The organism is Faecalimonas nexilis, assembly GCF_059731825.1.
This window is the reverse complement of sequence record NZ_AP029189.1, coordinates 3516291-3631633: the sequence shown is the minus strand read 5'-3', so window position 1 is coordinate 3631633 and position 115343 is coordinate 3516291. Positions and strand designations below refer to the sequence as shown.

Annotated in this window: 95 protein-coding genes, 2 tRNA genes and 2 pseudogenes (1 of these 99 only partly in view); 81 read left to right on the top strand and 18 right to left on the bottom strand. The window is 40.7% G+C overall.

Annotated features, from left to right (window positions below):
* The 12 genes from AC6I5B_RS17960 to AC6I5B_RS17905 all read left to right on the top strand — a co-directional run.
* A protein-coding gene (locus tag AC6I5B_RS17960) for a nucleotidyltransferase domain-containing protein (RefSeq protein ID WP_497773511.1) crosses the window boundary here: on the top strand, positions 1–665 show its 3' portion. 517 nt of this gene lie to the left of the window's left edge; 665 of the gene's 1182 nt are visible here — the last part of the coding sequence; the start codon falls outside the window, past its left edge; it ends in the stop codon at positions 663–665.
* Positions 655–921, top strand: a complete 267-nt coding sequence (locus AC6I5B_RS17955; protein WP_004613218.1) for a PqqD family protein — start codon at positions 655–657, stop codon at positions 919–921. The genes AC6I5B_RS17960 and AC6I5B_RS17955 overlap by 11 nt, the downstream gene beginning before the upstream one ends.
* 123 nt (positions 922–1044) lie before the next feature.
* The gene (locus AC6I5B_RS17950) at positions 1045–2679 is read left to right on the top strand and encodes an LCP family protein (RefSeq protein WP_004613217.1); all 1635 of its coding nucleotides are present in this window, start codon (positions 1045–1047) and stop codon (positions 2677–2679) included.
* A gap of 402 nt (positions 2680–3081) precedes the next feature.
* Positions 3082–6213 carry an isoleucine--tRNA ligase gene (gene ileS, locus AC6I5B_RS17945; RefSeq protein ID WP_044987355.1) on the top strand — a complete coding sequence of 1044 codons (3132 nt, stop codon included), beginning with the start codon at positions 3082–3084 and terminating at the stop codon, positions 6211–6213.
* 12 nt (positions 6214–6225) lie between these two features.
* Positions 6226–8700: a glycogen/starch/alpha-glucan phosphorylase gene (locus AC6I5B_RS17940; RefSeq protein WP_004613215.1), complete on the top strand. Its 2475-nt coding sequence runs from the start codon at positions 6226–6228 to the stop codon at positions 8698–8700.
* 191 nt (positions 8701–8891) lie between these two features.
* Positions 8892–10334, top strand: coding sequence for an ATP-binding protein (locus AC6I5B_RS17935; protein ID WP_497773510.1), 1443 nt, complete (start codon positions 8892–8894; stop codon positions 10332–10334).
* A gap of 245 nt (positions 10335–10579) precedes the next feature.
* Positions 10580–15703 carry a discoidin domain-containing protein gene (locus tag AC6I5B_RS17930; protein ID WP_235837107.1) on the top strand — a complete coding sequence of 1708 codons (5124 nt, stop codon included), beginning with the start codon at positions 10580–10582 and terminating at the stop codon, positions 15701–15703.
* Between the two features lie 45 nt (positions 15704–15748).
* A complete protein-coding gene (locus AC6I5B_RS17925; RefSeq protein WP_004613212.1) occupies positions 15749–16636 on the top strand; it encodes a SpoIID/LytB domain-containing protein in 888 nt (295 codons plus the stop codon).
* A gap of 42 nt (positions 16637–16678) precedes the next feature.
* Entirely contained in the window at positions 16679–17428 is a 750-nt protein-coding gene (locus AC6I5B_RS17920; protein WP_497773509.1) for a peptidoglycan DD-metalloendopeptidase family protein, read from the top strand.
* Between the two features lie 306 nt (positions 17429–17734).
* Positions 17735–18532, top strand: coding sequence for a cupin domain-containing protein (locus tag AC6I5B_RS17915; RefSeq protein ID WP_497773508.1), 798 nt, complete (start codon positions 17735–17737; stop codon positions 18530–18532).
* Positions 18533–18593: 61 nt separating this feature from the next.
* Positions 18594–19703, top strand: coding sequence for an ISAs1 family transposase (locus tag AC6I5B_RS17910; protein ID WP_071143769.1), 1110 nt, complete (start codon positions 18594–18596; stop codon positions 19701–19703).
* A 40-nt stretch (positions 19704–19743) separates the two neighbouring features.
* Positions 19744–19968, top strand: coding sequence for a helix-turn-helix domain-containing protein (locus tag AC6I5B_RS17905; RefSeq protein WP_497773507.1), 225 nt, complete (start codon positions 19744–19746; stop codon positions 19966–19968).
* 139 nt (positions 19969–20107) lie between these two features.
* Here the strand turns inward: AC6I5B_RS17905 and AC6I5B_RS17900 are convergent.
* Positions 20108–20404: pseudogene (locus AC6I5B_RS17900) on the bottom strand (GH36-type glycosyl hydrolase domain-containing protein); the annotation flags it as partial.
* A gap of 629 nt (positions 20405–21033) precedes the next feature.
* Here AC6I5B_RS17900 and AC6I5B_RS17895 point away from each other — a divergent pair.
* The 8 genes from AC6I5B_RS17895 to AC6I5B_RS17860 all read left to right on the top strand — a co-directional run bounded on the left by AC6I5B_RS17895 (position 21034) and on the right by AC6I5B_RS17860 (position 31362).
* The gene (locus AC6I5B_RS17895) at positions 21034–25644 is read left to right on the top strand and encodes an MBG domain-containing protein (protein ID WP_022250640.1); all 4611 of its coding nucleotides are present in this window, start codon (positions 21034–21036) and stop codon (positions 25642–25644) included.
* A gap of 114 nt (positions 25645–25758) precedes the next feature.
* The gene (locus AC6I5B_RS17890) at positions 25759–25953 is read left to right on the top strand and encodes a hypothetical protein (RefSeq protein WP_136017783.1); all 195 of its coding nucleotides are present in this window, start codon (positions 25759–25761) and stop codon (positions 25951–25953) included.
* Positions 25954–26071: 118 nt separating this feature from the next.
* Positions 26072–26323 carry a GIY-YIG nuclease family protein gene (locus AC6I5B_RS17885; protein ID WP_044987458.1) on the top strand — a complete coding sequence of 84 codons (252 nt, stop codon included), beginning with the start codon at positions 26072–26074 and terminating at the stop codon, positions 26321–26323.
* 65 nt (positions 26324–26388) lie between these two features.
* Positions 26389–27129: an SseB family protein gene (locus AC6I5B_RS17880; RefSeq protein ID WP_004613203.1), complete on the top strand. Its 741-nt coding sequence runs from the start codon at positions 26389–26391 to the stop codon at positions 27127–27129.
* Between the two features lie 125 nt (positions 27130–27254).
* Positions 27255–28205 carry an ABC transporter ATP-binding protein gene (locus AC6I5B_RS17875; protein ID WP_004613202.1) on the top strand — a complete coding sequence of 317 codons (951 nt, stop codon included), beginning with the start codon at positions 27255–27257 and terminating at the stop codon, positions 28203–28205.
* Positions 28189–29055, top strand: a complete 867-nt coding sequence (locus AC6I5B_RS17870) for an ABC transporter permease (protein WP_004613201.1) — start codon at positions 28189–28191, stop codon at positions 29053–29055. Before AC6I5B_RS17875 ends, AC6I5B_RS17870 begins: the two co-directional genes overlap by 17 nt.
* Positions 29056–29067: 12 nt before the next feature.
* Entirely contained in the window at positions 29068–30447 is a 1380-nt protein-coding gene (locus AC6I5B_RS17865) for a DUF7088 domain-containing protein (RefSeq protein ID WP_497773506.1), read from the top strand.
* A 12-nt stretch (positions 30448–30459) separates the two neighbouring features.
* Positions 30460–31362, top strand: coding sequence for a DUF4340 domain-containing protein (locus AC6I5B_RS17860; protein WP_004613199.1), 903 nt, complete (start codon positions 30460–30462; stop codon positions 31360–31362).
* A gap of 45 nt (positions 31363–31407) precedes the next feature.
* Here the strand turns inward: AC6I5B_RS17860 and trhA are convergent, their stop codons facing one another.
* Positions 31408–32061, bottom strand: coding sequence for a PAQR family membrane homeostasis protein TrhA (gene trhA, locus AC6I5B_RS17855; RefSeq protein ID WP_004613198.1), 654 nt, complete (start codon positions 32059–32061; stop codon positions 31408–31410).
* Between the two features lie 292 nt (positions 32062–32353).
* Between trhA and AC6I5B_RS17850 the strand changes: the two genes are divergently transcribed.
* From AC6I5B_RS17850 to ppk1, 5 genes and pseudogenes are all read left to right on the top strand, one after another.
* Entirely contained in the window at positions 32354–33946 is a 1593-nt protein-coding gene (locus AC6I5B_RS17850; RefSeq protein ID WP_071143522.1) for a DEAD/DEAH box helicase, read from the top strand.
* 100 nt (positions 33947–34046) lie between these two features.
* Complete coding sequence (locus tag AC6I5B_RS17845) at positions 34047–34649, top strand: ECF transporter S component (protein WP_004613196.1); 603 nt, start codon at positions 34047–34049, stop codon at positions 34647–34649.
* Between the two features lie 2 nt (positions 34650–34651).
* Entirely contained in the window at positions 34652–35218 is a 567-nt protein-coding gene (locus AC6I5B_RS17840) for an ECF transporter S component (RefSeq protein ID WP_004613195.1), read from the top strand.
* A 373-nt stretch (positions 35219–35591) separates the two neighbouring features.
* Entirely contained in the window at positions 35592–38948 is a 3357-nt protein-coding gene (locus AC6I5B_RS17835; RefSeq protein WP_497773505.1) for a choice-of-anchor I family protein, read from the top strand.
* A 21-nt stretch (positions 38949–38969) separates the two neighbouring features.
* Positions 38970–41045 (top strand): annotated as a pseudogene (ppk1, locus tag AC6I5B_RS17830) (polyphosphate kinase 1); the annotation flags it as partial.
* Positions 41046–41105: 60 nt separating this feature from the next.
* Here the strand turns inward: ppk1 and AC6I5B_RS17825 are convergent.
* On the bottom strand, positions 41106–41648 hold the full coding sequence (locus AC6I5B_RS17825) for a rubredoxin-like domain-containing protein (RefSeq protein ID WP_004613190.1): 543 nt from the start codon (positions 41646–41648) through the stop codon (positions 41106–41108).
* 110 nt (positions 41649–41758) lie between these two features.
* A complete protein-coding gene (locus tag AC6I5B_RS17820) occupies positions 41759–42148 on the bottom strand; it encodes a Fur family transcriptional regulator (protein ID WP_004613189.1) in 390 nt (129 codons plus the stop codon).
* A 206-nt stretch (positions 42149–42354) separates the two neighbouring features.
* On the opposite strand from AC6I5B_RS17820, the gene AC6I5B_RS17815 reads away from it, so the two are divergent.
* Entirely contained in the window at positions 42355–43293 is a 939-nt protein-coding gene (locus tag AC6I5B_RS17815) for a C40 family peptidase (RefSeq protein ID WP_022250649.1), read from the top strand.
* A gap of 457 nt (positions 43294–43750) precedes the next feature.
* Positions 43751–43954 (top strand): DUF1858 domain-containing protein, encoded by a 204-nt coding sequence (locus tag AC6I5B_RS17810; RefSeq protein ID WP_004613187.1) that lies wholly within the window; start codon positions 43751–43753, stop codon positions 43952–43954.
* Positions 43955–43997: 43 nt separating this feature from the next.
* Here AC6I5B_RS17810 and AC6I5B_RS17805 read toward each other — a convergent pair whose 3' ends face one another.
* Positions 43998–44735, bottom strand: coding sequence for an adaptor protein MecA (locus AC6I5B_RS17805; RefSeq protein ID WP_497773504.1), 738 nt, complete (start codon positions 44733–44735; stop codon positions 43998–44000).
* Positions 44736–45340: 605 nt separating this feature from the next.
* On the opposite strand from AC6I5B_RS17805, the gene AC6I5B_RS17800 reads away from it, so the two are divergent.
* The 7 genes from AC6I5B_RS17800 (at position 45341) to AC6I5B_RS17770 (ending at position 51443) form a co-directional block, all read left to right on the top strand.
* Positions 45341–45556, top strand: coding sequence for a hypothetical protein (locus AC6I5B_RS17800; protein WP_022250650.1), 216 nt, complete (start codon positions 45341–45343; stop codon positions 45554–45556).
* A 124-nt stretch (positions 45557–45680) separates the two neighbouring features.
* Positions 45681–47552 (top strand): glycosyl hydrolase family 18 protein, encoded by a 1872-nt coding sequence (locus AC6I5B_RS17795; protein WP_156554869.1) that lies wholly within the window; start codon positions 45681–45683, stop codon positions 47550–47552.
* Between the two features lie 74 nt (positions 47553–47626).
* The gene (locus tag AC6I5B_RS17790) at positions 47627–48304 is read left to right on the top strand and encodes an N-acetylmuramoyl-L-alanine amidase (RefSeq protein WP_022250651.1); all 678 of its coding nucleotides are present in this window, start codon (positions 47627–47629) and stop codon (positions 48302–48304) included.
* A 29-nt stretch (positions 48305–48333) separates the two neighbouring features.
* A complete protein-coding gene (locus tag AC6I5B_RS17785) occupies positions 48334–49857 on the top strand; it encodes an L-threonylcarbamoyladenylate synthase (protein ID WP_117787401.1) in 1524 nt (507 codons plus the stop codon).
* A complete protein-coding gene (rpiB, locus tag AC6I5B_RS17780) occupies positions 49854–50279 on the top strand; it encodes a ribose 5-phosphate isomerase B (protein WP_004613180.1) in 426 nt (141 codons plus the stop codon). Before AC6I5B_RS17785 ends, rpiB begins: the two co-directional genes overlap by 4 nt.
* 24 nt (positions 50280–50303) lie before the next feature.
* Positions 50304–50933, top strand: coding sequence for a uracil phosphoribosyltransferase (upp, locus tag AC6I5B_RS17775; protein ID WP_004613179.1), 630 nt, complete (start codon positions 50304–50306; stop codon positions 50931–50933).
* 21 nt (positions 50934–50954) lie between these two features.
* A complete protein-coding gene (locus AC6I5B_RS17770) occupies positions 50955–51443 on the top strand; it encodes a deoxycytidylate deaminase (protein WP_004613178.1) in 489 nt (162 codons plus the stop codon).
* A 44-nt stretch (positions 51444–51487) separates the two neighbouring features.
* Here AC6I5B_RS17770 and AC6I5B_RS17765 read toward each other — a convergent pair whose 3' ends face one another.
* Positions 51488–51700, bottom strand: a complete 213-nt coding sequence (locus tag AC6I5B_RS17765; RefSeq protein ID WP_270651516.1) for a YaaL family protein — start codon at positions 51698–51700, stop codon at positions 51488–51490.
* A 144-nt stretch (positions 51701–51844) separates the two neighbouring features.
* Here AC6I5B_RS17765 and AC6I5B_RS17760 point away from each other — a divergent pair, with 144 nt between their 5' ends.
* The 12 genes from AC6I5B_RS17760 to AC6I5B_RS17705 all read left to right on the top strand — a co-directional run bounded on the left by AC6I5B_RS17760 (position 51845) and on the right by AC6I5B_RS17705 (position 61028).
* Positions 51845–52057 (top strand): pro-sigmaK processing inhibitor BofA family protein, encoded by a 213-nt coding sequence (locus AC6I5B_RS17760; RefSeq protein ID WP_004613176.1) that lies wholly within the window; start codon positions 51845–51847, stop codon positions 52055–52057.
* Positions 52058–52220: 163 nt separating this feature from the next.
* Positions 52221–53180 carry a P-loop NTPase family protein gene (locus AC6I5B_RS17755; RefSeq protein WP_044987347.1) on the top strand — a complete coding sequence of 320 codons (960 nt, stop codon included), beginning with the start codon at positions 52221–52223 and terminating at the stop codon, positions 53178–53180.
* Positions 53177–54385 carry a TadA family conjugal transfer-associated ATPase gene (locus tag AC6I5B_RS17750; RefSeq protein WP_004613174.1) on the top strand — a complete coding sequence of 403 codons (1209 nt, stop codon included), beginning with the start codon at positions 53177–53179 and terminating at the stop codon, positions 54383–54385. Before AC6I5B_RS17755 ends, AC6I5B_RS17750 begins: the two co-directional genes overlap by 4 nt.
* Positions 54333–55088: a type II secretion system F family protein gene (locus AC6I5B_RS17745; protein ID WP_044987341.1), complete on the top strand. Its 756-nt coding sequence runs from the start codon at positions 54333–54335 to the stop codon at positions 55086–55088. Before AC6I5B_RS17750 ends, AC6I5B_RS17745 begins: the two co-directional genes overlap by 53 nt.
* Positions 55089–55091: 3 nt before the next feature.
* Entirely contained in the window at positions 55092–56384 is a 1293-nt protein-coding gene (locus AC6I5B_RS17740; protein ID WP_004613172.1) for a type II secretion system F family protein, read from the top strand.
* Between the two features lie 31 nt (positions 56385–56415).
* A complete protein-coding gene (locus tag AC6I5B_RS17735; RefSeq protein WP_022250659.1) occupies positions 56416–56592 on the top strand; it encodes a Flp1 family type IVb pilin in 177 nt (58 codons plus the stop codon).
* Positions 56558–57940, top strand: a complete 1383-nt coding sequence (locus AC6I5B_RS17730) for a DUF5702 domain-containing protein (protein ID WP_181989664.1) — start codon at positions 56558–56560, stop codon at positions 57938–57940. The genes AC6I5B_RS17735 and AC6I5B_RS17730 overlap by 35 nt, the downstream gene beginning before the upstream one ends.
* A 194-nt stretch (positions 57941–58134) precedes the next feature.
* Positions 58135–58842 (top strand): pilus assembly protein, encoded by a 708-nt coding sequence (locus tag AC6I5B_RS17725; protein WP_227038995.1) that lies wholly within the window; start codon positions 58135–58137, stop codon positions 58840–58842.
* Positions 58830–59252, top strand: a complete 423-nt coding sequence (locus tag AC6I5B_RS17720; protein ID WP_117787348.1) for a prepilin peptidase — start codon at positions 58830–58832, stop codon at positions 59250–59252. Before AC6I5B_RS17725 ends, AC6I5B_RS17720 begins: the two co-directional genes overlap by 13 nt.
* A complete protein-coding gene (locus AC6I5B_RS17715) occupies positions 59249–59632 on the top strand; it encodes a TadE family protein (protein WP_173691462.1) in 384 nt (127 codons plus the stop codon). Before AC6I5B_RS17720 ends, AC6I5B_RS17715 begins: the two co-directional genes overlap by 4 nt.
* A gap of 22 nt (positions 59633–59654) precedes the next feature.
* On the top strand, positions 59655–60377 hold the full coding sequence (locus tag AC6I5B_RS17710; RefSeq protein ID WP_004613087.1) for a DUF6382 domain-containing protein: 723 nt from the start codon (positions 59655–59657) through the stop codon (positions 60375–60377).
* A 57-nt stretch (positions 60378–60434) separates the two neighbouring features.
* Positions 60435–61028, top strand: a complete 594-nt coding sequence (locus AC6I5B_RS17705) for a rhomboid family intramembrane serine protease (RefSeq protein ID WP_004613086.1) — start codon at positions 60435–60437, stop codon at positions 61026–61028.
* Here AC6I5B_RS17705 and AC6I5B_RS17700 read toward each other — a convergent pair.
* Complete coding sequence (locus AC6I5B_RS17700) at positions 60915–61652, bottom strand: sensor histidine kinase (RefSeq protein WP_022250663.1); 738 nt, start codon at positions 61650–61652, stop codon at positions 60915–60917. The two genes, AC6I5B_RS17705 and AC6I5B_RS17700, sit on opposite strands and share 114 nt — an antisense overlap.
* A 126-nt stretch (positions 61653–61778) precedes the next feature.
* Here AC6I5B_RS17700 and AC6I5B_RS17695 point away from each other — a divergent pair, with 126 nt between their 5' ends.
* Together AC6I5B_RS17695 and AC6I5B_RS17690 are read left to right on the top strand one after the other, a co-directional pair.
* Complete coding sequence (locus AC6I5B_RS17695; protein WP_004613084.1) at positions 61779–62192, top strand: HIT family protein; 414 nt, start codon at positions 61779–61781, stop codon at positions 62190–62192.
* Positions 62193–62213: 21 nt separating this feature from the next.
* Positions 62214–62780 carry an RNA polymerase sigma factor gene (locus tag AC6I5B_RS17690; RefSeq protein ID WP_004613083.1) on the top strand — a complete coding sequence of 189 codons (567 nt, stop codon included), beginning with the start codon at positions 62214–62216 and terminating at the stop codon, positions 62778–62780.
* A 50-nt stretch (positions 62781–62830) separates the two neighbouring features.
* On the opposite strand, the gene murG is transcribed toward AC6I5B_RS17690, so the two are convergent.
* Positions 62831–63895 (bottom strand): undecaprenyldiphospho-muramoylpentapeptide beta-N-acetylglucosaminyltransferase, encoded by a 1065-nt coding sequence (gene murG / locus AC6I5B_RS17685; protein ID WP_004613082.1) that lies wholly within the window; start codon positions 63893–63895, stop codon positions 62831–62833.
* A gap of 134 nt (positions 63896–64029) precedes the next feature.
* On the opposite strand from murG, the gene AC6I5B_RS17680 reads away from it, so the two are divergent.
* Both AC6I5B_RS17680 and AC6I5B_RS17675 read left to right on the top strand, forming a co-directional pair.
* Positions 64030–64845 carry a DUF4367 domain-containing protein gene (locus AC6I5B_RS17680; RefSeq protein WP_022250664.1) on the top strand — a complete coding sequence of 272 codons (816 nt, stop codon included), beginning with the start codon at positions 64030–64032 and terminating at the stop codon, positions 64843–64845.
* A 64-nt stretch (positions 64846–64909) separates the two neighbouring features.
* Positions 64910–65377 (top strand): DUF6147 family protein, encoded by a 468-nt coding sequence (locus AC6I5B_RS17675; RefSeq protein WP_022250665.1) that lies wholly within the window; start codon positions 64910–64912, stop codon positions 65375–65377.
* Positions 65378–65700: 323 nt separating this feature from the next.
* On the opposite strand, the gene AC6I5B_RS17670 is transcribed toward AC6I5B_RS17675, so the two are convergent.
* A complete protein-coding gene (locus AC6I5B_RS17670) occupies positions 65701–65943 on the bottom strand; it encodes a TIGR03905 family TSCPD domain-containing protein (RefSeq protein WP_022250666.1) in 243 nt (80 codons plus the stop codon).
* A gap of 598 nt (positions 65944–66541) precedes the next feature.
* Between AC6I5B_RS17670 and AC6I5B_RS17665 the strand changes: the two genes are divergently transcribed.
* From AC6I5B_RS17665 to AC6I5B_RS17560, 22 genes are all read left to right on the top strand, one after another.
* Positions 66542–67990 carry an aminotransferase class I/II-fold pyridoxal phosphate-dependent enzyme gene (locus AC6I5B_RS17665; RefSeq protein ID WP_044987320.1) on the top strand — a complete coding sequence of 483 codons (1449 nt, stop codon included), beginning with the start codon at positions 66542–66544 and terminating at the stop codon, positions 67988–67990.
* 16 nt (positions 67991–68006) lie between these two features.
* Positions 68007–68858 (top strand): polyamine aminopropyltransferase, encoded by an 852-nt coding sequence (speE, locus tag AC6I5B_RS17660; RefSeq protein WP_004613075.1) that lies wholly within the window; start codon positions 68007–68009, stop codon positions 68856–68858.
* A complete protein-coding gene (gene speB, locus AC6I5B_RS17655; RefSeq protein WP_497773503.1) occupies positions 68848–69705 on the top strand; it encodes an agmatinase in 858 nt (285 codons plus the stop codon). Before speE ends, speB begins: the two co-directional genes overlap by 11 nt.
* 28 nt (positions 69706–69733) lie before the next feature.
* Positions 69734–70936 carry a saccharopine dehydrogenase family protein gene (locus tag AC6I5B_RS17650; RefSeq protein ID WP_004613073.1) on the top strand — a complete coding sequence of 401 codons (1203 nt, stop codon included), beginning with the start codon at positions 69734–69736 and terminating at the stop codon, positions 70934–70936.
* A gap of 29 nt (positions 70937–70965) precedes the next feature.
* On the top strand, positions 70966–72102 hold the full coding sequence (gene nspC / locus AC6I5B_RS17645; protein WP_118208392.1) for a carboxynorspermidine decarboxylase: 1137 nt from the start codon (positions 70966–70968) through the stop codon (positions 72100–72102).
* A 16-nt stretch (positions 72103–72118) separates the two neighbouring features.
* Positions 72119–72811: a 5'-methylthioadenosine/adenosylhomocysteine nucleosidase gene (locus AC6I5B_RS17640; RefSeq protein ID WP_004613069.1), complete on the top strand. Its 693-nt coding sequence runs from the start codon at positions 72119–72121 to the stop codon at positions 72809–72811.
* Positions 72812–72971: 160 nt separating this feature from the next.
* The gene (locus AC6I5B_RS17635) at positions 72972–73733 is read left to right on the top strand and encodes a hypothetical protein (RefSeq protein ID WP_022250671.1); all 762 of its coding nucleotides are present in this window, start codon (positions 72972–72974) and stop codon (positions 73731–73733) included.
* Positions 73734–73881: 148 nt separating this feature from the next.
* Positions 73882–74955, top strand: a complete 1074-nt coding sequence (locus AC6I5B_RS17630; RefSeq protein ID WP_004613067.1) for an extracellular solute-binding protein — start codon at positions 73882–73884, stop codon at positions 74953–74955.
* 69 nt (positions 74956–75024) lie between these two features.
* The gene (locus AC6I5B_RS17625; protein ID WP_022250672.1) at positions 75025–76044 is read left to right on the top strand and encodes an ABC transporter ATP-binding protein; all 1020 of its coding nucleotides are present in this window, start codon (positions 75025–75027) and stop codon (positions 76042–76044) included.
* Complete coding sequence (locus tag AC6I5B_RS17620; protein WP_022250673.1) at positions 76034–77707, top strand: ABC transporter permease; 1674 nt, start codon at positions 76034–76036, stop codon at positions 77705–77707. The genes AC6I5B_RS17625 and AC6I5B_RS17620 overlap by 11 nt, the downstream gene beginning before the upstream one ends.
* A gap of 326 nt (positions 77708–78033) precedes the next feature.
* Entirely contained in the window at positions 78034–79383 is a 1350-nt protein-coding gene (locus tag AC6I5B_RS17615) for a glucose-6-phosphate isomerase (RefSeq protein ID WP_004613064.1), read from the top strand.
* A gap of 63 nt (positions 79384–79446) precedes the next feature.
* Positions 79447–80532 carry a PucR family transcriptional regulator gene (locus tag AC6I5B_RS17610; RefSeq protein WP_117787358.1) on the top strand — a complete coding sequence of 362 codons (1086 nt, stop codon included), beginning with the start codon at positions 79447–79449 and terminating at the stop codon, positions 80530–80532.
* 45 nt (positions 80533–80577) lie between these two features.
* A complete protein-coding gene (locus AC6I5B_RS17605) occupies positions 80578–82872 on the top strand; it encodes a hydratase (protein ID WP_497773502.1) in 2295 nt (764 codons plus the stop codon).
* A 2-nt stretch (positions 82873–82874) separates the two neighbouring features.
* Positions 82875–83591 (top strand): DUF6062 family protein, encoded by a 717-nt coding sequence (locus tag AC6I5B_RS17600; protein ID WP_270651522.1) that lies wholly within the window; start codon positions 82875–82877, stop codon positions 83589–83591.
* A 436-nt stretch (positions 83592–84027) separates the two neighbouring features.
* A complete protein-coding gene (locus AC6I5B_RS17595; protein WP_270651520.1) occupies positions 84028–84603 on the top strand; it encodes a hypothetical protein in 576 nt (191 codons plus the stop codon).
* A complete protein-coding gene (locus AC6I5B_RS17590; protein WP_497773501.1) occupies positions 84600–84989 on the top strand; it encodes a hypothetical protein in 390 nt (129 codons plus the stop codon). Before AC6I5B_RS17595 ends, AC6I5B_RS17590 begins: the two co-directional genes overlap by 4 nt.
* 71 nt (positions 84990–85060) lie before the next feature.
* On the top strand, positions 85061–85255 hold the full coding sequence (locus AC6I5B_RS17585; RefSeq protein ID WP_004613059.1) for a hypothetical protein: 195 nt from the start codon (positions 85061–85063) through the stop codon (positions 85253–85255).
* Positions 85256–85257: 2 nt separating this feature from the next.
* Positions 85258–86934 (top strand): ABC transporter ATP-binding protein, encoded by a 1677-nt coding sequence (locus AC6I5B_RS17580; protein WP_071143545.1) that lies wholly within the window; start codon positions 85258–85260, stop codon positions 86932–86934.
* Positions 86927–88096: a nucleotidyltransferase domain-containing protein gene (locus AC6I5B_RS17575; RefSeq protein WP_270607767.1), complete on the top strand. Its 1170-nt coding sequence runs from the start codon at positions 86927–86929 to the stop codon at positions 88094–88096. Before AC6I5B_RS17580 ends, AC6I5B_RS17575 begins: the two co-directional genes overlap by 8 nt.
* Before the next feature lie 925 nt (positions 88097–89021).
* Positions 89022–91499, top strand: a complete 2478-nt coding sequence (locus AC6I5B_RS17570; RefSeq protein WP_270607840.1) for a hypothetical protein — start codon at positions 89022–89024, stop codon at positions 91497–91499.
* 95 nt (positions 91500–91594) lie between these two features.
* Positions 91595–93508, top strand: coding sequence for a 1,4-alpha-glucan branching protein GlgB (gene glgB, locus AC6I5B_RS17565; protein WP_497773500.1), 1914 nt, complete (start codon positions 91595–91597; stop codon positions 93506–93508).
* Between the two features lie 19 nt (positions 93509–93527).
* Positions 93528–93902, top strand: coding sequence for a DUF1284 domain-containing protein (locus AC6I5B_RS17560; protein ID WP_004613052.1), 375 nt, complete (start codon positions 93528–93530; stop codon positions 93900–93902).
* A gap of 38 nt (positions 93903–93940) precedes the next feature.
* On the opposite strand, the gene AC6I5B_RS17555 is transcribed toward AC6I5B_RS17560, so the two are convergent.
* Genes AC6I5B_RS17555 through AC6I5B_RS17515 form a run of 9 tightly spaced genes read right to left on the bottom strand, consistent with a single transcriptional unit; the run spans position 93941 to position 102391 of the window.
* Positions 93941–94555, bottom strand: a complete 615-nt coding sequence (locus AC6I5B_RS17555; protein WP_004613051.1) for a V-type ATP synthase subunit D — start codon at positions 94553–94555, stop codon at positions 93941–93943.
* 15 nt (positions 94556–94570) lie between these two features.
* A complete protein-coding gene (locus AC6I5B_RS17550; RefSeq protein WP_004613050.1) occupies positions 94571–95956 on the bottom strand; it encodes a V-type ATP synthase subunit B in 1386 nt (461 codons plus the stop codon).
* Positions 95957–95971: 15 nt separating this feature from the next.
* Positions 95972–97738 carry a V-type ATP synthase subunit A gene (locus AC6I5B_RS17545; RefSeq protein WP_071143549.1) on the bottom strand — a complete coding sequence of 589 codons (1767 nt, stop codon included), beginning with the start codon at positions 97736–97738 and terminating at the stop codon, positions 95972–95974.
* The gene (locus tag AC6I5B_RS17540) at positions 97731–98318 is read right to left on the bottom strand and encodes a V-type ATP synthase subunit E (RefSeq protein WP_071143550.1); all 588 of its coding nucleotides are present in this window, start codon (positions 98316–98318) and stop codon (positions 97731–97733) included. Before AC6I5B_RS17540 ends, AC6I5B_RS17545 begins: the two co-directional genes overlap by 8 nt.
* 17 nt (positions 98319–98335) lie before the next feature.
* The gene (locus AC6I5B_RS17535; protein WP_004613047.1) at positions 98336–98644 is read right to left on the bottom strand and encodes a V-type ATP synthase subunit F; all 309 of its coding nucleotides are present in this window, start codon (positions 98642–98644) and stop codon (positions 98336–98338) included.
* Between the two features lie 2 nt (positions 98645–98646).
* On the bottom strand, positions 98647–99078 hold the full coding sequence (locus AC6I5B_RS17530) for an ATP synthase subunit C (RefSeq protein WP_004613046.1): 432 nt from the start codon (positions 99076–99078) through the stop codon (positions 98647–98649).
* 18 nt (positions 99079–99096) lie between these two features.
* On the bottom strand, positions 99097–101028 hold the full coding sequence (locus AC6I5B_RS17525) for a V-type ATP synthase subunit I (protein WP_071143551.1): 1932 nt from the start codon (positions 101026–101028) through the stop codon (positions 99097–99099).
* Positions 101025–102077, bottom strand: coding sequence for a V0D/AC39 family V-type ATPase subunit (locus AC6I5B_RS17520; protein ID WP_071143552.1), 1053 nt, complete (start codon positions 102075–102077; stop codon positions 101025–101027). Before AC6I5B_RS17520 ends, AC6I5B_RS17525 begins: the two co-directional genes overlap by 4 nt.
* A 2-nt stretch (positions 102078–102079) precedes the next feature.
* Entirely contained in the window at positions 102080–102391 is a 312-nt protein-coding gene (locus AC6I5B_RS17515; protein ID WP_004613043.1) for a hypothetical protein, read from the bottom strand.
* Positions 102392–102524: 133 nt separating this feature from the next.
* Between AC6I5B_RS17515 and trmB the strand changes: the two genes are divergently transcribed.
* From trmB to AC6I5B_RS17470, 9 genes are all read left to right on the top strand, one after another.
* Positions 102525–103190, top strand: coding sequence for a tRNA (guanosine(46)-N7)-methyltransferase TrmB (gene trmB / locus AC6I5B_RS17510; protein WP_083382630.1), 666 nt, complete (start codon positions 102525–102527; stop codon positions 103188–103190).
* A gap of 228 nt (positions 103191–103418) precedes the next feature.
* Positions 103419–103691, top strand: a complete 273-nt coding sequence (locus AC6I5B_RS17505; RefSeq protein ID WP_117787381.1) for a thioredoxin family protein — start codon at positions 103419–103421, stop codon at positions 103689–103691.
* Positions 103692–103742: 51 nt separating this feature from the next.
* Complete coding sequence (locus AC6I5B_RS17500; RefSeq protein ID WP_318253575.1) at positions 103743–104987, top strand: 5-bromo-4-chloroindolyl phosphate hydrolysis family protein; 1245 nt, start codon at positions 103743–103745, stop codon at positions 104985–104987.
* A gap of 17 nt (positions 104988–105004) precedes the next feature.
* On the top strand, positions 105005–106138 hold the full coding sequence (locus AC6I5B_RS17495) for a toxic anion resistance protein (RefSeq protein WP_117787383.1): 1134 nt from the start codon (positions 105005–105007) through the stop codon (positions 106136–106138).
* 62 nt (positions 106139–106200) lie between these two features.
* Positions 106201–107589 carry an alanine/glycine:cation symporter family protein gene (locus AC6I5B_RS17490; protein ID WP_117787385.1) on the top strand — a complete coding sequence of 463 codons (1389 nt, stop codon included), beginning with the start codon at positions 106201–106203 and terminating at the stop codon, positions 107587–107589.
* Positions 107590–107694: 105 nt separating this feature from the next.
* Entirely contained in the window at positions 107695–114000 is a 6306-nt protein-coding gene (locus AC6I5B_RS17485) for a glycoside hydrolase family 84 protein (protein ID WP_270651363.1), read from the top strand.
* A gap of 159 nt (positions 114001–114159) precedes the next feature.
* A complete protein-coding gene (locus AC6I5B_RS17480) occupies positions 114160–115041 on the top strand; it encodes a YitT family protein (protein ID WP_044987313.1) in 882 nt (293 codons plus the stop codon).
* 94 nt (positions 115042–115135) lie between these two features.
* A tRNA-Phe gene (locus AC6I5B_RS17475) sits at positions 115136–115208 on the top strand.
* Between the two features lie 44 nt (positions 115209–115252).
* Positions 115253–115323, top strand: a tRNA-Gly gene (locus AC6I5B_RS17470).
* Positions 115324–115343 lie beyond the last annotated feature (20 nt).

Below are 115343 nucleotides of genomic sequence, written 5' to 3'. Positions count from 1 at the left end.
AAGACTGTGGGACAGGCTATGAGACTTTGGATAATTATATGGAAGGAGTCTGGGAACGAAGCACAAAAAAAGAAGGATGTCAGACAGAGTATCAGATGTCCTGGGAAGATTTTTATCTGTACCAGACAGGACATATGGCGAAGCACTTCGAGCATGGAGGAGCAGGGATACGGATGCTGTTAGATTTTCTTGTGTTTGAAAACACAAAGATGAGTTGCTGCAATACAAAAATTGTGGAAAATCAGCTAACTCAGGCAAAACTTTTTACAATGGAAAAGAAAATCAGGGAGTTGCTTCAAAAAGGAAAATGTGGTGAGCGCCTTGAAAAAGAGCCGGTCTGGAATTATATAGTACAGAGTGGAACTTATGGTCTTTTTCAGTTTCATTTACAGACAGAGGTCAATCGATATGAGAATAAAAAAGCTTATTTCCTGCAGAGGATATTTCCAAACCAGGAACAGTTAATTGTTGCATATCCGTGGCTGGCACAATACCCACGGAGAATTTGGATGGCGTGGATACATCGTTTGACAAAAAAAGTGATATGTTCTCCGGGAAAGATAATCGGAGAATTTCGCACGCTTAGAAATCAGGATCAGAATAAAAAGATAAGAGCATGTATGAAAGAGATGGGATTGGAGGAAAAATCAGAGCATGAAAATTAGAGAAGGATTTATATTGAGAGAGGTAGCAGGAGTGTTTGCGGCAGTTCCGGTGGAAGGAGAGAGCAGACAGTTCCACGGCATGATACAATTGAATGAGACAGGAGCATTTCTGTGGAGAAATTTGGAAAAAGAATGTACGCAAGAGCAGCTGGTGAAAGCGCTAATGGAAGAATATGACGTGGAGGAAAAGCAGGCAAAAAAGGATACTGCAGCTGTAGTGGGAAAATTTCGGGAAGCAGGAATTTTAGACGAGTAGGAAATGTGAAAATGCCTTTTTATTAAAAATATCTTAAAATGTTCGTAATTTTCGACAGAATATGATATACTCATTGAGTTTAAATGAAGCAAAATGTGAAACATGCGAAAGAGGATTCATTAAATGATTAGAAAAAGGACAAATCAAGAGCAAAGAGAGGCATTTGAGGAATTACAGCAGAGGAAAAAAAGAAAACTGGAGAACGCAAGAGATCGGCAAAGTTTGGACGAGGATGGAAAAACAAGATCTAGAAAGCGCAGAAAAAATAAAAACAGGAAAAATGTAAGACGCAGAGGGAGAGCAAAGCCGCACAAGGTAGGATTGACTCTTGTCACAATTCAGGCAATTGTGTCGATGTTATGTGTTGGTATGCTCCACATTATAGGAATTATTCCGTTGAAATACATGCTTATAATCGGAGGTATTCTATTGTTGCTGCTTGGGCTTACACTATTTACGCAGTTGAATAGAAAGAAGAAAGCAATTGGCGGAAAGATATTGAGTGTAGTCCTGATTATGGTGATCAGCGTCGGAACATATTATATCGGAAAGGCGAACGGGGCATTGGACAAGATTACGGGAGGCAACTATAAGATTGATAATATGGTTGTAGCTGTATTAAAAGATGACCCGGCAAAAGATATCAAAGATACTGAGAATTACACGTTTGGTGTTCAGTATAAGATGGGAAGAACGGATATGGAGGCAGCTATTCAGATGGTTTCCGAGGAGCTTGGAAAAGACATAACGGTAGTTGAATATCAAGATCTTCAGGAACAGGCAGAGGCACTGCATGATAAAAAAGTAGATGCGATTATTTACAATGAAGGTTATACAGATAATATTTCTGAGTCATTTGCAGGATATAAAAAGAGTGTTCGTATTATTTATGAGCACAAGATTAAGAAAGAACTTGCCAGCACGTCGGTGGATACGAGCATACAGGATCCATTCAGTGTGTATATCAGTGGTATTGATGTGTATGGGGATATTGAACAGACAAGCCGAAGTGATGTGAATATCATTGCCACAGTGAATCCAAAGACGCATCAGATTCTTTTGGTTACTACACCGCGAGATTACTATGTGCCGATTCCGGGCATTTCCGGAGGGGAGAATGATAAGCTGACACATGCCGGAAATTATGGTGTGGATGTTTCAATGAAGACATTGGAAGAGTTGTATCAAGTTGAGATTCCATTTTATGCCAGAATTAACTTTACTTCTTTAATTGACATTGTAGACCATTTAGGTGGTGTTGATGTATATTCTGAGTATGCATTTACGACAAGTAAGAACTCGGAACATGTCATGGATGTACAACAGGGAATCAACCATTTTAACGGTGAAGAAGCGCTGGCATTCTCAAGAGAACGTGAGAATGTGCCGGGCGGAGATAACCAGAGAGGAAAGAATCAGCAGGCAGTTATCACGGCCATGATCAAGAAAATGATTTCGCCTCAGATGCTTATGAAAGCGAACTCAATTATCGACGACGTAAGTGGAAATGTAGAGACTAACATGTCTCAGGAACAGATCCAATCTTTGATCAAGACACAGTTGAGTAAAGGCGGAAGCTGGAATATTTATTCAGTCGCAGCGGAGGGAACCGGAGGAAAAGATATCTGTTATTCGGCAGCTAGCTCAGGTCCGCTCTATGTTACATATCCGGATGAGACATCGGTTGCAAACATTGAGGATTTGATCAACCGAGTGGAACAAGGAGAAATTATTGAAGGATCAGAAGTCGCAGAGTAAGAGAAAAAATAGAGAAACCCTTGACGAACCAAGGGTTTCTTTTTATAATGTTAGTGATATATGAAAAAACGTTGACGAAGACAGTAGGATATATTTTAAAGTCAAAGAGAGTCAGGGATGGTGAGAGCCTGATACGAGTAGAATATATTTGAAGATCACTTCTGAGTTGCAGTGACCGAACGAAGTTGTCCAATAGGTACTGCCGGGATTCCACCGTTAGCAGGAACGCATATGTCAGTATGGTGTAATAGGTGGTATAACGAAGGTTTTACAGCTCTCGTCCTGATTACAGGATGGGAGTTTTTTTGTATCAAAATTCAAAAAGGGACAGGGCATGTGTCAATTAGGGACGTAGTAAAATTGAAAAATACTACGTCCCCAAATAAGAAGGAGGAAGAAGAAATGTATCAGAAGGTATCCACAGATTTAAAGTTTGTAGATCGTGAAAAGAAGACGGAAAAGTTTTGGGCTGATAACAAGATTTTTGAGAAGAGTATGGAAAATCGTAAGGAGGGGGAGACATATACGTTTTATGACGGACCTCCGACAGCGAACGGGAAACCGCATATCGGCCACGTGTTGACTCGTGTTATCAAGGATATGATTCCGAGATACCGTACAATGAAAGGGTACATGGTACCTAGAAAAGCAGGATGGGATACACACGGACTTCCGGTAGAGCTTGAAGTGGAAAAGATGCTTGGATTAGACGGAAAAGAACAGATTGAAGAGTATGGTTTGGAGCCATTTATCGCACACTGTAAAGAGAGTGTCTGGAAATATAAAGGGATGTGGGAAGACTTCTCTGCGACTGTTGGTTTCTGGGCAGATATGGAAAATCCATATGTAACTTACCACAACGATTTCATTGAATCAGAATGGTGGGCATTAAAACAGATTTGGGATAAAGGATTGTTATATAAAGGATACAAGATTGTACCTTACTGTCCGCGTTGTGGAACTCCGCTTTCCAGCCACGAAGTAGCGCAGGGTTACAAAGATGTCAAAGAGAAATCCGCAATCGTAAGATTTAAAGTAAAAGACGAAGACGCTTATATTCTGGCATGGACAACAACACCTTGGACATTGCCGTCAAACGTGGCTCTCTGTGTGAACCCAGATGAGACTTATGTAAAAGTAAAAGCAGCAGACGGATTCACATACTATATGGCAGAGGCATTGCTTGACACAGTACTTGGAAATCTTGCGGAAGAGGGAACTCCTGCATACGAAGTATTGGAAAGCTATGTCGGTACAGATTTAGAAGGAAAAGAATACGAACCATTATTCCCATTTGTGGAACTGAATAAAAAAGCATACTATGTGACATGTGACACATACGTAACATTGACAGACGGTACAGGTGTCGTTCATATTGCTCCTGCATTTGGTGAGGATGATGCTCAGGTAGGACGTAAATATGACCTTCCATTTTTACAGTTAGTAGATGAAAAAGGTGAGATGACAGCAGAGACACCTTGGGCAGGAACATTCTGTAAAAAAGCAGACCCATTTGTATTAGAAGATCTGGAAAAGAGAAATCTTTTATTTGATGCTCCGAATTTCGAGCACAGCTACCCACACTGCTGGCGTTGTGATACACCGCTTATCTACTATGCACGTGAGTCATGGTTCATCAAGATGACAGCGGTAAAAGAAGATTTGATCAGAAACAACAACAAGATTAACTGGATTCCGGAGAGCATCGGAAAAGGACGTTTCGGCGATTGGCTTGAAAATGTTCAGGATTGGGGAATCAGCCGTAACCGTTACTGGGGAACTCCGTTAAATGTATGGGAATGTGAATGTGGACATATGCATTCAATTGGAAGCATTGCAGAATTAAAAGAGATGTCCGACAACTGTCCGGATGACATCGAACTTCACCGCCCATTTATCGACGCTGTGACAATCAAGTGTCCGCATTGTGGAAAAGAGATGCACCGTGTTCCGGAAGTAATCGACTGCTGGTTTGACAGTGGAGCAATGCCATTTGCACAGCACCACTATCCATTTGAGAACAAAGAATTATTCGAGCAGCAGTTCCCGGCAAACTTTATTTCAGAGGCGGTTGACCAGACTCGTGGATGGTTCTACTCATTGCTTGCGATCTCCACATTGATCTTCAATGAAGCGCCTTATAAGAATGTTATCGTTCTCGGACACGTACAGGATGAGAACGGACAGAAGATGAGTAAGTCCAAAGGAAATGCAGTCGATCCGTTCGATGCATTAGAGACATACGGAGCAGATGCAATCCGTTGGTATTTCTATGTAAACAGCGCGCCATGGCTGCCGAACCGTTTCCACGGAAAAGCGGTTGTGGAAGGACAGCGTAAATTCATGGGTACATTGTGGAATACTTACGCATTCTTCGTACTTTATGCGGAAATCGACCAATTTGACGCAACAAAATACAATTTGGAATATGATAAATTATCTGTTATGGATAAATGGTTACTGTCAAAACTGAACACACTGATCAAGACAGTAGATGATAATCTTGCAAACTACAGAATTCCGGAAAGTGCAAGAGCATTGCAGGATTTTGTAGATGATATGAGTAATTGGTATGTAAGAAGAAGCCGTGAACGTTTTTGGGCAAAAGGAATGGAGCAGGATAAGATCAACGCATATATGACACTTTACACAGCACTTGTGACAGTGGCAAAAGTGGCTGCACCGATGATTCCGTTTATGACAGAAGACATTTACCAGAATCTTGTAAGAAGCATTGATGCAAATGCTCCGGAAAGTATTCACTTATGTGATTATCCAGCTGCAAACGAGGCTTATATCGATAAAGATTTGGAAGCAAACATGGACGAAGTTCTGAAACTGGTTGTTATGGGACGTGCGTGCCGTAATACAGCAAATATCAAGAACCGTCAGCCAATTGGAAAGATGTTTGTAAAATCAAATGTAGTATTACCTGAATTTTATCAGGAAATCGTGGAAGAAGAGTTGAACGTAAAAGAGATGGAATTCACAGATGATGTGAGAAACTTTACTTCTTATACATTTAAACCACAGATGAGAACAGTAGGACCGAAATACGGTAAATTACTGGGCGGAATCAAAGAAGCTTTAGCAAACTTAGACGGAAATCAGGCAATGGATGAACTGAATGCGACAGAAGCTTTGAAATTGGACGTAAATGGACAGGAAGTGACATTGTTCAGAGAGGATCTTTTGATCGATACAGCTCAGATGGAAGGCTATGTATCTGAGAGTGATAATGGAATCACAGTTGTCTTAGACACAAACCTGACAGAAGAATTGCTGGAAGAGGGGTTTGTCAGAGAGCTGATCAGCAAGATTCAGACAATGAGAAAAGAAGCAGACTTTGAAGTGACAGATAAGATTAAACTATATTATCAGGGAACAGAAAAGGCAGAGGCTGTATTTGAAAAATATGAAACTGAAATTGGCGGAGAAGTTTTGGCTACAGAAGTAATCAAAGGAACACCTGGCGGATACAAAAAAGAATGGAACATCAACGGTGAAACTATGACTATGGGAGTAGAAAAATAGGAGGTTGTGATTATGTACCGTGAAAAATTTGATAAGGTGGAATTCCAAAAAACTGTAAAAAGCAATGTAAAAAGACTGTATCGAAAGACAGTAGAGGAAGCAACACAGCAGCAATTGTTTCAGGCAGTGTCTTATGCTGTAAAAGATGATATCATCGACAGATGGCTGATGACACAGGAACAATATAAAAAAGATGACCCAAAAACTGTATATTATATGTCTATGGAATTTTTGATGGGAAGAGCTTTGGGTAACAACCTGATCAATTTGACTGACTATAAAGAAGTGCAGGAAGCATTGGAGGAGATGGGAATCAATCTGAATGTGATTGAAGATCAAGAACCAGATGCGGCACTTGGAAATGGCGGACTCGGGCGTCTGGCAGCATGCTTTCTTGACTCACTTGCAACCTTGGGATACGCAGCCTATGGCTGCGGAATCCGCTATCATTACGGTATGTTCAAACAAAAAATAGAGAATGGATATCAGGTCGAGACACCGGATAACTGGTTAAAAGAAGGAAATCCATTTGAAATCCGACGTGAAGAATACGCAAAAGAGGTGCGTTTCGGAGGAAATATCCGTGTGGAAAAAGATCCAAAGACAGGAAAGGATATGTTTATTCAGGAGAATTTTGAGTCTGTCCTTGCGATTCCATACGATATGCCGATTGTCGGATATAACAATAACCTTGTAAATACACTTCGCATCTGGGATGCGAAGGCAATCACAGACTTCCATTTGGATTCATTTGACCGTGGAGAATATCAAAAAGCTGTAGAGCAGGAGAATCTTGCAAAGACGATTGTAGAGGTACTGTATCCGAATGATAACCATTATGCGGGAAAAGAGCTTCGTCTGAAACAGCAGTATTTCTTTATCTCTGCAAGTTTGCAGGAAGCCGTTGACAAATATTTGAGAGACCATGATGATATCCATAAGTTCTACGAAAAAGTGACGATTCAGATGAATGATACGCATCCTACAGTTGCGGTTGCAGAGCTTATGAGACTGCTTATGGATGAGCATGGACTGGAATGGGATGAAGCGTGGGAGGTTACGACGAAGACTTGTGCTTACACAAACCATACGATCATGGCAGAAGCGCTTGAAAAATGGCCAATCGACTTGTTCCAGAGACTGCTACCTCGTGTTTACCAGATTGTGGAAGAGATCAATCGCCGATTTGTAAATGAAATCCGTGCAAAATATCCTGGCAATGAAGATAAAGTACGCAGTATGGCGATTTTATATGATGGACAGGTGAAGATGGCGCATCTTGCGATCGTAGCAGGATATTCTGTAAACGGTGTGGCAAAACTGCATACAGAGATTTTAAAACATCAGGAACTGAAAGATTTCTATGAGATGATGCCGGAGAAATTTAACAATAAGACAAACGGTATTACTCAGAGACGTTTCTTGCTGCATGGTAATCCGCTTCTCGCTGACTGGGTTACAGCTCATATCGGAAAAGGATGGATCACAGATTTGCAGGAGATGGAAAAACTGAAACCACTTGTGGAAGATGAAAAAGCGAGAAAAGAATTTATGGAGATCAAGTATCAAAATAAAGTTCGTCTTGCGAAATATATTTTGGAACACAACGGAATTGAAGTAGATCCGAACTCTATCTTTGATGTTCAGGTGAAGAGACTTCATGAGTACAAACGTCAGTTATTGAACATTTTACATGTGATGTATCTGTACAATCAGATCAAAGAGCATCCGGAGATGTCATTCTATCCGAGAACATTTATCTTTGGCGCAAAAGCGGCGGCTGGATATATACGCGCAAAACAGACGATCAAGCTGATCAATTCTGTCGCAGATGTGATTAATAATGACAGAAGCATCAACGGAAAGATTAAAGTTGTGTTTATCGAAGATTACAGAGTATCCAATGCAGAGCTGATCTTCGCGGCAGCAGATGTCAGTGAACAGATTTCTACAGCATCAAAAGAAGCATCCGGAACCGGAAACATGAAGTTTATGTTAAACGGCGCTCCGACACTTGGAACAATGGACGGCGCAAACGTGGAGATTGTGGAAGAAGTCGGAATGGAAAATGCATTTATTTTCGGGTTGAGTTCCGATGAAGTTATTAACTATGAGAACAATGGCGGATACAATCCGATTGACATTTACTTTAATGATTGGGATATCAAACGTGTGGTAGACCAGCTTGTAGACGGAACTTACGGAAACGGTGACAGAGAACTTTACCGAGATCTGTACAACTCTCTGCTGAATACAAACAGCAGCGACAGAGCCGACACTTACTTTATCTTGAAAGATTTCAGAAGCTATGCAGAAGCACAGAAACGTGTGGAAGAAGCTTACAGAGATCAGGACAGATGGTCTAAGATGGCGCTGATCCAGACAGCATCTTGTGGTAAGTTTACATCAGACAGAACAATTCAGGAATATGTAGATGATATTTGGAAACTGGATAAAGTCACAGTGGAAGTGACAGATGTAGAATAATAGAAAAGTTGAAAGAAAAAGATTTTGAATCGGTGGGGAAAACTACCGGTTTGAAATCTTTTTTTGTGGAAAACTAATTGTGTGAACTCTCACTTCAAATTACTTTGAAGTGACTTTGAAGTAAGCTTGAAGTTGACTTTGAAGTGAGCTTGAAGTAAAATAATCGTAGAGAAAATAGGTGAGGTGATTAGATGTATTTGGAAGAAGTGATAGACGATATACAACTGGAGAACGACAAATTTGAGTGCAAGAGCAAATTAAACAGAGACGATGTAGTAGGATGGCTGAAGACAATCGCAGGATTTGTAAATGCTCAGGGCGGAGAGTTTTATATTGGAGTAGAGGATAAAACAAATAAATTGATTGGGTTTGATAGAAGTGCGGCAGATAATGAACGTAATTATTTCAATAACCAGGTCAATGAACATTTGGTGCCGAGACCACGGATGGAACCCTCTTTTATTCGTTATGAAATCAAAGGTAAAGAACGATTTCTGATACGTGTAAGAGTACTGGAATCTGCTGTCAAACCAATCATTTTAAAATATAAAAATATCCCATCTATTTTTATGAGAAGAGATGGTTTTACAAATGGAGCAACTTATGAAGAAATTATAGAAATGAGTGTGAAAAGTAAAAATACGCAATATGATATTTTGACATCAGATGTAAAATATGATGTGTCCAAGTTTAAAAAGCTTCGTCAGTTTTACACTTCACACAATAATGGAAAAGAGTTATCAGAAAAAGCATTGCAATCAATGGGATTTTATGATGAGGAAGGTTTTCTTGCGAATGGAGCAACGTTGTTTGCTGATGATTATCAAGATAAAAAGACAGAGGTGCAATGTTCTGTATTTTCTGGATTTAACAAGGGGAGCGAACGAATTGTAACAATCAATCGTTTTTCAGGAAATATTTTGGATGTCATCAATTACATTATGGAATTTGTCACGCAGAGAATGAATCATTCTATGATTAAACTTGGAGATACTAGAAAAAATATCGATGCATACCCACAGAGAGCATTATTTGAAGGGGTAATTAATGCCGTTGCACATCGGGATTATTTTCTTGATGGGACACAGATTCAAGTTGATATGTTTAAGGACAGATTGGAAATTTCCTCTCCGGGAAGTTTTTACAGAGGCGAAAAGATAGGAAAAACGTATGACTTATCAGGTATTATTTCGAAAAGAAGAAATGAACTGATTACAGCTGTCTTAGTAAGCTGTAATGTGATGGAGGCGGCCGGTACAGGATTTGATAAAATTGTGGAAGAGTATAAAATGGCAGATGAAATGCATCGACCATATATTTATTCTTCATCGGATCATTTTACGCTTGTATTACCAGATTTGACCTATATGGATGGAGTGGAAGATAACAATCTTCCAGTTCTGAATTTTGTGCCGGTACAGAGTGGGACTGATTATGATGATAAGGTTCTTTCTTTTTGCTATCACCGGGCTCATAAAGTTTCGGAGATTGCAGAGCACTTGGGAATCAGTGATTCTACGTATTTGAGAAAGCAAGTGCTTGGAAATCTTGAGATGCAAGGGTATCTTGAAAAGAGCAAAATTGCAAGAGCTATGTATTTTAAAACAAATCGAGACGCAGTCACTGTAGATTAAAGTGATTGCGGAAAGTTGAATAAAAACGTGCAATTTAAATTGTGCATATCAACTAAAAAAATAGAAAAAATATAGAAAATATAGAAATAATAGATGAAATTTGTTATTATAGAAATAATTGAGACAGGCAGATAGGATTGTTACTATTGAATTAGGCAAGACCAGGGTAGACTTTGAATGAGAGAGGGATACTTTGGTCTTTTTTAGCAATTCTATGTAGAAAAGGAAAGGAGATAAAGAGGAGAATGAAAAAGAAACAGGTTGTAAGTGGATTGCTGGCAACGGTTATGATAGCAAATATCGCTTTGGTTGATATGGGACCGGTACAGGCAGCAGAGAACTTAAATCTCGCAAAAGGATGCAATGTGACGGCGAGTAGTTATGAGGTGAGTGATCAGATTGATACATCGCCAGCAAAAGCTGTGGATGGTGATATGGCTACCCGTTGGGGAACTGCACAGAACAAGGCAGATAATGAATGGATTGAAATTGATTTGGACGGTGAGAAGACAGTACGCCAGATTAATATTAATTTTGAGAGAACAGATGAAGCACAGAATATTTTAAGCTATAAAATTGAATTAGAAGAAAACGGAAAATATACAGAGGTTTATAAAAAGACTGCCAAGGCAAAACAAAAAGAAGTGATTCAATTAGATAAGAATCATAAAGCGACAAAAGTAAAAGTAACTGTACTTTCGGCAGACCAGGGAACAATCAACTGGAAGAATGTAGGAATCAATGAGATTGAGGTGTACAGTGAGTTGGTGGAGGTTGCAGATGCGACTCCAAATAAAAATCATATGGCGAATGCGACTGTTACGGCTTCCAGTGTGGAGAAAAATACACAATTTACCGCAGATAAAGTAAAAGACGGCAAGACTGATAAGGCGAATCGTTGGGCGAGTGACTACGAGACACCGACAACCAATATTTGGTTAAATTCCAAATTTGCAGGACTGACTTCTGTGAAAGAGATTAAGATTCACTTTTTGGAAAGAGATGTGGCGCCGCAGCCATCTAATGTAAAAAGCTTTGATATAAAATATATAGATAAAAATGGTGAAGAGAAGACTGCGAAGAGTTTTACAAATACAAAGCAGGGAGAAGGATATAAAAACGAAGTTGTCATTCGACTGGACCAGCCGATTGAGGCAAAAGAACTGAAGCTTTGTAATTTTGTTGCGGAAGCAGCAGAATGGAATAATATCGGAATTTTGGAGATGGAGGTGTATTCCAACGATCAGGCAGAGCAGGGAGCGACTCTGGATTCGGTAGTAGAAGCTATTGAAGCTGAGAGTAAGACAATTGCGGCAGATGTAGATACACTTGAGATGCCTGTAGTTCCGGCTGGTTTTTCGGTAAAACTAAACGGAGCAGATTTTGAGCAGATTATTGGGGATAATGGGAAAATCGTACATCCGTTGACGGACAAGACTGTAAAGGTATCTTATGTTGTAACAGAGACTGCAACAGGAAAAGGGAAAGAAACGAAAGATGTTGATTATATTGTCAAAGGAACAAAGACTCAGGCAGATGGTAAGAATGCCAAACCAACTGTAATTCCGGAGATTCAGGAGTGGTATTCGGACTCGACGGAGAAGATAGCGGTATCTTCCCTAAAGACAGTTACCTATACAGATGATAAATTAAAAGATGTTGTAGATGAGTTTGTAAGTGATTATGAGGATTTCACGGGAATCAAGCTGACAGCGAAAAAAGGCGGGGCTGAGGCGAATGCATTCAACTTTGAGCTGAAAGCGCCGGATGAGCTTCTCGGAGAAGAAGGATATACGATGGATATTCAAAAAGACCGTATCAATGTTGCATCTGTTGACACCACAGGTAACATGTATGGCATGCAGACAATCCTTCAGATGTATAAAGAAAACAATGAGAGATACAATGTTGGGCAGATGCGTGATTATCCTCGTTTTGAGACGCGTGGATTCTTGTTTGACGTTGCTCGTAAGCCGGTTTCTTTGGAGATGATGAAAGAAGTTACAAGAACGATGCGCTATTATAAAATGAACGATTTCCAGGCACATTTGTCAGATAACTACATTTTCCTGGAGGATTACGGAAAGGGCGCTCAGGAAAATGAGGCATTTAAAGCTTATGAGGCCTTCCGTCTGGAATCCGGACTTTCTAATGAAAAAGGGGAGACACCTACAGCGAAAGACTACTCGATCTCTAAGAAAGATTTCAGACAATTTATTCAGGACGAGAGAGCTCTTGGCATGAATATTGTTCCTGAGATTGACGTGCCGGCACATGCAACTTCATTTACAAAGATATGGCCGGATCTGATGGTAAAAAATAAAGTTTCGTCTTTAAATGCAAACAGACCACTGGTAGATCATCTTGACGTTTCTAAGACAGAGACAAAAGAAAAAATCAAAGAAATTTTTGATGATTATACAAAGGGTGACAATCCAACATTTGATAGTGAGACAACCGTACATATCGGTGCAGACGAATTTTTGGCAGATTACAAAGCGTACCGCGGATTTGTAAATGATCTGGTTCCTCATGTAAAAGAGACAAATACAGTGCGTATGTGGGGCGGCCTTACATGGATCAAAGATAATCCGGTGACAGAGATTGATAAAGAAGCTATTGAAAATGTGGAGATGAATCTTTGGTCAGCCGACTGGGCAGATGGAATCGAAATGTACAATATGGGATATGATCTCATCAACACAATTGATAATTTTGGCTACATGGTTCCAGATGGAAGTAAAGCACGTGCAAATGCGTATGGAGATTTGTTAAATGTAGAGCGAATTTTTAATGAGTTTGAGGCAAATAAAGTAAGAGTAAAAGGCGGAGCATACAAGTATGTTCCGGCGGGCGATGACCAGATGCTCGGGGCAGCATTTGCACTTTGGAGCGATAACATTGACAAGAGAGCGTCCGGATTAAGCGAATCTGATTTATACTGGCGTTTCTTTGATGCACTTCCATTTTATGCGGAGAAGACATGGGCTGCAACTGGTAAGGAAAAAGGAAGTGCAGATGCGCTTGCAAAATTAGCAACCGATAAAGGAACAGGACCGAATACAAATCCTTATTATCAGGAAGACAAAAAAGGTGAAAATTACGAAAGCTATGATTTCGAAGATGGCTTAAAAGACGGTTCGGAGAACAAACGTGATCTGAAAGAAGGAAAGAATGCGGAAGTAAAAGAAAACGCATTGGTATTAAAAGATGGCGAAAGTTATGTGACATCACCGATTGAAGAGCTTGGAAATGGAAACCAATTGTCATTTGACATTAAGTTGGAAGAGCCGGCAAAACCGGGTGATATCTTATTTGAGTCTGACGCGGCATATGGAACACACGATATCCGAATTATGGAAGATGGCAAATTAGGATTTACAAGAGAGCTTTACAATTACTATTTTGACTATGAGCTTCCGGTAGGAAAGAATGTAACTATTACAATCACAACCGATCAGCAGAAGACAAGTCTGTATGTAAATGGCGAGTTTGTTGCGGATGCAAAAGGAAAATTCATTCACAATGACATGGTGAAAAAAGAGAATATTACCAATGCCACATTTGCACTGCCGCTGGAAAGAATCGGTTCTAAGACAGAGACAGTCTCTGCGGTGATTGATAATGTAGTTGTATCAGCAAAAGAACCGGAACAGGATATTTATAATAAAGCGGCTTGGACCGGAACAGCAGAGTCAGAGACTCCGACTTCACAAGGTGGTGGAAAAGAAGGTGTCATAGGCATGGCATTTGATAACAGTTCTTCTACACACTGGCACTCTGACTGGTCTCAGGCTACAAAAGACAAAGTTCCGACAAGTGCCGGAGCAGCCGGAACAGGTAAAGGTGCAGATGGAAGTATCTGGGCAGAAGTTAAATTTGATAAAGGATATGAAATTAATCAAGTGTTATTTGCTCCACGTCAGGACACGAACAGTGGTCAGGTAACAAAGGCGTCTCTTTATATTCAGACTGAAAAGGACGGAAAATGGGTAGAGGTTGCAAAAGATAAGACATTTGCGGCTGACAAATCAGAGAAAGCATTTACGTTCGACAAACAAATGGTATACGGATTCAAGTTTGTTGCAACTCAGTCAAATGATGGCTGGGTAACCGTATCTGAATTCAATATTGCAGATAAAAAAGTAACCGATAAGATTTATACCGTATATGTGGAAGCAGAAACAGGTGGAAAAGTAAGCGGTGGTAAAGATGTGTCAGCAGGAGAATCTGTGACGGTTACAGCGACACCGGATAAAGGGTACGCATTTGAGGGATGGTATCGTCCAAACGGCGAGAAAGTATCTGAAAAAGCAGAGTATACGTTCAAGGTGAATGGAAATACAGCTTTGATTGCGAAGTTTGAAAAGACTGGTGAGACAGAAGACAAAAACATCACAGATGTGGAAAAACTAGATGATATTACCGTTGTACAGGGAACTGCATTTGAAGATTTGGATCTGCCGGAAAAAGTATCTGTCACATATGGAAAGAACGAGACAGCAGAAGTAGATGTGACATGGGAGAAAGGAACTTACAATGCACAGGAATGTAAGACATATGTATTGGAAGGCGCTTTAACTCTACCGGAAGGAATTGCGAATCCAGATGGATTGAAAGCGATAGTCAAGGTTACAGTGGAAGAAAAAGAGACACCGGTTAAGAAGTATACGGTCTCTGTAAATGTAAAAGATAGTGAAAAAGCGATGGGAACTGTCTCTATGGACAAAGAAGATGGTGTCTATGAAGATGGCATGAATGCGACTGTGACAGCGACAGCAAATGAAGGATATGAGTTTGTAAACTGGACAGATACAGACGGAAAAGAAGTAAGTAGTTCCAATCCATATACATTTGCAGTGACAGCAAACACAACACTGACAGCAAACTTTAAGAAAATGGATGTGAAACCGGAAGCTCCGACAGCGCAGGATATCTTAGATGAAATTATTGCAGGACAGAAAGTACCGACAGTGATTACAAAGGGAGAGACAGAACTTGTTCTTCCGAAAGTCCCAGAAGGCTATAAGATCCAGATTACAAAAGTAAATCCGGAAGGTATTATCGCATTAGATGGAACAGTGACAACGCCGAAGAAGGACACAGATGTTATCGTGACAATCTCTGTGACAGATCCAGAAGGCAAGACAGCGAGTGCAGATTTTACAGTGAAAGTAAAAGGAAAGAACGAGCCTGGAAAAGAAGATCCAAAGGATCCTCAGAATCCTTCAAAAGGTGATACAAATAAGAAAGATCCTTCTCAGGACAAAAAACCGGTGAAGACAGGAGATGCAACAGCGGCAGCTGGCTGGATGCTTGCGATGACAGCAGCAGGTGCAGTGGTACTTGTAAGAAAAAGAAACTCATAAAAGAGATAAGCCTCTCATACAATAAAGTATGGGAGGCTTGTTTGTATGAAACGGAAAATAAAAAAAATATGCGCGGTATTTGTGATTATTGTATTATTGCCATATATTATTACCATATTTATGAATGGGAAAAGCATAGAGGCAAATCAAGACGGAAAAAATGGTTATATTAAAGTAAAAACGGAGTCTGGAACAAAAGAGGTTCCGTTGAAAGAGTACTGTATTGGAACGCTGGCAAAAGAGATTTCAGTTGATTTTGAAGAGGAGGCATTGAAAGCACAGGCTGTCATTGTTCGGACAACTATCTATAAAAAAATTGAGGAACAAGGAGAGAAAGCAGTTATGACGGAGCGCTTTTTTACGAAATCTGATATGAAAAATCAATGGGGCAGGAGTGCATTTCAGAAAAATTATAAAAAACTGGAGCGTGTTTGGAATGAGACCGATGGACAAGTTGTGATGTACAATGGCCAACTGGCAATGGTGCCGTTCCATCAGTTAAGCAATGGAAAAACTCGAATTGGCAAAGAAGTACTTGGGACGGATGAGTATCCGTATCTGCAGATGAAGGAGTGTCCGAAGGATGTGGAAGCGGACGGGCAGATGGAAAGTAAGCTCATCAAAGCAGCGGGAGCGCAAATTACTTCTCAGGACAGCGCCGGATATGTGACCGGAGTAAAAGTGGGCGAGGAGACTTTGAACGGAGAAACCTTTCGGGATACATATGGATTGTTGTCCAGCTGCTTTGAACTGCAGGAGTTTGAGGGAAAGATGCGTGTGACGACAAAAGGAATTGGTCATGGACTTGGGATGAGCCAAAATACGGCAAATGAGATGGCAAAAGAAGGTAAAAAATACGATGAAATTTTGCAGTATTTCTACGAGGGAACAGAAATGAAAGAGGTCGCGGAAATTTTGTTGAATGTAGAATAAGCGTATCATTTTCTGGCAAAAATATAGTCAGAGGTGATAAATATGAAAAATAATCTAGGACCTTCAAGAAGAGGGAAAGGTGCTGCGGTCGGTCTGGTCATTTGTTTTGTGGCGGTAATTGCGTTAGTGGGATTTTTTACATTCAGCCGTTATAAGAGAGATATGAGCAGACAGCTGGCAAAGGCGGAAGAAAAAACTGATACTGAAGAAAAACAAAAAGACATTAAAGAGACAGAAAAGAGCCAAACGACAAACAGTCAGGCAATTCAGAACAAAGCACAGGAGACAGAAAAACAAAAAGAAGAGACACAAACACAGACAGAGCAGAGACAGAATCAGACCTCACCAACGGCAACACAGCCAGATGCGCTGGCATTTTCAGAAAATGATCTGCTTGCATGGCCTGTGGATGGAAATGTGTTGATGAATTACAGCATGGATAAGACGATTTATTTTTCTACGCTGGATCAATACAAATACAATCCGGCATTGATTATCGGGGGAGAAGTTGGAACAGAGGTAACGGCATCTGCAAGAGGAATTGTAAAATCAGTGGAGGTCAATGCGCAGACGGGGAACACGGTGACGATGGACCTTGGAAATGGCTATGAGGCTGTTTACGGGCAATTGAAAGAAGTTCCGGTACAGGAAGGAAATTATGTGGAGCAAGGCGAACTGGTAGGATACTTAAGTGAGCCTACAAAATATTACAGTGTGGAAGGTTGTAATTTGTATTTTCAGCTGCTAAAAGATGGGGAACCGGTGAATCCAATGGAATATATGGATTCTTAGGGAGATTTATTTAAAAATAGATAACAAAAAACCGGACACGTTGAGAAGGGGTAAGATGTCCGGTTTTCTTGTTTTAAGTGCGTATAAAGTTTTGGAAAACGATTGTGATAAATCGCTTATACAGTAGTAGTATAATATATTTTTTGTAAATCCGCTAGAACGGTAATTGCAAAAAAACCGTTGATTTTTGCAAAAAAAGGAAATAAATGGTAAAAGCGGTTATTTTTTTGTACAAAAAGGAAGTAATTATAGAGAAAGAAAAAAAATTGTGCTATAATTTGCAAAAACAAGTCTAGGAGAAAATTTGTGAAACGGAAATTATTGGAATATTTGAAAAAGATAGACAGTAAGGAAGAAGAATTTATTAAAAATGAGAAAAACGTGCTAGCGCCTTATGTGATAAAAAAAGGAAGTTCCGTCATAGATACGGACAAGATGATTCGCGAAGGGGCTATGATCGATATTATGAAACAGCCGAGATTTGTAGATATCCCGGAGCATACGCATAAATACATGGAAATAATATATATGTTCAGTGGTTCGGCGACACATATTATCGATAAGACAGAAGTTAAGTTGGAAGCAGATGATGTTTTGTTTATCAAACAGGGAACACCGCATTCAGCAAGCGCCTCGGGGTATAACGATATTGGAATTAAAATATTTGTTCTTCCGGAGTTTTTACAATATCCGCTCAGCATGCTGAACGAAGATACGGCGCTTCGGCGTTTTATAAAAAAAGCGGCGGAAAATGATGTGGAGGATAAGGAATTTTTGCATTTTCATTTGCAGGATTTGCCGGACGCTCAGAATCTGTTGGAGAATATGACACGAAGTCTTTTGAATCAGACGAGAAACAGCAAGAGAATTTTGCAGGCAACGATGGGAGTTCTGCTGATGGAATTATCAAATAGAACGTATACGATCACAGTCGGCTCCCCATCTTCCTATGAAAGTCAGATTGTGCTGGAAGCATTAAGATACATAGAGGAGAGCTATCAGACGGCATCGCTTAACAAGTTTTGCGAACATCATAATCTTCCATGCTATTATGTGAGCCGTCTTATGACCCAGTATTCCCACGACAAACGCATGAATGAATAAATTATGAACACCCTGTCCGGATTTTTTGATATAATCAAAGAAAAAAGGATGGGGTGTTCCTATGAAAGAGATTTTAGACTATGCAGGTACGGTGATGGACATAAGACAGGAGAAGAAAGTTTTGCATAAGATGGCGGATATTATCCTGCTTGTATTTTTTGCTACGCTTGCAAATGCAGATGATTGGGTAGAGATTGAGATGTTTGGAAAAGAACATGAAGATTTTTTGCAAAATTATCTGGAACTTCCAAATGGAATCCCTTCCCATGATACACTCCAAAGAGTTTTTGCAATGGTGCCCACTGAATTTCTGGAAAGTTTTCAGCAAAAGTGGAATGAAATGTTAAGCAGCGATGAGGGGGAGAAAGTAAAGCGCCTGCTTGCGATTGACGGAAAAACCCAGAGAGGGAACGGAAATAAGAACCAGAGACCGAATCATATTGTCAGTGCTGTAGATGAAAGAGGCTTTTGCCTGGGACAGAAACGAGTAGAAGAAAAAACAAATGAGATCAAAGCAATCCCAGAACTGTTGGACCATCTGAATATAAAAGGGACAATCATAACAACAGATGCCATGGGAACCCAGGTGGCTATTGTAAAGAAAATCCGCCAAAAGCGTGCGGATTATGTTCTGGCATTAAAGGCAAACCAGGGGAGTCTTCTGGAAGATGTGAGGGAATATTTTGCAGATAAAGAACTTCGTGAGAAATGCGCTTATAAAAACCGGATAGAAAAGGCCAGGGGGAACCTTGAGAAACGGGAATACTGGCAGACAGAAGACATCAGCTGGTTAAGCCGGAAGAAAGAATGGGCAGGATTAAAAAGCATTATCATGACTCGTAATACAATAGCAGGGACAGATGGCAGTACAACAGTAGAAGAAAGATATTTCATAAGCAGCCTGTCGACCAATATAGAAGAAGCAGAGCGAGCTGTGCGTGGTCATTGGATGATAGAAAGCTATCATTGGCATTTAGATGTAACCTTTCGAGAAGATGGGAATCACACATTAGAAAAGCAGGCATCCTATAATCTGAACATTATAAGAAAACTGGCTTTGAATATGTTAAAAATTTTAGAGGTAGGAAGCCGTCCGTTAAGCATGAAAAAGAAACGGTATGTGATTGGAACAAATCCAGAAAAGCATTTAGAGAAGATTATGTCTTTATAATTTTTGAATTTAGTATATGGTGTGGTTGAGGAGCACATTCATGCGTTTGGCTTGCCAGTATTCCCCTTATACCTTTACAAAATATCTGCAGAGAAGACGTATACTCCAGGCGGCCTATCTCCTGACGGAGACAGACACGCTGATAGAGCAGATTGTTGTAGAAGTCGGGTATGAAAATTCAAGTCATTTCCATAAACTGTTTAAAGAAGAATATGGAATGACACCGAAAAAATACCGTGAGAAATATGATTCTATGGAGAAGTGATGGGGATTTCTTATCCCATCACTTCTTCTACATGATTCGGGTACTTTACTGTGATGTAATACACTGCATTGCGGTACTTACGAGTTGCCGTAAATCCATCCATATTTGATGGAATACAAGGACCTATTTCCAGACCGTCAAAGGAACGTTTCAGATGTTCTGATAATGGTTTCGCAAGTGCAGAATCATTGTTGAAGTCTACCATTTCATCTAAGATAGACAGATCCCCGGTCTCTTTGATATAGGCAGCAGTACCTGCAATCAGTCACAGTGGATCATCATTAAATCCGCTTCCATCTTCAAACTGTGTCGCTGCAATGTCGAGAATTCTCTGGCGCGCGCAATCTGGGATCAAGTGTACGAATCCAAGCAGATCCTGACAGGAATCGCGGAATCCCATACCACGACCGGTCCCTGACTCGAAATAAGAAGCAGAATTCTACATAAGAAGTTAAGTTCAATTGCTCGCAAGTCTCGTTGGTGTTTGTAAGGATAAGCTGGTTTACCTCACAAGTCTCATGGAGCTGCGATGAACCATGTTTCACCATTCTGCCGTCATAAGATTCAGTGCCGGAATTGTTTATTCCCGGCTCAATTCCAGGAATGGTCAGATAATGAGGATGTACTTCATCAATAAGTTTATGAATCTCAGCATCCAAAGTATGTATTATAAAGTGATCAATTGACGCCCGACTTTTTGTCTGGAAAAAAATTTAAATAAAGCTTTTTAAAGTGCATGTGTATGTATACTCCTACATCTGTCAAGTATTGTGATTGTTACATTTTAACATGGTTGATACGAAGTGTAAATCTTGGTTTGTTTAATTCGACATTTTGCAATATACATATTTTGATTTTTGAAAAATACACAGGTGATTTGACGACAAATAATCCGGTTGCTCGACAAAAATGTAAAAAAACGAGAAAAACGTCATAAACCCGAGAAAGTGTTGAAAACAATAGATTTTCATATTTATAATGAACATTGGGAAAAAATACCATTTCAGGAATTTTACCACAATCAAGAACAGAACATTATTACATTAGAAGGGAGAACGTACTGTAATGAAAAAGAATCAGACAAAGCGTCTGCTTGCACTTGTACTAACACTTGCGCTGACATTAAGCAATGTGCCGACGACCGTATTTGCGGAAGATGTGACAGCGACTGAGCCACAGAGCACGACAGAACAGCAAGTGCAGTCACAGGAAGAGACGACAGAGCAGGTGGATCAACAACAGCAACAGGATGAAGATACTAATACACAGCAGACAGAACATGAAGCAGAGTTTCATGGGAACAAAGTAGCGGGGGTAGATCTTCGTGGAAAGTTTCAAAATGCATTTGGGGTTGCCCTTGAATATCGTTTCCGGGTTTCAGGGACACAGGATGAGTGGCAGACTGTAGATATCACAAAATCACACACATTGCAGTCAAATGTGTATGATGTACAGACACGGCAACCTTTCGGAAAATGGAAAGATGCAGGGACAATGCAAGTTAAAATCTACTACAATGTAGGTTTTGTAGTCGAAGGACATGAAGCAGGGGGAGTGTTGATCGACGGACAGAGTGCATCATCTGCTAAGGTTTACCAAAACGAAGCAGTGACATTTTCTGTGAAAGACATTGACGGGTATGACGTAACTGTAGAAGGCGTGACTCAAAATGAAAACGGAACTTACACAGTAGCGTCAGTACAGGCAGATACAACTGTAAAAGTGGTATATACACTGAGACAGTATTCGACAGTAGAGAGTACAGCAGTCGAAAATGCCAAAATTAAGATTAACGAAAGCAGTGATGCATCTGTTAAGGTAGAGAATAACAAGGAATTTACAATTGAAGTAACACCCAATGCAGGTTATGCGGTAACTGAGATTAAAGTAAATGATACAGCACTTGATAATGTCACTTTTGCAAATCAGACAGCAAGCGCATCTTATCAGGCAGGAGAAAATCAGACATATTCAGTAAGCGCAACGCTTGTAAAGACAGGATTTGCGTTAAATGACAAAAACGAAGATGGCGTATATGCAGTTGGATACCGTGATGGGATGGATCAGGCTACAACAGAGTCAAATATCTTCAACACTTTGGTCAACGCAGGAGCTTCTGTTCCGGCAGACCTGACAGTAGATGATGTGACAATTCAGTACTATGCAGGAGCATGGGGGAAATGGCAGGAAGTAAATTATGAACCAGACTTTTTGCATGGATTTACAGATCATAAATTTGGAACAAAAGAGACAGAGCAGATTAAAATTACATATGCCGGCAATGACCAATATGGAAGTTTTAGTTCTGATGAAATTACAGTAACGATTGTAGACCCGCGTTCTGTCTCAGTTTTGGAATTGAATGCTGGTGTTACATTACAATATAACACAGAAGAGACGATGAAGCAGGAAATCTATGAGAAAGTCATCGCTTCTTTAAACACAGGTGAGGGAACTGCGATTGCACATACAATCGATGACTTCACAATCGAATTTGAAAGAGCGCTTGGAGAACAGACAGTAACAGTCTCTTACAAAGGCTCTGACGATTATAAACCTTGTGAGGCAAGTACTGTTATCACAATTGAAAAAGGAAAAGCCTCTGTAACTGTAAATTCTCAGAATATTACATACGGAGAAAGTTTTGCACCGGTATTTTCATCAAACCCTTCCGATGCAAAAGTAATTGGAATCATTGGTGGTGTGACAGGAAACGGAGCTCTTTATGTGAGCGTGGATGCATCTCAGATTACAATCAACGATATCGCAGGAAAAGAGATTCCGGTTATCGGAAACCTGTCTCTTCAAAAATTTATTACAGACACACTTGGAATTAAAGAATTTAAAGTCAGTCAGCTGACTGATATTTTACAGAAAATTCCAGGGGAAGATATCAGTGATATAGTTGCCGGAATTCAGCAGGCAATCGATGTGATCGAGCAAGTTGCTCCGGGACTACTTGACACAACAGTATCTCTTGGCGAACTTCCGAGTGAAGCAGGAGTATATACAGCAGTTGGTGTTACAGCAAGCCAAAACTATAAGACAGCATTAGGAATAGGACTTCTCACAGTCGCTCCAAAGACATCAGATGTAAAACTTGCATTTGATCAGGAATTTGACAACAATGCGCACAAACTGACAATCAGTCAGGCGCAGGCATTTGACTTCGGCGGACACATTGTAGACGGAGATGTTCAGGAGACAAACAATGTTCATACACTTTATGTCGGAATGACAACAAGCGGAAAGCTTTATACAGGAACAACTCCATGTTTAGAGCCAGGTGCGTACACAGAAAGTGTTTATGTATTGGGAGGAAATTATTTCGCACTTCCAATTAGCAGATTATATACAATTCAGCGAGAAGAAGTAGAAATTAAATTTGAGCCATCAGCTTTGACAGCAAGATATGATGGTAATCCACACGGATTAAAAGCAGGAGTTTATAATGCAAATGGCGACAGAATCGCAGATGCAGAAGTAAAATATGCAGGAATCGAAGCAGGAATTGAAGGATATTACAGCAAAGAGATGCCGGTAGATGCAGGCTTCTATTTAGCATCAGCATCATTTGCAGGAGATGATACTTACCAGCCGGCAATCAAATTAGGCGGTGGTTCCGTACTGATTCTGAAATCATATGCAAAAGGAAAGATTCAGGTTGGATTATTGACAACAACTTACGGGGAACCGACAGATCTCACAAAAGTGCAGTATACAACATCTGGTCTTGCTGCAAGAGATGTAGAGACGATCAAAGCAACAGTAAAATGTGATGGCAATGACTCTGCAGTAGGAAGCCATGCAATTTCTGTCAGTGTACCAAAGTCAGTTCAGAAAAACTACTATAGAACAATTAAGACTCAGGACGGAACACATACAATCGAACAGAGAGCAATTACTGTTCAAATCGGTTCTTATTCAAAAACATATGGTACAGAGGATCCGGCATTCTCTTATGAGATCACAGAAGGAAGTTTGGCAGAGGGAGATACTCTGAAAGATCTTGGTATCAAGCTTGCTCGTAAACAGGGTGAGAATGTAGGAAACTACGAAATCTATGTAGAGAATGAAGCAGAGTTAAATGCAAATTATGCAATTACAGTAGTAAATGGTAACCTTGAGATTACACAGGCAAATGCAGTGATCAGAGTTACCGGTGGAAATGACAGCAGCGGAAATTACACAAAAAGTTATGGAGATATAGATCCAATTTATACTTACTGTGTAGATGCACTGGTTAATACTGATGTGCCGGAAAATGAAGAATTTGGCAAAGTAAAATTAGTTCGTGAAGAGGGAGAAGATGTAAATACTTATACAATTACTCCGACTGTGGAAAACTTAAGTCCAAACTATACTTATACAGTTGAGACTGGAACACTTGAGATTATTCCACGCAGCATTACAATCAGCGCAGAAGATGTACAGAAAGTATACGACGGAGAAGCAGCAGAAGCACCGTACACAATTTCCGGATTGCCGGCAGATAAAGATACAGCAGATGCAGAAGATCTTGGACTTCACGTAAAAGCAGATATGCCGACAGAAGCGGGAACTTACGAAGTTTCTTATGCACTTGATGAAACAGCTTCACAGAATGCAAACTATAAAGTGACATTCCTGCCGTTTAATGTTGTGATCAAAGCAAGAGAACTTACAGTTAAGATTAATTCGACAGCAAAAGTGTATGGAGAAAAAGATCCGCAATTTAAGTATACATTAGAAGGAGAACTGGTTGGTGACGATAACCTTGACATCAAACTTGTTCGCGAGCCGGGAGAGAATGTAGGAACCTATAGAATTTATCCAGAAAATGAAAATGTATTGAATGCAAACTATAAAGTAACATTTGAGTATGGACAACTTACAATTGCCAAAAAGGTAATTACAATCTCTGTTACTGGTGGAGAGCAAAATGACGGAAATTACGTAAAACGTTACGATGATGCGGATCCGGCTTATTCATTCAGTGTAACAGACGAGAAGGGTGATGCTGTGACAGATGAAAATCTGGGTGAAATCAAAGTAGTACGTGAAAAAGGTGAAGATGTAGGAACTTACACGTTGATACCAACTGTAGAGAATGAAAGTGAAAACTACGAGTACGGTATTGTAGAAGAGAATGGTACATTGGAGATCCTTCCACGTGAGATTACAATCAGCGCGGAAGATGTAGAAAAAACATATGATGGAAAAGCAGCAGAAGCGCCATATACAATTTCTGGATTAGCAGCAGATAAAGATACAGCAGACGCAGCAGATCTTGGTTTAGAGTTAAAGGTTGTAACAAGCCAGACAGCATTAGCAGATGGAACAAAACTGGAAACTCCGATTGAGACAGAAGGAATGCCGGTAGATGCTGGAACTTATACAGTTACATATGCATTAGATGAGTCTGCTTCACAGAATCAGAACTATGATGTAACATTCCTTCCGTTCAATGTATCTATTAAGAAAGTAAATACAGATAATACACCAACGACACCATCTACACCAAATGATAGTGATAATCAAGGTTCAAAACCAAATTTAAAACCAGATTCAAAATCAGATTCAGTAGTGGATACAGGTGATACAGCAAATGTGATGACAACTATGACAGCGACAGCTCTTGGCGCTTTGGTTGCAATTGCACTTCTGTTATTCAAAAGAAGAAAAACAGACAAATAATAAGAAAATAAGAAAAGAAGCAGTTCGTTAAGAGCTGCTTCTTTTATTGCAAAATAATAAAGCAAAATTAAAACCTCCGAAAAGAATGGTATTTTTTTTCTGAACTTTCTTACAATGAGGATAAATGAAAGAACACAAAGGGAGGAAGAACGGAATTTTACCGATGATTTTTCACAAGCGACGTTTGACTTTCGATGTAATTATCTCCGGAACCCGGAGATGGAATGTTATGTGAGAGATACAGACAGGCAACGTCTGATTTTAAACGGAACAAACGAGACATTAAATGATGCGGCAAGCCCGACATGAATTGGGTAAGACAACAGGGATTTATAATGCAAAAAGCGCATTTCATAATACAGAGAATTGTCACTGTGACAGGGGTGTGTTATCTTATAATGGTATTCAGGAAAAGAGGGAAAAAATAATGAATTACACATATATCGTAGAATGCAAGGATGGCACGCTATACACGGGGTGGACGAATAATCTGGAAAAGCGAATTGCAGATCATAACAGCGGGAAAGGCGCCAAATACACGCGGGCGAGAAAGCCGGTCACACTTGTGTATTATGAGACTTTTGAAGCAAAAGAGGAAGCGATGAAGCGAGAGTATGCGATCAAACACATGAGTCGGAAAGAAAAAGAAAAATTGATAGAACATTTTCCTATACTTTAAGAATATTCTATATTATAATAGGAGTTAGATGTATATTTGCAAAAAAAGGAAGGAATCGGGAAAATATGAGCGATAAAAAATTAGAAGTAATTAAAAATTTACAACAGGCAGAAGCAATTTATGTGATTATGTCAGGATTTACAAAGATGCCGTATGTTGCGTGTGACGAAGAGACATTCGATGATAAGGTGTTTGTCTATTTTGAGGAAGAGCCGGCAAAGGAAGCTGGAAAGAAGCTTTTAGATGCAGGGAACCTCGTACATATAGCAAAGGTCGAAAACCGTCTGTTTTTAGAGTTTTATACAAGCCTCTATCCGATGGGAGTGAATTGTCTGCATATCAATCAGGGCGTGGATGGAGATATTTTGATTCAGCACAGTGATTTGCTGCGCAGAAAAGATCCTGCGGAGATTGACGATGGGAAAGTGCGTGTGGAGAATCCGGAATTCCAGCTCACAGCGCTTTATTTTGAGCAGGAATTTCGTAAGAATCAGACAATTCCAATGTCTGATGAACTGAAAGAGACTTATGAAGAGATGCTGGTGCATTTCAGCAGAGGAAAATACATTGTTCCGACACAGGAAGAGCATGGCATCCCAATTTTAAAACAAAAAGAAGGACAGGCTTACCTTCCTTTATTCACAGATCTTCACGAATTTCAAAAGTTCAATCGTGAGGACAAATTTAAGGGAGGCGTCGTAGAGGCTGAAAAAGTATCTAATCTTTTGAATGATGAGATGTCAGGAGTTGTTATAAATCCGTTTGGATTCAACTTAGTATTAAATCTGCAAAAGAAGGACGCTTAGTGGGAAAAGATGTGTTTCACAGAATGAACACAGAATTCTCATAATTTAAACACAAAAATATCATAAAGTTATCGATTTCTTTTCATATAATATAAACAATTCATGTTGTTTCAGGAGGGAAGAAATTGATAGAAGTAAAAAATTTAGTCAAGAAATATGGCGATCACACAGCTGTAGATCATCTGAGCTTTACAGTTGAAAAAGGACAAATCTATGGATTTCTCGGACCGAACGGCGCCGGAAAATCTACCACAATGAATATTATGACAGGATATTTGGGGGCAACAGACGGTGAGGTACTCATCAATGGGCACGATATTTTGAAGGAGCCGGAAGCGGCGAAGAAAAGTATCGGTTATCTGCCGGAGCTGCCTCCATTATATATGGATATGACTGTCATGGAATATCTTAAGTTTTCAACAGAATTAAAAAAGATTAAAAAAGAAGACCGAGAAGCGGAGATTGAAAAGGCGTTGAAGCTTGTCAAGCTCGCAGACGTGCAGGACAGATTGATTAAAAATCTGTCAAAAGGATATAAGCAGAGAGTAGGACTTGCGCAGGCGATTTTAGGATTTCCGGAGATTATCATACTGGATGAGCCGACTGTAGGGCTCGATCCAAAGCAGATCATTGAGATTCGTGAACTGATCCGTGAACTGGCGAAAGAGCACACGGTTATTTTGAGTTCGCATATTTTGGCGGAGATTCGTGAAGTGTGCGATTACATTATGATTATCTCAAAAGGAAAGCTGGTTGCAAGCGATACTCCGGAGCATTTGGAAGAATTGATGAATGGCTCCGATACGATTCATATTGAGACAAGAGCCGAAGAAGAGACGGTAAGAGAGATCCTAAGTGGACTGAAAGATATCGAAGATGTGACCTATACACAGGAAAATGAGATCTTGAAAGCAGAGGTTAAGACGAAAGAACGAAAAGATATCAGAGAAGCGATTTTCAGTGCATTTGCAGAGGCACAATGTCCTCTTCTCACATTGCAGAAGACAACAGTTTCGTTGGAAGAAGTATTCTTAGAATTGACAGGAGGACAAAAATCAGATGAAAGCAATTTATAAAAGAGAGTTAAAATCTTATTTTCAATCTATGATCGGGTATGCGTTTATCGCATTTTTACTGGCGTTTGTCGGTATTTATTTTATGGCATATAATCTGAATGCAGGGTATCCGTATTTTTCTTACGCGTTATCCGGCGTGATGTTCATGTTCCTCGTTGCTGTGCCGATATTGACGATGAAGAGTTTTTCGGAAGAACGAAAGAGTAAGACAGACCAGCTACTTTTGACATCGCCGGTCCGTCTGGTGGATGTTGTGCTTGGGAAATATCTTGCGATGGTAACAGTATTTCTGATTCCGAATCTAATTTTTTGCATCTATCCGCTGGTGATCAAAATGCAGGGGACTGCCTATTTGCGGGTGGACTATGCGGCGATTTTGATGTTTTTTATACTTGGCTGTGTCTACATAGCAATCGGAATGTTTTTATCTGCGTTGACAGAAAGCCAGATTATCGCAGCGGTAAGTACTTTTGCAGTGCTTCTCATTTTACATCTGTGGGGCGGATTGTTAGATTTTATCCCGAGTACGGCAATCAGTGGAGTGATTGGAATAATCGCAATTATCACGATTGTGGCGTTGATTATATACCAGTTGACAAAAAACTGGGTTATCAGCGCGGTGATAGAAGCAATTGGAGTGATTGCATGTGTCGTTACATACGTTGTGAAATCATCTTTGTTTGAGAATCTGCTCGTGAATCTTTTGGGTAAATTAGATATTTCCGGTAGTTTTTCAAATGTGTATATGAACAAACTATTGGATGTCAGTGATTTGATTTTATGTTTTTCACTCATTGCATTGTTTGTATTTCTGACAATTCAGACTATACAAAAAAGACGTTGGAGTTAGGAGGCTGTATCGGTGAAGAAAATAAAAGAAATGTTTCAAAGTCCTCAATCACGTTATGGGACATATAGTATGGTAATAACTGCGGTGGTAATCGCAATCGTGATCGTGATAAATATGATTGCAGGTCAGCTTCCTGACAGTATGAAAAGTGTAGATTTGAGTGGTAATTCACTCTATGAGATTACGAAGACGAGCAAGAAGCTTTTGAAGAATCTGGATAAAGAGGTACAGATTCATGTGTTGGCGGAGAAAAGCTCTACAGATGAGAGAATTCAGACATTCATAGAGAAATATGCAGCGCTCTCAAACAAGGTGAAGGTAGACTGGGTGGATCCGGTACTGCATCCTTCAGCGGTTACAGAATATGAGGCACAGGAGAACAGCGTTGTTGTAGAGTGTAAGGATACAGAAAAGAAGATGGTAATCCCGTTCACAGATATCATTGTGTACGATGAGATGTCTTATTATACGACAGGATCAATGACAGAAAGTGAGTTTGATGCAGAAGGCCAGCTGACAAGTGCGATAAACTATGTGACAAGTGACGCTTCAAAGACAATCTACCGCACAACAGGACACGGAGAATCTACTTTCTCCACGACAATCACAGATTTGATGGGAAAATCCAATTTCACAATATCTGAGTTGAATCTGATGATGAATAATAAGATTCCGGATGACTGTGATCTGCTTGTTCTGTATGCGCCGACGTCGGATTTGACAGCGGACGAGAAGACATTGATCACAGATTATCTCACAAATGGCGGGAAGGTATTGTTCATTATGGGAGATACGCAGAATGAGACACCGAATTTAGATGCGCTGATGAAGACTTACGGAATGGAAAAGGTAGACGGCTATATTGCAGACACAACAAGATGCTATCAAGGAAATCCATATTACATATTCCCGGAGATCACAGCAAGCGGAGAGATGGCGGACGGTCTTTCTTCAAAAATGGTGTTGTTGATCAATGCGCTTGGATTTAACACGGCAGATCCGGGACGTGATACTATCACAGTTGACAGCTTCATGACAACTTCCAGCAACGGATATGCGGTGACAGAGGATAAGGAGACTCAGGGAACTTATACTCTTGGCGCTGTGGCAACAGAGGATGAAAGCCGATTTACAGTTATTTCGGCGGCAACTATGATCGATGCAAATGTGACAGATTCCTTCTCAACCTTGGAAAATACAACGCTATTTATGAATGCGGTTACAAGTAATTTTGACGATGTAGACAATCTTTCAATCGAAGCGAAGAGCTTGGAGACAACATTCAATACAATGCAGCACACAGGATTATTAGGACTTGCAGCGATCATAGGTGTTCCGGTTCTCATTGTCATCTTTGGATTTGTAAGATGGCTGAAACGCCGTAAAGCGTAAGGAGGACATAGAATGAAGAAATATAAATCACTGATCATTCTTTTGGCAGTTCTGGTTGTGCTTGTAGTTGCGTATGTTGTGACAGGGCAGTTAAAAAAGAAATCTGCGGAGAAAGAAAACGAAGAGAAACAGATTGCAGTGCTTGATATGTCGGATATCACCTCAATTCAGTATACGAACGGAACAGATACGATGTCGTTTATAAAAGAAGATGGTACATGGTACAGTGAGTCTGATAAAGAATTTCCACTGCAGCAGAGCAGTCTTAAGACGATGGCGGAGACTTTTGGAACGCTTTCAGCTAATCGGGAGTTAACCGATGGAGATACACTTGCGGACTATGGACTGGAAGAGCCACAGTATACGATCACGCTCAAGAATGCTGATGGAGAAGAACAGAACATTTATATCGGCAATGCGGCAGGTGAAGACTATTATATGACTGTAGGAGATAAGGAAAAGATCTATACGGTAGATTACAGTGTGGTAAATGCAATGAATTTTGATTTGGATTCTATGCTTCAGAAAGAGACATTCCCAAGCATTGGATCAGATAATATCAAGAAGGTGACAATTACAAAAGCCGGCGAGACAACCGAGTATGATGCAGATAACAGTGATCAGTCAGATGATATCACAGCAATCGGCGGAGGACTTGGAGCAGCTTATTTTGTAGATTGCGTGGACTATTCTGTACAGGCGGATGAACTGGCTCAATATGGATTAGATGAGGCACAGCGCACAACAGTCACAGTCGTATATACAGACAGCGATGATAAAGAACAGACATTTACACTTTATGTAGGCGGAAGAGATGAGAGTGATGCCTATAATTATGTGCAGATGGATGGCTCGAAAATGGTCAATACGATGACAAAAGAGACTGTAAATAACATATTGAATATTGAAGAATAAGAAAAACGGAGGCTATTTGTATAGTCTCCGTTGATATACATATATTTAAAGTATGAACACATACATTACGATGAAATGACAGATACTTCCACCCATTACAAACAGATGGAAGATCTCGTGAGTCCCGAAATTTTTATGCCGGCTGTTAAATATTGGAAGTTTCAGTGCGTAAATAATTCCGCCAATGGTGTAGATGATACCACCTGCTAAAAGCCATCCGAATGCGGCGGGAGAAAGTGCGTTCAACAATTTTGTAAAGGCGAGAACACATGTCCAGCCCATTCCGATATACAGCACAGAAGAGAACCATTTCGGGCAGTTGATCCAAAATGCTTTGATCAGTATTCCGAAGATTGCAATGCCCCATACGATGGAAAGAAGAATGATTCCGGTTGTTCCTTTTAAGACAAGCAGACAAATCGGAGTGTAGCTTCCGGCAATCAAAACGGATATCATCATGTGGTCAAATTTTTTCAGTCTTTTATTCACTTTTTCTGAGATATCAAGGGAATGATAAATCGTACTCGCTGCATATAATAAGATCATGCTGACCAAATAAATCGTAAGTGAGATAAGGTAAATTGGGCTTGGTTCATGGGCAGCTTTTATCAGTAATGGTATTCCGGCAAAAATTGCCATTAACATGCCGATAAAATGAGTGATTGCGCTTCCCGGGTCTTTTAAATGCTTTTTATTCATAAGTCATACCTCCTGGTGATGAAAAATGTTATATGTAGTAATTAATACTATGTTAAGTATATGTATATATTACACCTGATATGTATAAATAGCAAGTTAAATTTGACAAAAGCGTTTTGCTCTGTTATGATGTTACCCAGAAACTTTGTGAATACCCTTTACTTGGTGGCAAGTGAAGGGTATTTTTATTGAATGATAGGAAATTCCTTTGGAATCCTATCATTCAATAAATGCACACCGCGCGAAGATTACGCTACTGCGCAATCTTTTTTAAATAGAAAGGATATAAAATATGGGAAATATGAATTTTGAGAATCTCGGACTTTGTTCAGAGATTCAAAAAGCAGTAAAATACATGGGATTTGAGGAGGCGTCGCCAATTCAGGCAAAAGCAATTCCGGTTATTTTGGAAGGAAAAGATATCATTGGTCAGGCGCAGACAGGAACCGGAAAGACAGCGGCATTCGGGATTCCACTTTTACAGAAAGTCGATCCGAAAAACAAAAAGCTGCAAGGGATTGTTCTTTGCCCGACAAGAGAACTCGCAATACAGGTGGCGGATGAGATTCGAAATCTGGCAAAATATATGCATGGAATTAAAGTGCTTCCAATCTATGGAGGGCAGGAGATTGTAAAACAGATCCGTTCTCTGAAAAGTGGGACACAGATTATTATCGGTACGCCGGGGCGTGTGATGGATCACATGAGACGAAAGACGATCAAGATGGATCAGGTGCACACGGTTGTCCTTGATGAGGCAGACGAGATGCTCAATATGGGATTTCGCGAAGATATCGAGACGATTTTAAGCGGAGTGCCGGAAGAAAGACAGACAGTTTTGTTCTCAGCGACAATGCCAAAAGCAATTATGGAGATTACAAAAAAATTCCAAAAGAATGCCCAAGTGGTGAAAGTGACAAAAAAAGAGCTCACAGTTCCGAATATCGAGCAGTTTTACTATGAAGTAAGACCAAAGAATAAGGAAGAGGTGTTAACTCGTCTTTTAGATATTTATACACCAAAGCTTTCTGTTATTTTCTGTAATACGAAAAAGCAGGTGGACCTTCTTGTGACCGCATTGCTTGGAAGAGGATATTTTGCGGCGGGACTTCACGGTGATATGAAGCAGGCGCAGCGTGACCGTGTGATGCAGGGATTCCGAAGTGGGAAGACAGACATTCTTGTTGCGACCGACGTGGCAGCCAGAGGAATTGACGTAGATGAAGTAGAAGCAGTATTTAACTATGACTTGCCGCAGGATGATGAATATTATGTACACCGTATCGGGAGAACGGGGCGTGCGGGAAGAGTCGGACGTTCGTTTTCATTTGTATCCGGAAAAGAAGTGTATAAACTGAAAGAGATTCAGAGATATTGTAAGACGAAGATTTATGCACAAAAGGTTCCGTCATTGGACGATGTTGCGAACACAAAGATGGAGAATATTTTGGAGGACATTGACCGTATTATCGAGACAGAAGATCTGACAGCGATGGTCAATGCAATCGAGAGCAAAGTAAATGGCTCTGATTACACAGCGATGGACATTGCGGCTGCATTCTTGAAAATGTGTACGGGAATGACGATGGGCGATGACGGTTCAGCGGAGGATATGGACTTTGGTGACACCGGAGCAGAAGAGCCTGGAATGGTACGTTTGTTTATCAATATTGGAAAAAAGCAAAAAGCAAAACCGGGAGATATTCTTGGAGCGCTTGCGGGCGAGACCGGAATGCCTGGAAAACTCATCGGTACCATCGATATGTTTGACAAATATACATTTGTAGAGGTTCCGAGAGAGTATGCGAAAGACGTTCTGCATGCGATGCAGAATGCAAAAATCAAAGGAAAATCGATTGCCATAGAACCGGCGAACCAAAAATAAATAAACTGGACTGGTTAAAAACTCAAAAACTGGTATTTTTAAATATACCAGAATGATGTTAGTATAGTACCTAACTTAAGTAAGGAAAGGGGTATACAACATGGAAAAAAAGAATGAGACAATGATAAAATTAGCACAGACTGCTTTGGTGGCGGCGTTATGTTATGTGACCTTTACATTTTTGCAGATCAAGATACCGATGCCTGGTGGAGATGCCACATCACTGCATCTGGGAAATGCGGTATGTGTACTTGGGGCACTGCTGTTAGGCGGATGGTATGGCGGGCTTGCAGGAGCTATCGGAATGTCTATTGCAGACATTATGGATCCGGTTTATATTACAGTTGCACCAAAGACATTTGTATTAAAGTTATGCATCGGTCTGATTGTCGGACTTGTGGCGCATCGCATTGCCAGGATCAATGAGAGCAGTGATAAGAAGTATGTGCTCAGATGGAGTGTGATTGCATCTGTTGCAGGACTTGGATTCAATGTAATCGCAGATCCGCTTGTAGGTTATTTTTATAAACAGTGGATACTGGGACAGCCGCAGGAGATGGCGGAGGTGCTTGCGAAATGGAGCACGGCGACCACATTCGTAAATGCAGTGGTATCAGTCATTCTGGTCGGTGTTGTATATAATGCGCTCAGACCGGTATTGCTTCGCAGCGGACTTATTCATATGAAGAGAAAGGCTGTTTAACTATGAGGCAGAGTAGTACGATAAACTTAAAGACGATTGTGACGGCTGGTTTTTTTGCCGCAGTTACATTTCTTGGGATACAGATGTTTCGGATTCCGCTTCCGGCAGCAGTTGGGACACCATTTGTACATTTTGGACATATTTTTGTTGTGCTGGGTGTGCTGCTGCAAGGCGGGAAGAAAGGTGCAGTATCAGGAACGATCGGACTTGTATTATTTGATCTGTTAAACGGATACGTGCAGGCGATTCCACAGGTTTTTATAGAGACAATTGTGAAGTGCTTGATCCTCGGTGCCATTTTAAAACACTTTGTCAAAGGGAAAGATGATAAGAAGACAGAATACCGGGCTGTCACGATCGGCGTGTTCGTGTACGCTGTGATGAATATTGTGATTGAATTTGTGATGGGAACGATTACACTTTTGATTGCGGGAAGTGGAGTGAATGCGGCACTTTTGGGAGCGCTTACTTCAATCCCTGCCACAGTGATAAACGCAGCGTTTATGGTCGGCGTGGTGCTTCTTATTTACAGACCGATAGGAAGGATATATAAAAAGTACTTTTATTAGCAGGCGCATCTGTGATTTCCAGATTAGTTCCCATATGGTCAGCTAACATTTACTCTATGATCCTGTAGTTCAGCGGAAAGCTGAATTACAGGATTTTTTTGAATTATAGGAAATTCCTTTGGAATCCTATAATTCAAAAAATGCACTTCGTGCAAAGATGCGCAGCTCGCGGGGGTGAAATTATCACTGCGTGAACCGCTCGCGCGCGAAGATTGCGCTATTGCGCAATCTTTTTTTAGATTTCACTTCATAACAGGGAAGAAGAACTTTTGAAAAAATTAAATTAACATACTTTTTGCAAAAAACAATTCTGAATTTAACAAATATCTTTTACAATTCTCTCGTAGTGCGTTTATTTAGGAGGAAAACAAATATGAAAAAAGTATGGAAAAGAGGAGCAGCGTTTGCATTAGCAGCATCTGTAGCCTACTCGCAAAATGTTATGAGTTTAGTTTACTCAGCAGATAAAAATAGTGATAGCGTGGAATGGAATACGGATGCAGAGGTTTCTGTAGAGTACCTGACACTTCAGCCGGGGGAGACGGATTCGGCTGTGAATCTGAATTGGTATGCGCCGACAGGAACGGAGAAAGCGATTGTGAAATTTGGGGATCGGATAGTGGAAGCATCTGTGGAGGAACTTCATACACCGACAAAGGTAGACAAAAACAAATATACTGACACTGGGAAAATGGTATGTAAAGCAACAGTTGACGGGCTTACAAAAGATACGGAATATCAGTATCAGGTGTCCTATGATGATGGGAAAACATGGTCGGAAATCAATAGCTATAAGACAGCAAAAGAAAATGAGTTTAAGTTTGGCTTCACAAGTGATCCTCAAATCAAGGAAAATGGAGAGAGCAACAAAGAAGGATGGAACTCATCTGATGGTACGAACCAGACCGGTTGGGCAACTATGCTGGATAAGCTGATGCAGGAGAATGTAAATCTGGTTGTATCTGCCGGAGATCAGGTGGAAGATCAAAGTTGGGGAAAGTCAAGTGAATATGCCGCATTTTTTGCACCGAAGGAGATGTCCTCGATTCTTTATGCTCCGGCGGTTGGAAATCATGACAGACATTATATGTTTGCAGATCATTTTAATCTGCCAAATGAAATGCTTGTAGATGGAAGTGAAGGCGTGCTCAGCCAGGTGAAGACAACATTTCGTGGGCAGAACAGTGGGACGAGTCAAAGTCATGGAAACTATATTCAGGCAACGGCAGATGAAATTGCGAACCAATCTGAGTCAAACGGAGTGACGCCAAATGCAGAAGGACAATATGACTTTACCGAGAGAAGAGAGATGGAGACAAAAGGTAATTATTATTATCTGTACGATAATGTACTTTTTGTAACTTTAAATACAGGGGCATATCCGGGTGGCAACGATGCGGAAAATGCAGGACAGTATCAGTGGCTGATTGTAACACATCACAAATCTACACAGACAGTGGCAAAGCATGCCGCAGACTCCGATATTGAGAACTATGTAGATGGAGGATTTGAAAAAGTCATGGATGAGTTTGATGTGGATTTTGTACTGGGAGGACATGATCATGTATATTCCAGAAGTTATGTTTTAAAAGACGGACAGCGCAATTCAGAGCGCCTGGATACGATTAATGATCCGGACGGAACGATTTATCTTACTGGAAATTGCTGTTCTGATATGCAGTATTATACCCCGTTTGAAAAACTAGATAAAAATAATAATGCGGATTTTCCGATTTTAGCAAATGGAGAGAGTGGTTCTGCATCCTATCTGGAAGGAAATCTTCCTGTGGGAAATCAAGAGTGGAATCAGGAGTATAGTCCAAGTTATGCTATTTTTGATGTGACAGATCAAAAGATTTCTGTAAATGTGTATAATCTTTCCGGAGAGAGCGATGCACCAGACAGTGAGCTGATCGATTCATTCAGCGTTACAAAGAATACAGACGGAGGAGAACAGACATCAGGAAAAGAAAATACAAAGACATCTCTGGATGTGGTTCAAAAGGCACGATATGACTCTGGCATGACAAATGCTGACGGCGGTGTGATGGAGATTGTAGATTATAATACGACGACTGGATGGGCATATGCGGTCAATGGCGTAACCGGAAACTTGACAGCCATCGCGATCAAAGATATGAAGTCTTCAGAAAAGATAGACCTTTTGGATGGCAATGATATTGATGTAAAATCGATGGTAGAAGAAAATTGTGCAGGGTTTGTATATGGAGATATGACTTCTGTTGCAGTTTCGGAAGACGGAAGTAAGCTTGCAGTTGCAATACAGGCAGAAAATTATGCAGATACCGGACGTGTGGCGTTATTTACATGCAATGCAGATGGGACGTTGACCTTTGATAAGGTTTATGAGACCGGAGTGCAGCCGGATATGGTTACATTTGCGTCGAATGATAGTAAAATTCTTACGGCGGACGAAGGGGAACCAAGAGATGGATACGGGGATGGAATCATAGATCCGAAGGGGACAGTCACAATTATTAATTTGGCAGACCAGACAGTATCACAGGTAGATTTTACATCGTATGATAATTCTGGCAGCCGGGAACAACTCGTAGAAAGTGGAGTTATCCTGAAGAAAAATACGAATCCTTCTGTAGATTTTGAGCCGGAATATATTGCAGTAGGAGATAAGACAGCATATGTGACGCTTCAAGAGGCAAATGCTATCGCAGTAATTGACTTGAACCAGCAATCTCTTACAGGAGTTTATTCTGCCGGGTATGAAGATTATAGTACTTGCGCAGTAGATATTGACAAAAAAGATGAAGCATATAAACCAGCAGTTTATGAGACATTACGAGGAATACGTATGCCTGATGGGATTGCAACATATCATATAAATGGTGTAGACTATATAGTAACAGCAAATGAAGGTGATTCTCGGGAATGGGGTGAGTATCTGAATGAAGATGAGCGGAACTTCGGGAAAGGAGAGACGTCTCCAACAGGAAAGATTACAGCCGAAAACAGTGGATTAACTGGAAAAGTTGTATTTTTTGACAGCAGTGATTACGATGGGCTTGACAGTGAGTTTGACTATCTCTTTGGAGGGCGCTCTTTTACGGTATTTAAAGCAGATGAGCAAGGTCTGACAGAAATATACACAAGTGGTAATGAGTTTGAAGCAAAAACAGCAGGCTATGAACTAGAACACTTTAACTGTTCGAACGACAATAATGACATAGATGACCGCTCAGGGAAAAAGGGGGTTGAAGCAGAAAATGTAACTATAGGAAATGTAGGCGAAAAGATTTACGCATTTATTGGTTTGGAAAGAATCGGAGGCGTAATGATGTATGATGTTACAAATCCAGAGAAAATCAGTTATGCAAATTATATTAACTCCCGCGATTTCAGTGCGGATATTGCAGGAGATGATTCACCGGAAGGACTTTGTTTTATATCGGAGTCGGAAAGTGTGGATGGAAATGCACATTTATTAACGGCATGTGAAGTATCAGGAACCGTTGCATCATATGAATTAACTGCTCGGAAAACAGAAGATCAGGGAAATGAGCAAGATTCGGATAACGGGCAGGATTCGGGGGAAGGACAGAATTCAAACAATGGACAGGAATCCGGACAAGGAGCAAAATCAGATGCACCAAAGACCGGAGATATGCAGAAAACAGCAGGACTTTTCACAGCAATTATTTTGACTTTGACAGTCGTATTTGGAATTACAAAACGCCGTCGCTATACGTTATAAAACGAGAGTTTCTTTTGAAAATTCAAAACAAAGGAGAAGGCGAAAATGGGAGAAATTTATATGAACCGGGAGCTTTCCTGGCTAAAATTCAACGAAAGAGTACTGGAAGAAGCAGAAAATGAGTCCGTTCCACTATGTGAGAGAATGACATTTGTCTCTATTTTTGAGAGCAATCTGGACGAATTTTTTATGGTAAGAGTCGGGTCTTTGAGAGACCAGATGCTTATCAGCAGTAAATGGAAAGACAATAAGACAAATATGACTGCACAGGAGCAGATTCATGCAATTTTTCGAGAAGTAAAGAAGCTTAACAAAAGAAAAGATAAAATATACAGCAAGCTGATGACAGAAGTAGAACAGTTTGGAATCTGCCTGATTGATTTCCAGATGGCGCGTGAAGAAGAACAGCAGTATTTGGAAAAGTATTTTGAGACAGAGATTGCGCCGTTGATTTCACCTACCGTAGTCGGAAAACGCCAGCCATTCCCATTTTTGCGCAACAAGGAAATCTACGCGGTTGTTGTATTGGAGACAAGAAACGGAAAGGAACGTCTTGGAATTATTCCATGCACAAATAATATGCTGGAGCGTATGATTGAGCTGCCGTTTGGACAGGGAAGATATATGCTGTCAGAAGATTTGATTTTACACTTTATGGCAAAAGTATTTAAAGGTTACAAGATCAAAGGAAAGTCTCTCATTCGAGTGATCCGAAATGCGGACATTGATGCAGATGCACTTTATGACGAAGATTTGGATTACCGTGAATTTATGGCAGAATTAATGAAAGAACGCAAAAAACTTTCTCCGGTACGCCTGAGTCTTTCGCGTGAGATGGACGGAAATGTAGTGCATGCATTGTGTAAATATCTGGATATGGATACAGACAGTGTATTTCGTGAAGAGTCTCCGCTGGATATGACGTTTATCTCTGAAATTGAGGACCTCCTCAGAAAGAATTCAGAAATGTTCTATGAAAAGCGAGTTCCGCAGAAAACACCTGATATCAAAGACGGAACCAGTATTATTGAACAGATCAAAGAAGAAGATAAGATGTTATCCTACCCGTATGAATCTATTCGTCCATTTTTGAATCTGCTCGTGGAAGCGGCGGAAGACGAAAATGTAGTTTCGATTAAAATGACCTTATATCGACTTGCGAAACAAAGTAAAATCATCGAGGCGTTATGCGAGGCGGCAGAAAACGGAAAAGAAGTAGTTGTATTGGTAGAGCTTCGGGCAAGATTTGATGAGGAAAATAATATTGAGTGGTCCAGAATGCTTGAAAAAGCAGGATGCCAGGTAATATATGGGCTGGAAAATTATAAAGTACATTCAAAGCTTTGTCTGATTACCCGCAAGGCAGAAGGAAAGATCGAGTATATTACGCAAATCGGAACCGGTAATTATAATGAAAAAACGTCCAGATTATATACGGATTTGTCTCTGATGACAGCAAATGTGGATATCGGTCTGGAGGCAGCGGGAATCTTTCAGGCACTGTCAAAAGGGGAAGTGGTGGAAGAGACAAAACATCTTTTAGTTGCTCCGAAATGTCTGCAGTCAAAAGTTATTGAGATGATTGAGGAAGAAATCATACGTGCAAAAAGTGGAGAAGATGCATATATAGGATTAAAACTGAATTCTCTCACCGATAAAAAAATTATGGATAAGTTAGTGGAAGCTTCCTGCGCAGGAGTGAACATTGAGATGGTAGTGAGAGGAATCTGCTGTCTGATTCCGCAAGTTGCAGGTAAGACAGAAAATATCCGTGTACTTAGCATTGTCGGGAGGTTTTTGGAACATTCCCGCATCTATATATTTGGAGTTGGAGAAAGACGAAGATATTACATTGGTTCCGCTGATTTTATGACGAGAAATACAGTGAAAAGAGTGGAGGTTGCCGCTCCGGTCTATCAGGAGAATCTAAAAGAACGACTTCAGGAATTGTTTGATATTTTGCTGCATGATAATCAGAAAGCAAGATGGGAAGATAAAGATGGTTGTTATCACATGCGGGTGAATGAAGAAAAACCAGTCAATGCTCAGGAAGTATTGTACCAGATGGCATATGACAGAATTACAGAAAAAATATAAAGTAAAAGGAGCCTGACCACTGGTCGGCTCCTTTGTAAATGCTCGTAAGAAGCATTCAAATTAACCAAAATATCTGTTAAGAAGTCCTTCGAAAGCTTTTCCGTGACGAGCTTCGTCTCTAGCCATCTCGTGAACTGTATCGTGAATAGCATCTAAGTTAGCAGCTTTTGCACGTTTTGCAAGATCAAATTTTCCTGCTGTAGCGCCGTTCTCAGCTTCTACTCTCATCTCAAGGTTCTTCTTTGTGCTGTCAGTTACAACTTCACCTAATAATTCAGCGAATTTAGCAGCGTGTTCTGCTTCTTCCCAAGCAGCTTTTTCCCAGTATAATCCGATCTCTGGGTATCCTTCTCTGTGAGCTACTCTAGCCATTGCAAGGTACATACCAACTTCTGAACATTCTCCTTCGAAGTTTGCTCTTAAGTCAGCTAAAATATCTTCGCTAACGCCCTGTGCAACACCAACTACGTGCTCAGCAGCCCATTCTCTTTCTCCTGTCATTTCTTTAAATTTATCAGCTCCTACATGGCACTGTGGACATTCTGCTGGAGCAGCTTCTCCTTCATAAACATAACCGCATACTGTACATACAAATTTTTTCATTTTAAAACTCTCCTTTTCTGTTAATAATATTTTTTATCATCAATATTAGTAATAGTTACTGATATTAATTTATCATAATCAAATGAAAATGTCAATCCTTATTTTGAATTTTATTGTTTTTTAACACATTCATTACATGTCCCGTAGAACATCATAGAGTGGTTCTCGATAATACCATCAAAATTCTTGCCGGCAGTCTCATTAATGAAATCCATCTGTTCGATATCAAGATCCATGACTCTGCCACAACAAGTACAACAAAAATGATAATGTGGAATTGTTCTTCCATCAAATCGATCTCCGCCATTGGGAGTAGGTATCTTTATAGCATCTCCAATCTCTGCCAGCAGATTCAGATTGCGATATACTGTGCCCAGGCTGATGTTCGGAAACTCTTTCCTTACATTTAAATAGACAGTATCTGCTGTTGGATGTTCAGTTGTGCTATTCAGATAGTCTTTGATGGACTCTCGCTGGCGGCTGTATTTTAAAGTTGCCAATGGGAATCCTCCTTTCAGTCAATAATAGTAATAGTTACTATATTTATAATATTAAAAAAGTGAAATTTTGTCAATACAGAAAATAAAATTCACAATAAAAACACAGTATACACGGTTGACAGTAAGATGTTACGTTGATATAATACCAATGTAACATATTTAACATTTTTGTAACAATTAAGAAAAATATAGTAGGAGGACAATTTATGTATTCTAAATTCCTGAAAAAAGGAATCGCTTTAGGAGTATTGACAAGTGCAGTCTTAATACCGAACGATAAAGTTCTTGCAGCCGAAGCAAAAAATGCGGAGGGGGTAAGTACTGTAAATATAAATAAAGGATATTTGGCAAATGCTACAGCTGAGATTGAACGATACGTAGAAACTGAACTGAAAAATGTGTACGAAGACATGGCATTTACACAGGTGGAAGAGGGAAGTTATTTATTTGTAAGAACAGAACCATCTCAGGACAGTGAATGGGTTGGTAAGCTCTATGAAGCGGACGCAGCAAAAGTAATCGGTCCGGTGGGAGAATGGACACAGATTGAATCCGGCAATGTAACCGGTTATGTGAAAACAGAATATATTTTGACAGGGGAGTCAGCAGAAGAAAAAGCAAAAGCAATTGTAGCAGAGAAGAAACCGGAAGTAGATGTAGAGACATTGGATGAAGCGAAAGCAGAAGAGCTTGCGGCAGAGTGTTTTTCTTATGCAGAGTCAAAAGAAGAGGAAGCGGCAAGACTTGCAGAGGAAGCAGCGAAAGCAGAAGAAGAGGCTAAGGCGGCAGAAGCGGAAACAGTGGGAAATGGACAGGCTGTTGTGGACTATGCAATGCAGTTTGTAGGAAATCCATATGTATGGGGAGGTACAAGCCTGACAAATGGAGCGGATTGCTCTGGATTTGTTCAGTCAGTATATGCTAATTTTGGAGTTAGCATGCCACGTACATCAAGTGCCATGAGAAGTGCGGGAACAGAAGTAAGCTACAGCGAGGCTGTTCCGGGAGATGTAATCTGTTATGAGGGGCATGTAGGAATTTATATAGGAAATGGTCAGATTGTAAATGCGATTGATGAAGCGCATGGAATTGGTGTATCTTCAGCAACATATACAAACATTATCACTGTCAGAAGACTTCTGTAATAGTTCAGAAATTATAAGGAAAACCTCAGGAATTGTCTTGAGGTTTTTTTTGTGCCAGAACACATAAGAAAAGTAGCGTGTACAAAATGCACAAAAATGTCGAAATGTGAAAAAAAATGAAAAAAATTAAAAATACACTTATCCACATGAAAAATTGGAAAAAACACAATAAATAGTAGTTTTCCTCAAAGTTATCCACATTATCCACACTAAAGGGCGTGGAAAGTGTGGATTATTATTGTGAAAAAAAGAACAAGCGTTTTGTAGAGAAATAATAAAAAAATTATTTTGTCGAAAAAACGGAGAAAAAATGTTGACTTTTAAGTAATCTCAATTTGTATACAATTGTATATACAATTGAGAAACTTTTGAAATGTTTAAGAGTTTAAGAGATTGATAATTTATAAAAATGGTATTATAATAGGTAAAGTAAAAATTATAGAAGGAGGAATCTCAAATGGCTGTACAAGTTTCAAAAGAAATGACAATTGGTGAAATTCTTGCAATTAATCCTATGGTGGCACCGATTTTAATGGAAATTGGTATGCACTGTCTCGGATGCCCATCTGCACAGGGAGAATCTCTGGAAGAAGCAGCAATGGTACACGGTATTGACGTAGAATTATTAGTTGAAAAGATTAATGCAGCAATTAATGCATAAAGAAAAAATGGGAAGAGAGTATTTGAACTCTCTTCCCATTTTTTTAAATTACTGCCAACTGTTGAACTGCATTGTTGGCTATAAATACTTCACAGTGCTCTTCCAAATATGCAAGTGTTGCTCCGGAAGCACGTTCTAAGGATCCATATTCAGATAACATGTTACAAATCTTATTGTATTCATTAGTTGTATGCTCAGACTGTGTGAGCGCTAAGATGAATACATTGTTTGAAGTATCTTTATATAATGTGTTGGAACCAAAGTACATTGCCTTTAGCAAATGAGCAGCATGGATGACGCTGTCCATATTCGAGAATGAAAAAAGGCGAATTGCCGGATTTTTTGCTTCTTTTATCTCTTCTTTTTTCGCTTCCGCCATTTTAGCCGGAGGTTCGGATACCGCTTCTTTTACTTTATTTATCAAATCTAAAATATCTTCTGCGCCTTCCAGTTTATCTAATACATTTCGCTTTCTGCTGTCTAAATCAGCCGGAGAAGGAGCGAATTTTGAAAATCTTGTATCAAGTTCTTCCGGATCTTCTACCTTTGTGATAATGAGTACAATAGAATCGGAAGATGTAGGAATTGCCTCTATCATCAAAGGGGTATCTTCTGCTTCGAAACCAAATTCAGCAGCAGCCTGTTGCATCATATCGTGGAAAAGTGATTTTGCCTTTTCAGTTCCATAAGCCAATTCGCTGAGTTTTAATTCGCGGTCAGCTAAATCAGCTTGTGTAAGAGTACAGCGTATTTGATTATCGTTAATTTTTTCAATCTTCATAATGATCACTTCCTATTCATAAATAGATCTGCTTACTTTTTATTAGTATAAACAAAAACAAAAAATATGTAAAGAGAATTTTGTGTGGAAAAGTATGTGGATATCTTGTGGAAAATCCGTGGATAAGTATAGTATGGATAAAGAAAAGCTTGAAATTACAAGGTAAATCTTTACAATTAGATATAAACAAAATAGTGCTTGCAAGTAATAAATGAAAATGATTATAATTTTATTACAAGAAGATAGTATGTCGGGCGGCTATGTTTACAATGTAAGGAGGGACGTATTATCGAAGGCAGGATTCTTAACTTCTCAATAAGAATCTTTTCGTAAAAATAATCTTTTAAGAAATAATCTGAAAAAGTCTAATTTGTTTAAATCAAACACATTTCAATAGCGAATCAACAATACATATCACAGGATTTAATCGAATCAGAAAACCAAAACAAGCAACGTATAAAATAAACAAAAAAAGAAATTCTAAAGAGAAAACCTATCTTCTTGTCAGCAAAAACATTTCCATAAGATATATCACAGAACCTCAAGGAATAGTGGAATGTCAGATGCCATAGTTGCCAATTGTAAAAATTATGGAGGAGCGGAACATGGAAGAGAGAGAACTATATAAAGATTTGTATGCGGAGTTAGAAAAATACGAGAATCGAGGTGTCAGCATACGGTTGAACAATCAGCCGGCAAGTCCTATGCAGATTGTTACGGCACATATGGTAAAAGAGGAAAATGCCTATATGAGAGATTACGTCTGGGATGATAAGGGAGACGTTAAAGAAATCGTATTTCACAGTATCAGCAACAGTTAAGAAAGACGCACAGATACCCCTCTTGCGAAGACAATTAGATTGTTTATATTTGCGGAAATTGTCGAAATAGTTGATGACGTGTACAAAAAATATTGTTATAATAGGTTCAAGTAGGAGGTGTAGCATGGACGAAAGAACAAGAAAGAGTTCAGGTACAACAAGGCAGATGCAAAATAAGAGCACGACCCAAAGAACCAGATCAGCACAGAATGGTTCGAATAGGAAGAGAAGAAATGGTGCATCAAGGAGACAGAGAAAACGCAATTTGGCGTTCAAGATGAGTATCCTTGTTTTGATAGTAATAGGTATTGTAGGAGGCGCTTTCTTATTAAAGAGATATAGCCCATCCAAAGAAAAAGCTGATTTGAAAAAATATTATGGAATAGAACAAGACAATCAGGTAGCTGTTATTATAGACAATCAGATTCTTGAAGCGAAAGCGGCGATGTTTGATGGAAAGCCATACTTGGAATATTCGCTTGTGCGAGATTATCTAAATGATAGATTTTATTGGGATTCCAATGAGAATATTTTATTGTACACACTCCCGGAAGGAACGATCCGGGCAGACGTAGGAAGTAATGAGTATACACTGCAGAAAGAAAAGAAAAGTGAAGATTATACGATTATAAAGACGGAAGGAAGTACGGCGTATATCGCACTGGATTTTGTGCAGAAGTATACAAATATTGAATTTAAAACATATGAAGACCCGCAGAGAGTCATGATTATAAGTGACTGGGGAAAGATCAGAACGGCAACGGTCAAAAAGGATACACAGGTGAGGTACAGAGGCGGAGTGAAGAGTCCGTACCTGACAGAGGTATCCAAAAAGGATAAGGTAACTGTAATTGAGAATGAAGGGGACTGGAAAAAAGTTCGTACAGAGGATGGATATATTGGATATATCAAGAAAAATTGTCTGAAGAATGAAAAGGAAGAGACGATTTCGAGAGAGTTTGAAGAACAGGTATACACAAACATTTCAAAAGACTACACAATCAATATGGCGTGGCACGTGGTGACGAATCAGAGTGCGAACGAAAAAGTGCTTCAGACAATTGCAGATACAAAAGGTTTGACAACAATTTCTCCAACGTGGTTTACAATTGCAGATACAGATGGAAATATTAACTCTCTTGCAAGTTCCCAGTATGTGAACTATGCTCATCAGTCCAATATCGAAGTATGGGCGCTGGTGAGAGATTTTGATGGTGGAATCGGTTCTTATGAAGAATCTTACGAAGTACTTAGTCATACTTCAAAGAGAGAAAACTTGGTAAATCAGCTGATCGCAGAGGCACTGCAGACAGGAATTGACGGCATTAATGTCGACTTTGAGAAGATTTCTGCAGAGTGCGGAGAACATTATATTCAGTTTATCCGCGAGTTATCTGTAAAGTGCCGACAGAATGGACTTGTATTATCTGTGGACAACTATGTGCCGAAGACATACAATGCACATTATCATATAGAAGAGCAGGGGAAAGTTGCGGATTATGTAATTATCATGGGATATGATGAACATTACAGCGGCTCTTATGAAAGCGGTTCAGTTGCATCTTTGAATTTTGTAAAAGAGGGAATAGAAGCGACGTTAAATGCCGTACCAAAAGAAAAAGTAATCAATGCGGTTCCGTTTTTCACAAGACTTTGGAAAGAAGTTCCAAAGACCGAGGAAGAGCTGGCAGAGGAGGCAGGAACTGAAGCGGCTGAATATTCTGTAAAAGTGACGAGCGAAGCGCTTGGTATGGAAGCGGCAGAACAGGCGATTGCCGATGCAGGCGCTCAGACGACTGTAGATGAGGCAACCAAACAAAACTATGCTCAGTGGGAGGCAGATGGAGCCACATACAAGATTTGGTTAGAGGATGAGACTGCTTTGGAAGAGAAACTTAAGCTGATGAAGGAATATAAGCTGGCTGGAACAGCGGCATGGCGCTTAGGTTTTGAAAAGTCGAGTGTGTGGGAGCTGATTTTAAAATATGTGAACTGATCGATTAAGAAGAGCTGAATGTTCAGCTCTTCTTTTGCATATATTTTATCAATGAAATATATGGAGAATGATAGTTGAAAAGAAAGATAGAACTTTTGATGGTATTGCTGCTTTTAATAGGGGCGATTATTGCGAGTAAGGGATTGAGCGAGTATGTGACAAGTGAAAAAGTAGAAAAAGGTACAAAAACGGTTGTATTAGATGCGGGACACGGTTCAGAAGATCCCGGTAAAATAGGAATCAATAATGTACTGGAGAAAGATGTGAATCTCAAGATTTCTAAAAAAGTACAGAAAAGGCTGATTGAGCAAGGGATACATGTGGTGATGACGAGAGAAGATGACGACGGATTTTATAATGAAAGCAAATCAAATAAAAAAATTGCAGATATGAAAAAAAGAGTTGCCCTTATCAATGAGACGAAGCCTGATATTGCGGTCAGCATTCACCAAAACAGCTATCATGAAGAGAGCATAAAAGGAGCGCAGGTATTTTATTATACACATTCCAAAGAAGGGGAACGTGCTGCAACTGTCATGCAGGAGGCATTGAAGGCGCTGGATACAAACAACAAAAGACAGGCGAAAGAAAACAGTACATATTATATGTTAAAGAGAACAGAAGTGCCGACGATCATTGTAGAATGCGGATTTTTGAGTAATGCCCAGGAGGCAGAAAAATTAAAAAATGAGGAGTATCAGGATAAAGTGGCGGAAGCAATTTGTGCAGGGATTATAAAATGGCTAGACTAAGTGTACATAATGATGATATAATAAAAGTTATGAAAACAATAATTAAAAAAATCGACAAAAATCAACTTGATACAGAGATCATTGCAGAAGCAGGTGAGATACTTGAAAAAGGAGGACTTGTGGCGTTTCCAACAGAGACGGTGTATGGATTAGGAGCCAATGCACTGAATGAGGAAGCTGCAAGGAAGACTTATGAAGCAAAGGGACGTCCGTCAGATAATCCATTGATTGTTCACATTGCAGATATTCAGGCATTGGATGAGATTGTAGAATTTATACCGGAAAAAGCAAAAAGTATCGTAGAAAAATTTTGGCCTGGGCCACTGACACTTATATTTGAAAAGAGTGGAGTAGTTCCGCTTGGAACAACCGGCGGGCTGCAGACGGTGGCGGTGAGAATGCCGGAGGACGAGATTGCAAGGGCACTGATTCGGGCGGGAGGAGGTTATATTTCAGCCCCGAGTGCCAATACTTCCGGACGCCCAAGCCCTACGAGTGCGGAACATGTTGCGGAAGACCTTGATGGAAAGATCGATATGATCATCGATGGGGGCAATGTGGAAATAGGAGTAGAGTCAACGATCGTTGATATGACTGTGGAACCTCCTATGATCCTCAGACCCGGAGCAATCACGAAGGAGATGTTAGAGGAAGTCATAGGTGAAGTTGCTGTGGACAGGACAACATTGTCTGAGACGAGCGATGCGGCACCGAAAGCTCCTGGAATGAAATACCGTCACTATGCACCAAAAGCTCAGCTTGTGATTGTGAATGGTGCGCCGTTAGAAGCAGTGAAAGCTATTCGTCAGCTTGCATATGAACAGATGCGCAGGGGAAATCAGGTGGGAATCATTGCGACAAGCGAAACAGCGGATTTATATACGAATGGAATCGTAAAAAGTATTGGGACAAGAGCAAACGAGAATTCCATTGCTAAAAATCTTTATAAAGTGCTTCGTGAATTTGATGATGAAGAGGTGGCATATATTTTTAGTGAGGCATTTGCCGTGGAAGGAATCGGGAATGCGATTATGAACAGACTTATCAAAGCTGCGGGTCATCAGATCATAGAGGCGGAAGAGATTACGAAGCTTCAGAAATACAGAAGGATTCTGTTTGTAAGTAACAGTGACAATTGCAGGGGACCGATGGCGGCAGAGATCTTGCGCAATCAGCCACTTTTACAGGAATATGAAGTGGATTCTCGAGGAATGATCGTCTTGTTTCCTGAGCCGGCGAACCAAAAGGCAGAGGCAATCATGAAAAGCCAGCAGATGACCTTGGAGTCACATGAGGCAACGCCGTTTAGTGAAAAAGATTTGGATGACGATACATTGGTGCTTACATTGGAAGAACCGTACAAATGGAAGATTGTATCGGAATACGAAAATGTAAAGAATGTATTTACATTGAATGAGTACATTGAAGATGACAGACAGGTTCTCTCTACACATGGGCAGCCTTTGGTGGCATATGGAGAGAATTTTGAACTGTTAAAAGAGTTGATTTTAAAATTAGCAGAGAAACTAAATAAGGAGGCAAAAAAAGAATGATAGCAATTGGATGTGATCATGGTGGATATGATTTGAAATTGGAGATTATAAAATATTTAGAACGAGAAGGGCTTGCATATAAAGACTTCGGCTGCAATGGAGAATCGGTAGATTATCCAATTTATGCGAGAAAAGTGGGACAGGCTGTTTTGGATGGCGAGTGTGAAAAAGGAATTTTGATTTGCGGAACCGGAATTGGTATTTCCATCGCTGCGAATAAGATGAAAGGAATCCGTTGTGCACTTTGTTCTGACTGCTTTTCTGCGGAAGCTACAAGACTTCACAATGACGCAAACATCATTGCATTGGGGGGACGTGTATTAGGTCCGGAACTTGCAGTGAAGATTGTGGATACCTTTTTGAAGACTCCGTTTTCCGGAGATGAGCGTCATGTACGACGCATTTCGATGATTGAAGAATAAAGAACAAGAACAAGGAGAAAGAGTATGTCAAAAGTATACGTTATGGATCATCCGCTGATCCAGCATAAAGTAGGGATTATTAGAAGAGAAGAGGTTGGATCAAAGGATTTTCGTCAGATGATCAGTGAGATTGCAATGTTGATGTGTTATGAATCTACAAGAAACTTGAAGCTCCAGGATGTCAAGATCAAAACACCGATTTGTGAGACGACTGTCAAAGAACTGGCAGGGAAAAAACTTGCTGTCGTACCGATTTTGCGTGCAGGACTTGGTATGGTAGAAGGTATGCTTGCAATGATTCCGGCTGCAAAAGTAGGACATATCGGTCTGTATCGTGATCCGGAGACATTGGAGCCTGTAGAATATTACTGCAAACTTCCGTCAGACTGTAATGAAAGAGAAGTGTACGTGGTAGATCCGATGCTTGCAACAGGAGGTTCCTGTGTTGCGGCAATTCAGATGCTAAAAGAAAAAGGTGTCAAAAACATTCACTTCATGTGTATCATTGCGTCACCGGAAGGTGTGGAACGTCTGCAGAAAGAACATCCGGATGTAGATATTTATATTGCTGCATTGGATGAAAAATTGAACGATCACGGATATATTGTTCCGGGATTGGGAGATGCAGGAGATCGTATTTTTGGTACAAAATAGTTCATGTGGAGGTGTGTTGTCATGACTGAGAAGAGAAAAGATTATATTTCATGGGACGAATATTTTATGGGAGTTGCGATGCTCTCTGGTATGAGATCCAAGGACCCAAGTACACAGGTAGGGTGTTGCATTGTCAGTCAGGATAATAAGATACTTTCTATGGGGTATAATGGTTTCCCGATCGGGTGCTCGGACGATGAGTTCCCTTGGGAAAGGGAAGGCGATGATCCGCTGGAGACAAAATATTTGTACTCAACCCACAGTGAGCTGAATGCGATTTTGAACTACAGCGGTGGAAGTCTTGCAGGAGCGAAGCTTTATGTCTCACTGTTTCCGTGTAATGAATGTGCGAAAGCAATCATTCAAAGTGGAATACGAGAGGTGATATATGACTGCGATAAATATGCAGACACACCGTCTGTGATCGCATCAAAACGCATGATGGATGCGGCAGGAGTACGGTATTACCAATATCATCGCACAGGACGTGAGATAAAGATTGTTTTGTAACAGAGTATGGAACGGGGACTTTTTTAAGCCCCCGTATTTTAGTGTCAGGAACGTTGCCCTTTAGCCTGTCTCAATAAAAAACGATATTTTTTCCATGCAGCATTGCTTTCAAAAATGCAGCAGTCAATCAAATCTGGGTCGACGGCATTTTGAAAATTGGAATATGCGGCGTCCATCTGTGCTTTTACCTTTTCGATTTCTTCGTGTATATTGTATTCGGATGTTTCTCTTTGGCAGTTCTTTTGGAATAGTTTCATATGACACCCCTCATTCTTGTAAATAGTCTCTTTTATCTAGTATAGACAAAAAATAGAATAAAATACCATATTTGCAAAGGAAAAATCGGAATAAAACGAGGAGCTTGCACATATTCTGTAACAAAAAGCAGGGGGAAAAATATAATGCAGGAAGAGCCGAAAACCAGTTTTCTTATTAACTTTATTGTCAGAGCAGTAGTCGGTATGGGACTCATTTTTTTTGTCAATCAGTATCTGGAATATAGGGGGATCTCTCTGAGAGTAGGATTAAACGGAATTTCCTTTTTGACATCCGGAATCCTTGGAGTGCCAGGGGTTGCGATGCTTTACGGGATATTGGCGTACAAAATTTTATAGAGGTTGCACAAAAATAAAATATTTGAAAAAATGATATGGACAAGAGAGAAAAAGGCGTTTATAATGCAATGTACAAGTTAGTTAATCTTAAATTTTCAAAGATCAAAAGCCGATTCCGGCGAGAAATCCAAAGTTGAAAAATAAAATACGAAGGAGGGAGTATTTGAGTGAGAAGAATATTGTAATATGCGATCAGGAAGTCAAATATGCCGAGAAATTAATGGAAAATATTATGGAGCGAAAAGAATTTGCGGTGAGGGTATATGTATGCAGTACCTGGGAAAATGTAAAGATACTTTCGCGGGATAAAAATATTCATATCTTGGTCATAGATGAAACCTGTGCGAAGAAAGAGCGAAAAGGAGTGGAGGCAGAACAGATTTTTGTGCTGACGACAGGTAATTTTCAGAATGTGTCTCAGGATGAAAAGTGTGTTTACAAGTATCAGTGCGTGGATCAGATATTGTCAGAGATTCTGGAGACATATTTTGAGAGAACAAAAGAAAATATGATGCGAAGTGTGAAAAAGGAATCGGTTAAAATGCTGGCGGTATACTCGCCTATCCACAGAGCGGGAAAGACAAGCTTTGCAGTGGCGTTTGGAAAAGAACTGGCGAGATGTAAAAAAGTGCTGTATTTGAATCTGGAAGAATATTTCGGATATGGCGGAATATTTACACAGGCAGACGGTGGAAATCTTGGAGACGTCCTGTATTATACAAGACAGGAGAACAGTAATTTTGGACTTCGGCTTGGAATGCTGGTCAGGAAAATGGATGAATTGGATTATATTCCGCCGATGCCGGTAAGTCTTGATTTGAAGGAGGTACTTTGGGAAGAATGGGAAGTTTTGCTGAAACAGATTGTGGAGGACAGCGTCTATGAGGTGATTCTTTTGGATGTCGGCGAATGTGTGCAGGGACTTTTTCAGATGCTGGATTTGTGTGACAGGATTTATATGCCAATTTTAGAGGATAGTATCTCACAGGGAAAACTGCGGCAGTATGAGGAGAATCTGCAGACACTGCAGTTGGAGAGACTGTCAGAAAAAACATATTCGTTTATTGTCCCACAGGATATTGAAAATGCGGTAAGGAGGCTTGTGAAGGAGGAACGTCTATGATTCAGATGGAAGAATTATATGAGAAAATTCTGGCGGAGCTGGATCTGTCGAAGGAAGTGGAAGATGACGAACTTGTAGAGATCATACACCGGACTTTAGAAGAAAAGGGAAAAGAGTCCTATATACCATTGAAACAAAAATCAGGTCTTGGAAAGGAACTGTTCAATACATTCCGAAAGCTTGATATTTTGCAGGAACTGATTGAAGATGATGAAATTACGGAGATTATGATCAATGGAACTGATCATATTTTTGTGGAGAAGCAGGGAAAGATTTTGGAACTTGAAAAGAGATTTATCACAAGGACAAAACTGGAAGATGTGATTCAGCAGATTGTAGCGGGTTCAAACCGGATTGTAAACGAAGCTTCACCGATTGTGGATGCAAGGCTTCCGGATGGTTCCAGAGTCAATGTGGTACTTTATCCGGTTGCGTTAAATGGTCCGATTGTGACAATTCGAAAATTTCCGAAAGAGAATATCACAATGGAGCAGCTTGTACAGTGGGAGGCAGTCGGACCGGAGCTTGTGCCATTTTTAAAGCGGCTGATGGAAGCAAAATACAATATTTTTATCAGCGGTGGAACAGGTTCTGGGAAAACCACTTTTTTAAATGCATTGTCGGACTTCATCCCAAAAGATGAGAGGATAATTACGATTGAGGACAATGCAGAGCTGAGAATCAAAAATGTTCCGAATCTGGTTCGTCTTGAGGCGAGAAATGCAAATGTGGAAGGAACAGGAGAGATTTCGATTCGCGATTTAATCAAATCGGCGCTTCGAATGCGCCCAACGAGAATTATTGTCGGTGAAGTGCGCGGAAGTGAGGCGATCGACATGCTGCAGAGTCTGAATACCGGACATTGCGGAGCGAGCAGCGGGCATTCGAACAGTCCGGAGGATATGCTCAGCCGATTAGAGACAATGGTTCTGATGGGAATGGACATTCCGCTTACGGCAATTCAGAGACAGATTGCCTCAGCAATTGATATTATTATACACCTTGGAAGACTGAGAGACAGAAGCAGAAAGCTTTTACAGATTGTTGAGGTATTAGGGTATGAGGACGGGAAGATCCAGCTTCAGACGTTGTATGAGTTTCAGGAGACGGAGATGATTGGAGGGAAAATCAAAGGAGAATGGGTAAAATTACATGAGATACAAAAGAAAGAAAAATTATTGGCAGCAGGACATTCGCAGACGTGATTATCTGTTGGCGGTATTAACAGGCAGTTTTGTAATTTTAATGTTTTCGTATTTATTCTATGGGACATGTCTATGTGCAATTCTATTGGCACCTTATTTAGTCTATTTTTTAAAATCATGGGAAAAACAGTGGATAGAAAAAAGAAAAAATGTGTTTCAGCTACAGTTTAAGGAGGCAGTACAGTCTTTGGCGACAGCATTAAACGTAGGATACTCAGTCGAAAATGCAATGCGTGAGGCATTAAAAGATCTGCAGATCATATATAAGAAAGATGAGCTGATCGTGCGGGAATTCCGGTATATGGTTCGACAACTGGATGTGAATGTAACAATGGAGAAAGTGCTTCAGGAGTTTTCACAACGGACTGGCGAGGAGGATGTTCAGACGTTTGTGACAGTATTTGTAATGGCAAAAAGAAGCGGCGGCGATATGATTGCGATTATTCGCAATACGGTACAGCAGATGTCGGAGAAGGCAGATATAAGAAGAGAGATTGGAACGATTATTGCCTCTAAAAAGCTGGAATTTAAAGTTATGTCGGCGATACCATTCGGGATGATCTGCTATATGAAGTTCAGTTTTCCGGAGTTTATGGGAGTTTTGTATGGCAATGCAGCCGGAGTTGTAATTATGACAATTTGTTTTTTAGGATATGTCATTGCATATGAGATTGGAAAACGAATTGTAGAAATTGAGGTGTAGATCATGATCATATGTATTATCGGATATGTGGTATTACTTTTTTTAGTGCTTCAGAAGCAGAAACGAAAAATTTTTGTGTGGTGTGAGGAAAAGACAGGAAGGCAGATTTTATTGATTTTGTTTTGTGCAAATACGATTGCACTCGGACTCTTTTGGCTGGACAGACAAGAAAAAGATTCAGGAGAAATCGAGCGGAATGTCTATGGCGGCGGAAGCAGACGAGAGACTTATGAGATCACGATCGGACAGACATTGAAAGAAAAAGAAGTTACGATAGATGTGGAAGAACAAAGGTATACATCACAGGAGACCAAAAAAATTTTCAAACGAGTGATGGAGAAAATGGATGAGGTTATTTTAGGTGAAAATAAAAGCCTTGACCGTGTGGAGAAAGACCTGAATCTGCTTACGGAGTGGAAAGATTATCCGGTGCAGATTCAGTGGGAGCTGGATCATTATGAAGTGATGAATGTGCAAGGAGAGATTCAGACAGAAAAGACAAAAGCAGAGGGAACGCTGGTAGAGCTTACCGGAAAGCTTACGTATGGTGGAGAGGAGGCTTTGTACGTGACAAATGCAATGGTATATCCGGAGTCGAAGAGCAAAGAAGAAAAATTACTGTCGGATGTTTTGCAATTGGTGGAAGAAAAAGAAAAAACAACAAAGACTGAAAAAGTATTTTCGCTTCCGAAAAAAATAAACGGACAACCAATTCACTGGAAAAAGAAAGTGGAAGCAAGAGGCTATTATGTACTTGTACTTGGCGGGGTGAGTGCTGTGCTTATGATTGCATTGAAAAAACAGAATGAACAAAAAGCAAGAAAGGCACGTAAAGAACAAATGCTTACAGATTATCCTGAGATTATTAATAAATTTGCACTTCTTTTAAGTACAGGAATGACAACGAAAAACGTGTGGGAAAGGATTGTGAAAAATTATGAAGAGCAGAAGATATGTACCGGAGAGCGGGCAGCGTATGAAGAGATGCGATACACCTGCAATGAAATGCAAAGCGGAATCACAGAGGCGGAGGCGTATGAAAGATTTGGTAAGCGGTGTGGAATCTCGGTGTATATGAAATTCGGGGCATTGCTTGCACAGAATCTGAAAAAAGGAACAAAAGGGATGACAGATTTGCTGCGAAATGAATCGGATCAGGCATTTGAGAATAGAAAAAGCAGAGCGAAGCGATTGGGTGAGGAGGCCGGAACAAAACTTCTTGCGCCAATGTTTGGAATGCTTGCAATTGTACTTGTCATCGTGATTGTTCCGGCATTTTTATCCATGCAGTTATAAGAATGTATGAAGTTACAGGAGGAGAAGGTATATGAAGAAGATAAGAAGATTTTTGGAATTTATGAAAGAAGAAAAAGGAATCGGGGTCGTGGAGGTGATTTTGATTCTGGTCGTGTTGATTGGTCTGGTTATTATTTTTAAATCGCAGCTTACAGATTTGGTACAGTCCATTTTTGATAAAATCACAAGTGAAAGTGGAAGAATATAAGGCAGGTGGACAGGTGCAAAAAGGAGAGATCACTGCGTTTTTAAGTCTTGTTTTTCTTTTGATCTTGTCGTTTCTAGGTGCAATGGTAGAAAGTGCATCAATTCAAGTGCTCAAAAATTATAAAAGAGCAGATACGATCCTTGCTGTGGAAAGTGTATTTGCGGAATATCAAAAACAGCTGTTAGAGGAATATGATTTGTTTGCATTGGATGCAGGTTATGGAGAGGGAAGATTAGATGAGGGAAAGATTCTAAAGCGTCTGGAATATTATGGCGCGCAGGAGAACGCAAATCAGGTGGAGAAGTCAGAGTTGTTGACAGACAACAGAGGGGCTGCATTTTATCGTCAGGCAGTTCGCTATGTGAAAAGTAAAATTGGGTTAGACCATATCGAAGAAGATACCTCATATTGGGAAGAACAAGAAGAAAGTGGGAAAGACTTTGAGAAAGAAGAGACGGAGGTTCAGGAAAATTTGGACTCTATGCTTGAGGGGACAGAAGAAAGTCTGCCAAGTGAAAATAATCCAATCGAATCCGTCTCGTCAATTCAAAAATCAAATCTATTACAAATCATTGTGGAAAATCCAGAACAATTATCAGAGAAATGTGTAAAAAAAGAGGAACTTGCCTCAGTGCGTGAACTAAATACAGGAAAAGGGAATTTTGCAGAAAAAGAAAAGAAAAATGAAGTGACCGGAAAACTCTTTTTTGAAAAATATCTGCTGGAACATTTTGCGGATATTACGCAAACGAAGGAGGAACGTGCATTGGACTATGAGTTGGAATATCTGATTGGAGGGTATGAAAATGATCAGAAGAATCTAGAAGCCGTTGTAAAGAAAATATTGCCAATTCGACTTGGAATCAATTATGCATATCTGCTTACGGATGAGGTAAAGAAAGCGGAGGCGGAAGTTCTGGCGCTGTCTTTATGTACGCTCCTTACTGTTCCGGGAATTACAGAGGTCGTAAAGCATGCAATCCTGTTGGCATGGGCGTATGGTGAGGGGCTTGCAGATCTTCGGACTCTTGTAGCGGGAAGGAAAGTGCCGCTTGTAAAAAGTAAGGAGACTTGGAAACTGAAGCTGTCAGAACTTTTGAATATCGGAGAGCAGGGAATACAAGATGTGGATCAGGATACAGGAGAAGGGCTGACATACCGGGATTATTTAAAAGGATTATTGATTCTGCAAGATAAAGAGACATTATCTATGCGGGCTTTGGATTTAATAGAACAGAATCTGGACCTAAAGGCAGATAACTGTGTGATGCGTATAGAGATTGAAAGCAAATGTAAACTGCGGCGTGGCGTACAATATGAATTTTCAACATATTTTGGATATCAATAAAAGAAAAGGGGTGAATGAAGATGTCCTTTCGATTCAATAATACTCACAAAAGAAACTATAAAAATGATCAAAAACAAAAAAGAAAGGAGAAAGACTCTTTTTTGACACATCTCTCCCAAATAAATGTCATCTCTTTATCGAAAAGGGCATCTTCATTCACCTCTGAAGGAAGTGTCACGGTGGAGGCTGCGTTGGTGGTGCCAATATTCTTTTTTGCAGTGTTGAGCCTTGTGTATTTGCTGGAAATTATGAATGTCCAGACTGTGATGAGATCTGCACTCCATTGTGCAGCAAAAGAAATCGCGGAGGAAGCATATGTTAATCCGCTTGTAATACGAGGGAAGCTGGAAAAACATATTGTAGAACATGTGGGAGAAACATGGCTGGATCACAGTGTTATTTCTGGCGGTTCGGATGGAATAGACTGTAGGAAGTCAATGGCATGGGGAAGTACAGGAATTATGGATCTGTCATTGATATATAAGGTTGAAGTTCCTATTTTAATGTTTCGTATCCCTGCAATTGTACAGGAAGAATCTATGCGGGTGAAAGGGTGGAATGGCTATGCCGGAAATGGATTTGGAAATCAAAGTGATGAGACTGTCTATATTACAGATACCGGAATTGTATATCATAAAGATGCAGATTGCACGTATTTGGAATTGTCTATAAAGTCGGTTGCCATATCAGATGTGGAACAATTGAGAAATGAAAGTGGAGGAAAATATTATCCATGTGAATCGTGTATGAGAAAAACATTTGGAAAGCAAATGGTATACATCACAGATACGGGTAATCGATATCATGGATCACTTTCGTGCAGCAGACTAAAACGAACGGTATATGCAGTGCCTTTATCCGAAGTTTTTGGAAGAGGAGGGTGTAAAAGATGTGTAAAATAGAGGATTTTATTATGCTTTTGTTTTTGCTTTGGTGTAGTATAAGTGATCTTCGCACAAAGAAAATACCGACGGTGCTGCTGATCATTATGAGTCTTACCGTAATTATGATTCGTTTGATTTTTATAAGACAGGAAATAGCTGGTATGGCAGGAGGTGCATTGATGGGAGCGATATTCTGGCTCATCAGTAAATATACAAACCAAGCGATTGGATATGGAGATAGTTGGCTTCTTGGAAATATGGGGATATATCTGGGAGGTATCAGTATGTTGGAAGTTGCGACAACTGCATTTTTTCTTACAGGACTTGTCTCACTTGCAGGCATTGTAATCAAACAGTGGAAGAAGAATGTCACAGTTCCGTTTGTCCCGTTTTTGACCGCAGCGTATTTGGGGGTGATCATGCTGTGAAGAAGAACCAAAATGGCAGTTTTACAATAGAGGCATCTTTTGTTGTGCCGATTATTTTAATGGTGTTTATGGCAAGCGTATATATCATATTTTATTTTCATGACAAGAATATTCTGTCGGGGGCTGCATATGAGACAGCTGTGGTAGGAAGTGAAAGAAAGAGTTATAAAAAAGAGGAGTTAGAGGCATATTTTAGAAGAAGAATAAAAGGGAAGCTGATTGTTTTTTCTAATGTGAAAGAAAACATAGAAGTGGAAAAAGAAGAGATTACGGTCACGTGCAGTGCGAAAAAGAGGCGGATGAAGATAAACGTTAGTGCATCGGTGAAACAGACAGAACCGGAAACGTATATTCGAAATGTGCGAAAAATAAAAAAATAGAAGAAAAGATAGGAGATACCAAGTGAAAGCGTGTTATAAGAATGATTTAAAGAAGGCATATTTAATTTTGGAAGGAGTGGAGAGCGAGGCGGAAGATTATCAGATTTATATGCTGAAGGAAAACACAATTCCCGGACTTTTGAAGACAGATATTCGGTATGTAGATAATATCAGTCAGTATTATTACGATATCAGCGGGAAGGTATCCTTAAAGGCAATTCATGAAAAGGCAAACTTAAGCTATGAGGAGATGAAAAATCTTGTGTATGCATTACTTCGTACGATTAAAACAATTCGTAAATTTATGTTGGAGGCAAACTGCATATTGCTGGATCCGGAATATATTTATTGCGAGAAAGAGGAATTTTATTTCTGTTATTTTCCGAGGTGTGAGTGTGAATTGAAAGAAGAGTTTCACAGACTGACAGAATACTTTGTAAGTGAGGTGAACTATAGGGAGAAAGAAGGGGTTCATTTTGCCTACAGTATTCATAAGGCATCAATGGAAGAAAATTATAGTATTGAACGTATTATGAACGAGTTGGTGGAAGCAGTTCAGGAGGAGAAAAAAGAAGAAAGAATGATTCCGGCTGTGAATTATGAAGAGCGTATGGAAGAACAGGGAATACCGGAGATTCATGAGAAAAAAGATTTTTGGGAACCGGTAAAACGGCTTTTGGACAAAAAGAAAAAAGGAAAATGGGGATATTGGGACGAAATCCATATTGAACAGGATGACTTGTAATTCAGGTACAAACTTTCTATAATTAGGATATATTTATTTTATAGAAAGGAAATTTTTATGGGAAATCAGAAAAAAGCAGTTTGTACAATTGGAATTGCTGCAGTAAATGTCATTGTTTTTTTACTTCTTTCTTTCGGAGGGAGAACAGAAGATGGGATGTATATGTTGGAACATGGAGCAATGTATGTCCCGTATGTAGTGGAATATAAGGAATATTACCGGTTGTTTACGTGTATATTTTTACATTTTGGTTTTTCACATCTGATGAATAACATGCTTACACTTGTGGTGGTCGGATGGAATGTAGAGATGTTTGTCGGAAAAGCAAGATTTCTTACGATATATCTTTTGAGCGGGTTGGGAGGAAATCTATTGTCCATGGCAGCAGATATATGGAGACAGGATTATAGCGTATCAGCAGGGGCGTCCGGTGCAATTTTTGGACTGACCGGAGCCTTGCTGTGTCTTGCGATTTTAAATCATGGAAGAGTTGGAAATATCACAAAACAGGGTATGATCGTGATGATTCTTATCAGCTTATATACCGGTTTTACAAGCGGGGGCGTTGACAACCTGGCCCATGTGGGAGGATTGCTGACAGGAATTCTCGTTACAGCACTGCTTTGTTGGAAGCGTAATCCGAAACGTTGATCCTTTTTGTGGAGCAGAGTCAACCTCAATTGTTCCGCCATGGGCTTGTATGATACTTTCAGAAATCGAAAGCCCAAGGCCGGTACCGTTTTTCTTATATGTAGTAAATGGTTCGAAGATGGAACTCAGATGCTCTTTGGAGATACCGCATCCGTTGTCTTGAACCTGGATGATGATGGAATCTTTGGACTGCTCGGCCGTCATGGAGATGGTTCCGTCAGGGGAAGCTGCATCGGCAGCATTTCTCAAAAGATTTAAAAATACTTCTTGTAATTTTGTTTTATCTCCTGTAATCTGATTAATAGAAGAATCTATTTTGGAAAAATATTCCAATTTTGTATCCGCGACAGATGCGGCGAAAGAAAGGGAGATATATTCCCAAAATGGACGGAAAGAGAACGTTGAAAAATTAAGGGCGCCGGCATGATTGAATCGGGAAAGATCATCTAAGAGTACTGACATAAATTCTACATCCTGCATCAGTTCGTGCCAATGGTCAAATGTTCTCGCCTCAGGATGTCTGGACTCTATGAGCTGAAGGGTACTATATATAATTGTAAGTGGGTTTCGAAGTTCATGTGAAATTTTACTTATGACTAATTGTTCGTTTTTATTTAGTTGCATAGATCGCACCGCCTTTCATATGAAAGTGTAGCATTGGTATGACGGTTATTCAAACAAATCTCGTCGACAAAATACGACAATAACAGACATTTAAAAGGGATTAATAAAAGAAAGAAGGAAGAAAAAATGAGAGATGAAAATTGTATTTTTTGTAAAATTGCAGCAGGAGAGATTCCATCTGCAACATTGTATGAGGATGATGACTTTAGAGTCATTCTGGACATTGAGCCAGCTTCGAAAGGACATGCGTTGATTCTTCCGAAGGAGCATTATGCAAATTTATACGAATTGGATGATGAGATTGCAGCGAAAGTACTTGTGCTTGCAAAAAAGATTGTGACGAAACTGAGCGATATTTTAGGATGTGAGGGCTATAATATCGTGCAGAACAATGGGGCAGCAGCCGGACAAAGTGTATTTCACTATCATATGCATTTGATTCCTAGATACAAAGACGACACAGTTGACATTAAGTGGAAACTGGGTACTTTGACAGAGGAAGATAAAGAGTACATTTTAAAGAAAATGAACGAGAAGTAATAAAAACGGGAGATATTTATTGTGGAATCAAAATCGACAAAAGATAAAAAATTCGACAGTATCTATCGGGCGTATAAAGATTCAATCTTTAAAGTGGCTATGCATTATGCAAAATGTGAAGATTTGGCAAATGAAATTACACAAAAGACATTTTTTCAACTATATATTTACTTTGAAAATGTAAATTTAGATAATGTTTATCCGTGGTTGGTAACAACCGCTAGAAATTTTACGTTTAATTACAATCGAGATAAAAAGCGTGAGATATTAGGAGAAGTATTTGAGGTACTAAAGGAGACAAAAGACAAATTTTGCAATATAAACAATATGGAAGAATACTATTTGAGAACAGAGCAAAAGAGAAGGGCAGAGGAGTTGGAAGATAGCATTTTTGAATGTTTATATAAAGACCACAGAATATGGTATGATGCAGTTACACAAGTGTATTGTTTTGGAAAATCGCAACAAGAGGCAGCAGAACAATTAGGAATTGCAGTTGAAGTATTGAATAGCAGACTATATAGAGCCAGACAATGGATACGAAAGAATTACGAAAATGAATACAGAGAGGTTGTCAGTTGGTTCTGAGAAAGCAAATGGTGTCGTAACGACACCATTTGCTGATTTGTTCCAATAATTTAGTGGACAGCTTCTTGAATTAAGTTAATAATTGTATTGATAGAATCTTGCTGTGAAGAATGCTTCATAGCGTCTATGTAAGTGTTTCTGTGTTGATACAATTTGTGAATGGAATCTAAAAGTGTGTCTTTGTTTAATTCCTCTTCCTCTAAAACGATACTGAAACCTTGACGTTCAAAAGAACGTGCATTCAAAATCTGATCTCCGCGGCTTGCGTTTGCAGAGAGCGGAATTAAAAGATTTGGCTTATGCAGTGCAAGAAGTTCGCAAATTGCATTAGCACCAGCTCTTGAAATCACAACATCTGTGAGTGCGAACAAGTCTTTCAATTGATTTTGAATGTATTCGAACTGAACATATCCTTTTAAAGATTTCAAAGAATCATCCATCTTTCCTTTTCCGCAAAGGTGAATGACATGAAAATCTTTTAATAATTCAGGAAGAACAGAACGTACAGCATTGTTGACAGCGACAGAACCAAGACTGCCTCCAATAATTAAGATAACAGGTTTGTCATCGGTCAGTCCGCAAAATTCAAGTGCGGCAGATCTGCTCCCTTCTAACAGTTCCTGACGAATCGGTGAACCGGTAAGCACTGCTTTCTCCTTTGGAAGATGTTCTAAAGTTTCCGGGAAGTTGCAGCATACTTTTGTTGCGGACGGAATCGAAATCTTGTTCGCAAGTCCCGGAGTCATATCCGATTCATGAATGATGGTTGGCACGTGACGACGTTTTCCTGCCATGACAACCGGAACGGAGACGAAACCGCCTTTGGAAAAGATAACATCTGGCTTCAGTTCTTTAATCAATTTATTTGCTTCGCGAAATCCTTTTAGAACCCGAAAAGGGTCTGTAAAATTCTGCACACTGAAGTAACGGCGAAGTTTACCAGAGGAAATCCCGTGATAAGGAATCTCAAATTGTTTAATTAAATCTTTTTCAATACCCGTATAAGAACCGATATAATGGATATCATATCCCAGTTCTTTTAGACGGGGCAGTAAAGCAATATTAGGTGTAACATGACCGGCAGTACCACCACCGGTAAGAATAATACGTTTCATAACATTCCTCCGAAGTTTTTTCTATAAAATAATATTAAACAGTATTTTGGCAAAGGTCAAGAGGAATGGAGAAAAGAACGTAAGTAGTGGAGTGAACAGTAAGGAATTTGTTGACGGTTGCATAAGGAGACATTATGGATGAGGAAATGAAACGATTTTTGCAGGAAGAACTGAAAAAAGAGGCGGATCAGATTATGCGAGAGGTGGAGGCTGATCCGGAAGTGGCAGATCTGACAGCGCCTTCTGAGATTGATCAGAAGTTGTATGAACAGATTAAGCAGTATAAAGAAGAACATTACGCCCCGGAAGAGACATTGTCGGGAGAACAACAGGAGTTAATTCGCCTTGGAAAAATTTACAAAAGAAAACAAAAGAGGCGCAAGTATGTGGTGCTGGCCGCAGCAGTTGTGTCAGCATTTGCGGTGGGGATTACAAGCTTTGGAGGACCGGAGCGGATATTGCATAAATTTAATTGGAACATAGGAGACAGAGAACAGACGAATTTTGACTCTGATGATGAGGATATTGTAGCCGCAAAAGTAAGTGAAGAGGAAGAAGCGTATCAGAAGATAAAAGATGAGTTTGGGTTTGATCCGGTGAGGATGGATTATCTCCCTCAAAATATGCAGTTTGAAGAGGAAATTATCTATTCTGAGATGCAGAATATTCAAATGATTTATAGCGGTGAGGAAAATACGAGTCTCAGATATGAGGTGAATATTAATTATAACGAAGGTTCGATTGGTGTGGACAGGGAAGATCAGGCAATAGCAAAATCTACTATAGAAGTCAAAGGGAGTAATATTGAGATAAAAAGCTATAAAGTAAATGATAAAACACAACGTATTGTGGCAGCATTTGAATATGGTAATATTCAATATTTTATTACTGGAAATGGTATGGAAGAGGAAGAATTTAAAAAAATTATAAAAAATTTACATTTTTTTTAAAAAATAGCGTTAGTTTTTCCGACTTATGTGTATATATAGTATAGGGATATAGAAGGAGGAGAAAATGAAGAAGAAAATAATAGCAGTAGCAAGTGCATTTTGCTTGAGTGTGGCAAGTTTAGGAATGGTTGATTTACGAGTATCAGCTCAGGAGAATGAAAAAGGACAAGAAGATTTTTCGTATTTGCTGACAGGAGATGTTATTATTGGTCAGATGCAACCAGAAACAAAGGGAGTATATTTATCGAGTGGTACATCTATTATCAAGGATGCTGGTTCGGGTAAAATTGTTGCAGGTGGAATTACTAGTGCTGCGATAAAGTGTGATGTCTCAGTGAATGTAATTGTAGAACGACTATCCGGAAGTAATTGGGTACGAGTAACATCGTGGACAGCAAATGAAAATGATGCATGGACGGTAGGGAGCAGTAAAAACCTAACGGTGGGAAAAGGATACTATTATCGTGTCAGAAGTGTTCACTACGCACATACTGATGTAAGTAGTTCAATGACAAGTAGTCTTTGGAGATAACCGTCATATAATTTAGCATCTCTCTGGGGGAACTGTCGCAGCCACTGCAAGCGTAATTATGAGGAAACTCATAAACTAACAAAAATTATAGAGAGAGCTTACATCAAGAACAAAACCACATAGCTCATAGAGCTAAAAATCTACGGATTTGCAGTGGCTGCGATAGTTCCCCCGGGTAAAAAAGGAATGGAATCATCCATTCCTTTTCTTTTTGAATTATAAGAAATTCCTTTGGAATCCTGTAATTCAAAAAATGCACTTCGTGCAAAGATGCGCAATCTTTTTTGCCTGATTTATAAAAATATATAAGATAATTTTGAAATTTATTTTCCGGTAGCTTGTCTTAATGCCTGAGCAAGCTGGTCTGGGCAGGAAGTTGGACGTGGGCCGCATTTGATACCTTCAATGCGGGCGATTGCATCGTCTACTTTCATACCTTCTACTAAACGGGCAACACCCTGTGTGTTACCGGAGCATCCGCCAACAAATTCTACGGAGCGAATGGTGTCTCCGTCAAGTTCTAATTTTATCATACGGGAACAGACTCCCTTTGTTCTGTATTCCATGAAATTATCCTCCTCTGAATGTGATATTAGATTAATAGTGTTTCACATATTATAACAAATGGGATATGAAAAAACTAGAAGAAACAAAACTTTTTCTTTTACGTGCAAGTATGACCCCTCAAAGGAGTGTTTCTTCTACGGACTGACAGGAGCAGACAGCAACCAATTTGTGAATATTTTCAAAAAAACTGTGAAAAGTGCTTGATGTATGGGCAAAAATATTATAAAATACAAAACGTATGGAACGTAGAAAAGTTTAGAGTTTCATGCAAATATTTTTGGCAGTGAATGCTGCCTTATTGATTGAGTTAGAAGCTCAAATTTTATAAGTTGGTTACTTTATAACCGGTGTTGAGAACAACACATCAACTTGTGAAACGGTCAATAAGAGTATTAAAAGTAAAATATTTGCTATATAGACTCTAACATAAATATCTGGAATGTGAAGAAGGACAGTCTCGGACTGTATTGTTCGCATGAAAGTGATAAAGAAGTAGACGCAAGCAAGAATGATGTAAATTCCTGCCTGCGTTTTTTGTATGTAAAATTACGCGTGGTAAGGAATTGTAGTAACCTGATAGAAAAGAGGAACGATAAGATGGAAAAAGAATTACAGCAGAGAGCTCCGATATATGAGGCATTGGAACGATTTCGAAGAATGCGTATTGTTCCGTTTGATGTTCCGGGGCATAAGCATGGAAGAGGCAATCCTGAACTGGTGGAACTGCTTGGAGAAAAATGTGTTGGAATTGACGTGAATTCTATGAAACCGCTCGATAATCTGTGCCATCCGGTATCGGTCATCAAAGAGGCGGAGGAGCTGGCAGCAGATGCATTTGGAGCAAAACACGCATTTTTAATGGTTGGCGGAACAACTTCTTCCGTTCAGGCAATGGTGTTATCTTGCTGCAAAAAAGGCGATAAGATCATACTTCCGCGAAATGTACATCGAAGTGTTATCAATGCTCTTGTTCTTTGTGGAGCGCATCCGGTATATGTGAATCCGGATGTAGATAAAGAATTGGGAATTTCGCTTGGAATGAAAGTGTCACAGGTAGAGCAGGCGATTCGGGAAAATCCTGATGCAGTGGCAGTATTTGTAAATAATCCGACATATTATGGAATTTGTTCGGATCTTAAGACAATTGTAAAACTTGCGCATGAGCAGGATATGAAGGTTCTTGTGGATGAGGCGCATGGGACGCATTTTTACTTTGGAGAGAATTTGCCAATCTCGGCGATGGCAGCCGGGGCAGATATGGCATCTGTCAGTATGCACAAATCCGGTGGCAGCCTGACACAGAGTTCATTTCTACTCATTGGCGAAGGAGTAAAAGAAGGGCATGTAAGGCAGATCATTAACCTGACACAGACGACGAGTGGCTCATATCTGCTGCTGTCCAGTCTCGATATTTCCAGAAGAAATCTGGCGCTTCGCGGAAAAGAGGCTTTTGGAAAGGTCGCTGCACTTGCCGACTATGCAAGAGAAGAGATTAATAAAATTGGCGGATATTATGCGTTTTCCAAAGAGCTTGTGAATGGGAGCAGTATTTTTGATTTTGATACGACAAAGCTCTCGATTCATACGCTGGAACTGGGACTTGCCGGAATCGAAGTATATGACATTTTGAGAGATGAGTATGATATCCAGATTGAGTTCGGAGATATCGGAAACATTCTGGCATATCTGTCCATCGGCGACCGCAAGCAGGAAGTGGAGCGTCTTGTGAGTGCCTTGGCGGAAGTAAAAAGACGCTATCAAAAAGATAAAACGGGAATGTTGACGCAAGAGTACATCGACCCACGTGTTGTCACCACGCCGCAGGAATCATTTTATGCGGAAAAAGAGTCTCTTCCGCTGAGCGATACGGTAGGAAGAGTCTGCAGTGAGTTTGTAATGTGCTACCCGCCGGGGATTCCGATTCTTGCGCCAGGGGAAGAGATTACAAAAGAAATTTTAGATTATATTATTTACGCAAAAGAAAAAGGATGTTCTATGACCGGACCGGAAGATGCCCAGATAGAGTATCTGAACGTGCTGAAATAACAGGGAGGTGTAAGCGATGGAGATGTGGTTCCATGATGAACATACGGACAATGTAAAACTGGCAATTAGAGTGGATTATCAGGTGTTTTCGGCTCAGAGTGAGATACAGAGAATCGATGTGCTTGAGTCGAAAGAGTTTGGCAAAATTCTTGTTGTAGACGGAGATTTGATGCTCACCGAAAAAGACGAGTTTATCTATCATGAGATGATCAGTCATGTGCCTATGGCAGTGCATCCGCAAGTGGAAAAGATACTTGTAATCGGCGGAGGAGACGGCGGTGTTGTAAGAGAACTTGCGAAATATGATACGGTGGAGCAGATTGATGTGGTAGAGGCAGATCCACTTCTTGTGGAGGTGTGCCGAAAATATTTTCCACAGATGGCATGCAGTTTGAATGATCCGCGTGTGCATATTTATCATGAGGATGGATTACGGTTTATCCGTTCAAAATCTGATGCGTATGATTTGATCATCATTGATTCGCCGAATCCGTTTGGCGCAGGGGAAGGGCTTTTCACAAAAGAATTTTATGGAAATTGTTTTAATGCGCTTCATGAAGATGGTATTATGATCAACCAGCATGAGAGCCCGTTTTACAAGGAGGAGGCATTCCAATGTCAGAGAATGCACAAGAGAATCATTGAATCCTTTCCAATCAGCAGGATTTATCAGGCACATATCCCTTCCTATCCGTCAGGACACTGGCTGTTTGGGTTCGCTTCAAAGAGATATCATCCGATTCATGATATGGATGGAATTCAGTGGAAACTGCGTGGGATTCAGACAAAATATTATTTGCCGAGACTGCATGAAGGAGTATTTGCACTCCCGGCATATGTGGAGGAATTAGTACAAGATGTTGAATAAAAATATTGTGACGTTTATAGGATGCGAGTCTGAGTATGAAGATGCAAAGATTGTGCTTTACGGAGCGCCGTTTGACTCGACAACGTCTTTTCGTCCAGGCACAAGATTTGGAAGTGCCGCGATCAGAAATGAGTCTTTTGGTCTGGAGACATACAGTCCGTATCAGGACAAAGAACTGACAGAGTATTGTGTGTTTGACAGCGGAGATCTGGAACTGCCGATGGGAAGTGCAAAGAAGTCTCTTGAGATGATAGAAGAACGATGCCGTGTGATTTTGAAGGATGGTAAAGTTCCGTTTATGATCGGCGGAGAGCATTTGGTGACACTTGGCAGTATGAGAGCGGCGGTTGAGAAATACCCCAATCTTCATATCATACACTTTGACGCGCATGCGGATCTTAGAGATGAATATCTGGATGTGAAAGAGTCACATGCATGTGTGATGAGACGGTGCTGGGAACTTGTAGGTGACGGCAAAATTTATCAGTTTGGTATTCGCTCAGGTGACAGAGAAGAATTTCTGTGGTCGAAAGAAGGACATGTGACGATGCATCCGTTTGACCTGAATGGGTTGGAAGATGCGATAGAGGCATTAAAAGGGAAACCGGTGTATTTCACAGTGGATCTGGATGTGTTAGATCCGTCTGTATTTCCGGGGACAGGAACGCCGGAGGCTGGTGGAGTGAGTTTTAAAGAGCTTTTGGATGCGATTATAAAGGTATGCGAAAGCTGTAATGTCATCGGATGTGATGTGAACGAACTTAGTCCGCACTATGATCAAAGCGGCGTGTCAACTGCGGTGGCAGGAAAGATTGTGAGAGAATTTTTAATTGCATTGGCAAAATAAATCAGGATAAAAGCAGGAGGAAGAAAAAATGGGAAAAATATTAATTATTGGCTGTGGCGGTGTAGCAAGTGTGGCAATTCAAAAATGTTGTCAGGTAAGTGAAGTATTTACAGAGATGTGTATTGCAAGCCGTACCGTTTCAAAATGTGAGGCTTTAAAAGAAAAACTGGAAGGAAAGACAAATACAAAGATTACAACAGCACAGGTAGATGCTGACAATGTAGATGAGCTGATTGCGTTGATTGAAAAAGAAAAACCGGAAGTAGTGCTCAATCTTGCACTTCCATATCAGGATCTGACAATCATGGACGCATGTCTTGCGACAAAAGTACACTATATTGATACAGCGAATTATGAGCCGGAAGATACAGCAAAATTTGAATACAAGTGGCAGTGGGCATATCGTGAAAGATTTGAGGAGGCTGGTATCACAGCGCTTCTTGGAAGTGGATTTGACCCGGGAGTGACAAGTGTATTTTCTGCATATGCATTGAAACACTATTTTGATGAGATCAATTATATTGATATTATGGATTGTAATGCGGGAGACCACGGTTATCCGTTTGCGACAAACTTCAACCCGGAGATCAACATTCGCGAGGTGTCTGCAAAAGGTTCCTACTGGGAAGATGGTCACTGGGTAGAGACAGAGCCGATGGAAATCAAACGTGTTTACAATTTCCCGGAAGTTGGAGAGAAGGATATGTACCTTCTTCATCATGAAGAGATCGAATCTCTTGCATTGAATATACCTGGAATTAAGAGAATCCGTTTCTTTATGACATTTGGACAGAGTTACCTGACACATTTAAAATGTTTGGAAAACGTAGGAATGACTTCTATTGAACCGATCATGTATGAAGGAAAAGAGATTATTCCGCTTCAGTTCTTAAAAGCAGTACTTCCGGATCCGGCGTCATTGGGACCTCGTACAGTTGGTAAGACAAATATCGGATGTATTTTCATCGGGAAAAAAGATGGAAAAGAAAAGAAACTTTATATTTACAATGTATGTGATCATCAGGAATGCTACAAAGAGGTGGGCTCTCAGGCAATCTCTTACACAACAGGAGTTCCGGCTATGATCGGTGCGATGATGATCATGAACGGAACATGGAACAAAGCAGGTGTATATAATATTGAAGAGTTTGATCCGGATCCATTCATGGAAGCGCTGAACAAATATGGACTGCCATGGAAAATCAGTGAAGATCCGGAATTGATTGATTAATTTGAAGAGAGAAAAGGTGAGGAGAACCGATGAGAAGAAATGAACTTCCAACACCGTGTTATGTCATTCAGGAAGAACAGCTCAGACAAAATCTTGAGATACTAAAAGGTGTGATGGACAGAACCGGATGTAAAATCCTGCTTGCCCAGAAAGCATTTTCCATGTATGAGGTGTATCCACTGATTGCGCAATACCTTTCGGGAACAACAGCCAGTGGTTTGTACGAGGCAAGACTTGGGGCGGAAGAGATGGGAATTCCGTTTGGAAAGGAAACGCATATTTTTTCACCTGCCTATAAGGAAGAAGAATTTGATGAGATTTTAACTTACTGCGATCACATTGTATTTAATTCTTTTGAACAGCTGGAACGATTTGGAAAGAGAGCGGCTGAGGCGGGAAAAAGTGTAGGACTTCGCATTAATCCACAGTATTCAACACAGGAGGGACACGAGATCTATGATCCATGTGCCACTGGATCGAGGCTTGGGGTGACGATTGAGAAATTCAGACCGGAGCTTTTGGAATATGTTGATGGTCTGCATTTTCATACGTTGTGTGAGCAGGATGCGCAGCCTTTACATGACACCCTGAAAGAAGTGGAAAGACAGTTCGGGGAATGGCTGCCGAAGATGAAATGGCTGAATTTTGGCGGCGGACATCATATCACGAGAGAGGGCTATGACATCGCATTATTGGAGCGGTGTATTTGTGATATGAAAGAAAAATATGACTTGGAGATTTTTCTGGAACCGGGAGAGGCGGTAGCCTTAAATGCCGGTGTACTGCTTACGAAAGTAGAAGAAATTGTGGAAAACAGCATACAGATTGCGATTTTGGACACGTCCGCAGCATGTCATATGCCGGATGTGCTTGAGATGCCATACCGTCCGCCGCTTCAGGACGGCTATGAGGCGGAGGAGAAGGCATATACTTACCGCCTTGCAGGACCGACCTGCCTTGCGGGAGATGTAATCGGTGACTATTCATTTGCGGAGCCGCTAAAAAGAGGTGATACACTCACATTTGAAGATATGGCAATCTACACGATGGTCAAAAACAATACATTCAATGGAATGCGTCTGCCGGCAATTGTATTGGAAGATAAGGATGGAGAATGCCGGGTGGTTCGACAGTTCGGATACGAAGATTTTAAGATGAGATTATAGAAATGAGGAAACAGTTATGATAGGTATTATAGGAGCGATGGAGGAGGAAGTAGCCGCGTTAAAAGAGGCTATGACAATTGAAGAAAATGTCACATTTGCGTCTATGGATTTCTGTAAGGGAACATTGTGTGGAAAAGCAGTTGTTGTTGTCAGAAGCGGGATTGGAAAAGTCAATGCTGCAATCTGCACACAGATTTTAGTAGATAAATTTGGAGTGGATACATTGATCAACACAGGAATTGCCGGTTCTTTAGATGCCAATATTGATATCGGAGATATGGTAATTTCTACGGATGCGGTAGAGCATGATATGGATGCAAGCATTTTTGGAGATCCAATCGGACAGGTGCCGCGGATGGATACATTTTCGTTTCCGGCAGATTCGGAATTGGTAGAAAAAGCGAAAGCTGCCAACGAAGAGGCGAATCCGGATATCCACACATTCGTAGGACGTATTGTGAGTGGAGATCAGTTCGTGTCTTCCGCGGAGGTGAAAGAGAAATTAGTATCTAATTTCGGAGCGAAATGTACAGAGATGGAGGGGGCTGCGATTGCGCATGCAGCTTACTTAAATAAAGTTTCGTGCGTCATTATCCGAGCAATTTCGGACAAAGCCGACAACAGTGCGACGATGGACTATCCGGAGTTTGAAAAGCAGGCAATCACACATTCTGTAAGGCTTGTGAAGAGTTTGTTGCCACGATTATAAAAAACATGTGACAAATCATGCGGAAATTCGCGTGATTTGTTGTTGAAATATGTAAAACGATTCAAGAACCCAACTTCTTTATTTGCTGTATAATAAAGCCAACAGTTCAGTCATGACACAAAGTGTACATGCAAGTATAAAGAAGGAGGGCTCTTTTATTATGTTAGAGACATTAGTGGAAAATCAAATTATTTTTTATGCGATGGGAGCAGGAGCGGCGATTGGAGTTTTAAGCAAGCTGATTGCCCATTTTACGTTGAGAAGAATGGTGAAAGCGGCCAGCAGAATGAGTAAAAGCAATCATAAGCTGATGAGACTTGTGCGGGCAAAATTCGAACATGCCAGTATGGTCAGCGACAAGGTGCAAAATGTAGAAGCGTTTGTGAAAAAATATGTCTATGAATATCGGGTTTTTGGAATCAGACTTCATACATTCCGAAACTTAGAAAAAAAGACAATTTGGATTGTAGCGGTATTGGGGACGGCAGGAACTGTGGCGGTATATTATCTATATGGACTGGAAGAGCAGGTATTCCAATATGCAGCATGGACAGGAATCGGTGCAGTGATATTGTGCATGGTACATATATTGAGCGATGAAAATTATTATCAGCAGATGGCAGAAAACTATATGATTGACTATTTGGAAAATGTCTGTGCCCATCGTTATGCAAAACTGTATAAGGAAAAGAACGTAAGTCAGACAAGCGTACTGGAAATGGAAGAAACATTCCAGCCGGAGGCTGAGGAAGAAGTGGTCGTGGCAGCGGTGGAAGAAGTTCAGGAAGAGCCGGTTTCCGAGCAGGAACAGGTATATGCCATGGAGCGCGAAGAACCAGCAAAAGAAGAAAAAGATGCAGTGGAAGAAAAAAGACTGCAGGAAGTGCAGGTGCGCCGGATTTTAGAAGAATTTTTGGCATAGTTCTTATCTGATAGAAACGCATAACTTATAGATAAAGTCAATATATCTTATATAAAAAAACAATTAGCAAAGAATATGGAAAATAAGTATAATAGTAACCGTTGGCTAAAGGAAAGGTCAAAAGAAATGAAATTTTTTGGAGGTTACTATGAAAAGAAAAGTATTGGCAGCATTGCTGGCTGGTGTGATGGTATTCTCTTTGACAGCATGTGGGGACAAGAAGGACGAGAAAAAAGATGACACAGCAAAGAACGGGAAAACAGAGTTAGAGGATTCTCTTGTCATTTATTCGACACACTCTGAGGAAATGTTGGAGACAATCTGTGACGCATTTACGGAAGAGACAGGTGTGGAAGTAGAGTTTATCAATTTGAAAGGAGAACTTGCAGACCGTGTCCGCAGTGAGAAAGAGAATCCGCAGGCAGATATCATGTTCGGGGGAGACACAGCGACATATATGCTTCTTCAGGAAGAAGGATGCTATGAGCCGACAACACCGTCATGGGCGGACGAGCTTGCAGATGATTATAAAGATGCAAAAGGATATTGGTATGGAACATATAAAACTCCGGTTGTTATGTTCTACAACAAAGAGTTGATGAGCGCTGAGGAAGCGCCGAAGGACTGGAGCGACCTTGTGAAAGAAGAATATCAGGGAAAAATCATTTCCCGTGATTCCTTATCTTCTTCTATGAGATCTACAATTGCAGCGTTAGTTTCATTCTATTCTGAAAAAGACGGTGAGGATGCGGCGTGGGATTATGTGACAAAACTGAATGCAAATACAAAGAACTATTATAACAGTGGAAGTATGATGTTCCAGGCGATCGGAAAAGGTGAGGCTGCGATTTCTATGGCAGTTTTGGACAATGTGATCGACAATAGAGACAACAACAAGATGCCTTTGGAGATCATCGATGCAACAAGCGGGGCAATCACAATCACAGACTGTATCGCGGCAATCAAAGATGCGCCACACCCAAATGCGGCGGCAGAATTTATCGAGTTTGTGGGAAGCAAAGAGGGAGAAGAGCTGGTGGCAAATTCATTCAACCGTATGCCGGCTTTAGATGCGGCTTTAGAAAATGCCCCGGAATGGATGCAGACAGGATATGAGCCGATGAAATTAGATTGGTCAGTGATCAGTGCAAATCAGACAGACTGGTTAGAAAAATGGGAGACAGACATTCTTGATGCAAGCAAAGCGATTGCAGCCGAGTAAATAAAGTACAAAGTTTTGAAATAGTGGGGGTATTCTCCACTATTTCTGTATGTAGAAAAAGGAGTTACGATGAGCGATATTTTTTTGAAGAACATTTCACATTCTTATGATAAAAAAGAGAATTCGGTTTTGAAGAATGTGAATCTGACGATAAAAAAAGGGGAATTTTTCACGTTGCTTGGACCTTCCGGATGTGGAAAGACAACGCTTTTGCGCATTTTGGCCGGATTTATACAGCCGACGGAAGGACAGGTGTGTATCGGGGAGCAAGACATTACGGTGCTGCAGCCGGAGAAGAGAAACATGGGAATTGTATTTCAAAACTATGCCCTGTTTCCGAATATGACGGTGCGGGACAACATTGCGTATGGAGTGAAGATTCGGAAATACCCGAAACAGAAAATCAAAGAGAAATGTGACTATTATATGGAACTGTCCGGTTTGAAGGAATTTGAGCATCGGAGAATTCAGGAATTGTCCGGAGGACAGCAGCAGCGTGTGGCGATTGCGAGAGCGCTTGTGATTGAGCCGAGTATGTTGCTTTTGGACGAGCCAATGTCCAATCTGGATGTGGCTCTGCGTGTGAGAATGCGGGAAGAAATTCGAGCAATTCAGAAAAAGATTGGTATCACGACATTGTTCATCACACATGATCAGCAGGAAGCGTTGGCGATTTCCGATAAAATCGCTGTGATGCGGGACGGAGAGGTGCTGCAGGTAGGAGAGCCGGAAGAGATTTATAACAGGCCGAATCAGGAGTTTGTCGCAAATTTTGTCGGGGTGTCCAATAAAATTGTTCGGGGAGATTATGAGTTTTTCGGAATTGTGGGAGAGGTGGACAGACCTTATATTTTTGTCCGCCCGGAGGAATTTTCAATCAGTGGAGATGGAAAGTGCGGAATTTCAGGCTGCATTACAGAAGTGAAATTCGGAGGAATGTATTACGATTATACAATTCAGGCGGAAAATCAGGACTATCGCGTGGTGCAGATGAATGAGGGAGCAGGCATGAAAGTATGGCAGGTGGGCGACAATGTTTGTCTGCAGTTGAAAAATAAGGACGGAGTAGTGAAGCGGTATGAAGAATAAAAAGGTGGGGATTTTTCGTTGGATTTGGTATGCGGTACTCGGTTTTTTGATTGTCGGCTATATTTTGATGCCGTTTTTTCAGACAGTTCTTCAGGCGGTGCAGACGGAAGACGGTTATAGTCTGCAGGTGTTCGGACAATTTTTCTCAAATCCAAATCAGAGAAAGGTGATTGGGAACACGGTTGTGCTCGGTGTACTGTCCGTGTTTACTTGCGGCGTAATCGGCATTATGCTGGCAATGTATATGACATTTCTGGTGGGAAAATGGAAAAAGGTTATTCACATTCTGCTCTTAAGTCCGATGATGATTCCGGGAGTCATCACTGTGATTTCGTTTATTCAGCTCTACGGTGAGAGTGGAATTTTAACGAAAGCAGTTCAATATGCATTGCATTTGGAGAAGATACCGTATGAATTTCAGGGGCTTGGCGCGATTGTGTTTGTCATCACTTATACACAGTATGTGTATTTTTACCTGAATGTGTATGTGGCGCTGAAATATGTGGACAATTCCGGAATTGAGGCGGCGCGGAGTATGGGAGCTTCGTGGTGGAAGATTTTTCGGGATGTGATCTGGCCGGTCATCACACCGGCGGTGCTGTCGTCTGCGATTGTCACATTTGCATCAGGAATCAGTGCATTTTCTGCTCCGAATTTAATTGGTGGAGGATATAAGGTGTTAAGCACACAGATTGTGCGTTCGAAGGCGAACAATCATATGGAAATGGCTTCTGTTCAGGTCATCGTTTTATTTTTAATCAGTCTGGCGGTGATGATGACCATTCAGTATTTCGGGAAACGATATAGAGGACAAAGCACAGAGCGAAGTACACCGATTCAGGCGGGAAAAGGACGACGCAGTGTGCTTTCGATTGTGAGCAGACTGATTGTATTTTTGCAGATTGTGTTTATTATCCTTCCGATTGTCACAATTGTATATCTGTCTTTTACAGAGACAAGTTCTATCATGCAGGAAATTTTCCCACATGCATTCACATTGGAAAACTATCGGGTAATTTTTGAAAAACCGCGAGTACTAAAACCGCTACTGAATAGTTTGAAAATGTCGGCGATTGCGGTGGCAGTGGGACTTCTGATTACTGTTCCCAGTTCCTATATGCTTGTGAAATATAAAAATAAATTTCATACATTTTTGAAAGTATTGCTGCTGCTTCCGTGGACAATGCCGGCGAGTGTTGTGGCAATCAACTTAATTAATGCGTTTGGGCAGGAGACAATTTTTGCGTTTGGACAGTCGTTGATTGGCGGATTTGCGATTCTTCCGATTGCGTATACAATCACAGCGATTCCGCTGCTTTTAAATTCCAATGAGACGGCGATTTTGGGAATGAACCCGAACATTGAGGAGGCGTCAAAAAGTCTTGGTGCAAATATGTTTTATACATTTACCCGTGTTGTCATACCGAATATCGCTCCGGGTATCCTGGCAGGCGGAGTGCTGGTGTTGATTCGGACAATCGGCGAGTACACGATGTCTGCCCTGCTGTACGGTGTGTTCAACCGCCCAATCTCTATTTCTATGGTCACAAATATGCAGGAGTATAAAGTTGGAATTTCACTGGCGTATGGGGTGATTGTGATCGCGATATGCTATGTGGCATTGGCAGTAATATTCAAATTGGATAAAAAGAGATTTTTATAGAGAGTGAAAAGAACATATTGCTTGTGCAGTCTATGCGGATGTGCTATATTAAAGATACAAAAAGAACAATCGCCACATAAAAGTGGTTGACCAATTGAAAATAATTTAGAATTACCACCCAACTCGTCAAAGTATCAGGGTGGTTTTTCTATGTACTAATGACTGATCAGATAAATGAAGGTCAGTACTGATAAAATGAACATACCAAATTGCATTAAGTCTTTAAAGTCAAATTGTGAACAGATATTTATAATTTCTTGACTTTCCCCTCTCCCGTTTGGTAAAATAATAACATCTATGAGACCAATTAGAAGGGAAGGATAAACGTGGGAAATAAAGTCACATTTGACTATTCAAAAGCAAGTACATTTGTTGCAAAACATGAAGTAGATTATATGAGCAAGTTGGCAATGGATGCAAAGGAATTGCTCTTAAGCAGAAAAGGAGCAGGGAATGATTTCCTTGGATGGATTGATTTGCCGGTTGATTATGATAAAGAAGAATTTGTACGCATTCAGAAAGCGGCAGAGAAGATTAAAAATGATTCCGAGGTATTGCTCGTAATCGGTATCGGTGGTTCTTATCTGGGAGCCAGAGCTGCAATTGAATTTTTAAGACATAGTTTTTACAATGTTGTTTCAAAAGAGATTAGAAAGACACCTGAGATTTATTATGTTGGCAACAGCATCAGCAGCACATATCTCAAACATCTGATCGATGTAATCGGAGACAGAGATTTCTCTGTAAATATGATTTCCAAATCAGGAACAACAACAGAGCCTGCAATTGCATTCCGTATTTTCAAAGAAATGTTGGAGAAAAAATATGGAAAAGAGGAAGCTGCAAAGAGAATTTATGCGACAACAGATAAAGCGAGAGGATCATTGAAGAACCTTGCTAATGAGGAAGGATACGAGACATTCGTTGTTCCGGATGATGTCGGAGGACGTTTCTCTGTATTGACAGCGGTAGGTCTTCTTCCAATCGCAGTAAGCGGTGCAGATATCGAGAAATTGATGGAAGGTGCACAGGCTGGAAGAAAAGAAGCATTAGAAAATGATTTTGCTGAAAATGGTGCATTACAGTATGCGGCAATCCGTAATATTTTACACCGTAAAGGAAAAGCAGTTGAGGTACTTGCGAACTACGAGCCAAGTCTTCACTATGTGTCTGAATGGTGGAAACAGCTTTACGGAGAAAGTGAAGGAAAAGACCAAAAAGGTATTTTCCCTGCATCTGTAGATTTGACAACAGATCTTCACTCTATGGGACAGTTCATTCAGGATGGAAGCCGTATTATGTTTGAGACGGTATTGAATGTGGAGAAAGCAACAGAGGAGCTTTTCATCGGAGAAGAGCCAGTGGATTTGGATGGTCTGAACTATCTTGCAGGAAAGACAGTTGATTTCGTCAATAAGAGTGCGATGAACGGAACTGTTTTAGCACATACAGATGGAAATGTACCGAACTTAATGGTGACAATTCCAGAGCAGAACGAATTCTATCTTGGACAGTTATTTTACTTCTTTGAATTCGCTTGTGGCGTGAGTGGTTATATTTTAGGGGTGAACCCATTTGACCAACCGGGTGTGGAAAGCTACAAAAAGAATATGTTTGCTTTACTTGGAAAACCTGGTTTTGAAAAAGAAAGAGAAGAATTGTTAAAGAGATTATAAGAAAAAAAGCCAGAGTTGCAACGGAGCAGCTTTGGCTTTAAATGTAAAAAAGGAAGTGATAAGTTGTTATCGAATCAAATATTGCACAAACCCATCAATGATATACATGAGATTATGGGGGTGGATTGTTCCGTGTGGAGTATGGAGGGAAAATGCCTTGCCATTGCGGGAATGAACGAGGATAGAATTAAGGCTGGAGTAGACAAATTTCTGAAAGAAGGAAAAGATGAGCAGGTATGTGAAGATGAGGCATTTTTCCTGATTCGAGATAACTATGATGCAGTGTATGTCCTTGCACTTCATGAGGTTGTAGAGCAGGTTGCGGTTATCGGAAGGCTTTGTATCAGTCAGTTCCAAAACCTGATACACGCATATAAAGAACGTTTGGATAAGAATCATTTTTTCCAGAATTTATTGCTTGATAATCTTCTGCTTGTGGATATTTTTAATCAGGCAAAAAAGCTTGGGATTGAAGTGGAGCGAAGAAGAGTTGTATTCTTGATTGAACCGAAAAATGAGACGGACAATATCGTTCTTGAGACGATGAAAGGTCTCTATGCAACCGGCTCTAAAGATTTTGTAACTTCAGTCGATGAAGGACATATTATCCTGATTAAGGCGTTGGAGACGACCGAGGGATATAAAGAACTGAATATGATTGCAAAATCCATTGTCGATACATTGACGATGGAAGCGATGGTAAACATGAGGGTGGCATATGGCACGATTGTAAATCAGCTGCGAGATGTGTCAAAGTCATACAAAGAAGCGGGCATGGCGCTGGATGTGGGACGGATTTTCTATGAGCAGAAAAATGTCCTTGCTTACAATGAGCTGGGCATCGGCCGCCTGATTCATCAGCTCCCGGTATCTTTGTGTGACATGTTTTTGCAGGAAGTGTTTGACGGAAAAGCGGTGGATCAGTTCGATGAGGAGACACTGAGTACGGTCAATCAGTTCTTCCAGAATAATCTAAATATCTCGGAAACGGCGCGGCAGCTTTATGTACATAGAAATACATTGGTATACCGCCTGGAGAAGATTCAGAAACTGACAGGGTTAGATGTCCGGGTATTTGACGATGCGCTCACATTTAAAATCGCTATGATGGTATCGAATCATCTGAAATTCTTGCAATCAAAAGAGTAGAATACTATAATGAACAAATAATAAGACGTAGGAGGGAACAGTAGAATGATAAAATTATATGAACATGGTGCATATTTACTGAATGGTACAGAAATTATCGAAGATGTGAATGATGCACAGGCAGCTGTTGCAGCAAAGACAGGACAGCAGGTCACAAAAGAAGAAGCTGCAAAAAACACAATTGCGTACAGCATTTTAGAAGCACACAATACTTCTTCCGATATGGAGAGATTAAAGATTAAATTTGACAAATTGACTTCGCACGATATCACATTTGTCGGAATCATTCAGACCGCAAGAGCGTCTGGACTTGAAAAGTTCCCAATCCCATATGTTCTGACGAACTGCCATAACAGTCTGTGTGCCGTAGGTGGAACAATCAATGAAGATGACCACATGTTTGGACTTACCTGTGCAAAGAAATACGGCGGTATGTATGTTCCGCCACATCAGGCAGTCATCCACCAGTTCGCAAGAGAGATGCTTGCAGGCGGCGGAAAGATGATTCTTGGTTCTGACAGCCATACTCGCTATGGAGCGCTTGGAACAATGGCGATGGGTGAAGGCGGACCGGAGCTTGTAAAACAGTTATTGAATAAGACATACGATATTAAGATGCCGGGCGTTGTTGCGATTTACTTAGACGGAGAGCCATCTGTCGGAGTGGGACCTCAGGACGTGGCGCTTGCAATCATTGGAGCAACATTTGCAAATGGATATGTAAATAATAAAGTAATGGAATTTGTCGGACCTGGTGTGGACAAGTTAAGCGCAGACTTCCGTATCGGAATTGATGTTATGACAACAGAGACGACCTGCCTTTCTTCTATTTGGAAGACTGACGAGACAATCAGAGAATTCTATGAGACTCACGGAAGAAGTGAAGAGTATAAAGAACTGAATCCGGGTGGGGCAGCGTACTATGACGGACTTGTTTATGTGGATTTGAGCAAGATCAAACCGATGATCGCGATGCCATTCCACCCAAGTAATACATATACGATTGACGAGGTAAATGCGAACTTAAAAGATATTTTACACGATGTAGAGCAGAAAGCGCTCGTAAGTCTTGACGGTGCGGTTGAGTATTCGCTGCAGGATAAGATTCGCGACGGGAAACTCTATGTAGAACAGGGAATTATCGCAGGATGCGCCGGCGGTGGATTTGAAAATATCTGTGCGGCAGCAGAGATCATTAAAGGGAAAAATATCGGTTCTGATGCATTTACATTCAGTGTATACCCGGCAAGTACACCGGTATATATGGAGCTTGTGAGAAACGGAGCGGTTGCAGATCTGATGGCAGCCGGAACAATCGTGAAAACAGCGTTCTGCGGACCTTGTTTTGGCGCTGGAGATACACCTGCTAACAATGCATTCAGTATCCGCCACTCTACAAGAAACTTCCCGAACCGTGAAGGTTCTAAATTGCAGAGCGGACAGATTTCCTCTGTGGCACTTATGGATGCACGTTCTATCGCTGCGACAGCGGCAAATAAAGGTTTCTTAACTTCTGCGGCTGATGTGATGGACAGAGAATACAAAGCTCCGAAATATCATTTTGATAAGAGCATTTATGCAAACCGTGTGTTTGACAGCAAAGGTGTTGCGGATCCAAGTGTTGAGATCCAGTTTGGACCAAACATCAAAGACTGGCCGGCAATGTCAGCATTACCGGAAAATCTGGTCTTGAAAGTGGTATCTGAGATTCACGATCCGGTTACAACAACCGATGAGTTGATTCCGTCAGGAGAGACTTCTTCTTACCGTTCTAACCCACTTGGACTTGCAGAGTTTGCATTGTCACGTAAAGATCCAGCATATGTGGGACGTGCAAAAGAAGTGCAGAAAGCACAGAAAGCAATCGAGGCAAATCAGTGTCCACTAGAAGTGTTGGAAGAATTAAAACCGGTTATGGAGACAATCCGTGCGTCTTATCCGGAAGTGGGCGAAGGCAACATCGGTGTCGGAAGTACGATCTTCGCGGTGAAACCGGGAGATGGTTCTGCACGTGAACAGGCAGCGTCCTGTCAGAAAGTACTTGGAGGATGGGCAAATATCGCAAATGAATATGCGACAAAACGTTACCGTTCGAACTTGATTAACTGGGGTATGCTCCCGTTTATCACAGAAGAAAAAGATACAGAGTTAAGTTTCAAAAACGGGGACTATATCTTCGTGCCGGATGTGAGAAAAGCAGTGGAAGATAAGACAGACGCTGTGAAAGCATATGTGGTTGGGGACAGTTTGAAAGAGATTACACTGAAGTTGGGTGATTTGACAGATAATGAAAGAGAGATCATCTTAAAAGGATGTCTGATTAATTACTATAGAGGATAAGCGTGAAAGAAAAATTATATACGATACCTGTAAATGATGCGTTCAAAGAGGACTGTGAATGTCCTCTGTGTAACATATATAAAAAACTGGAGCAGGAAGCGTTAGAATATACACTTCGTCCTTCAACATATATGACAGATGACCGCAGACTGGAAAGTGACAAGGTAGGATTTTGTGCGCGACATGTTGCAATGTTGAAAGAAATGCCAGACCGCCTCGGACTTGCTCTGATGTTGAAGACACATATGGAAAAATCTATGAAAGAGATAGAAGCAAAACAAAATGAATCTGTAAAGGCAGCTTCTCTTTTTAAGAAAAAGAAAAAGTCAGAGCCTTCCGAACTTTTGAGTTATGTGAAAGGGTTGGAACATTCCTGCTTTGTATGTGATAAGATTGAAAGCACATTTCAAAATTATTTAGGAACAATTTTCTATCTTTACAAGAAAGAAGAGTTTCGCAAATTGTTTCAATCATCAAAGGGATTTTGCACAAAACATTATGGCATGTTATATGAGATGGCGCCGGAGCGACTGCGAGGAGAGCTGTTAGAGTCTTTTATAACGGAATTGAACCGAATGTATCTAGAAAATATGAAACGCGTACATGAAGACTTAAGTTGGTTTATCGATAAATTTGATTATCGATTTAAAGATGAGCCTTGGAAGAATGCGAAAGATGCATTGCCAAGAACGATGACAAAATTGAATAGTATTTTGTAAAGGGAGAGAGCAGCACGCTCTCTCTTTGTGTATGAAAAAATAATCTTCATGCAACACTTTGCAATTTTTGGTACTCTATATTTATAACCGGTGGAAGGAGGGGGATGGAATGTACGATTATGATACATGTTCAGAATCTGTTTTATCAAATGCCTGCAAAAAGAAATTGAAAATGAGAAACAGGAGAGAAACATTTGAAGAATTAAAAGGAAACTAAAAACTCATTGCAAGTGAAAGAATTCAATGTTATGATGAAAAAAAGCATTCTATTTTCTATTTATCTAGCCGGTTTTGGCCGGCATCTAATACATTTCATATAGCGGATTTTAAGAGAATCCGTCCTTTCAGAAAATTCATGCTTTCAAATTACAAATTTACAAGCAGGAGTTTTCGAAGAAGGGAATCTCCTGAACAATTTCATAAGAGGAGGTTTTATATGAGTAAGACAAAAGAAAAGACGCAGAAAGAGGAGTATCTGCAATGGCATCCTGCGTTTTATGCGACGGCTCAGATTGAACTGCAGGAGGAAGCAAAATATCTGATCTTTGAGGATGAGCATCAGCTTTCGACAAAACCAATGTCGATTGATGTGCTTGTAATTAAAAACGAGCAGAAACATAAGGTTCAGAAAAATATCGGACGTATTTTTCAAAAGTACAATCTGGTGGAATATAAAAGTCCGACAGATTATATCAGTATAGATACCTTTTATAAGATATACGGATATGCGTGTTTTTATAAGTCGGACACCGGTACAACTGACGAGATACCAATCAGTGAAGTGACAATCACATTATTTGGGTTAGGATATCCAAGAAAATTGATCAAGCATTTGCGAGAAGTGAGAAGATATCAGGTGGAGAAGCAGGAAGATGGAATTTATTATGTGCGCGGTGATTTTATTCCGATTCAAATTGTGGTCGGAAGCCAATTATCACCGAAAGAAAATCTTTGGCTGCGTGGTTTGACAAACAAATTAGAAAGTCAAGAGATGCTGGAAGATTTTTGGTGAAGGATTACAGAAAACACAGCGAGAATACATGGTATCAGTCGGCGATGAATATTATCGTGCGAGCAAATGAAGAGAAATTTATGGAGGATGATAGTATGGTATGTGATGCATTGATGGAAATTATGGGGGACAAGTTGGAGCAGAGAATTGAGGAAAAAGTACAGGCGGAAGTGGAGAAGAGGGTACAGGCAAGAGTAGAAGAAAAAGTGCAGGCGGAAGTGGAGAAGAGAGTACAGGCAGAAGTAGAGAAGAGAGTGCAGGAAATAGAAGGAATCAATGCTCTATATGCTACGTTAATACAACTTGGAAGACAAGAGGAGATTATGAAAGCAACAACTGATGAAAATTACCGGAAAAAATTATTGGAAGAATTTAATATCGGATAAAGAAATTCGGCGTTTGTTATGCATGGGGCTGTGATAGAATTGGATGGGAAAAGAGATTGGAGGACAAAAAGATGAGAGCAAAAAAAGGATTTTTAAAACGTCAAGTTGGAGATCGTGCAGTTGTTGTACCGGTTGGAGAGGCTGCGAAAGCATTTCATGGAATGATTAATTTAATGGAAATGTATGAAATTGAATACGAACAGGCAAAGAAAAGTTTGGATACCTTTTTGGCTAAATTAAGAGAAGCGGGAGTTTTGGAAGAATAAAGATGGAAAAGAAAAAAATATCCTCTCTTCAATGGATATATAGTTATAGTAGGAGTTCGTTAGGATGGATTCTTTTGTTGGCAGTATTTAGCGGACTGATTGCGGGAAGTTTCATTTTGCTTGCGCTGGTGTCAAGCTGCCTTCTTGATATTGCAACCGGAAGCAGAGAAGGAAGTGTGTGGCTTCAAGTGCTTTTTCTTGTTATGCTGATTTTATTGCAGGCAGTTCTGAACATTGCAAGCAGTAATCTGAGAATTCGTGTCACTACTAAAATTGAGATGCGTATCAAACAAGGTGTTTTTTCTATGATTTTGAAAAAACAATATCAGGAAGTCAGTAAAATCCATTCCGGGGAGATACTTAATCGATTGACAAGTGATGTAGATATTGTGGTCGGTGGAGTTGTGTCATTGATTCCGCAAGCTATTTCTATGCTGACGAAAATTGCGGCGGGCTTATTTGTTTTGTTTTCTATTGATGCGCGTTTTACAGGATTGGTGCTTTTGATTGGCGGGCTTGTCTGTGTATTCAGCAGAATTTACAGCAGACATTTCAAGTATTTGCATAAAGAAGTGCAAAGGACGAATGGCATTGTGCGTTCCTATATGCAGGAGTGTTTGGAGAACTTGATTGTTATTAAATCTTTTGTGAATGAGCATGCTGTTGGTGGTAAATTGGATGAATTTCAAAAGGATAATTATAAAGTGCGGATTAAAAGAAATACAATCAGTAATCTGGCAAATACGATGGTATATGTGTTGTTCACAGCAGGGTATTATGCAGCGCTTGCGTGGGGAGCATTACAAATCTCTGTTGGAACCATGACATTTGGTACGTTGACTGCGTTTTTACAGATTATTCAACAGATCAAAGCACCATTTCGAAACGTTTCCGGCTTAATACCTCAATATTACAGTATGCAGGCTTCAGCAGAACGACTTATGGAGTTGGAAGCGATGGCGGATGAGCAGGCGGAGTCGAAAATTTTGGATGCCCAAAAGTTCTATAAGGAGTTTCATGCGATTGTGGCAGAGAAAGTTACTTTTTCATATGCGGGTGGTGAACCTGTTCTCGAAAATACGTCTCTGCGTGTGCAGAAAGGAGATTTGATTGCAATCGTAGGAGAGTCGGGGATTGGAAAAAGCACGCTTATGAAGCTGCTTTTGCATCTGATGCCTTGCGACAGTGGTAAGTTGTATTTTGAAACTGAATGCGGCAAAGTGGAGATTGATGCGGGAACGCGAACTGTATTCTCTTATGTTCCGCAAGGGAATATGATTATGTCAGGAACAATACGGGAAAATATTACATTCTGTAATCCGAAAGTGACGGATGAAGAAATTCAAAGAGCTGCAAGGGCAGCTTGCATATGGGATTATATTGAAACATTGCCAAATGGACTGGATACTGTTTTATCGGAGCGTGGAGAAGGTCTTTCTATGGGACAGATTCAACGGATTGCGATAGCACGTGCGATTTTGGATGATGCCCCAATTCTTTTGTTGGATGAGTGCACTGCATCTTTGGATAAAGAGACAGAATGGAATGTACTGCAGAATTTGAAAAAGATGAATACAAAGACAATTATTTGTATTTCTCACACTGCGGCTGGAGTACAGTGCTGTGATCGGGCAGTGCGGATTGAAAATAGAAAGTTTAAAGAGGTGGATTATGAGTAGAGCAGAAGCGTGCAGATACCTGTTTGAAATTATACGATATAGTCTTGCCGGAGGGGAAGTGCCAACGATACATGAGGGCGTGGACTGGGAAAAGCTATATCGAATTTGTAAATTTCACAAGATTGAGGCGGTTGTGGCTCATGGAATAGATAAGATTTCGGGAAAGGAACAAATTCCTCAGGAGGTTCGAAAAAAGTATGAGCAGGCATGGCAGATGGAAACTGCAAGAGATACGGTACAACATTTTTCTTTAGAGGAGCTTTTGCAGGCTTTTGAGGCGAATGGTATTTATTGTATTCCCTTGAAAGGAATTTTTTTAAAGCAATGTTATCCAAAGACAGATCTGCGAATGATGGCGGATCTTGATCTTTTGTTTCGACTGGAGCAGGAAAAGGAAGTAGAAGAGATTCTGCAGCAACTTGGATATTATTGTGATCATCGGGACGATCACCATCATGTGTATTTCCGAAAGCCGTTTATGAATATTGAGATGCACTATTGTCTGGTGGGACAGAACAGCCAGTTTGCTTCGTATTATAAAAATCCTTGGGAGAAAGCAAAACCAGAGAAAGGGAAAAAATATATACAGCAATACAGCTGGGAGGATTTTTATGTCTATGTGATTGTTCATATGGCCAAACATTTTCAAAATGGCGGAAGTGGAATTCGCTCCATTGTTGATATTTGGCAGTTTGAGAAGAAAATGAAAGATCAGATGGATTGGGATTATGTTGAAACGGAACTTGCTAAAGTAGGTCTGAAAGCGTTTTTACATCATATGGAGAAACTTGCGAATATTTGGTTTGAAAAAGGGCAAAGCGATGCGTTCTATGACCAGCTGACAGAATTGATGGTTGATAGCGGAATTTATGGGACTATGGAAAACTATTGGATTCAAAATGTGGCGTCTTCCGATAAAAAAGTGTGGATAGGACAGGTGAAGGTATGGCTTACTGCGATTTTTCTTCCGTATGAAACGATTAAATTGCAGTATAAATATTTAGAAAAGTATCCGATATTCCTTCCGGTTGCGTGGATACAAAGAATTTTCAGAACCTGTTTCAACAGAAAAGGGAGAGCAGGGAAGGTACTGGCAGAACAAAAAACAGATTTTTCGAAGGTACGCAAGAGACAGGATGTGTTTGAAAAGCTTGGTTTATGAGTGTATATTTTCTTGAAAATATAAAATATTCAGATAATTAAATGGTGCATATGTAAAAATGAAAAAATATAAATGTTTTAGAAAAATAGTATTGACAAATAAAGACTGTGGTGTTATTATAAACTCAACAAAACAAAAGAGATTCAGAAAACAAAAAGGTTTCTAAAAGAAGAATTTCTGAAAGTAAAATTTAATATTCTCAAGTAAGAAAGAATTTTGAAATCCGTTTTATATCTGACGAGAAAGGAAGTAAAAAGAGGGGTGAAAAGAGAATCTGAAATGGGAATTAGGATTTTTAAGTAAGAAAGCTTGAAAGAAACAGATTTTCTGAAAATAGGAGAAAGAAGGAGGCTTAGTCCAATGGATAGTTCGGAATTTACAATTCAATATGTTGGTGGTATGGCAAATGTAAGAACCTGTGATGAAAGCCTTTACCATAGAGTATAATCCAGAGAAAGAGAGCAAGTAGAAGAATTTATTCGGAGAGTAGAACATCTGGAGCAGAAGATTAAATATTTGCAGACATATTGAAAAGAGGAATACCACATAGCTTCAAAGCAGTTATAAGATGTGTAAAGAAACATCAGAAAAACAGATTAGGATTAGAGAATAAGAATAATCGAAACTTTGAGTTATAAATTGCATATAAAGTGAAAAAAGGCAACAGGTTTTATAATTGATATATTCCTCCGAAATAATAAATAAAAGAATAACAATAAAATACAGAATAAGGTTATCTTATAGAAGTTTAAGATAACCTTATTTTTATTACGTTTTTGTTACATCTTTTTGACATTGGTTATCTCCTGTGATAAAATAAAACAGAATATAGAAAGCTAAAATTCGACTAGATAGAAAGGTCATAGAAATAATAATAGGGGTGAATACTTTGGATAAATACGAATATCGAGTAAGAACAGAGCAGATGCTTGAGTATATGGAACAAAAATCATATAAAAAAGCGATGGAGATAGCAGACAGTATCGATTGGCGTAAGGCTAAGAATGCAGCGATGCTTTGTACAGCAAGTGAGATTTATGAGTATAATGGAGAATATGAGAAGAGTAGGGAGATTTTATTTATAGCATATGACAGAGCTCCGGGAAGCAGAAAGATTGTATATCGTCTTGGAACACTGGCATTAAAATTGAACGATGTAAGAGAGGCAACAGACTGTTATGAAGAGTTTATTGCCATGGCTCCAAAAGATCCGAATCAATATATTTTGAGATATAAGATTTTGAAAAGCCAAAATGCACCGTTATCACAGCAGATTGAAGCGTTGGAAGAGTTTAAAAAAGCCGAGTATGTGGAAAAATGGGCATATGAATTGGCGAAATTGTACCACGAAGCGGGTATGGTGGCGGAATGCCTGGAAGAATGTGATGATTTAATTCTATGGTTCAGTGAAGGAAAGTATGTATATCAGGCTATGGAATTAAAGATGAAATATAAACCTTTGACACCTTTGCAGCAGGAGAAATATAATCATAGAAATGATGAAAAGAAACCAGTAAAAAAGGTGGAGCCAGTTGCCGAAAAGAAAGAAGAGAAAGTTGAAAATGTGGAAGAACCGACTGTGGAAATGAAAGTTGATGAAGTGAATGCAGCGATTTCACTAGAGAATACAACGAAAGTGGAAGCAGTTTCTGCAGAAGAAGCAGAAAAAATAGAAGAGACACCGGTAGCAGAAGAAGAGTCAGTTGAGGAAGAGGCAGAGACTATCGAGGAGGCTCCAGCAGAGGAAGAGGCAGAGACTATCGAAGAAACTCCAGCAGAGGAAGAGACAGAGATTATCGAAGAAGCTCCAGCAGAGGAAGAGGCAGAGACTATCGAGGAAGCCCCAGCAGAGGAAGAGACAGACATTATCGAGGAAGTACCAGCAGAGGAAGAGGCGGAAGCAAGCGAGGAGCCACAAGTGCTGGATGAAACAGAAGATGAAGATGTGAGCAAAGAAATTTTTTCTCAAAGTTCTAAAATGAGTGTGGAAGAGATTCTACAGAATTGGGAAGAGAAACAAAAAGAAAATGCTCAATTAATTCAAGAAGAACAAGAAAGAGCAAGACGGGACAAAGAGAAACTGGAATCTCAAAAAGTGGAAGAAGAAAGTATTCTTCCAGATGATATCAGACAGTTAATGGAAGAACTGGAAGCTGAAGCGGCTGAGATTAAGCAGAATAAGGCAAGGCGCGAGAAAGTGGAAGCGCCGGAGGAAGAAACTGTTGAACCATTGGAAACAATGGAGGAAGAAACAGTCGAAACAGTGGAAACGAAGGAAGAGGAACCAATCGAGGAACTGGCAGAAGAATCAGTTCAGGAAGAAGAGAAAGCAGAACCAGAAGAAGTAGAGGAAGATCCGTTTGATGAAGAAAGTTTTGACGAGGAAGCTTTTGAAGAAGTAGAATCAGAAGATTTTGAAGAGATTGAAGAAATCGAAGAGATTGAGGAATCAGAAGGAATTAAGCTTGGAGACACACAAGCGATTGCAATTTCTGCCAAAGCTTTGATGAATGACACAGTAGTAGAGGAGCCTTTGGAAAAAGAAGAACAGAGACGTCCGGAGCCGTCTTCACCATTTGATACTGCTTTTATCGTGCAGGGACGCTATGATCTGGAAGCACAAAGTGAGATTGGAATTAAAGCGGGTCTGACAGAAGAACAGAAAAAATTATTCTCTTATTTTGTTCCTGTTCACGGCATGAGTGAGCAGATTGTAGATGTATTGGAGAACGACAAGAGATGCAGAACGAGATATGGAACATCTCGAACAGCCAACTTGCTTGTTGTAGGGCGGAAAGGCTCTGGAAAGACAGTTTTGGCGGTAGACATTGTGAAGGCAATTCAAAAGAACAGAAAGCTGAAACAAGGTAAAGTTGGAATTGTCACAGCGGAATCATTGAATAAGAAAGATGTTTCACATATTATTGAGAAACTGCATGGTGGAGCGATTATCATTGAGCGTGCATCGAAACTGAATAAAAAGACAGTTTTAGAGCTGAATGATCTTATGGAAGAACAGACTGGAGAATTACTTGTAGTTTTAGAGGAAGAGCGCAGACCACTTGATAAGATGTTGGCATTATATCCGGACTTTAAGAAAAAATTTACGTCCAGATTGGAACTGCCGGTATTTATTAATGATGAGCTGGTAACATTCGCTCAGACTTATGCAAAAGAAAATGGATATAAGATTGATGAGATGGGAATTTTGGCATTATATAGCAGGATTGATCTTATGCAAAGAGAAGAGAGCATTGTTACAGTTGCGGATGTAAAAGAAATCATGGATGATGCGATTGCACATTCTCAGAAAATGACATTTAAACGTTTCCTAAAGAAATTATTTGGTAAGAAGAAAAACAAGTCTTCAAGAATTGTTTTGCAGGAACAGGATTTTAGATAATAAGAAGAAAGAGTTTTGGTGACAAAACTCTTTCTTTTTATGTGTGGCTAAAGTATAATAGACGTATATACCAAATAAACTGGGAAGGTGAAAGTATGGCGGAAAAAAATAAAACAAAAGCATACGAAATCGGAGAATTAGACCATTATTTGTTTGGTCAGGGAACTCATTATGAGATTTATAAAAAACTAGGAGCTCACATTGTAAATGATGGTGAAAAACAGAGTGTTTATTTTGCAGTATGGGCGCCACATGCGGAGAAAGTCTCGGTAGTTGGCGAATTTAATGATTGGGATGCCGACAAGAACCCGATGAAGAGGGAAGAGCCACTTGGTATTTATACATGTTTTGTTCCTGATGTGCAGGAAGGAGCACTGTATAAGTATTGTATTCAAACATACAAAGGGGATCATATTTATAAAGCGGACCCATTTGCCAATTATGCAGAACTCAGACCGGGGAATGCATCGAAAGTGACGGATATCAGTGCTCTTAGATGGACAGACAGCAAGTGGATGGAGCGGAGATTAACTTGGGATCATCATAAAGAGCCGATGTCAATTTACGAGGCGCATATCGGTTCATGGAAGCGGCATCCGGGCAGAGAGGATGACGGATTCTATACATATAGAGAGTTTGCCAAAGCAGCTACAGAGTATATCAAAGAGATGGGATATACACATATTGAGCTGATGGGTATTGCTGAGTATCCTTTTGACGGATCTTGGGGATATCAGGTGACAGGATATTATGCCCCGACTTCAAGATACGGGACACCGGAAGATTTTGCGTATATGATTGATTATTTCCATAAGAATAAGATTGGAGTAATTCTTGACTGGGTGCCGGCGCATTTTCCGAAAGATGCACATGGACTGGCTGATTTTGATGGAACACCGACCTTTGAGTATGCAGATCCGAGAAAGGGAGAACATCCTGATTGGGGAACAAAGGTTTTTGACTATGGAAAGTCAGAAGTTCAAAATTTCCTGATTGCAAATGCGCTGTTTTGGATAGAGCATTATCATGTAGATGGCTTGCGAGTAGATGCAGTTGCATCTATGCTGTACTTGGACTATGGAAAAGAAAAAGGTCAGTGGGTTCCAAATAAATACGGCAGCAATGAAAATCTTGAAGCAATCGAATTTTTTAAACATTTGAATTCAGTGGTTCTTGGAAGAAATCCGGGAGTTGTCATGATTGCGGAGGAATCTACAGCTTGGCCAAAAGTAACAGCGCCAGCAGAATATGATGGACTTGGATTTAGTTTAAAATGGAACATGGGGTGGATGCATGATTTTACAGAGTATATGAAACTGGATCCTTATTTTAGAAAAGGGTGCCACAATCAGATGACATTTGCCATGAGTTATGCGTATAGCGAAAAATATGTTCTTGTATTGTCGCATGATGAAGTGGTGCATCTGAAGTGCTCTATGCTAAATAAGATGCCTGGGCTTGGATTTGATAAATTTGCCAACCTGAAAGTCGGATATGCGTTTATGATGGGACATGTTGGTAAAAAACTGTTGTTTATGGGACAGGATTTTGCTCAGCTTCAGGAATGGAGTGAAGCGCGTGAATTAGACTGGTTTCTTCTTGCAGAAGACTGGCATAGACAGTTGCAGGAATTTACAAAAGATTTGCTTCATTTGTATAAAAAGAATAAGGCGATGTATGAATTAGACTGTTCACCGGAAGGATTTGAATGGGTGAATGCAGATGATGCGGAGAGAAGTATCTACAGCTTTATCAGACATTCTAAAGACGGCAAGAAGAATCTTTTGTTTGTATGTAATTTTACTCCGATGGAAAGAACGGAATATCGTGTTGGCGTTCCAAGGAGAAAGCAGTATAAGCTGATTTTGGACAGTGATGAAAAGAAATATGGTGGAGAGGGAAAAGTACGTCCTGAGATTTATAAGAGTGTGAAAAAAGAATGTGACGGAAGACCATTTTCATTTGCTTATGATTTACCGCCATATGGTGTTGCAGTGTTTGAGTTTTAAGTTGAAAAAGTGAGAGATTATGGAAAAGCAACCGATTTTATTGCGGGCACATCATGGAATGTGCCTTGCATTTTTTCAAGGAGAAGGATATAGTGATTTGTTTGTGGCGCATATGGGAAAGATTTTAGAACAGATGCAAGAGAATCCTTCTTTGCAAATTGTTACGTGCGCAGATGTTATCTGCGAGAAATGCCCCAATTTAGAAAATGGAAGCTGTAATACGCCGGATCTTGTTCGGGCATATGATCAGAAAGTACTTTCGTTTTGCGGTCTGGAAGAAGGTGTAGTTTTGACTTGGGATACTTTTTCTAAGCTGGTATCAGAACAAATCTTACTTCCGGGGAAGCGAAAAGAAATATGCGGAACATGCAAATGGAGTGAACTTTGTGAATAGAAAGTTCACTCCATTTTTGAATAGAATAGTGTATTCCATTATATTTTCCGCTGTTTTATCACTTTTAATCGTGTGAATTCTTCACGTTCTTTTTCCTCCAAAGCATTGGAAATGGAAGATACTAAAGTGGTATAGGTCGGAATTGTAATATTTTTCAGAGCGTTTGCACGCTTTTGTGTTTTTTTAATATTGGTCGCAAGCCGGTAGGCTGCATTCTCAATCATGGATAATTTGATCGTAAGCTCTTTTACTTTGCGAAATGCTTCGCGTGCACGGTCGATTGACTCATCAGTTGTACTGAAAGAGTAAGTCGGCTGATTCTCATCCGGAGTGTAATCCACAAGTGGAATTTCCGTTCCCATAATGCTTCGGCTTTTAATCTTGATAGAATCCTCAATCGGGACGGTATAGGCAAGTTGGGATACGAGACTGATACCGTGTTCAATATTGGCGTGCTGCAGGCATTTATATGCATGTGTGAAGGTGGAATCAATCTGTTCCTGAATGTCCTTTGCCTGATCGATCAGTTCCATCAGTTCGCGGATCAGAATGTTTCTTTTCTTATCCATAAGTTCGTACCCCTGATTGGCAAGAGCCAGAGAATTCTTTGCAAGAATCAGATTTCCTTTTGTGGGAAATGTGCGAGGATCCATAAGAACGCCCCCTTTCTATGAGTCTGAACGATTATCATAAAATTGTTCCAAAATCTTTGTGTCAATACGATCTAATTCTTCTCTTGGAAGCATTTTTAAAAGTTCCCATCCAAGGTCAAGTGTCTCTTCGATTGTACGGTTTTCCTCCAGCCCCTGACCGATATAGCGTTCTTCGAATTCCTTTCCGAAGGCAAGGTATTTTTTGTCGATCGGGGAGAGTTCATCTTCACCGATGACAGAGGCAAGGTTTCTCGCTTCTCCTACTTTGGCGTAGGATGAAAAGAGCTGGTTGGCAAGATCCTGATGGTCCGCGCGAGTGTATCCCTCTCCGATACCGTCTTTCATCAGACGGGAAAGGGACGGTAAAATGTTGATTGGCGGGTAGATGGACTGTCCATGGAGCGCACGGTCAAGTACAATCTGCCCTTCAGTAATATATCCTGTCAAGTCAGGAATCGGGTGTGTGATATCGTCGTTTGGCATTGTCAGAATCGGCAGCTGTGTCACCGAACCGTTGACGCCTGCCACAATTCCTGCGCGTTCATAGATTGTCGCGAGTTCACTATAAAGATATCCCGGGAATCCTTTTCGGCTTGGAATCTCGCCTTTGGAGGAGGATACTTCACGCATCGCCTCCGCAAAGGATGTCATATCTGTGAGAATGACAAGGATATGTTTGTTCTGCTCAAATGCCAGATATTCTGCGACGGTGAGCGCTACTTTTGGTGTGATAAGACGCTCCACGACCGGATCGTTTGCCAGATTCAGGAACATGACTACGTGGTCGGATACACCGCTTTCTTCAAAGGTGCGCTGGAAAAATTCCGCAACGTCATGTTTGACACCCATCGCAGCAAATACAATAGCAAATTCTTCATCGGAATCATCCCCGAGAGAAGCCTGTTTTACAATCTGAGCGGCAAGCTGGTCGTGTGGAAGACCGTTTCCGGAAAAAATCGGAAGCTTCTGTCCTCGAATCAGTGTGGTCAGACCGTCGATTGCAGAGATACCGGTGCGGATATAGTTTCTAGGATATTCACGTTTTACCGGGTTAAGCGGAAGTCCGTTGATATCTCTTGTCAACGTTGAGGTAATCGGACCGAGATCGTCAATCGGCTGCCCGATTCCGTTAAATGTTCTTCCGAGCATATCCGGTGAGAGGGCGATCTCCATCGGATGTCCGGTGAGTTTTGTGTGGGTGTTGAGCAGAGACATATTTTCAGTCCCTTCAAATACCTGAATAACTGCTTTATCCTCGTAAATCTCAATGATGCGACCTAACTTACGCTCGTTTCCGTTTACTACAAATTCTACGATCTCATCAAAGAACGCATCCTGTACACCCTCCAGCACGATCAGAGGACCGTTGATGCTGCTTAAGCCTAAATATTCAATTGCCATACAAATCCTCCTCCTTTATGCGTTCTTTTCCATAATCCGGTCATAGAATGCATCGATTTTTTTCATATATTCATCAAATAGTTCGAGTTTGTCATTTGGCACATCGTATTTGATCGCAATGACCTTTTCGAAAATATCTTCTTCTTTCAGAACAGAAATCGGCATGTTCAGTGTGATGAGTGCTTTTGATTTCTGATATAAATACAAGATAACTTCCATCATCTTGAACTGCTTTTCTAATGAGACACAAGTGTCGTCTGCATGAAATGCGTTTTGCTGAAGGAATCCCAGTCGGATGACTTTGGCAATTTCCAAAACGAGTTTCTGGTCGTCCGGCAGCACATCGCTTCCGATTAATTTTACGATTTCCATCAGGCTGCTCTCTTGATTCAAAAGAGCCATCAGCTGATTGCGGTAGTCGACAAACTTTGGCGAAACGTGTTCGTTATACCATGGGGCGAGATCGAGCAGATATTCACTGTAGCTTGTCAGCCAGTGGATTGCCGGGAAATGTCTCGCATACGCAAGGCTCTTATCAAGCCCCCAGAAACATCTGACAAAACGTTTGGTATTCTGTGTAACCGGCTCAGAGAAGTCGCCGCCCTGTGGTGATACAGCTCCGATAATAGATACAGAGCCGTCAGTTCCGTTTAAGTTGTGCATCATGCCCGCACGCTCGTAAAACGCAGATAAGCGTGATGCCAGATAAGCAGGGAAACCTTCTTCCGCAGGCATTTCTTCAAGACGTCCTGAGAGCTCTCGAAGTGCTTCTGCCCAACGAGATGTGGAGTCTGCCATGATTGCCACATCATATCCCATATCACGGTAGTATTCTGCAAGTGTGAGACCGGTGTAGATGCTCGCTTCACGGGCCGCCACCGGCATGTTGGAAGTATTGGCGATCAAAGTGGTTCGGTCCATCAGAGGATTGCCAGATTTAGGATCCACCAGTTTTGTAAATTCTTCCAGTACCTGTGTCATCTCATTTCCACGTTCTCCACAGCCAATGTAGATGATGATGTCGGCATCGGACCATTTTGCGATCTGGTGCTGTGTCATTGTCTTTCCGGTTCCAAATCCACCAGGAACACAGGCGGTGCCGCCTTTTGCGATCGGGAACATCGTATCAAGAATACGCTGTCCGGTGATGAGCGGAACGGACGCAGGAAAACGGTGGTGCGTTGGACGGGGAACACGAATCGGCCATTTCTGAGTCATAGTCAGGTCGATCGTCTCGCCGGAGCTTAGCTCGACTGTTACGAGCGGTTCATCAATTGTGTACACTCCATCCGGCATGACTTTAGTGATAATCCCGCTGATATGTGGAGGCACCATGCATTTGTGCACGATGGCCGTTGTCTCAGGCACTTCGGCAATGATATCACCTCCGTGAACGGAATCTCCGATAGAGACCGTCAGATGTGTCTTCCATTTTTTTTCTTTATCCAGCGAATCTACACTCACACCACGACTGATAAATGCACCGGAATTTTCGGCGATGCGTTCCAGTGGACGTTCAATACCGTCAAATATATTATTGAGAATTCCCGGGGCGAGGGTTACGGAGATGGCATCTCCAGTAGCCTCAACAGTCTCTCCCGGACGTAACCCGGTCGTCTCCTCAAAGACCTGAATGGTTGTCTTATCTTTATCAAGTGCGATAACTTCGCCGACTAATCTTTCTTTCCCTACATAGACCATCTCTGACATTTTAAATCCGGTATTTCCTTTCAGATAGATGACAGGACCGTTTACTCCATAAATTGTTCCGGTTCTAAACATAGTTGTCACCTCCTAAAAACAAGAAATTGTCGTATTCTTCCGAGAGTGCTGATTTAAACGAGTAGTCGATCAGAATACGTCGTTTTTGCATGACGGCACGTGTCCCACCGATAAAATCCTCTCGGCTTACGGTGAGGGAGGCGCCGGTTTTTGCTTCTAAATCATCTTTCAAATGCGCATCACTTGGATTGATGTAGATCAGAATTTCTTCACCATCTGCAAAATCCAGTGATTTTTGAATGCGTTTTTCCAGAATTTTTTTGTAGTCATCTGTCTTCATATATTCTTTTACAAGTACAAGAACACGTTTGAACAAGCGGTTTTTTAAGTCTGTCTGGCATTTTCCCTGTTCGCGTTTGAGTTCGATCTGTGCTCTTGCCATGGCCTTATTTAAAGATTGTCTGGCGTTGGCGGTCTCTGTTTTTAAGGTGAGTTCCGCCTGACGGATGGCAGTCTCTTTATGCTCTTTTAGTATCTGGTCTAAAGCCTCCTGATGTTCACTTATAATCTCGTTGCCCATTGCTCTGGCATCTTCCATGGAAGCATCCTGCAGATACTTTAATTTTTCTTCGATTGTCAAGATTTCACCTTCTTTTACTATAGTTTTAAGCCGATGGCTTCATTTACATAAGATGTGATAAAGTCTTTTTTACGGCCGGTTCCGTGACGGTCAGGAATTTCGACAAGCAGCGGTAGTTTTCGTTTGAGCTTGATCTCATCGATAAGATCGGGAAATTCCCGCCCGAATTTTTCGGTGAGCAAAACGATACCGATGGATTTGTCATCCATAACTTTCTGCAGGGCGTCGTGAAGCTCACTTCGTTCGTGTACAACAACACCGTCTACGCCGGCGAGTCGCATTCCTGTGTACGTATCGACATTATCACTGATCAAAAACATCTTCATAATTACAATTTACCTAAGATCATGAAGGAGATGATCAGTCCGTAGAGACAAACACCTTCTGCAAGACCTGCAAAAATTAAGGATTTACCAAAAATGCTGGAGTCTTCGCTGACTGCTCCAAGAGCAGCGCTTGCAGCACTGGCAACAGCGATACCACCACCGATACATGCTAAACCGGTAACGAGAGCGGCGGCGATATACCCAAGTCCTGTGGCGGTAGAAGCAGCAGTTGTAGCTGCATCAGCAGCCTGCGCAGAACCGCCAAACATCATAATGCCTGCAATTACAAAAGCGCCAAAGTAAAAGAAGATATTGACGCCGATTGCCTTTTTGTAGCGCTTTTTGTTTTTCTCACCGATCAGATAGTATCCGAAAGGAAGAATGATGCTTAAGATTAAAGTTACGATAAGAGTTAATTTTACTGTTAAAGTCATAATGAAAACCTCCTGAGTTTATACATTTTTCTGATTATATGGTTTGAATTCGCGTCCGCTTCCTTTATAAAAGCGGCTGAACATTTCATAATATTCCAGTCTTAACACCTGGATTCCGACAACAAGCCCTTCCATCAGGCAGACAAATATGTTGCCGGCTACAATGACGATCCAATTTGGACTGCTGTTTTGTGTGGCGCCGCCAAGCATAAGTACAACTTCCATCATCGCTGCATGGCTGACAGCAAAAGCGCCGATACGCACAAAAGAAAGTGTGTTGGAAAAGTAACTGAGCATTGTTTCGAATAATTCGAAGAATGCCTGTACAAAAAACATGACTTTTCCGCCTTCTGTTTTTCCGGTGCGCTTTTCAAGTTTTTTTGCGAGCGGTTCCTTGAAGACCATCATCAGAACCGGGACACCGAAAAGCACGGCGAGCAAAATGTTAGCAGGCATCTTGTGACCTGTCATAAACAAGACAATCGCCAATACGACAGAGCCATAGAAAATCAGTCCGGCGACCCCGTTCGGTGAGAACCATGCGTTTTCTAAATCATGCGCCCGCAGGGAGTTGATAATCTGGAAAATCATGGACAGGAGAATGATTCCCATTCCAAATGCGATTGCAACGATAAATACGGTGTTCAGTTGACCGACAAACGGAAGGCTCGTCATAGCTGAAATCGGATGCAGCCATTTTGCCTCGATGATATTTTCAAATCCAAATACACTTCCGAACATAAAGCCGAAAAAGGTGGAAAAGATACCGGCAAGCGAGATGACCCCCGCAAGATCAATTTTTTTGAATTTGTAGAGCAGTCCGCCCCCGATTGCGAGACAGAGTCCCTGGCCAACATCTCCGAACATGGCGCCGAAGATAAAGGTGTAAGTCAGCGCGAGAAAAATCGTCGGATCCATCTCATTGTGTGCCGGAAGTCCGTACATACGGATAAACATCTCAAATGGCTTGAAGATCTTCGGGTTCTTCAACTTTGTCGGAGGCTCCCCGAAATAGGTCTCGTGGTCATCTTCCACCACTACAAACAGGTTCGGATCGTGCTTGACGTCTTCGAGGAAGGAACTGATGTCAGCCTCGGACATCCATCCGCATAATATAAAGAAGTTATCGTGTTTGTCTTCCACACAGGCAGCAAGCTTTCGCACATCAAAGTTCTTGGCGAGTACCTGCAGACGTTTTTGTGCCGAGACAAGTTTTGCGCTGTCTTTTGAGAGAATCTCAGCAATCTCTTCGTCGATATGCCGGATTTTTTTCTCAATCGAATGAATACTTTTTTCCAGTGTGCGGCACGCATCAGTCGGCGTGGTATCATACTCATCCGGCAGGAAAATACGCTCAAAATGCAGTGATTTTAAAATAGCGTCGATGCGTTCGGAATCGGAGCGGGAGGAGAAGTATACGCCGTATACGTAGCTTGTATCTCTTCCGCCCTCTAAAAAGATTACATTAAGATCCTCGCTTACATATTTTTCTACTTTGTGATAATAGTTCAGTGCAACACGCCCAAAACGGAATTTGATAAAGTGATACTGCATCACGTCGTGGATGTTGCATTCGAGACCTGAAAACGGTTCGATCACTTTGAGTTTGTCTCGCAGTGCTTCTTGTTCCTCTTTCAGGTTCTGTTCTTTTTCTTTGAGATCCATATAGTTGTTGTTTGCTGTACGGATTGTCTGGAACAGCTCCTCCATCGAAAGCGGAACTTCCGGAAGAGATTCTTTGTCAGACAGATATCCGACGAACTGATTCGCCTTTTCCAGTGCATCTTTATATGGATTGATCTCGATAAACGGCTGAAGGTTATCGACCGTTTTTAATTCCGAAAGAGCATTTTCCAATTGAATCTCATATTTTGAGAAATACAGATCCGTTACCCGGTCAATGTCATTTTTCGGTCCGGTGATACTTAAAAATTTCATTTTTACAATCATTGTGGTCTCACACCCCCTATATATTTTAATGTTTCTCCAGCGGACAGACCATAGCGAATACATTCCAATGCCGTTGTAAGCTTCCTTAGCTCCTCTTCTTTTTGGAAAAGATAGGAGTTGATGGAAGCAATGGAATACGGATGTTCTCTGCGGTCGGTGGAGTAAAGGCGTGACAGGCAGTCCGTATACATCTTTTCAATGGTAAATGCATGATCTAAGGGCTGCCGTCTGCCGTAATAAGTCTTTCGGAGCAGTTCCATGAACTCGTCCAATGACTCGCTTTCGATCAACGTTTTTATCTCAGGAAGTTTGATGTGAAAATAAACCGGAATGATAAAAGCGTAAATCTGAATGGAATCCATGTTATAGTATTTTTTTGCACGGTAAATCCATTGTAAATTAATCAAATCGATCTTCGTTCCGCAGTCGCGGGTAAAAATCTTAAGTTCCAATCCTTTGAGCGTTTTTTTGCGCGCTTTCCAGACGGAGGTAAATTCATATAAGTTGAGGGCGAGGTCGTAATCAAACAGATCGACGGGCTGCCCGGATTCCTGTAAAATTTTCAGTGGAGCGTAATATTCTGTGCCTTGCAGATTGTCTACTAATTCTTCCATGGTCTTGGAAGTAATCAGACGGTCGATTGAAATCTGGGAGTAGCGGTCAAAAAACGGCTTTTTGTGATTCAGATCAAACGGTTCCTCATAATGGTTGTAGACAATTCGCAGACAGTAGTTGATCAAATCAACTTCATAGCGTTTGAGATACAGTCTTAAAAATCGTTGGTGTTCCAGACCCGAGAAACGATACAGTTTGGAGTAATCGTTGTAAAGGGACTGGATGAGGATCTTCTCGACATCTCCACGGTGAAGTGTATTCTCATCTACAGTTTCAAAGGCTTTTGCGTACGCGGGAAGTTTCTTCAAATAAGTGACCACCTCGGCAACGTTGCACAATTGTGCAATTTCCCGGAAGTGGTCATCTGTTAAAAGCTTGGCCTGCATTGCATGTATCTTTGTTACGATTCCACTATATGATAGTAGATTTCCCATAATTATACCTCTGTAATGCGTTTCAATATTTCGTGAGCGTATTGCTCATGCTTGATTTCGTATTCCCTTGTGAGTGAATGAATGGTTCGCTCACTTTCTGACTGCAGCTGCTGTAGCTGCGTATTCATTTTAGAAGTCAGATTTTGCTGGATTGCATCCAGTTTTTCTTTTGTGCTTGCAGCCAGATCTTCGTCGAATCTTTGTTGGTCTTTTTGCATCTTTTGATCGAGCCTGTCTTTTTCTGATTCGGCATGCTTTACAATGGCTGTAGCGGCTGTCTCAATTTCTGACAATTTGCTGATAATAGAATTCATTGTGAACCCTCCTTTTGTGCAAGCTGATATGAATAATGTAACACAGTAGAAGAAATAAAAAAAGGGTTTTGCGAAAATAATGCAACTATAAATTGACGATATATCTCCGACGAGATATACTGAGAAAAAAAGAATGAGGTGCAAGAGTATGAGACTTAGAAATATTCCGGGTGCAGATGATGTGATTCAGAACCATCCGGTTGCAATAAAGAATGAGATAGAACAAAAAGGGAAGTGGCATACGGTCTTTGGAAATGAGAACCCGATTCACATTGAGATTGGAATGGGGAAAGGGCAGTTTCTCTTGAATCTTGCCAAGCAGAATCCGCAGATAAACTATATTGGAATCGAGCGCTATTCGAGTGTTTTGCTGAGGGCATTGGAAAAATACGACACAGAAGAATTTTGTGATATGAAAAATATTCGTTTTATCTGTATGGATGCTTTCACGCTGCCGGATGTGTTTGGAAAAGGCGAAGTGGCAAAGATCTACCTGAATTTTTCGGATCCTTGGCCGAAGGCAAGACATGCCGGGAGAAGGCTTACGTCTACTCGATTTTTTGGACAGTATGACAAGGTGCTGGCACAAGACGGTGTTGTGGAATTTAAGACAGATAACAGCCAGTTGTTTGAGTTCTCTTTGGAACAGGTGGCGGAAGCAGGATGGAAATTGCTGGCACATACATATGACCTGCATCACGATGAAAAGATGAATGTGGGGAATATTATGACAGAATACGAGCAGAAGTTCTCAAGTCTTGGCAATCCGATCCATAAGTTGATCGCAGCGAGGAAATAGTTCGAAGCTTTCGGCATATTCTATATAGAAAGTATGTGTATAGAACAGGAGAACCTTATGGGGAAAGGAAAGTGGAAACATTCGTTTTGTCAGTTTTGCTATGATAACAGGAAACTGACATGTAAGCTAAAATGCATTAGACGCTCGTTTGAAGAGGTCTGCGACATCTTGAATGCAAGATGTAAACCATAAGGGCGAGCTGTACACTAGTGTCCGGGAGGGTGGCATATGCAGGTTACACTGATTGTTCTGTTTGCGCACTGGTGTTCGAAATGTAATATGATGATGCCGGTTGTGGATGAGATAGAAGAGGTCTATAAGGAACAGCTGGAAGTCGTCAGAATAGACATTGAAAAAGAAACTGAAATTGCAAAAGATTATAGTATCCAAATTGTACCGACATTTGTTATAATGAAACAAGGAAATGAAGTTATGAGGATGGCTGGGATCATCGGTGAGGAGATTCTGAAAAAGAGGATTGAGACGGTGATTGAAAAGTAGAGGAATGTTTGCTCCGGCAAAGCCGGTGTGCTTTGCCGGAAAAGCGAAAGAATGATTCAGGAAGGATATGACGGATATATGTATGATAATGATTTTTCAAATCTTGGAAGACAGATCCAAGAGACGGTGCAAAACGCTGTGGAGTCGATGAATTATGATCGCCTGAACCAGACAATTAACCAGACGGTGAATCAGGCGCTGGATGAGGCGAGAATATATAAGGAAAAAGTGAGAAGGCAGTATGAGGAGAGCCAGAAAAGACAGGCTGATAATCTGAGAAAGCAGGCGCAGGCCAACCAGCAAAGCAATGTCTATCAGACAAACTATGCAAGACCGGTAGGGAAAAAGCAGATCAATATGGTGCTTGCGCCAAAGATCAAAAAAGGGACAGGACGCATTGTGGCAGGAACGATATTGAGTATTGTTTCGGCTGTGGGGATTATCGCTCTGCTGGTTACAAAGACCTTTTTAGAGATGATAGGTACAGCAAGTCTTGCCGAGATCGTTCTGGGGCCTGGAGTGCTTTTGATTCCAATGCTTGCAGGAATCATTTTGTCTGCGACAGGAAATCATTATCGCAAGAGATACAGACGGGCTAGAAAGTACGTGGAGATCTTGAATGGAAGAGGTTTCTGTGAGATTAAGGAATTGGCAGAAAAGTCGAATCAGTCAGAGACAGAGACGAGGAAAGATCTTCGAAAGATGATTCAGAAACAAGTGTTTCGGGAAGCGTACATGGACAAGCAGGAGACGTGCCTGATGATTAATCGGATTGCATATGACTATTATCTGCAGGCGGAGGAATCGCTTCGGCAGAGGGAGATGGAAGAGGCGAAAAGAAAAGAACAGGAAGAGAAGATGTCACCTGAGATTTTGGAGATGATTCGTACCGGAGATGAGTATATCAGGACAATCCGTGAGGCGAATGACGATATTCCGGGTGAAGTTATTTCTGAAAAGTTAGACAGATTGGAGCAGGTTGTGCGCCGTATTTTTGAGTCAGTGAAAAAACATCCGGAGCAGAAAAAAGAGATGGATAAGTTTATGGACTATTATATGCCGACAACACTGAAGCTTGTGAATGCGTACCGTGAGTTTGATGCTTTGGAAGTAAAAGGGGAGAATATCACGAATGCGATGCAGGAGATTGAGAATACACTCGATACCATCAGTCTTGCATTTGAAAAGCTTTTAGATGATTTGTTTCAGGATGCTGCGTTTGACGTGTCAACGGATATTTCAGTTCTGCAGATGATGCTCGCAAGAGAAGGATATAAAGAAAAAGATTTTAAATAGTAGGAGGACATAAGCTTATGGGACAAGATATCAATGAGATGATGCAGGAAGCGCCGGTTTTGACCTTGGATCCGTTTGGGGAGACAAAAGAAGAAGTCGTGGAAGTCAAAGAAGAGCAGGTTGAGGAATTGGACGTGCTCACACCGGAAGAAAAAAAGATGGTAGCGGATTTTGCGGCGAAGATCGATCTGAGAAGCTCAAACGCAATTCTTCAGTATGGAGCAGGGGCTCAGAAGAAGATTGCTGATTTTTCGGAAAGCGCACTTGAGAACGTAAAGACGAAGGATCTTGGCGAAGTTGGTGATATGCTTGCGGGTGTTGTGACGGAACTTAAGAGCTTTGATGAGGAAGAGGAAGAAAAAGGGATTTTTGGATTCTTTAAAAAAGGCGGCAATAAGCTTGCCAATATGAAAGCGAAATATGACAAGGCAGAAGTGAATGTGAATAAAATTTGTGATGCGCTGGAAGGACATCAGATACAGCTTATGAAAGACATTGCCATGCTGGATAAGATGTATGAACTGAACACAACGTATTTCAAAGAACTTTCGATGTACATTGCAGCCGGGAAGAAAAAATTACAGGATGTTGCGACGACGGAGCTTCCTGAACTGGAGGCGAAAGCTGCACGGTCAGGGCTGCCGGAAGATGCGCAGGCGGTCAATGATCTGAATGCACTGTGTAATCGGTTTGAAAAGAAAATTCATGATCTGGAACTGACTCGGACGATTTCGCTTCAGATGGCGCCGCAGATTCGTCTTGTGCAGAGCAATGACACGGTGATGTCTGAAAAGATTCAGTCTACGTTGGTAAATACGATTCCACTGTGGAAAAGTCAAATGGTTTTGGCGATCGGTGTGGAAAATTCTTCTCGTGCGGCAAAGGCTCAGCGGGAAGTGACTGATATGACGAATGAATTATTGAGAAAGAATGCGGAAAAACTCAAACTTGCTACGGTGGAGACTGCAAAAGAGTCAGAGCGGGGCATTGTCGACATCGAGACGCTGAAAGCAACCAATGAATCTTTGATTTCTACACTGGATGAAGTGATGAAGATTCAGCAGGAAGGAAAAGAAAAGAGAAGAACGGCAGAAGCAGAATTGAACCGTATCGAAAATGAACTGAAACAGAAACTATTGGAGATCCGGTAGGACTTTTTATAACATATCCCTCATATACTTGGTATTATTGCCAAGTATATGGGGGATTTTTTATGGAGTATGTAAAGGAAATCAATGCGGTTGTAAACCGTTTTATCTGGGGGCGGGGAATGCTCGCTGTTTTTCTGTTTGTCGGAGTGATGTTTACCGTGCGCACCGGATTTTTCCAGTTTACAAAGGTGCGGATCTGGCTTGGAAAAACAATGGGGGAGATGTTTCGGGACAGGCGTGTGCGCAGGACCGAAGAAGAGCATTCTATCTCTCAGTTTCAGTCTTTTTGTACGGCGCTTGCAGCGACACTTGGAACAGGGAATATCACAGGTGTGGCGGCAGCGCTGATTGCAGGAGGACCGGGAGCAATTTTTTGGATGTGGGTATCTGCGTTTTTGGGGATGATGACAATTTATGCGGAAAATCTTCTGGGGATACGGTATCGCTATAAAAATAGAAAGGGAGAATGGGTTGGCGGCGCTATGGTGTACATAGAGCGTGGACTTGGGTGTAAATGGCTTGCCGTGCTTTTTGCTGTATTCTGTATTTTTGCATCATTTGGAATGGGAAATATGACACAGGCGAATTCCATGGCAAGTGGATTAAAAGAAAGTCTCTCTATTCCGCCGTTCATTACAGGAGCGGTTGTGACACTTGTTGTGGCGGCAGTAATTTTAGGTGGTGTGAAGCGGATTGCGGCAGTGACAGAAAAAGTGGTTCCATTTGTGGCATTGTTTTATATGGCAGGCGGAATGCTCGTGCTCATTCATTTTCGTGCGGAAGTTCCGGGAGCAGTACGCATGATTTTTGCGGAGGCTTTTCGCATGAAAGCAGTGGGAGGAGGAGTGATAGGATATGGAATTCGTCAGGCAATGAAAATCGGTATTTCGCGAGGGGTATTCTCCAACGAAGCGGGGCTTGGTTCTTCTGTTATGGCGCATGCGGCATCAGATGTGAAATCTCCTGCCATACAGGGAATGTGGGGAATCTTGGAAGTGTTTATCGATACGATTGTAGTATGTACGATGACAGCGCTTGTAATCTTAAGTTCCGGTGTCTATAAGCCGCAAGTGTATCTTTCCAATATGGCGCGCGGAATCGAAAATGTCGATGGAACGACTTTGACCGGGGAAGCTTTTTCGACGGTTATTCCTTTTGGAGATAAATTTCTTGCAATTTCGATCGTATTGTTTGCTTTTGCAACAATGGTTGGCTGGGCGTACTTTGGGGAGCGCACGGCGGCATATCTGTTTGGAGAAAAATCGGCGTTTCTTTACAAAATGGTTTATGTACTGATGATTCTGCCAGGGTGTATGATGACGCCGCACCTTGCGTGGGAGGTGGCGGATACGTTCAATGGATTGATGGCATTGCCGAATATGACAGCTTTGATTTTGCTTAGTGGTGAAGTTGTCTATATCACAAAAGGATATATTAAAAATAAGCAGTAAAATTATATAAAAAAAATAAAAAAAGCAACACAAAACTATGAAAAGTGGTATAATAAGAAATGATAGTGCTTGAGGATAAAATATGAGAAAGGAAAGGCGAAAATTATGGGAAAGAAAATGATAAAGAGACTGATTGCCGGGATGCTGACAGCAGCCGTTGCGATACCGACTAATTTTATGCCGGTACAGGCGGCAAAACAAACCGCAGAGGACTATGTAATCTATCCAACTCCTCATAAGATGGAATATCAGGAGGGAGATTATATTCTTGGCAAGGAGATGAATGTCATCTATGACACCGGAATTGATGAGGCGACAAAAGACCGGCTGGAGGAGGCTGCGGCGCTCAAAGATATTAAGGTGAAGGAGTCAGATGAGCCGAAGAAAGGTGCGACGAATGTCTATGTCGGTGTGCACGGAGAAGACGGAAAAGCAGAAGACTATATTACAAAAGAGTATGCACCGGGAGATGCATTGTTTGAGAATACAGATTCGTATTTTTTGGCGAGTGATGAAAATGTAATCTCTGTACTTGGAAAAGACACAGATTCTGCATTTTACGGACTGACTACGCTGTATCATGTATTTGCACAGCTTGACAGTCTCACAATACGAAACTTTGAGATTGAGGATTATGCAGATGTTGTGAGCCGTGGATTTATCGAAGGATATTATGGAAATCCATGGTCTACAGAAGACCGTGTGAATCTGATGAAATGGGGCGGATATTATAAACTGAATGCATATTTTTATGCACCGAAAGATGATCCGAAGCACCGTACGCAGTGGGATGAACTTTATACAGAGGAAGAGTTAAAGACAAAGATCAGACCATTGGCAGAGGCGGGAAATGAGTCTAAATGCCGTTATGTATATGCGCTGCATCCATTCCCGGCCGGAAATCATCTTCGTTTTGACGAGCATTATGAGGAAGATTTAGCAAAACTGCAGGCAAAATTCAAACAGGTGATCGATCAGGGCGTACGTCAGATTGCCATTCTTGCAGATGACTTCTGGAATCCGGGTGGACAAAACGGATTACGTCTGTTGAACGATATGACAGAGTGGCTCAAAGAAGTGAAAAAAGAATATCCGGATATGAAGATGACAATTCCATATGTTCCATATGACTACATGGGCAACGGAAGCAGTCAGGAACTTCAGATTTTGAAACAGGCACCAGACAACGTACAGATTGTTATGACCGGCGGAAGAGTTTGGGGAGAAGTGACGGATAACTTTACTTCTACATTTACAAACAATGTAGGTCGTGGACCATTTATGTGGATCAACTGGCCTTGTACAGATAACTCAAAGAAACACCTGATCATGGGTGGATATGATACATTCCTTCATCCGGGAGTGGAACCATCTAAGATTCAGGGGATTATGTTGAATCCAATGCAGCAGTCAGAGCCAAGTAAAGTTGCGATTTTCGGAAATGCATCTTATGCATGGAATATCTGGGAGACAAAAGAAGAGGCAGAAGAGATTTGGAATGCATCCTTCTCTTTCGTGGACCACAATTCTGCGATTTCAAATGAAGCAAGCGATGCGCTTCGTGAGATGTCAAAGCATATGATCAATCAGGCAATGGATTCACGTGTTACAGCATTACAGGAATCTGTAGTATTGAAAGAACAGTTAAATGCATTTAAAGAAAAACTGGAGGCGGAGACACTTACAGCAGCTGATGTGGACGCAATGATTGAAGAATTTGAACTGCTCCAGGAAGCTGCCAAAACATATCGAGCCAGCGGAAATGAAGCAATCAAAGAACAGATTGTATACTGGCTGGACTGCTGGGACGACACAACAGAAGCGGCAATTGCATATTTAAACGGTGTAAAGAGTGATCTGGAGGGCGATGTGTCAGCTGTGATCAATTACAACACAGCCGGAAAGACAGCATTTGACCAATCAAAAACACATGACTTTTTATATGTAGATCATCAGGAATATGCAGAGGTTGGTGTACAACACATCGTTCCATTTATCAATACATTGGCGGAATATGTATCTGCAAAGGCGGAGACTGCAATCAACCCGGATAAAGTGATTCAGAAGTTTATCACAAGCAGAAAAGATACACCGGAAGGAGCGAAAGAGAATCTCTTTGACGGTGATGAATCCACAAAAGTGATTTACAAAAATCCGAACTCACTTTCAAAAGACGATTATATCGGTGTGGAATACAACAAAATGATTGATGTGGACAGCATTCGTTTTGTGCTTGGAACAGGAAAAGATCATTTTGAGCATGCAAAACTGCAGTACATGGAAGAAGATGGAACTTGGACAGACTTGACTTTGGAAGGAATGGATAATAACTTTACCGGAGAACAGGGAAAAGTTCAGGATATCAGTGTGGAGGAAGAAAATCTTCCGAAAGATCTGAAGGCGAAAGGAATCAGATTGATTGCGACAGAGGCGAACAAAAATGACTGCTGGCTTGAGATTCGTGAAATTCAGATCAACAATCAAAAAGAAGCTCCAGCAGAGACAGAGCGTTATACCGGAACCGTGACATTGAGTGGAATTTCTGTACAGAGTGGAACGACAACAGACAAGTTGTTTGATGGTGATCTTTCCACAGAAGCATGGCTTGCAAAAGGACCATATGAGAATCCGAACCGCGACACAATCGCAGAAGGTGCTTATATTCAGGTAACTTTGCCGGAGGCAAAACAGATTGGCAGTGTGAGAATGACACAGGGACAATCAGCGGCGAATGATGTGTTTAAGAAAGCAGAAGTACAGTACAGCGTAGACGGACAGAATAACTGGAAAAAAGCAGGAGATCTCACAAACGCAAAAGATCAGACGGTGAACTTTACAACAAGCGAGAAGATCAAAGCAATCCGAATCGTAAACAAAGAGCAGACAGCAGGGTGGGTGCGTGTTGGTGAATTAGATATCCGTGCGTCAAAGAATGCGACAACTCCAATTACATATAAAGTGATGAAAACAGACCGCTGGACGGTAGCTCAGAATACAAAAGAGACAAGTCTGTATGACGGAGATGACGATACATATGTATGGTATGATCCGGATGGAAGTGCGAACTCAACGAATGATGATGTGATGGTAGATGATTTCTTAGGATATGATCTTGGAACAGAGGCGGTATTAGACAAAGCGCACATCGTAGTCGGACACGACGGTGGAGACAAGATTGTAAAATATGCAGTTGAGACATCCGTAGACAACAAGACATGGACTCCGGTAAAAGGATATGAATCTCATACTGGTGCAGCGACAGGAAAAGATGTGCTGGATATTGATTTGAATGGAGTGACAGCGCGTTACATCCGTATCCGCAACTTAGAGCAAAAAGGTTCTTGGGCAAAATTCTCTGAATTCACTGTAGAGCAGAGAATTTCTCAGGCAGGAACAATAGAGAATATTTACACAAATGTAGAAAATCACGGAATGGTTGGACAGGTGGAAGAAGGAGTTTCTTCTTTGCAGCCGGGAACCATCAGCTTGGAAAAAGGTCAATATATTGGTGTTGACTTAAAGAACATCAAAGCAATTCAAAACATTGCGGTGAAAGCAGGGGACAATGCGAATGTGAAAGTGCAGAGCTCTATGAATGGAGTAATCTGGACAGATGTCAATACAAAAGCATTGGAAGATGCAAGATATGTGAGACTTTACAATGCGTCAGATGCGACAGCAAATGTTGCAATCGAAGAATTTGCAGTGACTTACGCATTCATCGGTGAAAAGGCAGTAGAGAGTGATTTCGCGCAGAATAGTTCCGCAGAGGATTTAAGAACAACCGGAAAAGTGAATAACTTATTTGACGGAAATCTTGCCACATCCGGAAAAATCACAGGAACACAGGATGCAGGTAAAAAGATTGTGTTTGATCTCGGACAGACAGTAGATTTCAAATCTTTCAGATACTATATGAAAGAGACGAGCGTGGATTTCTTAAGACATGCAAAATTTGAAGTGGCAGACAGTAAAGATGCCCCAGATAACGAGTGGACAAAGATTTTGGAAGTAGGAAATGCAAATGCGGTAAATCTGCCAAATACAGCGACTGCAAAAGACGCGGAATATCTGACACACGACTCTAAAAATCCGGGTAATATGTATGCGGAAGCAACAGGACTTAGCGCATCCGGACGTTATTTAAGAATCGTGCCATTGACAACATACACAGGAAGATGGGTTGAATTGTATGAGCTGCAGATCAATGGCGGCGCATATATGACGACAGAATCTAACCGTGATGTAGTGTCAGAGGTGACAGAGGAAGCAGGAAAGATTCCGTCTAATATGTTTGATGGAGACTTTACAACAACGTATAAGCCATCAGCAGAAAATGGTTCTTTCACATACCGTGTCAGCGAACCGAACCAGAGAACAATCCGTATAATCCAAAACGGAAAGGTTTCCAACGCAACTGTAAAGGCTGTGCTCTATAAGAATGGTGAGAAACAGGAAGCGGTTACAATTGGAAAATTGAATCAGACAATCAATGAATTTGCAGTGGCAAAAGACAGTCAGATTTTGGAAATCATTGTAACATGGGGAAAGGATATCCCAGAGCTTTCTATTATAAAGACAAATGAAAAAGAAAAAGCAGCAGTCAATAAAGATGCGCTTAATGAGGCGATCAAAAAACCAATCGCAGACAATTGGACTGCAGGCAGCAAACAGGCAGTTAAAGATGCAAAAGCGGTTGCAGAAGAAATTGCAGCAAATGAGTATGTGACACAGGAAGTAGTAGATATGGCAGAGAAAGCACTTCTTTCCGCACATAAAAATGCCGTTGTCAAAGGTGATGTGACTGCATTAGAGAATGCGCTGAAAAATCAGAAAGCAGGAAAAGAAAATGTGGGAACAGAAGAACAGCCTGTTTATGTAGAGATTTATTCAGCAAGAACCTATGCAGCCTATGAGACGGTGATTGCTCAAATTGAAGAGGTATTAAAAGACAAAGAAAATATCTCTGAGAAAGAGGTAGCAGATTTGCTTGCAAAACTCGAAGAGGCAGAAAACGCACTACAGTACTCACTTGTCCAGAGAGAACTTGCAGAATTGGAACTCCAGAATGCGCCGGTATATGACGAGGCGAACTACACAAAGGAATCTTACAAGTCATACACAACTGCAAAGACAGCATTGGATGCAATTGTGAAAGCCGATAAAGCAGAACGCAAGAATCCAAAAGAAATTTATGAGGCACGCAATGTATTTGAACAGGCAAAACAGGGGCTTGTAAACACAGAGGCGCTGAATGCAAAACTTGCAGAGATTGCGAAGAAAGATGAAACACTCTACACAGAAGACAGCTGGGCAGCACTTCAGGATGTTGTGAAGACAGCGCAAGGATATCTGAACAATGGAACGAAAGATCAGGTGGCAGATATCATTAAAGCGTTAGATAAAGCGGTGGAGAGTTTAGTGCTCGCAGAAGGCAGTGAGAGCGATGTCCAAAAAGTGATTGATGAGCTCAGGGAACTGAACAAAGATGATTATACAAGTGCAAGCTATGACATTCTTTCTCAGGCGATTGCAAAAGCTGAAAAAGATATGTCCAAAGGAGATGCAGAGCTTGACAAAGCCAATATCGCGGCGATGCGTGAAGCACAAAAAGCTCTTGTAAGTATTGTGGATCTGAAAGCTGCAATTGCAGAGTCAGAAAAATACAACGCAGAGAATTATACAGCAGACAGTTATAAAGTATTGCAGGATGCTGTTGCGGCAGCGGAAGCACTGAAAGCAGACGGGACAAAAGAATCTGTTGCGAAAGGAGCAGAAGCGATTCGTGCAGCAATAAAAGGTTTGGAAAAACTTGCTTCAGGAATGGATGAGTATCGAGATTCTATCATCCTGAAGACACCGGCAGAGGACTATACAGATGCGAGCTATGCAGCGTATAAAGCAGCATACGACACATTGATGGAGCTGGATGCTAAGACAACAACAGAGGAAGAGTTCCAAGACGCAAAATCAGCATTTGAAAATGCAGAGGCAAAACTGGTTGTGCAGCTTGCAGATTACACGAAAGTGAATGAAGCGAAAGCAAAGATTCCGGCAGACTTAAGTGTCTATACAGACGACAGTGTGAAAGCGTTGAAAGATGTACTTGCAGGCATAGATGAGAATCTGCCAAGATCAAAACAAAAAGAGATAGATGCCTATGCAGATGCAATTGAAGCAGCGATCGGTAACCTTGTTCTGAAACAACAAAACGGTGGCGGAACAGCAGGGACACCGGACAACGGAACATCCGGTACTCCAAATGGTGGTTCTTCGAACGGAACGGCAGCAACAGGAGACAGTGTAAATGTTTCTGTTATGGCAGCGCTTTTACTTTCGCTTTTGGCAATTGTTGTCCTTATGAGACGGAAAATGTTCTTGAATCTTTCGGGAAAAGATGATACATTATAGAAAGACAAAGTTCAGAAGAAAAGAGAGAGAACATGACACGTTATATTTGGAGTGGGTATAAAAATTTCAAATTGACAGATAGTAGGAAAAGCAGGTGAATACCTGCTTTTCTTTTTCTCTTTAACAAATTAAATGGATAAAAGGACAAGGGGGATTCAGATGAAAGCAGAGTGGAAAAATGAGTTGAAGAACGTTTTTGACTGGAAAAAACTATTTTGGGTAATATTTGGAAATACGGCGTATTGTTTTGGAATTGTTGCGTTTGTACTGCCGATGGGACTGATTACCGGAGGGACGACCGGACTTGGTTTGATCGCAAACCATTTTGCGGGAATTCCGGTGGAGGTCTTTGCGGCAGTGTTTAATGTTGTGATGTTTTTACTGGCAATATGGCTGCTCGGTATTTCGTTTGCACTGACAACGCTGATCAGTACGTTCTATTTTCCGTTTATACTGGGAGTGCTTCAAAGAGTAGATGCGCTTCAGGGGCTGACGACAGATCCGCTGCTCAGTACGATATTTGCGGGGCTTTTGATTGGAGTAGGAATCGGAGTTGTCATCAAAGCGGGAGCTTCCACGGGTGGTGTCGATATTCCGCCATTGATCTTAAATAAGAAATTGGGGATTCCGGTCTCTGTGGGACTGTATGCGTTTGACTTTATGATCTTGATCGGGCAGATGGTATTTCGTGATCGAGAGAAGATTTTATATGGAATTCTTCTTGTGATGATTTACACAACGGTTATGGATAAAGTGCTTGTAAATGGAAAGAGCCAGATGCAGGTGAAGATTATCAGCGATCATTATGAAGAGATCAATACAGCGATTCAGCAAAAGCTTGACCGTGGCTCTACATTCCTCAAAACAGAATCCGGATATTTGCGGAAAGAATCTATGGCACTATTGACGGTAGTGTCCAACCGTGAGATGCCAAAATTCAATCAACTTGTGTTGGAAATTGACCCGAAAGCCTTCATGATCATCAATCAGGTAAATGAAGTGATGGGCAGGGGATTTACACTTCATAAACATAATATTTAAAAAATTGAAAAAATTTGAAAAAAAGTGTTGACTTTTTAGCTGACCTTTGATAATATATCACTTGTGTTAAGGAACAGCTAAAAAGGATACAGAAGCCCAGATAGCTCAGTCGGTAGAGCAGAGGACTGAAAATCCTCGTGTCGCTGGTTCGATTCCGGCTCTGGGCATACTTTTAAAAGTTGCTTAAGCTTAATAATATAATACGTAACATGCGGGTGTAGTTCAATGGTAGAACACTAGCCTTCCAAGCTAGATACGTGGGTTCGATTCCCATCACCCGCTTTTTTGCTATCCATTTATAT

Excerpts from the sequence above, each read along its gene's own strand:
- AC6I5B_RS17955 (WP_004613218.1), top strand. The coding sequence starts at position 655 with ATGAAAATTAGAGAAGGATTTATATTGAGAGAGGTAGCAGGAGTGTTT.
- AC6I5B_RS17950 (WP_004613217.1), top strand. The coding sequence starts at position 1,045 with ATGATTAGAAAAAGGACAAATCAAGAGCAAAGAGAGGCATTTGAGGAA.
- ileS (WP_044987355.1), top strand. The coding sequence starts at position 3,082 with ATGTATCAGAAGGTATCCACAGATTTAAAGTTTGTAGATCGTGAAAAG.
- AC6I5B_RS17940 (WP_004613215.1), top strand. The coding sequence starts at position 6,226 with ATGTACCGTGAAAAATTTGATAAGGTGGAATTCCAAAAAACTGTAAAA.
- AC6I5B_RS17935 (WP_497773510.1), top strand. The coding sequence starts at position 8,892 with ATGTATTTGGAAGAAGTGATAGACGATATACAACTGGAGAACGACAAA.
- AC6I5B_RS17930 (WP_235837107.1), top strand. The coding sequence starts at position 10,580 with ATGAAAAAGAAACAGGTTGTAAGTGGATTGCTGGCAACGGTTATGATA.
- AC6I5B_RS17925 (WP_004613212.1), top strand. The coding sequence starts at position 15,749 with ATGAAACGGAAAATAAAAAAAATATGCGCGGTATTTGTGATTATTGTA.
- AC6I5B_RS17920 (WP_497773509.1), top strand. The coding sequence starts at position 16,679 with ATGAAAAATAATCTAGGACCTTCAAGAAGAGGGAAAGGTGCTGCGGTC.
- AC6I5B_RS17910 (WP_071143769.1), top strand. The coding sequence starts at position 18,594 with ATGAAAGAGATTTTAGACTATGCAGGTACGGTGATGGACATAAGACAG.
- AC6I5B_RS17905 (WP_497773507.1), top strand. The coding sequence starts at position 19,744 with ATGCGTTTGGCTTGCCAGTATTCCCCTTATACCTTTACAAAATATCTG.
- AC6I5B_RS17895 (WP_022250640.1), top strand. The coding sequence starts at position 21,034 with ATGAAAAAGAATCAGACAAAGCGTCTGCTTGCACTTGTACTAACACTT.
- AC6I5B_RS17890 (WP_136017783.1), top strand. The coding sequence starts at position 25,759 with ATGAGGATAAATGAAAGAACACAAAGGGAGGAAGAACGGAATTTTACC.
- AC6I5B_RS17885 (WP_044987458.1), top strand. The coding sequence starts at position 26,072 with ATGAATTACACATATATCGTAGAATGCAAGGATGGCACGCTATACACG.
- AC6I5B_RS17880 (WP_004613203.1), top strand. The coding sequence starts at position 26,389 with ATGAGCGATAAAAAATTAGAAGTAATTAAAAATTTACAACAGGCAGAA.
- AC6I5B_RS17870 (WP_004613201.1), top strand. The coding sequence starts at position 28,189 with ATGAAAGCAATTTATAAAAGAGAGTTAAAATCTTATTTTCAATCTATG.
- AC6I5B_RS17860 (WP_004613199.1), top strand. The coding sequence starts at position 30,460 with ATGAAGAAATATAAATCACTGATCATTCTTTTGGCAGTTCTGGTTGTG.
- trhA (WP_004613198.1), bottom strand. The coding sequence starts at position 32,061 with ATGAATAAAAAGCATTTAAAAGACCCGGGAAGCGCAATCACTCATTTT.
- AC6I5B_RS17850 (WP_071143522.1), top strand. The coding sequence starts at position 32,354 with ATGGGAAATATGAATTTTGAGAATCTCGGACTTTGTTCAGAGATTCAA.
- AC6I5B_RS17845 (WP_004613196.1), top strand. The coding sequence starts at position 34,047 with ATGGAAAAAAAGAATGAGACAATGATAAAATTAGCACAGACTGCTTTG.
- AC6I5B_RS17840 (WP_004613195.1), top strand. The coding sequence starts at position 34,652 with ATGAGGCAGAGTAGTACGATAAACTTAAAGACGATTGTGACGGCTGGT.
- AC6I5B_RS17835 (WP_497773505.1), top strand. The coding sequence starts at position 35,592 with ATGAAAAAAGTATGGAAAAGAGGAGCAGCGTTTGCATTAGCAGCATCT.
- AC6I5B_RS17825 (WP_004613190.1), bottom strand. The coding sequence starts at position 41,648 with ATGAAAAAATTTGTATGTACAGTATGCGGTTATGTTTATGAAGGAGAA.
- AC6I5B_RS17815 (WP_022250649.1), top strand. The coding sequence starts at position 42,355 with ATGTATTCTAAATTCCTGAAAAAAGGAATCGCTTTAGGAGTATTGACA.
- AC6I5B_RS17810 (WP_004613187.1), top strand. The coding sequence starts at position 43,751 with ATGGCTGTACAAGTTTCAAAAGAAATGACAATTGGTGAAATTCTTGCA.
- AC6I5B_RS17805 (WP_497773504.1), bottom strand. The coding sequence starts at position 44,735 with ATGAAGATTGAAAAAATTAACGATAATCAAATACGCTGTACTCTTACA.
- AC6I5B_RS17800 (WP_022250650.1), top strand. The coding sequence starts at position 45,341 with ATGGAAGAGAGAGAACTATATAAAGATTTGTATGCGGAGTTAGAAAAA.
- AC6I5B_RS17795 (WP_156554869.1), top strand. The coding sequence starts at position 45,681 with ATGGACGAAAGAACAAGAAAGAGTTCAGGTACAACAAGGCAGATGCAA.
- AC6I5B_RS17785 (WP_117787401.1), top strand. The coding sequence starts at position 48,334 with ATGAAAACAATAATTAAAAAAATCGACAAAAATCAACTTGATACAGAG.
- rpiB (WP_004613180.1), top strand. The coding sequence starts at position 49,854 with ATGATAGCAATTGGATGTGATCATGGTGGATATGATTTGAAATTGGAG.
- upp (WP_004613179.1), top strand. The coding sequence starts at position 50,304 with ATGTCAAAAGTATACGTTATGGATCATCCGCTGATCCAGCATAAAGTA.
- AC6I5B_RS17770 (WP_004613178.1), top strand. The coding sequence starts at position 50,955 with ATGACTGAGAAGAGAAAAGATTATATTTCATGGGACGAATATTTTATG.
- AC6I5B_RS17765 (WP_270651516.1), bottom strand. The coding sequence starts at position 51,700 with ATGAAACTATTCCAAAAGAACTGCCAAAGAGAAACATCCGAATACAAT.
- AC6I5B_RS17760 (WP_004613176.1), top strand. The coding sequence starts at position 51,845 with ATGCAGGAAGAGCCGAAAACCAGTTTTCTTATTAACTTTATTGTCAGA.
- AC6I5B_RS17750 (WP_004613174.1), top strand. The coding sequence starts at position 53,177 with ATGATTCAGATGGAAGAATTATATGAGAAAATTCTGGCGGAGCTGGAT.
- AC6I5B_RS17745 (WP_044987341.1), top strand. The coding sequence starts at position 54,333 with ATGAGATACAAAAGAAAGAAAAATTATTGGCAGCAGGACATTCGCAGA.
- AC6I5B_RS17740 (WP_004613172.1), top strand. The coding sequence starts at position 55,092 with ATGATCATATGTATTATCGGATATGTGGTATTACTTTTTTTAGTGCTT.
- AC6I5B_RS17735 (WP_022250659.1), top strand. The coding sequence starts at position 56,416 with ATGAAGAAGATAAGAAGATTTTTGGAATTTATGAAAGAAGAAAAAGGA.
- AC6I5B_RS17720 (WP_117787348.1), top strand. The coding sequence starts at position 58,830 with ATGTGTAAAATAGAGGATTTTATTATGCTTTTGTTTTTGCTTTGGTGT.
- AC6I5B_RS17705 (WP_004613086.1), top strand. The coding sequence starts at position 60,435 with ATGGGAAATCAGAAAAAAGCAGTTTGTACAATTGGAATTGCTGCAGTA.
- AC6I5B_RS17700 (WP_022250663.1), bottom strand. The coding sequence starts at position 61,652 with ATGCAACTAAATAAAAACGAACAATTAGTCATAAGTAAAATTTCACAT.
- AC6I5B_RS17695 (WP_004613084.1), top strand. The coding sequence starts at position 61,779 with ATGAGAGATGAAAATTGTATTTTTTGTAAAATTGCAGCAGGAGAGATT.
- murG (WP_004613082.1), bottom strand. The coding sequence starts at position 63,895 with ATGAAACGTATTATTCTTACCGGTGGTGGTACTGCCGGTCATGTTACA.
- AC6I5B_RS17680 (WP_022250664.1), top strand. The coding sequence starts at position 64,030 with ATGGATGAGGAAATGAAACGATTTTTGCAGGAAGAACTGAAAAAAGAG.
- AC6I5B_RS17675 (WP_022250665.1), top strand. The coding sequence starts at position 64,910 with ATGAAGAAGAAAATAATAGCAGTAGCAAGTGCATTTTGCTTGAGTGTG.
- AC6I5B_RS17670 (WP_022250666.1), bottom strand. The coding sequence starts at position 65,943 with ATGGAATACAGAACAAAGGGAGTCTGTTCCCGTATGATAAAATTAGAA.
- AC6I5B_RS17665 (WP_044987320.1), top strand. The coding sequence starts at position 66,542 with ATGGAAAAAGAATTACAGCAGAGAGCTCCGATATATGAGGCATTGGAA.
- speE (WP_004613075.1), top strand. The coding sequence starts at position 68,007 with ATGGAGATGTGGTTCCATGATGAACATACGGACAATGTAAAACTGGCA.
- speB (WP_497773503.1), top strand. The coding sequence starts at position 68,848 with ATGTTGAATAAAAATATTGTGACGTTTATAGGATGCGAGTCTGAGTAT.
- AC6I5B_RS17650 (WP_004613073.1), top strand. The coding sequence starts at position 69,734 with ATGGGAAAAATATTAATTATTGGCTGTGGCGGTGTAGCAAGTGTGGCA.
- nspC (WP_118208392.1), top strand. The coding sequence starts at position 70,966 with ATGAGAAGAAATGAACTTCCAACACCGTGTTATGTCATTCAGGAAGAA.
- AC6I5B_RS17640 (WP_004613069.1), top strand. The coding sequence starts at position 72,119 with ATGATAGGTATTATAGGAGCGATGGAGGAGGAAGTAGCCGCGTTAAAA.
- AC6I5B_RS17635 (WP_022250671.1), top strand. The coding sequence starts at position 72,972 with ATGTTAGAGACATTAGTGGAAAATCAAATTATTTTTTATGCGATGGGA.
- AC6I5B_RS17630 (WP_004613067.1), top strand. The coding sequence starts at position 73,882 with ATGAAAAGAAAAGTATTGGCAGCATTGCTGGCTGGTGTGATGGTATTC.
- AC6I5B_RS17625 (WP_022250672.1), top strand. The coding sequence starts at position 75,025 with ATGAGCGATATTTTTTTGAAGAACATTTCACATTCTTATGATAAAAAA.
- AC6I5B_RS17620 (WP_022250673.1), top strand. The coding sequence starts at position 76,034 with ATGAAGAATAAAAAGGTGGGGATTTTTCGTTGGATTTGGTATGCGGTA.
- AC6I5B_RS17605 (WP_497773502.1), top strand. The coding sequence starts at position 80,578 with ATGATAAAATTATATGAACATGGTGCATATTTACTGAATGGTACAGAA.
- AC6I5B_RS17595 (WP_270651520.1), top strand. The coding sequence starts at position 84,028 with ATGAGTAAGACAAAAGAAAAGACGCAGAAAGAGGAGTATCTGCAATGG.
- AC6I5B_RS17585 (WP_004613059.1), top strand. The coding sequence starts at position 85,061 with ATGAGAGCAAAAAAAGGATTTTTAAAACGTCAAGTTGGAGATCGTGCA.
- AC6I5B_RS17580 (WP_071143545.1), top strand. The coding sequence starts at position 85,258 with ATGGAAAAGAAAAAAATATCCTCTCTTCAATGGATATATAGTTATAGT.
- AC6I5B_RS17575 (WP_270607767.1), top strand. The coding sequence starts at position 86,927 with ATGAGTAGAGCAGAAGCGTGCAGATACCTGTTTGAAATTATACGATAT.
- AC6I5B_RS17570 (WP_270607840.1), top strand. The coding sequence starts at position 89,022 with ATGCTTGAGTATATGGAACAAAAATCATATAAAAAAGCGATGGAGATA.
- glgB (WP_497773500.1), top strand. The coding sequence starts at position 91,595 with ATGGCGGAAAAAAATAAAACAAAAGCATACGAAATCGGAGAATTAGAC.
- AC6I5B_RS17560 (WP_004613052.1), top strand. The coding sequence starts at position 93,528 with ATGGAAAAGCAACCGATTTTATTGCGGGCACATCATGGAATGTGCCTT.
- AC6I5B_RS17555 (WP_004613051.1), bottom strand. The coding sequence starts at position 94,555 with ATGGATCCTCGCACATTTCCCACAAAAGGAAATCTGATTCTTGCAAAG.
- AC6I5B_RS17550 (WP_004613050.1), bottom strand. The coding sequence starts at position 95,956 with ATGGCAATTGAATATTTAGGCTTAAGCAGCATCAACGGTCCTCTGATC.
- AC6I5B_RS17545 (WP_071143549.1), bottom strand. The coding sequence starts at position 97,738 with ATGTTTAGAACCGGAACAATTTATGGAGTAAACGGTCCTGTCATCTAT.
- AC6I5B_RS17535 (WP_004613047.1), bottom strand. The coding sequence starts at position 98,644 with ATGAAGATGTTTTTGATCAGTGATAATGTCGATACGTACACAGGAATG.
- AC6I5B_RS17530 (WP_004613046.1), bottom strand. The coding sequence starts at position 99,078 with ATGACTTTAACAGTAAAATTAACTCTTATCGTAACTTTAATCTTAAGC.
- AC6I5B_RS17525 (WP_071143551.1), bottom strand. The coding sequence starts at position 101,028 with ATGATTGTAAAAATGAAATTTTTAAGTATCACCGGACCGAAAAATGAC.
- AC6I5B_RS17520 (WP_071143552.1), bottom strand. The coding sequence starts at position 102,077 with ATGGGAAATCTACTATCATATAGTGGAATCGTAACAAAGATACATGCA.
- AC6I5B_RS17515 (WP_004613043.1), bottom strand. The coding sequence starts at position 102,391 with ATGAATTCTATTATCAGCAAATTGTCAGAAATTGAGACAGCCGCTACA.
- trmB (WP_083382630.1), top strand. The coding sequence starts at position 102,525 with ATGAGGTGCAAGAGTATGAGACTTAGAAATATTCCGGGTGCAGATGAT.
- AC6I5B_RS17505 (WP_117787381.1), top strand. The coding sequence starts at position 103,419 with ATGCAGGTTACACTGATTGTTCTGTTTGCGCACTGGTGTTCGAAATGT.
- AC6I5B_RS17500 (WP_318253575.1), top strand. The coding sequence starts at position 103,743 with ATGATTCAGGAAGGATATGACGGATATATGTATGATAATGATTTTTCA.
- AC6I5B_RS17495 (WP_117787383.1), top strand. The coding sequence starts at position 105,005 with ATGGGACAAGATATCAATGAGATGATGCAGGAAGCGCCGGTTTTGACC.
- AC6I5B_RS17490 (WP_117787385.1), top strand. The coding sequence starts at position 106,201 with ATGGAGTATGTAAAGGAAATCAATGCGGTTGTAAACCGTTTTATCTGG.
- AC6I5B_RS17485 (WP_270651363.1), top strand. The coding sequence starts at position 107,695 with ATGGGAAAGAAAATGATAAAGAGACTGATTGCCGGGATGCTGACAGCA.
- AC6I5B_RS17480 (WP_044987313.1), top strand. The coding sequence starts at position 114,160 with ATGAAAGCAGAGTGGAAAAATGAGTTGAAGAACGTTTTTGACTGGAAA.